At 68.0% G+C, this 114,315-nt stretch carries 114 protein-coding genes, 4 tRNA genes, 3 pseudogenes and 2 CRISPR repeat arrays (2 of these 123 only partly in view); of the genes and pseudogenes, 60 read left to right on the top strand and 61 right to left on the bottom strand.

Translation table 11 applies throughout. The features are described from left to right. The 5 genes from F4560_RS04925 to F4560_RS04945 all read right to left on the bottom strand — a co-directional run. On the bottom strand, window positions 1-914 hold the beginning of the coding sequence (locus F4560_RS04925) for a P-loop NTPase family protein (RefSeq protein ID WP_184916825.1). Its footprint begins 2,596 nt before the window's first position; 914 of the gene's 3,510 nt are visible here — the first part of the coding sequence; the start codon lies at window positions 912-914; its stop codon lies beyond the left edge, outside the window. 215 nt (window positions 915-1,129) lie between these two features. Further along, window positions 1,130-2,638 (bottom strand): E2 ligase fold family C protein, encoded by a 1,509-nt coding sequence (locus tag F4560_RS04930; RefSeq protein ID WP_184916828.1) that lies wholly within the window; start codon window positions 2,636-2,638, stop codon window positions 1,130-1,132. Then, the gene (locus F4560_RS04935) at window positions 2,638-3,117 is read right to left on the bottom strand and encodes a Mov34/MPN/PAD-1 family protein (protein ID WP_184916831.1); all 480 of its coding nucleotides are present in this window, start codon (window positions 3,115-3,117) and stop codon (window positions 2,638-2,640) included. The genes F4560_RS04930 and F4560_RS04935 overlap by 1 nt, the downstream gene beginning before the upstream one ends. Next, a complete protein-coding gene (locus F4560_RS04940) occupies window positions 3,114-3,713 on the bottom strand; it encodes a putative metal-binding protein (protein WP_184916834.1) in 600 nt (199 codons plus the stop codon). Before F4560_RS04940 ends, F4560_RS04935 begins: the two co-directional genes overlap by 4 nt. Window positions 3,714-3,718: 5 nt before the next feature. Next, window positions 3,719-3,973, bottom strand: a complete 255-nt coding sequence (locus F4560_RS04945; RefSeq protein WP_184916837.1) for a DUF2604 domain-containing protein — start codon at window positions 3,971-3,973, stop codon at window positions 3,719-3,721. Between the two features lie 293 nt (window positions 3,974-4,266). Between F4560_RS04945 and F4560_RS04950 the strand changes: the two genes are divergently transcribed. The 3 genes from F4560_RS04950 to F4560_RS04960 all read left to right on the top strand — a co-directional run bounded on the left by F4560_RS04950 (window position 4,267) and on the right by F4560_RS04960 (window position 6,988). Beyond that, window positions 4,267-4,488 (top strand): hypothetical protein, encoded by a 222-nt coding sequence (locus F4560_RS04950; protein ID WP_184916840.1) that lies wholly within the window; start codon window positions 4,267-4,269, stop codon window positions 4,486-4,488. Window positions 4,489-4,643: 155 nt separating this feature from the next. After that, window positions 4,644-5,762: a HigA family addiction module antitoxin gene (locus tag F4560_RS04955; protein WP_184916843.1), complete on the top strand. Its 1,119-nt coding sequence runs from the start codon at window positions 4,644-4,646 to the stop codon at window positions 5,760-5,762. 410 nt (window positions 5,763-6,172) lie between these two features. Next, a complete protein-coding gene (locus F4560_RS04960; RefSeq protein WP_376775272.1) occupies window positions 6,173-6,988 on the top strand; it encodes a transposase family protein in 816 nt (271 codons plus the stop codon). Window positions 6,989-7,032: 44 nt separating this feature from the next. Here F4560_RS04960 and F4560_RS04965 read toward each other — a convergent pair whose 3' ends face one another. The 3 genes from F4560_RS04965 to F4560_RS04975 form a co-directional block, all read right to left on the bottom strand. Further along, window positions 7,033-7,947, bottom strand: a complete 915-nt coding sequence (locus tag F4560_RS04965) for a hypothetical protein (RefSeq protein ID WP_184916846.1) — start codon at window positions 7,945-7,947, stop codon at window positions 7,033-7,035. 1,443 nt (window positions 7,948-9,390) lie between these two features. Then, complete coding sequence (locus F4560_RS04970) at window positions 9,391-10,416, bottom strand: Crp/Fnr family transcriptional regulator (RefSeq protein ID WP_184916849.1); 1,026 nt, start codon at window positions 10,414-10,416, stop codon at window positions 9,391-9,393. Beyond that, the gene (locus F4560_RS04975; protein WP_184916851.1) at window positions 10,406-10,771 is read right to left on the bottom strand and encodes a hypothetical protein; all 366 of its coding nucleotides are present in this window, start codon (window positions 10,769-10,771) and stop codon (window positions 10,406-10,408) included. Before F4560_RS04975 ends, F4560_RS04970 begins: the two co-directional genes overlap by 11 nt. A gap of 1,704 nt (window positions 10,772-12,475) precedes the next feature. On the opposite strand from F4560_RS04975, the gene F4560_RS04980 reads away from it, so the two are divergent. Next, window positions 12,476-12,769 carry a hypothetical protein gene (locus tag F4560_RS04980; protein WP_184916854.1) on the top strand — a complete coding sequence of 98 codons (294 nt, stop codon included), beginning with the start codon at window positions 12,476-12,478 and terminating at the stop codon, window positions 12,767-12,769. A 24-nt stretch (window positions 12,770-12,793) separates the two neighbouring features. Here the strand turns inward: F4560_RS04980 and F4560_RS04985 are convergent, their stop codons facing one another. Genes F4560_RS04985 through F4560_RS05000 form a run of 4 tightly spaced genes read right to left on the bottom strand, consistent with a single transcriptional unit; the run spans window position 12,794 to window position 15,963 of the window. Beyond that, window positions 12,794-13,291: an NUDIX hydrolase gene (locus F4560_RS04985; protein WP_184916857.1), complete on the bottom strand. Its 498-nt coding sequence runs from the start codon at window positions 13,289-13,291 to the stop codon at window positions 12,794-12,796. Window positions 13,292-13,346: 55 nt separating this feature from the next. Further along, on the bottom strand, window positions 13,347-14,189 hold the full coding sequence (locus F4560_RS04990) for an endonuclease/exonuclease/phosphatase family protein (RefSeq protein WP_184916861.1): 843 nt from the start codon (window positions 14,187-14,189) through the stop codon (window positions 13,347-13,349). Then, on the bottom strand, window positions 14,180-14,857 hold the full coding sequence (gene tmk / locus F4560_RS04995; RefSeq protein ID WP_184916864.1) for a dTMP kinase: 678 nt from the start codon (window positions 14,855-14,857) through the stop codon (window positions 14,180-14,182). Before tmk ends, F4560_RS04990 begins: the two co-directional genes overlap by 10 nt. Beyond that, window positions 14,854-15,963, bottom strand: a complete 1,110-nt coding sequence (locus F4560_RS05000; protein WP_312868471.1) for a radical SAM protein — start codon at window positions 15,961-15,963, stop codon at window positions 14,854-14,856. Before F4560_RS05000 ends, tmk begins: the two co-directional genes overlap by 4 nt. A gap of 204 nt (window positions 15,964-16,167) precedes the next feature. Between F4560_RS05000 and F4560_RS05005 the strand changes: the two genes are divergently transcribed. Continuing rightward, window positions 16,168-17,208, top strand: coding sequence for a LysR family transcriptional regulator (locus F4560_RS05005; RefSeq protein ID WP_312868473.1), 1,041 nt, complete (start codon window positions 16,168-16,170; stop codon window positions 17,206-17,208). Between the two features lie 124 nt (window positions 17,209-17,332). After that, a CRISPR array of direct repeats spans window positions 17,333-17,909; the repeat unit is 28 nt; unit sequence GGACCACCCCCGCTCGCGCGGGGAAGAC. Window positions 17,910-18,320: 411 nt separating this feature from the next. Here F4560_RS05005 and F4560_RS05010 read toward each other — a convergent pair. Then, window positions 18,321-18,800 carry an Imm1 family immunity protein gene (locus F4560_RS05010; protein ID WP_184916873.1) on the bottom strand — a complete coding sequence of 160 codons (480 nt, stop codon included), beginning with the start codon at window positions 18,798-18,800 and terminating at the stop codon, window positions 18,321-18,323. Between the two features lie 643 nt (window positions 18,801-19,443). Continuing rightward, window positions 19,444-20,823 carry a helix-turn-helix domain-containing protein gene (locus tag F4560_RS05015; RefSeq protein ID WP_184916876.1) on the bottom strand — a complete coding sequence of 460 codons (1,380 nt, stop codon included), beginning with the start codon at window positions 20,821-20,823 and terminating at the stop codon, window positions 19,444-19,446. 193 nt (window positions 20,824-21,016) lie between these two features. Here F4560_RS05015 and F4560_RS45405 point away from each other — a divergent pair, with 193 nt between their 5' ends. Continuing rightward, the gene (locus tag F4560_RS45405) at window positions 21,017-21,823 is read left to right on the top strand and encodes a hypothetical protein (RefSeq protein WP_184916879.1); all 807 of its coding nucleotides are present in this window, start codon (window positions 21,017-21,019) and stop codon (window positions 21,821-21,823) included. Then, entirely contained in the window at window positions 21,820-23,040 is a 1,221-nt protein-coding gene (locus tag F4560_RS05025) for an acyl-CoA dehydrogenase family protein (protein WP_184916882.1), read from the top strand. The genes F4560_RS45405 and F4560_RS05025 overlap by 4 nt, the downstream gene beginning before the upstream one ends. Window positions 23,041-23,082: 42 nt before the next feature. Here F4560_RS05025 and F4560_RS05030 read toward each other — a convergent pair whose 3' ends face one another. The 3 genes from F4560_RS05030 to F4560_RS05040 form a co-directional block, all read right to left on the bottom strand. After that, entirely contained in the window at window positions 23,083-23,601 is a 519-nt protein-coding gene (locus F4560_RS05030) for an NUDIX domain-containing protein (protein ID WP_312868476.1), read from the bottom strand. A 104-nt stretch (window positions 23,602-23,705) separates the two neighbouring features. Next, complete coding sequence (locus F4560_RS05035; RefSeq protein ID WP_184916885.1) at window positions 23,706-23,954, bottom strand: hypothetical protein; 249 nt, start codon at window positions 23,952-23,954, stop codon at window positions 23,706-23,708. A gap of 1,433 nt (window positions 23,955-25,387) precedes the next feature. Beyond that, window positions 25,388-26,092: a DUF6218 family protein gene (locus F4560_RS05040; protein ID WP_184916888.1), complete on the bottom strand. Its 705-nt coding sequence runs from the start codon at window positions 26,090-26,092 to the stop codon at window positions 25,388-25,390. Window positions 26,093-26,383: 291 nt separating this feature from the next. On the opposite strand from F4560_RS05040, the gene F4560_RS05045 reads away from it, so the two are divergent. After that, the gene (locus F4560_RS05045) at window positions 26,384-27,313 is read left to right on the top strand and encodes an exonuclease domain-containing protein (RefSeq protein WP_184916891.1); all 930 of its coding nucleotides are present in this window, start codon (window positions 26,384-26,386) and stop codon (window positions 27,311-27,313) included. 203 nt (window positions 27,314-27,516) lie between these two features. Here F4560_RS05045 and F4560_RS05050 read toward each other — a convergent pair whose 3' ends face one another. From F4560_RS05050 to F4560_RS05060, 3 genes are all read right to left on the bottom strand, one after another. Next, window positions 27,517-28,026 (bottom strand): hypothetical protein, encoded by a 510-nt coding sequence (locus F4560_RS05050; RefSeq protein WP_184916894.1) that lies wholly within the window; start codon window positions 28,024-28,026, stop codon window positions 27,517-27,519. A gap of 142 nt (window positions 28,027-28,168) precedes the next feature. After that, window positions 28,169-29,026 (bottom strand): helix-turn-helix domain-containing protein, encoded by an 858-nt coding sequence (locus tag F4560_RS05055; protein WP_184916897.1) that lies wholly within the window; start codon window positions 29,024-29,026, stop codon window positions 28,169-28,171. Window positions 29,027-29,244: 218 nt separating this feature from the next. After that, window positions 29,245-29,625 carry an NUDIX hydrolase gene (locus F4560_RS05060; RefSeq protein WP_312869836.1) on the bottom strand — a complete coding sequence of 127 codons (381 nt, stop codon included), beginning with the start codon at window positions 29,623-29,625 and terminating at the stop codon, window positions 29,245-29,247. Here F4560_RS05060 and F4560_RS45965 point away from each other — a divergent pair. After that, entirely contained in the window at window positions 29,545-29,751 is a 207-nt protein-coding gene (locus F4560_RS45965; protein ID WP_312869899.1) for a hypothetical protein, read from the top strand. The genes F4560_RS05060 and F4560_RS45965 overlap by 81 nt on opposite strands. Window positions 29,752-29,912: 161 nt before the next feature. Here the strand turns inward: F4560_RS45965 and F4560_RS05065 are convergent, their stop codons facing one another. From F4560_RS05065 to F4560_RS05090, 7 genes and pseudogenes are all read right to left on the bottom strand, one after another. Next, window positions 29,913-30,872, bottom strand: coding sequence for an aminoglycoside phosphotransferase family protein (locus tag F4560_RS05065; protein ID WP_184916903.1), 960 nt, complete (start codon window positions 30,870-30,872; stop codon window positions 29,913-29,915). Beyond that, window positions 30,869-31,993: a hypothetical protein gene (locus tag F4560_RS05070; protein WP_184916906.1), complete on the bottom strand. Its 1,125-nt coding sequence runs from the start codon at window positions 31,991-31,993 to the stop codon at window positions 30,869-30,871. The genes F4560_RS05065 and F4560_RS05070 overlap by 4 nt, the downstream gene beginning before the upstream one ends. Before the next feature lie 36 nt (window positions 31,994-32,029). Then, window positions 32,030-32,173: pseudogene (locus F4560_RS46500) on the bottom strand (helix-turn-helix domain-containing protein); the annotation flags it as partial. Window positions 32,174-32,246: 73 nt separating this feature from the next. Further along, a complete protein-coding gene (locus F4560_RS05075) occupies window positions 32,247-32,636 on the bottom strand; it encodes a hypothetical protein (protein ID WP_184916909.1) in 390 nt (129 codons plus the stop codon). Beyond that, window positions 32,633-32,938, bottom strand: coding sequence for an HC3 family zinc finger protein (locus F4560_RS05080; RefSeq protein ID WP_184916912.1), 306 nt, complete (start codon window positions 32,936-32,938; stop codon window positions 32,633-32,635). Before F4560_RS05080 ends, F4560_RS05075 begins: the two co-directional genes overlap by 4 nt. Continuing rightward, on the bottom strand, window positions 32,935-33,360 hold the full coding sequence (locus tag F4560_RS44110; protein ID WP_312868481.1) for a hypothetical protein: 426 nt from the start codon (window positions 33,358-33,360) through the stop codon (window positions 32,935-32,937). Before F4560_RS44110 ends, F4560_RS05080 begins: the two co-directional genes overlap by 4 nt. Before the next feature lie 66 nt (window positions 33,361-33,426). Beyond that, complete coding sequence (locus tag F4560_RS05090; protein ID WP_221483342.1) at window positions 33,427-33,624, bottom strand: hypothetical protein; 198 nt, start codon at window positions 33,622-33,624, stop codon at window positions 33,427-33,429. Between the two features lie 32 nt (window positions 33,625-33,656). Between F4560_RS05090 and F4560_RS46505 the strand changes: the two genes are divergently transcribed. The 4 genes from F4560_RS46505 (at window position 33,657) to F4560_RS05110 (ending at window position 37,333) form a co-directional block, all read left to right on the top strand. Beyond that, window positions 33,657-33,800, top strand: a complete 144-nt coding sequence (locus F4560_RS46505) for a hypothetical protein (RefSeq protein WP_221483343.1) — start codon at window positions 33,657-33,659, stop codon at window positions 33,798-33,800. A 340-nt stretch (window positions 33,801-34,140) separates the two neighbouring features. Then, window positions 34,141-35,007: a helix-turn-helix domain-containing protein gene (locus F4560_RS05100; RefSeq protein WP_184916920.1), complete on the top strand. Its 867-nt coding sequence runs from the start codon at window positions 34,141-34,143 to the stop codon at window positions 35,005-35,007. 1 nt (window position 35,008) lies between these two features. Further along, window positions 35,009-35,362, top strand: a complete 354-nt coding sequence (locus tag F4560_RS05105; RefSeq protein ID WP_184916922.1) for a DUF397 domain-containing protein — start codon at window positions 35,009-35,011, stop codon at window positions 35,360-35,362. A gap of 355 nt (window positions 35,363-35,717) precedes the next feature. Beyond that, window positions 35,718-36,538: a CRISPR direct-repeat array (repeat unit 28 nt; unit sequence GGACCACCCCCGCTCGCGCGGGGAAGAC). A 618-nt stretch (window positions 36,539-37,156) separates the two neighbouring features. Further along, window positions 37,157-37,333 carry a DUF397 domain-containing protein gene (locus F4560_RS05110; protein WP_184928900.1) on the top strand — a complete coding sequence of 59 codons (177 nt, stop codon included), beginning with the start codon at window positions 37,157-37,159 and terminating at the stop codon, window positions 37,331-37,333. A gap of 155 nt (window positions 37,334-37,488) precedes the next feature. Here the strand turns inward: F4560_RS05110 and F4560_RS46510 are convergent, their stop codons facing one another. After that, entirely contained in the window at window positions 37,489-37,857 is a 369-nt protein-coding gene (locus F4560_RS46510; protein WP_376775417.1) for a DUF6355 family natural product biosynthesis protein, read from the bottom strand. Between the two features lie 203 nt (window positions 37,858-38,060). Here F4560_RS46510 and F4560_RS05115 point away from each other — a divergent pair, with 203 nt between their 5' ends. Next, window positions 38,061-38,903, top strand: a complete 843-nt coding sequence (locus tag F4560_RS05115) for a class I SAM-dependent methyltransferase (protein ID WP_221483345.1) — start codon at window positions 38,061-38,063, stop codon at window positions 38,901-38,903. Here F4560_RS05115 and F4560_RS05120 read toward each other — a convergent pair. Beyond that, window positions 38,878-41,172: a tetratricopeptide repeat protein gene (locus tag F4560_RS05120; RefSeq protein WP_184916924.1), complete on the bottom strand. Its 2,295-nt coding sequence runs from the start codon at window positions 41,170-41,172 to the stop codon at window positions 38,878-38,880. The genes F4560_RS05115 and F4560_RS05120 overlap by 26 nt on opposite strands. Window positions 41,173-41,519: 347 nt before the next feature. Continuing rightward, window positions 41,520-42,770, bottom strand: coding sequence for an IS4 family transposase (locus F4560_RS05125; RefSeq protein ID WP_184916321.1), 1,251 nt, complete (start codon window positions 42,768-42,770; stop codon window positions 41,520-41,522). 252 nt (window positions 42,771-43,022) lie between these two features. Here F4560_RS05125 and F4560_RS05130 point away from each other — a divergent pair, with 252 nt between their 5' ends. From F4560_RS05130 to F4560_RS05180, 11 genes are all read left to right on the top strand, one after another. Continuing rightward, complete coding sequence (locus tag F4560_RS05130) at window positions 43,023-43,673, top strand: A24 family peptidase (protein WP_184916926.1); 651 nt, start codon at window positions 43,023-43,025, stop codon at window positions 43,671-43,673. 22 nt (window positions 43,674-43,695) lie between these two features. After that, complete coding sequence (locus F4560_RS44125; RefSeq protein ID WP_246477734.1) at window positions 43,696-44,313, top strand: hypothetical protein; 618 nt, start codon at window positions 43,696-43,698, stop codon at window positions 44,311-44,313. Further along, on the top strand, window positions 44,307-45,149 hold the full coding sequence (locus tag F4560_RS05140; RefSeq protein ID WP_312868487.1) for a hypothetical protein: 843 nt from the start codon (window positions 44,307-44,309) through the stop codon (window positions 45,147-45,149). Before F4560_RS44125 ends, F4560_RS05140 begins: the two co-directional genes overlap by 7 nt. 94 nt (window positions 45,150-45,243) lie before the next feature. Beyond that, window positions 45,244-45,933 (top strand): SAF domain-containing protein, encoded by a 690-nt coding sequence (locus F4560_RS05145; protein WP_184916928.1) that lies wholly within the window; start codon window positions 45,244-45,246, stop codon window positions 45,931-45,933. Continuing rightward, entirely contained in the window at window positions 45,933-46,760 is an 828-nt protein-coding gene (locus F4560_RS05150) for a CpaE/TadZ family protein (RefSeq protein WP_184916931.1), read from the top strand. Before F4560_RS05145 ends, F4560_RS05150 begins: the two co-directional genes overlap by 1 nt. Then, complete coding sequence (locus F4560_RS05155) at window positions 46,757-48,190, top strand: TadA family conjugal transfer-associated ATPase (protein WP_221483346.1); 1,434 nt, start codon at window positions 46,757-46,759, stop codon at window positions 48,188-48,190. Before F4560_RS05150 ends, F4560_RS05155 begins: the two co-directional genes overlap by 4 nt. Beyond that, window positions 48,187-49,047 (top strand): type II secretion system F family protein, encoded by an 861-nt coding sequence (locus F4560_RS05160; protein ID WP_184916937.1) that lies wholly within the window; start codon window positions 48,187-48,189, stop codon window positions 49,045-49,047. Before F4560_RS05155 ends, F4560_RS05160 begins: the two co-directional genes overlap by 4 nt. Further along, on the top strand, window positions 49,044-49,940 hold the full coding sequence (locus F4560_RS05165; RefSeq protein WP_312868490.1) for a type II secretion system F family protein: 897 nt from the start codon (window positions 49,044-49,046) through the stop codon (window positions 49,938-49,940). The genes F4560_RS05160 and F4560_RS05165 overlap by 4 nt, the downstream gene beginning before the upstream one ends. A 58-nt stretch (window positions 49,941-49,998) precedes the next feature. Then, window positions 49,999-50,193 carry a hypothetical protein gene (locus F4560_RS05170; protein WP_184916940.1) on the top strand — a complete coding sequence of 65 codons (195 nt, stop codon included), beginning with the start codon at window positions 49,999-50,001 and terminating at the stop codon, window positions 50,191-50,193. A gap of 55 nt (window positions 50,194-50,248) precedes the next feature. After that, window positions 50,249-50,653: a TadE/TadG family type IV pilus assembly protein gene (locus tag F4560_RS05175; protein ID WP_312868492.1), complete on the top strand. Its 405-nt coding sequence runs from the start codon at window positions 50,249-50,251 to the stop codon at window positions 50,651-50,653. A gap of 35 nt (window positions 50,654-50,688) precedes the next feature. Further along, window positions 50,689-51,147, top strand: coding sequence for a TadE/TadG family type IV pilus assembly protein (locus F4560_RS05180; RefSeq protein ID WP_184916946.1), 459 nt, complete (start codon window positions 50,689-50,691; stop codon window positions 51,145-51,147). A 461-nt stretch (window positions 51,148-51,608) separates the two neighbouring features. Here the strand turns inward: F4560_RS05180 and F4560_RS05185 are convergent, their stop codons facing one another. Then, window positions 51,609-52,661, bottom strand: coding sequence for a hypothetical protein (locus F4560_RS05185; RefSeq protein ID WP_184916949.1), 1,053 nt, complete (start codon window positions 52,659-52,661; stop codon window positions 51,609-51,611). A 296-nt stretch (window positions 52,662-52,957) separates the two neighbouring features. Here F4560_RS05185 and F4560_RS05190 point away from each other — a divergent pair, with 296 nt between their 5' ends. From F4560_RS05190 to F4560_RS05220, 7 genes are all read left to right on the top strand, one after another. Further along, window positions 52,958-55,585 carry an AfsR/SARP family transcriptional regulator gene (locus F4560_RS05190; RefSeq protein ID WP_184916951.1) on the top strand — a complete coding sequence of 876 codons (2,628 nt, stop codon included), beginning with the start codon at window positions 52,958-52,960 and terminating at the stop codon, window positions 55,583-55,585. A 590-nt stretch (window positions 55,586-56,175) separates the two neighbouring features. Beyond that, window positions 56,176-56,820 carry a hypothetical protein gene (locus F4560_RS05195; protein WP_184916955.1) on the top strand — a complete coding sequence of 215 codons (645 nt, stop codon included), beginning with the start codon at window positions 56,176-56,178 and terminating at the stop codon, window positions 56,818-56,820. A gap of 47 nt (window positions 56,821-56,867) precedes the next feature. Next, window positions 56,868-57,344, top strand: a complete 477-nt coding sequence (locus F4560_RS05200) for a hypothetical protein (protein ID WP_184916958.1) — start codon at window positions 56,868-56,870, stop codon at window positions 57,342-57,344. Window positions 57,345-57,374: 30 nt separating this feature from the next. After that, the gene (locus tag F4560_RS05205; RefSeq protein ID WP_184916961.1) at window positions 57,375-58,229 is read left to right on the top strand and encodes a hypothetical protein; all 855 of its coding nucleotides are present in this window, start codon (window positions 57,375-57,377) and stop codon (window positions 58,227-58,229) included. A 193-nt stretch (window positions 58,230-58,422) separates the two neighbouring features. Next, window positions 58,423-59,154: a hypothetical protein gene (locus F4560_RS05210; RefSeq protein ID WP_184916964.1), complete on the top strand. Its 732-nt coding sequence runs from the start codon at window positions 58,423-58,425 to the stop codon at window positions 59,152-59,154. A 17-nt stretch (window positions 59,155-59,171) separates the two neighbouring features. Then, window positions 59,172-60,152 (top strand): DUF4192 domain-containing protein, encoded by a 981-nt coding sequence (locus F4560_RS05215; RefSeq protein WP_184916967.1) that lies wholly within the window; start codon window positions 59,172-59,174, stop codon window positions 60,150-60,152. A 92-nt stretch (window positions 60,153-60,244) separates the two neighbouring features. Then, on the top strand, window positions 60,245-61,105 hold the full coding sequence (locus F4560_RS05220; protein WP_184916970.1) for an N-6 DNA methylase: 861 nt from the start codon (window positions 60,245-60,247) through the stop codon (window positions 61,103-61,105). 1,257 nt (window positions 61,106-62,362) lie between these two features. Here F4560_RS05220 and F4560_RS05225 read toward each other — a convergent pair. After that, a complete protein-coding gene (locus F4560_RS05225) occupies window positions 62,363-63,322 on the bottom strand; it encodes a C40 family peptidase (RefSeq protein WP_376775418.1) in 960 nt (319 codons plus the stop codon). Window positions 63,323-63,331: 9 nt separating this feature from the next. Further along, the gene (locus F4560_RS05230) at window positions 63,332-64,369 is read right to left on the bottom strand and encodes a replication-relaxation family protein (protein WP_184916976.1); all 1,038 of its coding nucleotides are present in this window, start codon (window positions 64,367-64,369) and stop codon (window positions 63,332-63,334) included. A gap of 337 nt (window positions 64,370-64,706) precedes the next feature. Here F4560_RS05230 and F4560_RS05235 point away from each other — a divergent pair, with 337 nt between their 5' ends. After that, window positions 64,707-65,708: an outer membrane protein assembly factor BamB family protein gene (locus F4560_RS05235; RefSeq protein WP_184916979.1), complete on the top strand. Its 1,002-nt coding sequence runs from the start codon at window positions 64,707-64,709 to the stop codon at window positions 65,706-65,708. 31 nt (window positions 65,709-65,739) lie between these two features. Here F4560_RS05235 and F4560_RS05240 read toward each other — a convergent pair whose 3' ends face one another. The 6 genes from F4560_RS05240 to F4560_RS05265 form a co-directional block, all read right to left on the bottom strand. After that, complete coding sequence (locus F4560_RS05240; protein WP_312868499.1) at window positions 65,740-68,241, bottom strand: type IV secretory system conjugative DNA transfer family protein; 2,502 nt, start codon at window positions 68,239-68,241, stop codon at window positions 65,740-65,742. Window positions 68,242-68,259: 18 nt separating this feature from the next. Next, the gene (locus tag F4560_RS05245) at window positions 68,260-70,101 is read right to left on the bottom strand and encodes a VirB4 family type IV secretion system protein (protein WP_184916982.1); all 1,842 of its coding nucleotides are present in this window, start codon (window positions 70,099-70,101) and stop codon (window positions 68,260-68,262) included. Next, entirely contained in the window at window positions 70,098-71,234 is a 1,137-nt protein-coding gene (locus F4560_RS05250; RefSeq protein WP_184916985.1) for a PrgI family protein, read from the bottom strand. Before F4560_RS05250 ends, F4560_RS05245 begins: the two co-directional genes overlap by 4 nt. After that, window positions 71,231-73,189, bottom strand: a complete 1,959-nt coding sequence (locus F4560_RS05255) for a TrbL/VirB6 family protein (protein ID WP_184916988.1) — start codon at window positions 73,187-73,189, stop codon at window positions 71,231-71,233. The genes F4560_RS05250 and F4560_RS05255 overlap by 4 nt, the downstream gene beginning before the upstream one ends. Beyond that, window positions 73,189-73,509 carry a pilin gene (locus tag F4560_RS05260; RefSeq protein ID WP_312868501.1) on the bottom strand — a complete coding sequence of 107 codons (321 nt, stop codon included), beginning with the start codon at window positions 73,507-73,509 and terminating at the stop codon, window positions 73,189-73,191. The genes F4560_RS05255 and F4560_RS05260 overlap by 1 nt, the downstream gene beginning before the upstream one ends. Window positions 73,510-73,661: 152 nt before the next feature. After that, complete coding sequence (locus tag F4560_RS05265; protein ID WP_184916994.1) at window positions 73,662-74,639, bottom strand: hypothetical protein; 978 nt, start codon at window positions 74,637-74,639, stop codon at window positions 73,662-73,664. A gap of 911 nt (window positions 74,640-75,550) precedes the next feature. Between F4560_RS05265 and F4560_RS05270 the strand changes: the two genes are divergently transcribed. The 4 genes from F4560_RS05270 to F4560_RS05285 all read left to right on the top strand — a co-directional run bounded on the left by F4560_RS05270 (window position 75,551) and on the right by F4560_RS05285 (window position 78,578). Continuing rightward, window positions 75,551-75,949 carry a hypothetical protein gene (locus F4560_RS05270; RefSeq protein ID WP_184916996.1) on the top strand — a complete coding sequence of 133 codons (399 nt, stop codon included), beginning with the start codon at window positions 75,551-75,553 and terminating at the stop codon, window positions 75,947-75,949. An 88-nt stretch (window positions 75,950-76,037) separates the two neighbouring features. Beyond that, window positions 76,038-76,838, top strand: coding sequence for a DNA methyltransferase (locus F4560_RS05275; protein WP_184916999.1), 801 nt, complete (start codon window positions 76,038-76,040; stop codon window positions 76,836-76,838). Window positions 76,839-76,926: 88 nt separating this feature from the next. Next, entirely contained in the window at window positions 76,927-78,267 is a 1,341-nt protein-coding gene (locus F4560_RS05280; RefSeq protein WP_184917002.1) for a DNA cytosine methyltransferase, read from the top strand. Between the two features lie 62 nt (window positions 78,268-78,329). Then, window positions 78,330-78,578 carry a hypothetical protein gene (locus F4560_RS05285; protein WP_184917005.1) on the top strand — a complete coding sequence of 83 codons (249 nt, stop codon included), beginning with the start codon at window positions 78,330-78,332 and terminating at the stop codon, window positions 78,576-78,578. A gap of 151 nt (window positions 78,579-78,729) precedes the next feature. Here the strand turns inward: F4560_RS05285 and F4560_RS05290 are convergent, their stop codons facing one another. After that, window positions 78,730-79,206 (bottom strand): hypothetical protein, encoded by a 477-nt coding sequence (locus F4560_RS05290; protein ID WP_184917008.1) that lies wholly within the window; start codon window positions 79,204-79,206, stop codon window positions 78,730-78,732. A 555-nt stretch (window positions 79,207-79,761) separates the two neighbouring features. Here F4560_RS05290 and F4560_RS05295 point away from each other — a divergent pair. Together F4560_RS05295 and F4560_RS05300 are read left to right on the top strand one after the other, a co-directional pair. Beyond that, window positions 79,762-80,082: a helix-turn-helix domain-containing protein gene (locus F4560_RS05295; RefSeq protein WP_184917010.1), complete on the top strand. Its 321-nt coding sequence runs from the start codon at window positions 79,762-79,764 to the stop codon at window positions 80,080-80,082. A 192-nt stretch (window positions 80,083-80,274) separates the two neighbouring features. After that, window positions 80,275-81,516 (top strand): tyrosine-type recombinase/integrase, encoded by a 1,242-nt coding sequence (locus F4560_RS05300; RefSeq protein WP_184917013.1) that lies wholly within the window; start codon window positions 80,275-80,277, stop codon window positions 81,514-81,516. A gap of 14 nt (window positions 81,517-81,530) precedes the next feature. On the opposite strand, the gene F4560_RS05305 is transcribed toward F4560_RS05300, so the two are convergent. From F4560_RS05305 to F4560_RS05320, 4 genes are all read right to left on the bottom strand, one after another. After that, window positions 81,531-81,605, bottom strand: a tRNA-Val gene (locus tag F4560_RS05305). Window position 81,606: 1 nt separating this feature from the next. Continuing rightward, window positions 81,607-81,678, bottom strand: a tRNA-Cys gene (locus F4560_RS05310). Between the two features lie 57 nt (window positions 81,679-81,735). Next, a tRNA-Gly gene (locus F4560_RS05315) sits at window positions 81,736-81,808 on the bottom strand. Window positions 81,809-81,952: 144 nt separating this feature from the next. Further along, the gene (locus tag F4560_RS05320; protein WP_073893954.1) at window positions 81,953-82,378 is read right to left on the bottom strand and encodes an SsgA family sporulation/cell division regulator; all 426 of its coding nucleotides are present in this window, start codon (window positions 82,376-82,378) and stop codon (window positions 81,953-81,955) included. A gap of 972 nt (window positions 82,379-83,350) precedes the next feature. Between F4560_RS05320 and F4560_RS05325 the strand changes: the two genes are divergently transcribed. Continuing rightward, window positions 83,351-83,779: a TIGR02611 family protein gene (locus tag F4560_RS05325; RefSeq protein ID WP_246477736.1), complete on the top strand. Its 429-nt coding sequence runs from the start codon at window positions 83,351-83,353 to the stop codon at window positions 83,777-83,779. A 49-nt stretch (window positions 83,780-83,828) separates the two neighbouring features. Then, window positions 83,829-83,900: transfer RNA gene (locus tag F4560_RS05330), tRNA-Val, on the top strand. A gap of 116 nt (window positions 83,901-84,016) precedes the next feature. Here the strand turns inward: F4560_RS05330 and F4560_RS05335 are convergent. Together F4560_RS05335 and F4560_RS43395 are read right to left on the bottom strand one after the other, a co-directional pair. Then, window positions 84,017-84,400, bottom strand: a complete 384-nt coding sequence (locus F4560_RS05335; RefSeq protein ID WP_184917019.1) for a tyrosine-type recombinase/integrase — start codon at window positions 84,398-84,400, stop codon at window positions 84,017-84,019. A 69-nt stretch (window positions 84,401-84,469) separates the two neighbouring features. Further along, the gene (locus F4560_RS43395; protein WP_312868508.1) at window positions 84,470-84,754 is read right to left on the bottom strand and encodes an integrase core domain-containing protein; all 285 of its coding nucleotides are present in this window, start codon (window positions 84,752-84,754) and stop codon (window positions 84,470-84,472) included. A 1,369-nt stretch (window positions 84,755-86,123) separates the two neighbouring features. On the opposite strand from F4560_RS43395, the gene F4560_RS05345 reads away from it, so the two are divergent. Continuing rightward, on the top strand, window positions 86,124-86,762 hold the full coding sequence (locus F4560_RS05345; protein WP_221483347.1) for a MafI family immunity protein: 639 nt from the start codon (window positions 86,124-86,126) through the stop codon (window positions 86,760-86,762). Window positions 86,763-87,119: 357 nt separating this feature from the next. Here the strand turns inward: F4560_RS05345 and F4560_RS05350 are convergent. Both F4560_RS05350 and F4560_RS45970 read right to left on the bottom strand, forming a co-directional pair. Beyond that, window positions 87,120-87,499 (bottom strand): annotated as a pseudogene (locus F4560_RS05350) (cupin domain-containing protein); the annotation flags it as partial. A gap of 135 nt (window positions 87,500-87,634) precedes the next feature. After that, the gene (locus F4560_RS45970) at window positions 87,635-87,823 is read right to left on the bottom strand and encodes a hypothetical protein (RefSeq protein WP_184917025.1); all 189 of its coding nucleotides are present in this window, start codon (window positions 87,821-87,823) and stop codon (window positions 87,635-87,637) included. Window positions 87,824-87,882: 59 nt separating this feature from the next. Between F4560_RS45970 and F4560_RS05360 the strand changes: the two genes are divergently transcribed. The 5 genes and pseudogenes from F4560_RS05360 (at window position 87,883) to F4560_RS45415 (ending at window position 91,233) form a co-directional block, all read left to right on the top strand. Next, on the top strand, window positions 87,883-88,389 hold the full coding sequence (locus tag F4560_RS05360) for a DinB family protein (protein ID WP_184917028.1): 507 nt from the start codon (window positions 87,883-87,885) through the stop codon (window positions 88,387-88,389). A gap of 109 nt (window positions 88,390-88,498) precedes the next feature. Next, window positions 88,499-88,990 (top strand): annotated as a pseudogene (locus tag F4560_RS05365) (alpha/beta fold hydrolase); the annotation flags it as partial. Between the two features lie 163 nt (window positions 88,991-89,153). Continuing rightward, complete coding sequence (locus F4560_RS45410) at window positions 89,154-89,288, top strand: hypothetical protein (RefSeq protein ID WP_281391879.1); 135 nt, start codon at window positions 89,154-89,156, stop codon at window positions 89,286-89,288. A gap of 221 nt (window positions 89,289-89,509) precedes the next feature. Beyond that, complete coding sequence (locus F4560_RS05370; RefSeq protein WP_312868511.1) at window positions 89,510-91,054, top strand: alpha/beta hydrolase; 1,545 nt, start codon at window positions 89,510-89,512, stop codon at window positions 91,052-91,054. Between the two features lie 44 nt (window positions 91,055-91,098). Beyond that, window positions 91,099-91,233: a hypothetical protein gene (locus tag F4560_RS45415; protein WP_281391880.1), complete on the top strand. Its 135-nt coding sequence runs from the start codon at window positions 91,099-91,101 to the stop codon at window positions 91,231-91,233. Window positions 91,234-91,298: 65 nt separating this feature from the next. On the opposite strand, the gene F4560_RS05375 is transcribed toward F4560_RS45415, so the two are convergent. Beyond that, window positions 91,299-91,487: a hypothetical protein gene (locus tag F4560_RS05375; protein WP_184917032.1), complete on the bottom strand. Its 189-nt coding sequence runs from the start codon at window positions 91,485-91,487 to the stop codon at window positions 91,299-91,301. Between the two features lie 225 nt (window positions 91,488-91,712). Between F4560_RS05375 and F4560_RS05380 the strand changes: the two genes are divergently transcribed. From F4560_RS05380 to F4560_RS05395, 4 genes are all read left to right on the top strand, one after another. Then, a complete protein-coding gene (locus tag F4560_RS05380; protein ID WP_184917035.1) occupies window positions 91,713-91,883 on the top strand; it encodes a hypothetical protein in 171 nt (56 codons plus the stop codon). A 225-nt stretch (window positions 91,884-92,108) separates the two neighbouring features. Next, complete coding sequence (locus tag F4560_RS05385) at window positions 92,109-92,867, top strand: hypothetical protein (protein ID WP_184917038.1); 759 nt, start codon at window positions 92,109-92,111, stop codon at window positions 92,865-92,867. 193 nt (window positions 92,868-93,060) lie between these two features. Continuing rightward, on the top strand, window positions 93,061-93,438 hold the full coding sequence (locus F4560_RS05390) for an effector-associated constant component EACC1 (RefSeq protein WP_184917041.1): 378 nt from the start codon (window positions 93,061-93,063) through the stop codon (window positions 93,436-93,438). A gap of 7 nt (window positions 93,439-93,445) precedes the next feature. Then, complete coding sequence (locus F4560_RS05395; protein ID WP_184917044.1) at window positions 93,446-94,729, top strand: caspase family protein; 1,284 nt, start codon at window positions 93,446-93,448, stop codon at window positions 94,727-94,729. Here F4560_RS05395 and F4560_RS05400 read toward each other — a convergent pair. The 4 genes from F4560_RS05400 to F4560_RS45975 form a co-directional block, all read right to left on the bottom strand. Further along, window positions 94,726-95,682 (bottom strand): hypothetical protein, encoded by a 957-nt coding sequence (locus F4560_RS05400; RefSeq protein WP_184917047.1) that lies wholly within the window; start codon window positions 95,680-95,682, stop codon window positions 94,726-94,728. The genes F4560_RS05395 and F4560_RS05400 overlap by 4 nt on opposite strands. After that, complete coding sequence (locus F4560_RS05405) at window positions 95,679-96,614, bottom strand: hypothetical protein (RefSeq protein ID WP_184917050.1); 936 nt, start codon at window positions 96,612-96,614, stop codon at window positions 95,679-95,681. The genes F4560_RS05400 and F4560_RS05405 overlap by 4 nt, the downstream gene beginning before the upstream one ends. A gap of 141 nt (window positions 96,615-96,755) precedes the next feature. Beyond that, window positions 96,756-97,058, bottom strand: a complete 303-nt coding sequence (locus F4560_RS05410) for a hypothetical protein (RefSeq protein WP_184917053.1) — start codon at window positions 97,056-97,058, stop codon at window positions 96,756-96,758. A gap of 54 nt (window positions 97,059-97,112) precedes the next feature. After that, window positions 97,113-98,882, bottom strand: coding sequence for a glycoside hydrolase family 99-like domain-containing protein (locus tag F4560_RS45975; RefSeq protein WP_184917056.1), 1,770 nt, complete (start codon window positions 98,880-98,882; stop codon window positions 97,113-97,115). Window positions 98,883-99,544: 662 nt separating this feature from the next. Between F4560_RS45975 and F4560_RS05420 the strand changes: the two genes are divergently transcribed. Further along, a complete protein-coding gene (locus F4560_RS05420; RefSeq protein ID WP_312868517.1) occupies window positions 99,545-99,880 on the top strand; it encodes a PadR family transcriptional regulator in 336 nt (111 codons plus the stop codon). Continuing rightward, on the top strand, window positions 99,877-100,752 hold the full coding sequence (locus F4560_RS05425; RefSeq protein WP_184917059.1) for a hypothetical protein: 876 nt from the start codon (window positions 99,877-99,879) through the stop codon (window positions 100,750-100,752). Before F4560_RS05420 ends, F4560_RS05425 begins: the two co-directional genes overlap by 4 nt. Here the strand turns inward: F4560_RS05425 and F4560_RS44140 are convergent. From F4560_RS44140 to F4560_RS05455, 7 genes are all read right to left on the bottom strand, one after another. Next, on the bottom strand, window positions 100,745-100,870 hold the full coding sequence (locus F4560_RS44140) for a hypothetical protein (protein ID WP_312868519.1): 126 nt from the start codon (window positions 100,868-100,870) through the stop codon (window positions 100,745-100,747). The two genes, F4560_RS05425 and F4560_RS44140, sit on opposite strands and share 8 nt — an antisense overlap. 594 nt (window positions 100,871-101,464) lie before the next feature. Then, window positions 101,465-103,003 (bottom strand): alkaline phosphatase D family protein, encoded by a 1,539-nt coding sequence (locus F4560_RS05430; protein ID WP_184917062.1) that lies wholly within the window; start codon window positions 103,001-103,003, stop codon window positions 101,465-101,467. Window positions 103,004-103,012: 9 nt separating this feature from the next. Further along, complete coding sequence (locus F4560_RS05435; RefSeq protein WP_184917065.1) at window positions 103,013-103,426, bottom strand: hypothetical protein; 414 nt, start codon at window positions 103,424-103,426, stop codon at window positions 103,013-103,015. Between the two features lie 395 nt (window positions 103,427-103,821). Further along, window positions 103,822-104,460: an ABC-2 membrane transporter-related protein gene (locus F4560_RS05440; RefSeq protein WP_221483348.1), complete on the bottom strand. Its 639-nt coding sequence runs from the start codon at window positions 104,458-104,460 to the stop codon at window positions 103,822-103,824. Next, complete coding sequence (locus tag F4560_RS05445; protein ID WP_184917068.1) at window positions 104,457-105,152, bottom strand: ABC transporter ATP-binding protein; 696 nt, start codon at window positions 105,150-105,152, stop codon at window positions 104,457-104,459. The genes F4560_RS05440 and F4560_RS05445 overlap by 4 nt, the downstream gene beginning before the upstream one ends. Further along, complete coding sequence (locus F4560_RS05450) at window positions 105,149-105,631, bottom strand: hypothetical protein (RefSeq protein ID WP_184917071.1); 483 nt, start codon at window positions 105,629-105,631, stop codon at window positions 105,149-105,151. Before F4560_RS05450 ends, F4560_RS05445 begins: the two co-directional genes overlap by 4 nt. After that, a complete protein-coding gene (locus F4560_RS05455; RefSeq protein WP_184917074.1) occupies window positions 105,628-106,149 on the bottom strand; it encodes an RNA polymerase sigma factor in 522 nt (173 codons plus the stop codon). Before F4560_RS05455 ends, F4560_RS05450 begins: the two co-directional genes overlap by 4 nt. Before the next feature lie 171 nt (window positions 106,150-106,320). Between F4560_RS05455 and F4560_RS05460 the strand changes: the two genes are divergently transcribed. Then, entirely contained in the window at window positions 106,321-107,397 is a 1,077-nt protein-coding gene (locus tag F4560_RS05460) for an amidohydrolase family protein (RefSeq protein ID WP_184917077.1), read from the top strand. Between the two features lie 323 nt (window positions 107,398-107,720). Beyond that, complete coding sequence (locus F4560_RS05465; protein WP_221483349.1) at window positions 107,721-108,830, top strand: hypothetical protein; 1,110 nt, start codon at window positions 107,721-107,723, stop codon at window positions 108,828-108,830. Window positions 108,831-108,944: 114 nt separating this feature from the next. Here the strand turns inward: F4560_RS05465 and F4560_RS05470 are convergent, their stop codons facing one another. Continuing rightward, window positions 108,945-109,844 carry a LysR family transcriptional regulator gene (locus F4560_RS05470; protein ID WP_184917080.1) on the bottom strand — a complete coding sequence of 300 codons (900 nt, stop codon included), beginning with the start codon at window positions 109,842-109,844 and terminating at the stop codon, window positions 108,945-108,947. A gap of 176 nt (window positions 109,845-110,020) precedes the next feature. Between F4560_RS05470 and F4560_RS05475 the strand changes: the two genes are divergently transcribed. The 5 genes in view from F4560_RS05475 to F4560_RS45980 are tightly spaced (at most 50 nt apart) and all read left to right on the top strand, a layout consistent with a single transcriptional unit that may run on beyond the window. Next, a complete protein-coding gene (locus tag F4560_RS05475) occupies window positions 110,021-110,653 on the top strand; it encodes an NADPH-dependent F420 reductase (protein WP_184917083.1) in 633 nt (210 codons plus the stop codon). Window positions 110,654-110,703: 50 nt separating this feature from the next. After that, complete coding sequence (locus F4560_RS05480; protein WP_184917086.1) at window positions 110,704-111,639, top strand: SDR family oxidoreductase; 936 nt, start codon at window positions 110,704-110,706, stop codon at window positions 111,637-111,639. A gap of 46 nt (window positions 111,640-111,685) precedes the next feature. Further along, window positions 111,686-112,243, top strand: coding sequence for a hypothetical protein (locus tag F4560_RS05485; RefSeq protein WP_184917089.1), 558 nt, complete (start codon window positions 111,686-111,688; stop codon window positions 112,241-112,243). Between the two features lie 44 nt (window positions 112,244-112,287). Then, window positions 112,288-112,995, top strand: a complete 708-nt coding sequence (locus tag F4560_RS05490; protein ID WP_184917092.1) for a hypothetical protein — start codon at window positions 112,288-112,290, stop codon at window positions 112,993-112,995. After that, window positions 112,992-114,315: the 5' portion of a CHAT domain-containing protein gene (locus F4560_RS45980; protein ID WP_184917095.1), read on the top strand. 1,193 nt of this gene lie beyond the right edge of the window; the window shows 1,324 of its 2,517 coding nt (coding positions 1-1,324); its start codon is at window positions 112,992-112,994; the stop codon falls past the right edge of the window. The genes F4560_RS05490 and F4560_RS45980 overlap by 4 nt, the downstream gene beginning before the upstream one ends.

A 114,315-nucleotide genomic window follows, 5' to 3' on the forward strand; every position in this document is an offset into this window, starting at 1 on the left:
ACCCCGACCGACTGCAACAACGCGTCCATAGCGCCGCGCTCGATCGGAGGCACGGACAGCTCGGTCGCGGCCGGCAGCCGCGATACTACTTCCTGCAGCCGATCGGGCCATGTCGTGGCGACGATCGAAAACGACAGCCCTTCCTGACGCCGTGCCCGCCGCAGCAGGTCGATGTCCGAAAGTCTGACGTGGGCATCGTCCACCACGACCGCCGCCGGCCGAGCCATGAGCAGGTCGTCAAGGACCTGGCCCGGTTCCGCAGCCTCCAGAAACTTCACTACACGCTGCAACTCCTGAACGAGCCGAGTCTTCCCCACCCCGGGTTGCCCGACCACGACGAAGTCCTTGGCAGCGTCCACGAGCTCCTGAGCATGTGCGCGTTCAGCATCACGGCCGAACATCTCCGCCGCGCCGAGGCCGTCGTCTCCGACTCGGTTAAGCGGACTGTCGAGCAGTGATCCCAGGTGTCCGCGAACCCCGGTCAACCGCTCGCGCCACGTTGGCTCGGTCGCCAACCTGTTGACCAGCCACGTGCGCGCGTAGATGTGCGGCGCCACGACCCCGTGCTCGTCGCACAAGCGCTCGAGCGTCGCACGTGTCCGGGCATCGACCGGTCCAGAGCACGCCATCACAACAAGATCTACACGTTGATTTTCGGCCTTCAGTCTCTGAAGACCACGTCGCATGTTGGCGACCGGATCACCGGTGGTCACCATCAGACGGCCACGCGCCTCAGCGCCCGAAGCCGGAAGAGGGAAGTACACGTCGCCGTCGCGGCCGAAGTCATGACCACCCTCCACCGCGGACAAGCCGGGATAGACCGGCTGAAGCAAGGCGCAGGCGGCCCTCTCGAATTCGCCGGGCTCCAAGCGTCGCTCATCCAGCGCCCGCGTGATCCGAGTGACCAGGTCCACCGGACGATGGTAGGCCCCATCACGACCCAAGGACAGGAAAGACAACCTGATTATCGTCCGGGACACCTTCGGTGTGCTGCTGCTCGCCCCGCGCACTTGGAAGATCGTTGATCGATGCGTTGTCCGTTTCGCGCGGACCTCGCGTGAGACGGGAACGCGCGGGTTTGCCGTGGCGGTGAAGGCTCGGCGTCGTGCAGTTTCGAGCGAAGCTCCGCTCAGTCAACCGATTTAGCCAGCCACTTCTCCTGGTACACCCGCAGGTAGTCGGGGTCTTGGCAGACGCACGTGCCCCGGGAGTCCTTGAGGGCCGGTCGGGTGGGGTACGGGGCCGGACTCCGGAGGACGTCGAAGCCGGTGATCTGCGTCCCGCCGGGGTCGATGCCTGCTGTCCTGCGGACCAGTCGAGCCGCCAGCAGAACTCCGGCGAGTGCGGACTGGTGGGCCAGGGGGACGTGTACGTCCTGTGGAGGGTGTCCGGTCTGTCCCAGCGGAATGACACCGCCACCGCAGATTCCCTCCACGTACAGCTCGCGGATGGGGCGTCCCTCGAACCGGGTCAAGGCGTCCCGGGCGATGCCGAGGCCGGTTGCGATCGCATCGAGCAAGGGCGGGGGCACGGGCGCGCGGGAGTGCAGCAACGTCCGCACTTCTGCGACCAGCGGGTTGATGCCCAGAGCCGAGGCCACGACGGCGTCTTCGCTGGGGGTCTGACCGGTCGGCAGGTACAGGCAGGACAGGCACGCGTCGGTGCGGAAGGCGTGGGTGGATACGCCGAGGTCACCGGGTTGGGTCCAGGCGTTGGCGATCCAGCCCGGGAGCGAGGCTTGGACCGCGCGTCGCGCTGTCGCCGAATCCACGGCGACCAGCGCCGTCTCCCAGCGGTAGCCGTGGGTCGCTGTGAAGCTTGCCCATTCGTGGGGCCGAGGGGTCAAGACCAGACCGTCGGTGGGGGTTCTGGCCGCGAGTTCGGCTTTCCCGGCGTTCTCGTCGGCCCGCGTGGTGAGGACGTAGCGTTGCATGTTGCTCAACTCGACAGACTCGTGGTCGACGAGTTCCAAGTCGCCCCGCAGAGGGCTGCGGCCCAGCGCCCATACCGCCGCCTGTCCGACGGCGCCGCACCCGACCAGCACGGTGGGCCCCGGTAGCGCCCATCCATCCTCGGGGATGTCGGAAGCGGTGATCGGGTCGATGCCGTCCAGGCACGACACGGTGAGGTCGTCGGACACGGGATCCATCTCGCCGATTAGCACGGTCCGGAAGACCGCTGCGGCGGCGAAGCACGCGGCGGCACCGGCGCCGAACGGGATCGCGCTGTCGCCGACGGGCTGGGGAGTGCGGCAGGACAGCAGGGCGGTCCAGGCGTCGGACCCAGCGTGGAAGGTCCGTTCGAAGGTGGGGGCGTCGAGGCCGATGGCGATACCCAAGGTGGCGTGGTCGGTGATGGTGATGTTCGGGTTGACCGCCCTCGCGAGCGTGCTCAGCTCGGTGGACAGGGCTTCTGCGCCGGGGCCGGACAGGAAGGCGACGGTGGGGTAGAGCCGGGCGAGCAGCCTGACAGCGAGATCGGCCAGCGCCCGCCCCTCTCGGGTCTCGGCGGCGTCGCGGCCGAGGGCGATGCCGATGCGGGTATTTCCCAGTGCGGCCTCGAACAGTTGCTCGTCGAACCCGGCGATCACCTGGGAAGCCGCGACTGCGGCGCGACGGTGGTAGTCGGCCAGCGGCATCAGATCACCTGTACCAATCGGCGGGCGGCGTGGTCGCGGAGTCGTTGCCAGCCCGCGGGGACGAGTCGGTAGGTGGCGACGCCGGGGTCTGTGAAGCCGCCTGCCCCGAAGTGCGGCAGCACGATCGACAGGCCGCCCACCTGGGTCACGATGGGGTAGGTGTTGTCGGTGTCGGAGTGGTAGGCCTCGGTCGGGTGGGTGTGCACTTGGACGGCGAGCACCTCGCCGGCTTCGTAGAGCCACCGGTTGAGGCGGTGCAGCTCGTCTCCGTCGACCCGGACGCACAGTCCAGACTCCAGGCGGTAGGACGTCTGCTTCGGGACGTGTGGTGTCCTGATGGTGAACACCTCGCCGGAGAGCACGCCGGTCCACAGCACGAACAACTCGTAGCCGTCGACCCCGGCACCGCGCACCGCGTCCTCGGTCTTCGCGACGACCTCGGCAGGGACGTCGAACCTCCGGACATCGGCCAGCCTCATTGCGGTGGCACCCCTGGGGCGAGGCTCACCCTGGGGTTGAGTTCCACTCGCAAGCCCAGGGGTGCGACGCCGTAGGTGTGGATGACATCCAGCAGGCGGACCAGGGCACCGGCGCCTGTTGCGCGGTGGAGCTCCCACGCGTTACCGCTGTGACCGGGGTGGTCGTGGTACTCCCGCACCCCGGGAAGACAGAGGAAGGGCAGGCTGTCCGGCGAGTAGCCCTGCATCAGCTCCTGGACCTCCATCACCGGGGGACCACCAGGTGATGGAGAGTGGATCTTCCCGGTGCTCTGCATCAGCGTGGTGGGCAGCTGCCCCGTTCGGTACGGCTCGCGCGTGAACGGGTCGGCCAGCCGTACCGAGGGCGGCCGGACGTCGTAGTTGGTGTAGTCGATCAGCACTCCGGTCACCAGCGCCGGGGGAGAGATCTGCCGGGCCGCCATCACCACGAACACCTCGGGGAACGTGGCGTCGACGAGGAACCAGCCCTTCGCCTGGTAGTCGCGCTCCAGCGCGCGGTAGTCAGCCACCTGGCGGTCGAACTTCCGGCGCGAGACCTCCGGGTCGACGTACTGCTGCTCGACGGGCGTGGCCACGGGACTCAGCCGCCGACGCCGGCACGCAGGTTGAGGAACAGCCGGGTGCCCGTGTCGAACCTGAAGCTGCCGATCTTGGCGTCGAGGTCCAGGACCCCGCCCGCGTTGTCCCGCAGCTCCCAGTTCTCCACCGGTTGGCCGCTGTTGTCCGTCTGCGCGAGTGCCCTGCCGATGATGCTGTGCAGCGGGGCGTTGGCGTTGGCCTCCACCGTGGTCGGGGTGCCGTTGACCACCACCAAGAGCTCGACCTTGTCCGGCATCGCCTGCCTCCTCGTCGATCGGTTCAGGCGACGATCCGGGGGTGCCGCTCGGGTGCGCCCTCGGCGATCAGGTGACTGCGCTGTGCGTAGTCACCGTCATCGCGTATCGTTTACCTGTCAGGTGCACGGTATCAAACCATGTACCTGCCGGGTACATGTCTTTCGGCGTTGGGGTGATGATGGAGGTCGGCTTCGCCTCGTTGCAGATGGCCAAGACGTGCTCCTCACCTGCGCAAACACGCCGACAGTGGGGCTCGGTAGGCGCTCGGAAGATCCGCCTGAGACTCGACCAGATGATCGCCGCGTCATCCCTCGCCGAACTTGTCAGCCTCCCCCAGGTGCGCTTGGGGCGGCTCGTCACGGGCGCGGATGAGCGGTTCGTCCTGGACCTTGGCGGTGGCCGGCAGATGGTCGTGTTCGCCGACGAGGACCCCGCGCCCCGGCGTCATGACGGCACGATCGACCTCGGACGGGTGGAGCGCCTGCTTGTCGTCGAGATCACGGAGCCCGGTTGACCCGACAATGACGACGCAACCGACACAATGGCCGCGAAGCCGCGCCGAAGATCGGTGGAGTGCGGAGACGGTAGGCGACGGGGCATGACCGGGTTCGTCCGCGGCGTCTGCTGTCTCCCGTGCCCGAGGAGTGGAGGAACGAGGAGGTGACATCGATGGCAACGACGCACGCCGGTTCGACCGAACGGTACCGGTACGAACCTGTGGAGGTCCTCCCCCCAGGGGAGACCCTGCGGGAAACGCTTGATGCACTGAACATGAGCCAGGCACAGCTGGCGGTTCGCGCGGGCCTGTCCACCAAGCACATCAACCAGATCATCCAGGGCCAGGCGGTGCTCACCCACGAGACCGCGATCACCCTCGAACGGGTCACCGGTGTGCCGGCTCGCTTCTGGAACGAACTCGAATCGCGCTACCGAGATCACCTGACCCGTGAGCTGGAACGCGAGAAGCTCTCCGCCCACGTCGAGTGGCTGAAGCGGATGCCGATCGCGGCGCTGCGCAAGCTGGGGAGGATCACCGCCGACCACACCGACGAACCCCGCGTGTTGCAGCAGGCCTTGAACTTCTTCGGGGTCGCCGGGATCGAGGCGTGGGAGGAGGTGTGGGCGAACCCGGCGGCCAGCTATCTGAAGTCCGCGGCGTTCACGGTGGACCCCGGCGCCATGGCCGCCTGGCTGCGACTGGGGGAGATCGAGGCGACGGGCATCCGGTGCGAGCCGTTCGACCGGGCACGACTCAAGAGCGTGCTGCCCCAGTTGCGCGAGTTGACCGTGCTGCCTCCTGCGGAGTTCGAGCCGCGCATGAGGCAGCTCTGCGCCGACGCGGGTGTCGCGGTCGTTCTGGTGAGGGAGATCGCGGGCTGCCGGGCCAGCGGCGCCACGCGCTGGCTCTCCCCGTCGAAGGTCGTGGTGCAGCTCAGCCTGCGCGGCAAACGCAACGACAAGTTCTGGTTCGCGTTCTTCCACGAACTCGCCCACGTGCTCCTGCACGGCAAGCGCAGCGTGTTCATCGAAGCCGAGGACATCGCCAAGCCAGGGAACGGATCCTCCGACGAGGAATCCGAGGCGAACCGGTTCGCGGCCGACCTGCTCATCCCGCCCGCGTACCGGAGTGAACTGATCAAGCTCAACCCGTGGAACTCGCGCCAGGTACGCGCGTTCGCGGACCGGCTCGGTGTCGCACCCGCGATCGTGGCCGGCCGGTTGCAGTTCGAACTCAAGGATTACCGGTTCGGCAAGGAACTGTTCGAGAAGTACGAGCTGGTGGACTGACCTGCCCGGAGTGGTCCAGCCCAGAGGGCTCCATGGACGGTGGAGGCGATCCGGTTCGCACGAGCAGACGATTTCCTGGGTGACGGCGTGGTGTCGCCGCGACCCATCACCGCCGAGAGCATGATCACCGCGACCGGTCGCCAGTTGACCATCGGCCGGACCACCCGGGACCCCGGTCAGGCCGAGCGTTCGTCCAGCGCGTCGACCAACCTGCGACACCGCGCCGACCACCAAACCCGAACCCGCCGCCTAATGCAGCGGCCCTCTTGCTGCAGCCTCCATCTTCCTGTTCTGCCACAACCGCTTCCCAAGGCGAAACCAGTCCCGTATGAACCGCGGTCGCCAGGTTCCTAAGGGCCGTCACGTTACTCGGTGATGGGTCGTCTGGACGGATCGGGGATCATGATCGAGTGCAGGTGATCTCGGCGTCCCGGTCGGAGCGGATCGCACCCTTCACCGGTCTGCAGCCAGGGCAGTTCCGCAAGCTGGTGCGGGTGGTGGCCGAGCGAGGCGGTGACGCGATCGCGGACGGGCGTCCCGGCAGGCAGTGGCGCCTGGACCTGGCCGACCGGGTGCTGTTGGTGGCTACTTACTGGCGTACCAACCTCACGATGCGGCAGCTCGGTCCGTTGTTCGGGGTGTCGCACGCCGCGGCGCACCGGGTCATCGACACCGTCGGCCCGCTGCTCGCCCTGGCCCCGGTGAGGCGCCGCCGGATCGACCAGGTCGCCATCGTGGACGGCACCCTGGTGCCCACCCGCGACCACCGCCTCGCCGCACGGTCGAAGAACTACCGCTATCCGACCAACCTGCAGGTCCCCATCGACGCCGACACCCGCCTCGTGATCGCCACCGGCGACCCGCAACCCGGCAACCGCAACGACTGCACCGTCTACCGCGACTCCGGCATCGCCGACGTACTCGACGGTCGACCCGTCACGGCCGACGGCGGCTACCAGGGCAACCCCGAAGCGGTCATGCCCTACCGCAAACCTCGCGACGGCACCGTGTTGGCCGACTGGCAGGAAGACCTCAACACCGTCCACCGGTCGATCCGGGCCCGAGCCGAACACGCACTGGCCCGCATGAAGAACTGGACCATCCTGCGCGACTACCGCCGCGCCGCCCACACCCTGCGCGACACCGCCTCCACAACCTCGCCCTCATTGGCTGACCAGCGACACCGCGAACCATCACTGCAAGACCAGTTACGTGACAGCCCTTAGCCAGCTACGGGGAGCGCACGGCTCAGCAGGAGCGCGCCGGACCGTCAGACTCCAGGATCCTCGTCATCAGGCTGGGCCTGCCCCGGACCAACCGCCCACTGGTCCTCAGTCATCCCACCGAGTTCGGCAAGCACCCGCGCCGTCGAGATGCCCGTCCAGAGATCTCCATTCGCCAGGCGGCTCCAGCCGTGATCGAGTTGACCGCTTCGAGCCGCCTCAACCAGTTGAAGCGCGTCGCCAGCAAGGTGCTGATGATTACACCGCGCACGGAAGTCGATGAAGAGCTGAGCCTCGCCGGCCACTGGAACGAGCAGCAGCGCACAAAGCAAGCCGCGGTCGTCGAACCAATCGGGCTTTTCATCCCACGGCACAAGACGACCGGGGAAGTCTGGGAAAGAAAAGTCCTCCGCTGTCCGCTGGGCACGGGCAGAGCTGTTGTACTCGGTCGATCGACGGGTGCCATCAAGACCTGCGTCCACGATCCAGCCGAATGGCTCAGGTTCACCCTGGAGACCTGGGATAGCCCATGGAGTTAGTCCGACAGGCGGCTGGGCAACGTCGGTAAGCGAGGCAGGATCGAACGGTGACGGCACAGTCACGAGCGCAACAGAGCCGCCATTTGCCCGCGACAGGGTTGCGATGACGTAGTCCTGCACTTCCACTGGCAGGCTGACGCCTGGACCGCTGACTAGCACCAGTACGTGAATCGACATGCCTGGCGGCGGCGCATCAACTATAACCTGGGATGCCGATGACGTCACCGGCACATCGACCAGCTCGGATTCCGGGAACTGCAGGATGTACCAGGGAGTCCACCCAGGGAGCCTCTCGTCAGTACTGAGTTGCCAACGGGAAAGGGCTTGTCGATCACCTGGCCTAACCTGCGCACGGACAGTGTCAGAAAGCCCATACTGGCCATGCCCCGTTGCCGGATGAAGACTGATCTTGAAGTCTGCCACCTGTGTGCTGGGGGCCAAGTACACGTCATCCTTCGGCTTACCCCCCTCCCTTCCTGTCCAGACTCGCCATTCACTTGATCTGCGACCATCAGTCGACTTGATCACAAAGCGGCAGACGGTTCGGTGAGGCGCAGTCATCGCTCCACGATACTGCGACCGCTGATCCCGATCCATCCCGGCGACCGATCACCGAGTTACGTGACAACCCTTAGAGCGGATCGGCTCTAGCACCTCCCAAGCTTCGGTTTCGAGTTCGTGAACCCGCTCGCGCTGTTGCGGAAACGACAGGCGTCGCCTGAGGAAAAATATGGCGATCGTGACGGCAATCGAGGCCGTCGAGACTGTGAGGACAACGACACTCAACCAAGAGATCGATCCAGTCACTCTGTCAGTCTACTGGCGCGCTTGTGGTCAAAGGTAGGGGATCGCCCGCTTGCTCTTTCGTGTCCAACTGCACCACGGCAGGTCTACCAATCGAGTGAAGACGGTCTTGAACCTACGGCCTTTTTCGCAGACCAGAGCATGGCGCGCCTCGTGAACGTCCCATTCTCGCCTGGTTGACGTGCTGGACGAATCTGCTTGCAGAAAGTTGATTGACTGCTCGGCTGGCTCGACCGGTCGATCAGCGCCCCCGTCCGCAAGGGCAACACCGATTACTGGCTGCGCGTCGCGTCCGAGGACAAGCAGTGGATCGGTGGCGACCTCTGGACGGGCAACCTCGACTCGAACGTTCTCGCCGACCTCGCCAAACCGCGCGTCCTGGACGTGGTCGAGTGGGAGGAATGGCGACAGCAACGCGCCGAGCTCATCACCCGGATGCCCGGCCGTTCCTGCTCACCGACCGATGCAGTGCGCACGGAGGTCGACCTGGCCGATGAGTGGTGGGCCGAGCTGCGTCGCACCACCGACACCGTCGCGGCGACACCGACCGCGCGCGTCAACAGCGGCCAGGACAAGATCACCGAGCGGATCGTGCAACGCTTCGGCGACGCCGTCGATCCCACCGTGCCCGAATGGGGGACAGTCCACGGCGATGTCCACTGGGCGAACCTGCTGTACCCGCGGTTCGGTCTGCTCGACTGGGAATGGTGGGGGCGTGGACCCGCGGGCACCGACGCGGCGACCCCGCTGTGCTACAGCCTCCTGACGCCCACGATCGCGCGAAGGTCTGCGACCAGCACCGCGGGAGGCCGGCGTGTCAGGCAGGTCGGAAGCCGCCGACACTGTCCACCGTGCGGCCGATCTGGTGGATCGCGGGGATCGCCTGGGTGCTCGTGGGGTACTGGGAGAGTCGCTGGCCGCCGATCAGGATTATGGGCCCGCGTGGCGGTGGTTGGCCGCGGTGGTGGACGACGATGCCGATTTTGTAGTAGGACCCAGCCGGTCGCCTTTGACAACCCACAGGACATGCGAGTCGGCCGCCGCCGACTTGTAGGAGCCTGTTCAACCGATCAACTCGTACAGGCGGTCGGGGTCGAGGATGTCGATGCGGTGCCTGCTGGTGCGCACGATGCCCTGCTTCCGCAGCGACCGAAGCACGCGCACCAGCGACTCGCGGGAGGTGCCGGCGATGCTGGCCAACTCGCCCTGGCTCAGCGCTGCAACGCCGGACGAGTTGGCGGCGCGTTGCGAAGCGAGGTCGAACAGGACGGTGGCCACCCGCTGGGTGGCCGTGCCGCTGAGTTGGGTGCGTTGCCTGGTCAGATCGCGTTGCCGTGACACCAGCACGCTCAACACGGCCCATGCGATGGGCGGCTGCCGGTGGCACAGCTCGGCGAACCGTTCGGCTGGGATGAGCAGTGCGGACATCTGTCCCAGCGCGCGTGCGGTCGCCGAGTGCGGTCCACCGTCCACGGCCGATCGCTCTCCCAGGATGTCGCCGGGTCCGCGAACGGCGAGCACCTTTTCGTGACCGCTCGACGAGGTGGTGGTGACGCGCAGCAGACCAGTGCGTATGACCAGCACATGCCGGGACCGCTCGTCTTGCCGGTAGACGACGTCGCCGGGATCGAAGGTCCGCACGGTGCCCACCGAGTTCAGCAGGGCGTGTCCGGCAGGGTCGAGTAGTTCCCAGAAGCGCGGTGGATTGGGCTCTTCGTAACCGGATCGTGCCGGCGTGGAACTGAGCCGGGCATCCTCGGCATCGTCATTGCGCGCGGAGGCGCGCTCCGACGTGTGATGGAGCGCGGTCGGGTGACTCGGCGTCTCGATCACCGACGCGGCAGTTCCGGTGCTCGTCCGGTCGGCCTTCACGGCGTGTATGTCTTCTGGCGACAGGGTCTGCGGTCCGGGCGTGTACGAGTCGGGATTCTGACCTGCCGCGAAGGCGGGCGTGGTGTCGGTCAACGCGGCGAGGAAGCGCCGGCCGCAGCCGGCATCAGCACTGTCGGATACCACCGCAGGGCCGAAGGCAGTCGTGCTGTCGGCCAGAGCGGCGAGCAACCGGCGACCAACGCTGTCACGCGCCATGGTCGTCACCTCGATCGGCTGTCCGGTGATCGTCCTGCTCTTCTTGCTGATCGTCGTCTTTCGTCGACGATACGGTGGTCAGGGCGTACGAGCCGGCTTTCTTCACCAAAGCGACGGCGGCAACACCGGTTCCGAAGGCGACGAAGCTGTTGGTCACGATCAGCGAATCAGCTAGCGCACCGGCGGTAAGCGCGCCGAGCCCCAGGTGGACGAGGATGGAAGCGGCGTACACACCTCCGCCCGGTCCGCGCGGTCGGGCCCAGGGCCAGCCCTTGACCCGCCGGCTGGCTTCAAGGAAGACCACCCCGCAGTTGGAAGCCGCGCCCACCAGCCCCCACAAGGCGTATTGCCACATGCGGCAAGAAGGTACCCGCGGTATCCGGTTCGAGGCATCCACCCATCAGGTACGACGGAAGCGGGAAACGCCAAGGTGCCTCTGTCGAACGTTCGGCTCTGTCGGTATGTAGATGATCAACTACCTGGAATGGGTCACGACCTGGCACCCGGTTGGAACAGCATGGCCGCCTTCATCCCGTGCTGATCGTTAATAAACGCGGGATCAAGACCACTTCGTGCGGTCGAAAGGTCATAGTTGCTGGTCAAGCGGCATATTGTACTCGTTCGGGATGCGGCCCAGCGGCCCAATCCAGTCGCGGGCGAGGGTTGATCCGGCGCAGTACGGCGACCTCGTGCCGCAGTACCAGCAACTCCACGTTCTTGGCCGCCGATGACCGACCGAGCAGAACCAACCAGCCAACAACCCGGACGAAGATCAGGTAAGCAGTTGTAGCGCCACGCCTCACGATCATGCTCCTGCAGCACGTGGTGCGCGATCGCCTCAGCTCAGCGCCTCGGTGCAGAGTTCTGGCACCCCACAGGAAGCGAGGCGGACACCTGCAAGGGCAAGGATTTCGTCCAACTCCGCGACGAGGCCATCATCCGGCTGTACTACAGCACCAGGGCCCGCCTCTCCAGCGCGGCGGCGGAACGCGCCAGCCCCCGCTCGCGCGTGGAAGACGTTGCCTTGAGGGTGAGGTCTTTCACCCACGTGGGACCACCCCCGCTCGCGCGGGGAAGTCAGGGGCTGCGGTTCCACCGGGTGCAACCGCGACGGACCACCCCCGCTCGCGCGGGGAAGACAGATCCGGTGCGCCGAACTCGGGCCACCAGGCGGGACCACCCCCGCTCCCGCGGGGAAGACCGCGTGATGAGGTCGAACGCCTCGTTGGCGTCCGGACCACCCCCGCTCGCGCCGGGAAAACGTCCGGGATGGCCACGCCGGTGCCGGTGTTGACCGGACCACCCCCGGCTCGCGCGGGGAAGACCGCGGCTCATCAGAGCGGACCTCCAGGTAGCCCGGACCACCCCCGCTTGCGAGGGGAAGACCCGCCGCAGTGGCCTCCATGTGCGACTCAGCGCGGGGACCACCCCCGCTTGCGCGGGGAAGACTCGTGGTGCTCGATCCACCGCCACACCTCGGTCGGACCACCCCCACTTGCGCGGGGAAGGCACTTCTTGACCAGCTACTTTAGGCGGTGGATCACCGTTTTAGCATCGGTTTGGTTCTGGGCGGGCGCTTCATGTTGAGTCGCCTCTCGAACGGAGCTTAGGCCCGTCGGGTCGGTGAGGCGTGGACGGTCAGCCGAGTGGGAGTCGTCGCTGTCAACGATCATGGTGAGGGCTCGGTCAAGTTGCGGTGGGCGCTGGTGCGGTTGCCGTATCGCGACAGCGCTTGGCCGACGGTGGCAGGCGGAGGCCTTTTCGGGTGGTGAACGAGCGTTGGTTCGTTGTCAACCGGCTGACGTACTTAGCGGGCCGCGTCGTGTCGGTCGGCTTCGGTCTTGGCGCCGGTTCCGAGCGCCCGTCGAGTTCCTCGGACGTCCCTGACCTGATGCCTTGTGGACGGCGTGGTTGGACGATTCCGCTTGACGTGGATTCGAACGTGTGTGCGACGAACCTGTGGTGGTCCTTCCCCGGCCTGTCGGGCTGTCGCCCGGAGCGAGTGTGGCGCAGGTTTGATGGTCGGGGGTGGGTTGTGGATCGGCGTGAGTACGAGCGGATGGTTGATCGGTTCCGGCGGTTGGTGGCGCCGTTGCCCGCGTGGCGGGTCGATGAGTGTGACGGGTCGCCGGTGTTGGTCGACGACGCGCTGGGCGGTGGTGGTGTGCTGCTTCGGGTCGACAACCGGTGGAACCTGTATCTGGCGCGGTATTTCGAGGCGGTGGACAAGGACCGTCTGCTCGCACTGGTGGCGTTGCTGGAGGTCGTGCCGCCGGACGGGCCGGCTCACCGGGCGGGGGTGGCGTTCCTGCGGTCCCTGCGGTTGGGTGACGAGTCCGGCCCGATGGGGTGAGGCCAGGGCGGCGGAGGTGTCGGGTCAGTCGCGCAGGATCAGTGGTTCGGTCGGCAGGTGGCCGTGGAGGATCTGGTGCAGCAGTTGGGGGAGCTGTGTCGGGAGGAGCTTGTCGGTGCTGTGGGTGAGGTCGTCGAGGGTGTGCCAGCGGCGTTCGATGAGGCCTTGTTTCTCGTTGTCGGTGGGTTTGAGTGGCAGTCGGGGTGTGGTGGTGGTGGCGCGGGCGAGGTAGACGTGGTCGATGCGGTGGTGGTGGTGTCCGCGGTAGTGGAAGTGGCTTTCGCGGATCCACAGTTTGGGGCCGAGGTGGTCGAGGTGGATGCCGGTTTCTTCGGCGACTTCGCGTCGGGCGGCCTGGGTGGGGGTTTCGTCGGGGTCCAGGCCGCCGCCGGGGAGTTCCCACCAGTGGTGGTGGGGTTGGTCGGGGTCGCGGGCGTGGATGAGCAGGACGCGGTCCTGTGGGTCGAGCAGGAGTACGCGTGCGCCGATGCGCGGGGTGGTGCTGGTGGTGGTGCCGGCCATCCGTGCGGTGTCCCTCGGGGGTGTGGCGGTCGGGGGACGGTGGCCGGTGGGGCGGTCAGAAGAGCGTGAATTCGGGTTCGTCGTGCGGGGTGGCCACCGTGGTGGGGTCGGACGTTAGCAGCCGGGTGGTGGGGGTGGCGGCGAGGGTGACGGCGAGTCCTGAGTGGTCGGTGAGCCGGGTGCCGTCTGCCGCGTGTGACCGGGTTTCGTGGATGTAGTCGCAGGTCTGGAGTGTGTCGGCCAGGGTCGGGCTGGCGTGGGCGTGGTCGTAGCGGTAGCCGAGTTCGGGGCGGCGGGCCCAGCTGTGTTCGACGCGGTCGGGGTGGTGGTGGCGGTAGAGGTCGGTCAGGTCGCAGCGTCGGGTGAGGTCGCGGTAGAAGTCGTACTCGAACGGTGCGAACTGGCCCCGGTGGGGCGGTTGGTGGTCGGGTTCGAGGACGTTGAGGTCGCCCAGCAGGAGTACCGGTAGGTCGTCGCGGGTGGCGTCGAGGGCGGCAAGGAACCCGGTGGTCCAGCGTTTCTTGCGTTCGGTCTTGTCCAGGGAGGCGTCGCGGGAGGGCACGTAGGCGCCGAGCACTCGGATGGGGCCGTGGTCGGTGTCGACGACGATCCCGGTCGCCCGTGCGGGCAGGTAGTCGAGGTGGTCGGCGAGCCGGTCGGGTCGGGCCGCGACCTTGCTGACGATCATGACGCCGAGTTCGCCGTCGGCGTGGTCGGGCATGGTCACGGTGTGGCCGGCGGCGGTGAAGGTGTCGGCCAGGTGCCGGGTGCCGGGGGTGGCTTTGGTCTCGGTGAGGACGAGGACGTCCTCGGGCCGGGTGGCGAGCCAGGCGAGCTGTCGTTGGGCGCGGTCCAGGGAGGGGGCGCCGAGGTTGAGGGTGAGCAGGCTCAGGGGCATGTGAGGTTCTCCTGCGCGGTCCTGTCGGTCGCGTTCGTCGTGCGGGCGTGGGCTGATCGGACGAGGTCAATGATGTGCTCGGCGGTCCGGTCGGGGTGGGCCGTGGTGGTGTCGATCGTGACCACCGGCCAGCCTCGTTCCGTCAGGTAGTCGACGGCGTGGTGGTAGCCGAGTGATTCGCGGGTGCTGCTGTCGTCGGCGCGTTCGAAGCGGGAGTGCGCGCCGCGGTGGTGGAGTCGTCGTGCGATGACCTGCGGGTCGGCGTTGAGGATCACGGCGAGGTCGGGGCGGTAGACGCCGTGGTTGATGGTCCACACGGTGTCCGCGTCCAGGCCGTCGAGTCCTTGCAGGACCAGGGAAGCGGGCACGTACCGGTCGCTGACCACGATCGCGCCGTCGGCGAGGGCGGGCAGGATCTCGTCGGCGAGCTGGTGGTGGCGGTCGCCCGCGCACAGGTGCGCCAGGGCCAGGCCGCGGTAGATGTCGGTGCCGTGGCGGATCAGCTCGCCCAGCGGGGTGCGGGAGGGCTGGGTGGTGCCGTGGACCGTGGCGCCGGTGGCGGTGAGGAGTTCGACGACGCGGGCGACGGTGGTGGACTTGCCGACTCCGCCGGGGCCGTCGACGGTGATCAGCGTGCCTGGCAGGCGGGCGGTGTCGAGGGTGGTCATGCGGGGGTCAGCGGCAGCAGCCGCCGTCCTTGCGTGGGGACGGGGCACTGCTCGGTGTCGACCTCGCCGATGCGTCCGCCGTCCGCGATCACGGCGGCGGGGCAGCCTTTGCCGCAGCCGTCGCCGAGCGCGCAGGAGCCGCAGGTGGGGTTGGCGCCCACCTTGTAGCGGTCGTGGAAGCGGTAGTCGTCCAGGCGCGCGGCGAGATCGGCGTCGGTGAAGACGTTGCCGACGATGAACTCGGTGTCGGCGTGCTTCGAGGTGGGGGTGCGGGCGGCGAAGACGAGGTACGGGCAGACGGTGACCTCGCCGGGGGTGAACACGTAGAGGATGGTGCCGGCCTCGCAGCCCGCGAGCGGTTTGCCCTCGGTGTTGGGGAAGCGGATGTGCGCGATGTCCAGGTCCGGGCCGTCGAATCCGATGGTGCGTTCGAAGATGTCCCGCATGTGCAGTGTGGTCTTGGCCAGCGTCCGCTGCGACTTCACGCCGCGGCCCATGCTGCCCAGCGGGTTGAGCAGCACGTAACGGGCGCCGTGCTCGCGGGCGAACGCGCACAGCTGCGCGTATTCCTCGTTGCGGGCCAACGTGTTCGGCGTGCACAACAGGCCCTGAAGCAACCCGGCTTCGGCGAGCCGCTTCACGGTGGCGATGGTGACGTCGAACGAGGCGCGGTCGCCGCGGAACCGACCGTGGGACTCGGCGGCGAACCCGTCCAGCGACACGTTGCAGTGCACCCCGCCGACCGCCGCCAGCTCCGCGATCCGGTCGGCGTCCAGGGTCGTGGCGTTGGTGCAGATCCCGACCTGCATCCCGGCGTCGTGGAACGCCCGCACGATCGCCATGAAGTCCGGGTGCAGCGTCGGCTCGCCACCGGTCAGGGTCACGCGGGTGACCCGGCACTGCGCCAGCCGCGGCACCACCTTGTGCACGATCTCGTCCAGGGGCATCTGCCTGCCGACCTTGGTGGCCGAGACGAAGCAGTGCGCGCAGTGCAGGTTGCAGTCCTCGTTGATCTGCACCAACGCCTTGCGGTGCGGCGGGTCGACGGTGGTGCGGAAGTAACACGACGACGCCTGGTCCGGTCCGATGATGCTGCGTGCGCTCACGGCTTCGACCTCCACATCTCTCGGCACGGGAGAAGGTGCCGGTGACTGTGGACGGCTGATGAACCGCCCAAGTAGATGTTCGGTCGAACAGTAGCAATGCTTAAGATGTCCAGGCGGACATCGTTGGGAAAGTTTGATTGTCGTTGCGCGCATCGACAATCCGGGTGTCCGCCCGGACATCACACGGACGTCGAGGGAGCGCATGTGACCGCCGCCAGGACACCCGACCACGACGCCGCATTGCTGGCCGAACTGCTGGACTGCCCGCCGCACCTGCTTGACCTCAGCCTCGACCAACTCCGCACCCTGGCCATAGTCCGCGTCACCGGCAGCGCCCAACGCGCCGCCAAAGCCCTCGGCCGCGAGCAGTCCAGCGTGCAGAAGCAGCTGGACAACCTCAACACCACCGCCGTCCGCCTCGTCGGCGAAGCGCTTGTCCTCAAACAAGGTCGCGGCAAGGACTACGCCTTCACCGCGTCCGGTGACGAAGTCGTCGACCTCGCGATCAGCCAGCTGCGCGGGTGGAACGACCGGCTGCACCACACCCGACGCCGTGTCGGCTCGACCGTCACCGTCGGCACCACCGAGTTCACCGTCCAGTTCCTCGGCAGCATCTGGCCGGGCCTGCGCACCGAGTTCGAACGCCGCGGCATCCAACTCAAGATCGAACACGTCCGCACCCGCGACCTGTGGGCACGCCTGGACGCCAAACAGGTCGACCTGGTCTGCGGCAGCCTCGCCGCCGAACACGGCCAACCCGTCGCCCTGGACTACGACTTCATCGAATGGCACCGCGAACGCGTCGCCCTGCTCACCAACCTCACCACCCGCGAACTACCCGACACACCCGTCCCCGCCGACACCCTGCGCGCCCTGCCACTGCTGGTCCCGTCCGCCGGGCTGCTCGCCCAGTTCCTCGGCCGCTGGTACGGGCCCGACTACCGCGGCGTGCTCAACGTCGTCGCCGACATCGACTCCCTCAACTACGGCCTCACCCTGCTCGACAACGAACTCCTCCACGGCGCGATGCTCACCACCGAACGCGTCGCCCACGCCGCCGTCACCGGCACACTGCCCGGCACCAACCTCCGCAACATCCCCCTCGCCCACGACTACAACCCCGACCTGCAGATCGTCACCGGCATCTTCGCCCGCCCAGGCGAACGCGACCGCTACGCCCCCGACCACCCGCTCAACCTCCTCTGGACCGCCTTCGCCAACGCCACACCCACACAAACCACATGACAGGCCATCGAGGCGAAGACGGATCGGCACACCGTTCAACAACGGTGCGAGGCGCAACCCGCGCTCTTGCATGTGAAGAATGGATGACCTGATCGGCGTAGATCGTGGCCAGGGACTCGAAGGGCGGACCACCCCGCTCGCGCGGGGAAGACCTGCACTTACAGACAGGATGCCGATCGAAGCCGGGACCACCCCCGCTCGCGCGGGGAAGACGAGGGCGACCAGGACGCGGACGAGCTGTACCGCGGACCACCCCCGCTCGCGCGGGGAAGACACCCCGGCGATCGGCTGACCGGAATCCGATCACGGACCACCCCCGCTCGCGCGGGGAAGACGCGGTCACGGTCACGGAGACCACCGGGCGGCCGGGACCACCCCCGCTCGCGCGGGGAAGACGTTCGTTTCCCTGGTCGCCCGCGATGCCAATATGGACCACCCCCGCTCGCGCGGGGAAGACACGAGGAACGCGCCCGCGACCAGCCACACGACCGGACCACCCCCCCTCGCGCGGGGAAGACACGTCCCCACACGGGTGCGGTATGCGCGATTCGGGACCACCCCCGCTCGCGCGGGGAAGACTTCGGGTGGCCGCCGTAAAACCAGGCTCCCGAGGGACCACCCCCGCTCGCGCGGGGAAGACGGGAAGGGACGATCCCCGCGCGCGATGCCAGTGGGACCACCCCCGCTCGCGCGGGGAAGACACTTCCTGACCAGCTACGTTACGCGACGAGTCGCCGTTTCAGCATCGGTTTGGTGTGGGGACCGCTCTACGATAAATCGCATCTCGAACCGGCCTCCGGCCCATCGGATCTCCGCAGCGAGGACATGAACGCGCTTCCGGATCGGAATCGATGCCAGGGATCAAGACGAGGGCGCGGTCGTGGTTGACGATGCCGACGAACGGCTCGGCGAAGCCGTTTCCACCTGGCGAAGTCTTCACGACGTCAACAACGGCCTCGGTCAGGACCGTGTCGAACGAGGTGGTGAACCGGCCTGCCCGGTCGCTGATCCGGAAACAAGGGGTTTTCGCCCGGTCGCCGAGGTCTTGAACCAGGTTGCAGTGGCTGTCACCTCACCCGTCCGCGTGTCTGGTCAAGGCAGTGTGACACCGCTCAGAACACGTCGGTTTCTTGCCACTGCACGCAGGTCGGACGTTTGCCTGTCTCGAGCAGTTCGTGGAGGGCGGCCCTCCACAACTCCAGGGGCACCACGGCGTTGTCCGGGAACTTCGTCCGGGTCGCCTTGTCCATGTACAGCGCAGGTGCGCTTGTCCGCGGGTGGACGGTCGGGGCCAGCGACATCCAGCTGTCTCCGCCCTCACCCGACACGTCGGCATCCGGTGCGAAGTCTGCCGGGCCGCTGCACAGGATCGCCCCGATACCCGCGTGTCGGTTTGCGTCGATCTTGACCTCGTGGTCGGGGTACCTGCCGTCCATCAGCCGAGGCCGGTCTCGCACGGTGAGCACCGGTGGGTGGGGCTGCGGGTGGTCCTGGATGTAGTCCAGGATCCGGTCCAACGCCTCCTGTGTGGTGACGACTTCCGGTTCGCCTCCGTCGCCGCAGCTGTCATCGCGGTAGTACCAGATGTTCAATGCGGCACTAACCGAGGACTCCTTCCAAGGAATTCACCGGAACCGGCGACGCCGACATCGAAGACCTCTTCGACCGCGACTTCTACGGTGCTCGATCGCGCAGGCCGCCTGTTCGGCAAGCTCTACGCGCTGATCAAGTAACCCGTCCAGAACGCCAGCGGCCCGCCGCGCCTGGTGCGGCTGACCACTGCGTCTCCACTTGAGCAATGGGCGACGCACTGTCATCCCAGCGTGGACGATTGAGATTGTCAGGCATCATTGATCACAGTCAGTTGCCTTCGGTCGAGAACACCGACTACTTGATCATTGAAGCCTGCCAGTCTCAAACGCCGTAACGCGATCGCCACCTCGGATGCCGTGATCACGGCGGCGCAGGTGCCGGACGGACTGGCCGGGCTGCTGGTGGAGTCCGTAGGCCCGTCGCTGAACGACCCCGAGCAACGAGCGCACAAGCCCTCCTGTTGCGCCGGACCGCGTGGGTGCTGTTGGAAGGGCACGGGTTGCCGCGTCAGCACCTGTACTTCTCCGCTGGGCGGACCGGTGGCCTGGCCCCACCTGCTGGGTGTCGAATTGGAGCTATCCCGAGTGAGCGCCTGCCGTCTCCGGACATTCCGTCAGCGTGCTGTTCGGCAACGCTGTCCGGTTACGCGGGTGTGCCGGTACGCGTGGCGAACGCGCGCAGGCCCGGCAGGGTGTTCGCGGTCGGGTGCCGCAGCAGACTCGTGGTGATCTGCTGGATGGGTTTGCGGTAGCGGACCTCGTCGGGGGAGGCGTGTTCGGCGGCCAGCAGCGCGCGGTAGCACTGTTCGGGTTTGCCCCAGTGGTGGAACGAGCGGGCGACATCGGACCAGTAGCGGGCGCGGCGCTCGACCAGCGGGATGGCTGTGGGGTCGATCCGTCGTGCGGCTTCGACGGCGGTGCCGAAGTCGCCCAGGACGCGGGCGATGCTGATCCGGTACAGCCCGATCGCGGTGGGGCCGAAGGCGGTGAACCGGTGGTTGGCGTCGGCGCCGAGCCGCGTGGCGGTGTCGACGGCTTCGGCGAGCAGGTCGTGGGCGGTGTCGCGGTCGCCGTCGACAGCGGCGGTGTAGGCGGCGGTGGACAGCAGCGACCCGTACACCGACAGGTATTCGGGTCCGCGGTGCAGGTCGGGTTGCAGGGCCGTGGCGGTGTCGACGACCAGGCGTTGCGCGGTGTCGGCGTGTCCGGCGCGGCGCAGCACGATCGCCCAGGCCCGGCGTACGGCTGCCTGGGTGAGGACGTCGTCGGTGCCGTGGGAGGCCTGCAACGCCCGGTCGGCGGTGGTCCAGGCGAGCCGGTCGTCGCCGAGCTTGATCATCAGCTCGGAGGTCAGCGCGTACAGCTCGGAGAGCATCCCGTTGGCCGCCGCGTGCCCGCTGCCCGCGGAGGTGTCGTTGCGGGTGGCCGTCGCGGTGGACAGCAGGCCGGGGAGCCGGTCGGCGACGTCGGTGTAGCGGCCGAGTTGGAACACCGACTGCGCGGCGGCCATCCGCTGCCGCAACTGCGGCAGCGCGACCGGGACGCCTCCGGGCGCGGACGGGTCGAGCAGCGCGTTGCGCAGCACTGCCACCGGATCGCCGGCGGCGAAGGCCTGAGGGGAGGTGGTGCCGAGCACCGCGGTTCCGGCCATGCCGGTCAGTCCCGCCAGCAGCGTGCGTCGGCGCATCGGATCGGTCCCCTCGCCCGGCATCAGGATCACGCCGACCCTAGCGACGGGTGCCGGCGCACGCACCGACCGTCGCGGGGTGTCGGCCAGCCCGAGCAGGGCTGGCGGGATGTGCAGCGCGTCGACCAGGACGCGCAGCACCCGCACGTCGCCCAGCGGCTGCTTGCCGCGTTCCATACGCGACAACGTCGAGACGGAGTAGCCGCACCGGTCGGCGAGGTCGGCGAGGGTCAGGTGGTTGGCGCGGCGGACGCCGCGCACGACCGCCCCGAGGTCACCGGAGTCGACGGCGGCGCGGACCTCGTCGGTGTGCCAGATCGCACGCGGTGGTTCCATCGTCTGCGCTCCCCGCATCAGACCCAGGACCTTGGAGCGTAGCCACCTGGTCACTGTCCGTCCCAGCAGATTTGCGCACTTCGCAAACCTGTCCGCCGTCATCGGCAACACCGCAGGTCAGCGGCGTGGGCCGGGTGTGTCCTGGAGGCTGCTGCGGCAGTCCACCCATCCCTGCCGCGGTCGGAGGGACACGATGACCACCCCCACGACACCGTCAAGACCACCCTCGGCCACCACCGGTCGGGAGCTGACCGCGGCCGAACTGGACCGCGCGGGCCTGCTGCACGCCGAACCGGACATCGTGATCAGCCGGTTCGCGGTGTTCGTGCCCGCCGACGAGCTGGGCGAACCGCGACCGGTCGTGATCCGCTCCGGCGCGGTGATCGGTCCGTTCGCCGTGGTCCACGGCGGCACGACGGTCGGCGAGCAGGCCCGGATCGAGGAGCACACAGTGCTCGGCAAGCCCGAGCTCGGGTACGCGGTCGGGCGCATCCGGCCCGGCGTCGGCGGCGGCACGGTGATCGGCGCGGGCGTGGTGGTCCGTTCCGGCGCGGTCGTGTACGCGGACGTCGAGATCGGGGTGAACACCTTGATCGGGCACCACACGCTGCTGCGCACCGCCGTGCGGGTCGGCGCGGACACCCAGCTTGGGCATCACCTGACCGTGGAACGAGACACCCTCATCGGCCGGGACGTGCGCTGCTCACCCGGCTCGCACATCACCAGCTCCGCCGTGCTGGCCGACCGGGTGTTCCTCGGCGCCGGGGTGCGCACGATTAACGACAAGACCCTGACCTGGCGCGACCCGTACCGCGAACCGACCCTGGTGGCACCGAGGTTCGACACCGGCGCGAAGGTCGGCACCGGCTGTGTGGTGCTGGCCGGGGTGAGGATCGGCGAGCACGCCCTGGTCGGGGCCGGCTCCCTCGTCACCCGCGACGTCCCGCCCGGCGCGCTGGCCTACGGCCACCCCGCCCGCGTCCACGGGGAGGCCCGGTGAACGCCACCGCCCTCGGCGAGGCGGTCGCTGGCTGGCTGCGCCCGCTGCACCCCGTGCTCGACCCCGCCGACCGGGTTGACTGGACCCGGCTGGAGGCGCTGGCCACCGCATTGGACGAGACCCTGGCCGCCTACCCGGTGGGCGGGGACCTGCCCGCCGGGGCCGAACGCAGCCGCCGGCTGCTGGCCGTACGACGGGAGCTGGCCGTCCGGGGCCACATCGACACCCGCAACCACCTGTTCCGGGTGTTCGCGCAGTTCGTGTGCGGCTACCGCGACATCGACCTGCGCGACGCCACCGGACTGGGACACGGTGTGCTCATCGCCCGTCACGGCAGCCCTCAGACCCGGCGGGCTTGGCTGCCGCACCTGCTGGCCGGTGAACTGGCCGGGATCGCCGTCACCGAACCGCACGGCGGATCCCGCCCGGCCGCCACCCGGACCCGCGCGGTGGTCGCGGCGGACGGCACCTGGCTGGTCTCCGGTCGCAAGACTTGGATCAGCCGCCTGGCCGAAGCCTCGGTGTTCCTGCTGTTCTTCCGCGCACCGGACGGCCGACTGGCCGCCGCCGCGATGGACGCCACCGCACCGGGCCTGCACCGCCAACCGGTCCCGCCGACCGGACTGGCGGGCTGGACCTGGGGCATCCTCGACCTGGACGCCGTGCCGGTGCGCCCGCAGGATGTCCTGCACGGCGACGGGATGATGGTGCTGCGCGAGCACTTCGCCGGCTACCGGCCCCTGGTCACGGCCACCGCGTTGGGCGGCGCGGCGGCGGTCTTCGACACCGTTACCGCCACACTCGCCGCCCGACAGGCCACGGGTGATCTGCCCCGGCTGCGGGACTCGGCGCTGATCACCCTCGGCCGCACGCACGCCCAACTCGTCACAGCGCTGCTCGGCGCCGCCGCGGCGTCCCACCTGGCCGACGCCGGGCACGAGAACGCCGAACTGTGGGGCGCGGCGACGAAGGCGCACGGCGTCGACACCGCCGACTCCGCCGCCGCCGAACTGGCGCTCCTGCTGGGCGCGGCCGGGTTCCGCGCCGACTGCCTGACCGCCAAGACCCGCCGCGACCTGGGCGGACTGCTCTACGCCGACGGCATCCACGACAGCCTGTTCCGCGCAGCGGGCAGACACCACACCACCACGCGGGACGACACCGTGATCCCGGTGCCGCGTCCCGAGGCGGAGTCTGCCCCGACGACCGCCCGATGATCGCGTAGCCCTACCACGGCAAGGGTCGGCGCAGCGCTGGACTCAGGCGATGCGCCGGCCCTGCTCGCACAGCACGGTCACGCCCTGCTCCACGGCCTGCAACGCCGCGGCGAGGCGGTCGGCCAACAACGGCTTTACCCTGTCCCGCGCCTCGGTGAGTGTGTGGAAGCCGGCGGAGACGATCTCGCCGTCCGGGAACACCATCCCCACCAGGTCCGTCTCGTCCAGCACACCGCCGTCGAAGACGAACACCACACCCTCCGGTCGGGAGTCCTGCGGGCGCACGTAGTCCACCACCAGCAGCCGACCCAACGGCCGGTCCCAACCCAACTCCTCGGCCAGTTCCCGGGTCGCGGTCGCCCACGGCGACTCGTCGGCCTCCACCGCACCGCCGGGGACCTCGAAGTTCGGCTTGTAGGAGGGCTCGACCAGCAATACCCGACCCGTCCGGTCGCGGAACAACACCCCGGCGGCCATCCGCTTGCGGGCAAGACCTGCCACGTACTGCTCCACGGGCAACACAGCGGTCGCGGCAGGCCCACCAGACTTCGACGCGGTCACCTCCGGCACCCTAACCACCCGACCGCCAAGCCGCACACCAGGGACCGTGTCATGCCCGCGCGGCGGGGCAACAGGTGGAGCAGGTCAGGTACCCGGCCATCGGCTCATGCGGGGTCGTCCTCGTAGACCTCTTCCTCGATCGTGTCCGGGTCGCGCGCGGCCGCAGGCCGCCGGCGAGGTCGGCGGCCAACAGGCGCGTCCGTCCGAGTATCGGAACCGCCGGTACTCACCCAGGCTTTGGGGCCTGGCAGTGTGACGCCGTCGGCGTCGGGCACGAGCGAGTGCAGGTTGATCGTCGTGGCGGTGGCACAGTTCTCGACCAGTTGCCGGTGGCCGATCTTCACCGCGGGCACCGAGTAGAGATTGGCCTAGTAGGAGACCGGGCAGTCCTTGCGGACGTGGCGCAACGTGTCGGTCGGTCACCACGTAGGGCTTGGCCGGGGTCGCGCAGCGCGGCGTGATCACGCGTGGCGCGCTCGCCGATCACCTGCCGCGCGTGCGGTGGGTTTCTGCCCGCCGCTTCGGCACCAGGCGAGGAAAGCCGCGTCCAGGTCGTCGAGCGAGCTGAACGACCGGCCGGCACCTCGATGTCGATGTCGTAGTGCCCGGCGAACGCCAACGCTTCCGGATCCAGCGGCACCGCCTTCCCGGGCTCGACGTGCCCGCATGACCGTCTTGGTCCGGTCGTCGTTGAACAGGGTTGGTGGGCTTGGTTCTCTGATGGACCACGTATCGACCGCATCGGTGCGGTTTGCAGAGTGTAGTTATCGGAGCGCACACCGTAATTGTCTAAGTACTCTCCGGTGTAGTTTGGCTCGAAGATCTATGCAAACTGGTAGCTGCCTGGTAGGAACCGCCTGGGGCCCAAAGGTTCTACCTCACTTGATCTTTAAGTGAGGAGTGTCTGCATGTGGCCTTGGCTCATCGGCCTATACGTCCTGTTCTCCGCCGCGCTGGCATGGCGCGCGACCGGCGTGGCGATCCACAGCACCGATCCACAGCACCGATCCACAGCAACGCAAGGATGCCTGGAGAGTGCTTGCCTTCGTCTGGGGCGGCGGTACCGCGGGGTCCGGCATCGCGGCAGCTGCGGTGCGTCTGTACGAGCTTGGTGTACTGCCGTGACTTGGCGGTTGAGCCGGTGGAGCACCAAAGTCGGCCAGGTGGCCTGAGCTGCGGCTAGGCTGCTGTGGATTCCTGCTCCATGACCTCTCGGCGGTGGCCAGCGCTGCCGTGAGATCTGCCAGCAGCGTGGGCCGGAAGCGTGCCGCTGCCCAGGGCACAGGCGTCGACCAGTCGGTCAGTTCGCGTGTTTGGTTGGTCGGTGAGGAGTTCGCGGCAGCCGCTGCGGCCGAGTATGTCCCGGGCGGCGTATCCATCTCGTGCGGTGGTGGCGTGGTCAATCAGGTCAGCGGCGATCCGGCGCGAAGGTGGATCGTCGACGGTGCCGATGGCGTCTACGAAGGACAAGCCCAGCCGCGTGCGGAGACCGTCAAGTCGGGGTGCAGTCTCCGCGCCGGCACCATCAGCAGCCGCGCTTGGTCATCTGCCGCGCACCCTGATTACGGCCGTCGTTACCGGATTAGGCCTTGCGCCTGGAGCACGACTCGCCGACCGGGTGCTCAGGCGCACAACTTGAGGTGATGCGCTGACAGGACCTGAGCATTCGACACTGATAGAACAGCCACCCGCCGCCAGTGCCGCTCCCCGGCCGCCCGCCAGTGGGTGCGGTTGTTGTACGCGCCGCACGACGCGGCAGTGTTCGGCGTTTGAGCCGGTTCGGAACTCATCGCTGGCTGATGTAGGCGTCGGCTAGGCGCGCCTCCCATCTGGGTGCTAGCACCGTGGGTTGTCCGAAAGTGGCGCGGAGGTAGGCGCGGCCCAGTGCGACGGCGGTTTCCCTCCAGCGCTGCACGACCCATCCGCCCAGTCGACTGATGCGAAGCGCTTCGGTTGCTGCCGCCGTGGGCGCGATGAGTTCTCCGAATCCCGTGAGGCGCTCGAAGTGCTCGATCGTGGCCGGTAGCGGGTCTGGCAGGTCGATCACCCACTCAAGGTCGGCGATCTTCTTCTTGGTCGCCTTCTCCTCGGCGACGCGTTTGGTGTACGCGGCTCGAATGTCGGCGACTTCTGCCAGTAGACCGGGGAGGGTGACTGCGCAGGCGCTCCAGTCAGTGTGGGGAACACCCGCTACCTCTTCCAGTGCCCGTAGCGTGGTGACCGCTTCGGCCGGGTCCCAGGCCAGTAGCGCCTTCTGCTTGCACAGCGTGAGCAGGCTTCGAGCGGTCTCCGCTTCGGTCAAGGCCGTTGCGGCGGGCTTCACCCATGCCCCGGTCTTCAAGCCCTCGGTGTCGAGATGCCAGATCGCGACGGCGTCGTCCTGACCGGATCCGGCTCGGCAGACGATCACGTGTCCGATCATGGTGCGGCCATCGCCGGCTCGGGTGGGCAGCAAGCCGAGGGAGCTGTGCTCCAGCGGTTCGGTGGTCATCGTCTCTCCTACGCATGGACGTGCTCAAGACACCGTCCACGCGGATGACCTTCGCCCATGACGTGTCCATCGCCGTGGCGCGCCGTTCGTTTCACCGCAGCACCAGCAGGACCGGGCGTGTCCATGGTCGCAAGGACGTGACATCTCGACGGTTCCCTGCGATCGAATCCTCAGACGTAACCCTCGACCGACGTGTCCCGATGTGCTGTTGACCACCCGCCGCGCCAGAGCATCAACGCGTACCTGCTCCGGGGCCGAGTCGTGGACGCATCGGCCGCAGATGAGGAGATCATGAGCAGAGAATGGGTCGCAATCGACTTCGAGACCGCCAACTGGTCGCGAGGAAGCGCCTGCGCAGTCGGCATGACCCTGGTGAAGGACGGGACGGTCATCGACCAGATGTCCACCTACATCCAGCCGCCGGGCGAAGGTGGCTTCCACCCCTACCACACGTCCTTGCACGGCATCACCGCCGAGATGGTTCGCCACGCCCCGGAGTGGCCGCAGGCACTCACACAGATCATGGACTTCGCCGGTGACCGTACGCTGGTGGCCCACAACGCCGCCTTCGACATGGGAGTGATCCGCGACGCTTGCACGGCGAGTTCCGTGCCGTGGCCTGAGTTGCGCTACGCCTGCACCCTGGTGGTCTCCCGCCTGACTTGGCAGTTGCTGACCTATCGCCTGCCCTTCGTCGCCGACGCCGCGGGCATCGCGATGGGCGAACACCACGACGCACAGGCCGACGCGGACACCGCAGCCCACGTCATGCTCGCGGCCATGCGGCTTCACCAGGCGGACACCATCGACGATCTGCTCGACGGCTTGCGGGTTCGCTATGGACAGCAGACCAGCGACTCCTGGACTGGCTCGCGACGGCTCCAATCGTCTACGACATCGGTCCGACGCGAGATCCCTACCGCCAACCCCGACGCCGACCCCGACTCGATGCTGTATGGCTTGAACGTGTGCTTCACCGGAACGTTGACGACGATGACGCGCGCGGAGGCTCATCAGCGACTCGCCGACGTCGGAGGACAGGCAGTACCCGGAGTCGCCAAGAAGACCGACGTGCTTGTGGTGGGCATGGCGGACCCGTCACGATTCGCAGTGGGGATGAGCGTCAGCAGCAAACACCGCAAAGCACAGGAACTGCTGGACCGCAGCTACAAGATCGAGATGATCGGCGAGGTCGACTTCCTTGAGTGGCTCAGCAGTTGAAACGTTGAACAGTCAGCGTGAACCGCCGGCAGCGATCAGCGAATTCTCCCCATAGCCGAGATCGACAAGACTTCTACTTTGCGTGGAGGCCACTGGCTGCGGGCGTCGAATTCCGTCATGGTCAGGCTTGTGGCCTCGCGGAGTCGGCGCAGTTCGAGACGAGCAGGCCGCCACGCGGTGCGGGTATGCCGTCCATCGACCCGTCACCTCACACCACAACGTCGTGCTCGGCGCCGGAACGCTGCCCAGAGTGCCTGGCGTCCGCGCCGGATCAGGCTGGTGAGGCGGTCAGCCTCAGCGGTGCCGAGTCGGTCCCGTACCAGCTCCGCTGCCTCGGCGTGAAGGTCCGCCGGCAGCCTTCCCCTGGCGATGCCGGTAACCAGCACACCGAGGCGGCGCACGTCGTAGAGGTCGGTTCGTGACATGCCTGTCTTCCCCGCATCCGCTGCCGCGGTCCCTGCGGCCTCGTCGTTGCCATAGCGCCGGGCGGCGATGTAGCTGAGGAAGACCGCGAGTCCCTCCAGCACCCGTCGATCCTGCTCCGGCGCCTCGCGCAGCAGCTCGCGCAGTTCGATCACGATCGCGTAGCCGTCCAGGCATGCCAGGGCGGCTCGCAACGTGTCGGACTGGGCGACCAGTCCGCTGTCCGGTGCGAGCAGTCTGGACCAGGTCGCGCCCGGAATGGAGGTATGATCGCCTCGCTCGGTGGTCAATTCCCGTCCCTTCCGCAGGGGCGTCGGGTCCGGTGGAGTTCTGGCTCTGACTCGAGTCTGGATGTGTTCGTCGTCGGACGGCTCGGCCGACTTGAACGCGTGTCGGTGCGCGGTCGTGAGGGTCGGCGGAGCCGACACAAGATCACCGGTTCGCCTGCCGGTCGTAGGTGTCAGCCCAGTGACCGAGGATGTCGTGCGATTCGGTCGGGGTCACGGCCAAGGAGTCGAGGTGCCGCATCTTCGTCTGGTAGAGGAGCACGGCGGCCGGAGCGTCGTGGAAGACGGTTGCGCTGTCGGTCTCGGTATACGCCAAGGGTTTGATGGGTGGGTCGAAGGTCAGGATCGTGGCGGGGTTCCTGAGGGTGGCATGGGATCGTGCGGCCATGGGGATGACCCGCGGGACGAACTGCTCCGATCCGCACATGAGGGTCAGGTGCAACAGCTGGTCCCGCATCACCGCCGGTTCACCGACCACCATGCGCAGGGCGGCCTCGTGGATGTAGAGGACGGTTGTCGAGCAGCTCCGGCGGTGTGCTGCCTGCTGCCGGGCGATTCGTGCCCGAGCGACGTTGAGGTTGCCGGTCAAGGCGTGGGCGTAGTCCTCGGTCTGGGCCAGGCTTGGGACGGTGAGGGGTTCGTAGGTGGTGATGGTCCGTGCGGCTTGTTCGTGCAGCGACAGGGCCACCAGGGTGTCCGGGATGCGGTCGTGCGGTCGGAGAAAGCTGCCGGTGTCAGGTTCGCCGGCGATGGCCAGCACCCGGTCCCGGGTGGGTTTGTCGGCACCCAGGCGGCCGACCAAGGTGCCGATCTCCACCGCGCTGGTGCCCCGAGTGCCGGTTTCCAGCTTGCTGAGCTTGCCCAACGACCAGCCCAACGCCTCGGCGACCAACCCGGACGACATTCTGGCCCGACCTCGAATCCGTCGCAGCTCCTCGCCGAGCTCGCGGCTGCGGGCGGTGCTCAGCCTTGGCGGCGCGGGGTTCTGCTCGTCGGTCTTCATTGGCCTCCCTTGCGTGCTGGGTGTGGCGGGTACGGGCCGGGGGGCTTGTGCGCCCGTACCCGCCACACCATGTCCGGCCGGCGTGCGGACCGGCCGGTGGTCAGGTGAATTTCGGTTCTTACAGCGAACGAAGTCCGGACGGGTGGGCCGGACTGCGGCTTGTCCGGAACGACGAGTCGCACAGCGACGGGCTGTGGACGTCAGGTTCGATGTGCGGGTCAGGTGACTGCTGACCACCAAACGTCGTTCGCGGTTAAGGCACTGCTTCGCAGCCGGTCCGCGATTGCGGCGGGCCGCAGGTCGATCTCGCGGAGGGCAGCGTCAGTGGCCCATCGCAGTTCGCATCCGCTGGACGCGGCGGGAACAGGCTCCGTCAGCGTCAGGTCGAACAGAAGCGCCACTTCGTGGACCGGCCGCCCGTTCGGGTCGTTCTGGGTGTGGTGCTCCACGGCGGCGAAGAAGTCGAGGCGGACGATGCCGGCGTTGAGGTGTTCGGCGAGGGTCCGGCGCAGCGCATCGTGCACGGCTTCGCCGGGGCGGCCTACGAGGCCGCCCGGCAGTCGGAACGCGGAGTCGTGTTGGTCGCGGACAAGAAGGATGTGCTCACCACGTCCAACAAGTCCGTATACCGCAAGGAGTGGACCAAGCTGGGGACTGCCTTCGTGGTTCATCGGGTGTTCTCCGGGGCGGGCGAGCTGGAAGTCATCGGCTGCGCACGCCCCTGAAGCAGAAGACTTTGTCGCGTGCGGTGTTCCGTGACGGCCTATAGCCAATCGAGATCACGGCACATAGACCAGAGCATCGACACCGGCAATCAACCGGTCAACGAGGGCGTCACCCGGTCATGGAACGGGCATGCCGATGACCGGTCCGCAACCGGTGAGGTTCAGAACTCGCGCCAGCGACCAAGGTCACGGGCACGGGAACCGTCCAGGCGCTGCCGCAAGGCTTGGGCGTGCACCGGGGAGCGGCGAGCATGCCGCAGCGGGCCGCTCAGTTGCACCAAGTCGCGCATCTCCATCAGCAACTCGAACCCAGGAGAGGCCGCAAGGTCGTAGCCGTAGCGGTCTGCGAAGCGTCGGGCCCAGTCCGGGTCGGTTCGGTACCGGCGAGCGGCATGCCAGGACGGGATCAGGTCGACCTCGCGTGGTCCGCAGGCAACGGAATCCCAGTCGCCCAGCATGACGGTCGAGGTGGTCTGGTCCCACATGAGGTTGCCTGCCCACGCGTCGCCGTGGATGAGCCCCACGCCCAGCGGCCACTCGATCGCGTCGAACTCGCCCCGCAGCCTCGTGATGCGCGTGAGCAGCCACTCCCGATCTTCGATGGGAAGCACTGACGACGTTTCGGGGGCGGCGACGGCACGTTCCAGCGACCGCAGCGGCTTCCAACGGGGAAGCGGGATCGAGGGCTCGGGAAGTTGGTGCAGTCGCCGGACGAGGTCGCCCAGCACAGCCGAGTCCAGGCCAGTGCGCTCGTCCGGCTGCGGGTAGTAACGCCAGAACGTCACGGTGCGGTCTGTGACCACGACGACGCCGATGTCGTCCAGGGGGACGGGGAGTGGGTACCCCTGCGAGGACAACCAGCGGACCACGCCGAGCATCGTGTGCGTGCGGGCGAGCCGGTCACCGGTGGCGACGCGGGCCACGGCGTCTTCGGCAGGAAGCCGGATCACCGTGTTGGAGTAGTCGTGGATGATCTCGGCGTCGGTTGCGTCCAGCCCGGCGGCGGCGCACGCCGAATCCATGATCATGTACAGGTCGGGATCGTGGTCGCGCTGAGGATCGTCACGTGACGAGTAGCGGCGGCTGCCGGGACTCGACGGCGTGGGATCGCGTGACGTCACACAGGGATTGTGCCCGTCGGCAACGCTCGGAAGCGGCCTGTCTCGATGATTTCGGCCCTCAGCTCCGCCGAGGTCCTGCCGCGCAACCGTGGGGCACCCAGGTGGTCGGCCAAGCGTCGCAGCGCCGGTTCCAGTGGAGCGATCATGTCCGTCTCGGCGAGGTCGAGCACGGGCCGGGCTGAGGCTGCGGCATCGTCGACCCGGCCCAAGGCGGCCTGAGCAGCAGCTCTGTCCAGGTAGGCGATCGCCACATCGCCGCGGGATCGTTCGTGGGCGGGCCCGCGGTCGTAGGCGGTGATCGCCGCATTGGCCGCGTGTTCGGCCAGCTCGTAGCTACCACAGGCGAAGTAGATCTCTGCATCAAGAGCCTGCTGTTTGGCGATCCCGAAGTGGAGGATGCCACCGACCGCATCGAGTTCACCGCGACCGTCGCCGATCCGATCGCGCGCCCGCATCGCGTCCATCTGCGCCTGCCTTGCCTCCTCGGGAGCACCGGCGTGCGCGGCGAACCGCGATTGATAGCTGAACAGGCGCGCGACGACGGTGCCGGTCGATGAGCCGACCAGGGACTGGGCCTTGGCTACCAGCGTCAGCGGTGCTGCGTCGATCGGCGACCGTGTGGGCAACGAGTCGGTGATCAACCCTCTGGTCCCCAACGCCCACGCTTGCAGTTCCGGATGCCCGATCGCCTTGGCCAACGTTTCCGCAGTCCGGGCGAGCACGAGCCCGTTGTCGGAGCTGCCGACGACGTGGCAGCCGTGCGCGAGCACCACACTGGTCATCCCGCCCAGTAGGTACAGGTCGTTCGTCTGCCGAGGGTGTGGACCGGCTTCGAGAACTGCCCGCAGCTGCGCCCAGAGCCCCGTCAGCGGCTTGAACCACTTGCTCGCTGGTTCATGGACGAACTCTGTGGCCAGCCGGATCAGAGTCCGGTAGTACATGTCCAGTGCCTCGTCCGGCACGAGGCGGGACTTCAACTGAGTAGTCATGTCCACCGCGCCCGCAGCGGCCTCGGCGGCGGCTGCCCAACCCTCGGTGTCGTCGTCGACCTCCCGGTTCCGCAGGAGCTCGCCGAGTGACGTCCGCCCGGCGACCAGATCGTCGAGCACCTCGGGCGTCATGCTCAGACCGAACCGCTCGTTCGCGACGGTCAGCAGCCGCCGGAGGTTCGCCTTGTCCGGTTGGCCGTGGCCGTTGGCCCAGCGGCGCACCGAGGACACGCTGGTCCCGGTCATCTCGGCGACCCTTTCGCGGGTGCCCAGTCGGCCCAACAGTTCGGCGAGGGGAGTCGGCGACGTCATGCCGACCTCCTACTCGATCGAAGCGGCGGTTTCCGGTGACGGCCGACGCGGCCCGAGACGACCCGGCGTCTGGTCATTCCAACCCCACCTCGGGATCGGAGAGCTCGCGGGTACGGGCACGCAGCGCGTGCCGAACGGGCGCGTTCGGCGCGAGTTTCGCCCAGACTGCGCGGACCTGCGGGCACGGCACCGGTTCGCCGACAGCCACCCACGGAAGGACGCGTCGCATCCAGCGCCACCGTGTTGAACACGCTCGACATCGACCGTGATCGTCCGGCTGGTGACTCGTCAACAGGCTTTCCATGATCGCTACCAGACCCGGCACCTCGGCCTCCAGCACCGCCACCTTGCCCTCGTCGTCGCCACGCTCCATGACGTCCCGGATGCCCACGACGTAGTCGGCGACCGCCCTGACGAGTTCGCTGTACGTCAGCCCGTTCCCGCCCGCATGCGTTGCCGTCATGACGTGCTGTCCTTCCCTACGGGTATGCATCCACGAGCCGCCGTGAGCACGGCGTACCTGCGCTGTGTAGGGACCCTCCCGAACGAAGGGCGAGGCTTCGCGTTGATCTCCGCACGCCAACCCGCATCGCACATCGCGCATTCCGGTTCGCAAGCCAGCTTGGGTAGGACGCGAGGGAGTGTGATGTCCTCCCCACACACGGTCTTGATCTCGTCGCCTGGAGCTGCGACGAACGGGATCGCGTGACGCCCGCCCACATGCGGGTACCAGCGGTACAGGGGCGGAGGGACCGTATCCGTCATGACGGCCTCCCACCGACGCGGTGATGGGGCCACGGTCCAGTCAGTCCCTCGGGCTCGCTTACCGCGTGGGGCCCGTCGCCATTGCCGGTGGATTTGGCCTCGCCCGGGGTGAACCACACGAGACGAACCCGAACCTGGCCGCCGACGGCGAAGAGCCGCAGCGCATTCTCGGGTGCTTGCAGGCTCATCCGCCGCCTGTGTTCGACCGACACGACCTCGGCGTGGTCGGCGAATGCCATACCCCAGGCGGCGATCCGGCCATCGACGCGGTCGCCGAACTCCTGCACCACGGCGAACAGTCGGGGCGCTTCGTCCGCCACCATTTGTTCCAAGATCGTGGCGAACTCCGGCTCGTCGCACGACGACGTCAAGCCCAAGCGATTGCGCACGAGCTCGTCCAGCGGGTGACGATGTGCTGTCACGGGTTGCTCCATCGGTAGTCGGTTGTCTCAGGTTTTGGTGAGGCCCCTGGGTCAGTCGCCCGTCAGTCAGTGCTGGTCAGGGTGTCGCAGGCAGATATGAGCCGTTCGACGGTGCACCTGGGCGCGGTCACTGTTGCCGCTCTGGCCGGCACGGCGTGCGGCGACCTGACCATCGACGTACGCCTGGTAGAGCGCGGCTGCCAATCGGATGACGAACGCGATGGCGGCGATGACCCCCACGACGAACTGCATGGTGGGGTTCATGTGCGGGCCTGTTCCACCGGGACGGCGTGTTGGTGCTGATCGCGCGTTTCGGGGTCGTCCAGCGCGAGTACCGCATCACGCAGAGCATCACGCAGACGACCGACCTGCAACGGCCTCAGAACGGCGACCTCGCCGGGAGGGAAGACCAGCGCCACCCGGTCGTTGCCGGTCGGTAGGACGAGGATCTCCCGCCGTCGGCCGGCGATATCCCGGCACGCTGCCAGCCACTGAGGGGGCTTGCGTCGCGCTCGCCACATGACCGCTCTCCCTGCCGTGCCCGACCCTTGATCCCAGGCCGGCTGTGGTACCGGCGAAGCCGGGCCGGGTCGGGGTTCGACCCAGCTCCGCCGGGGCTTTGTGCCGAGAGGCGCACCGTGCAGGCACCTATATCGACACCTCTGTAACGTAGCTTGTATACATACAGAGGTCCATGCACCGGATGGGTGGAGCTGGGCGGTGTCGCCTCAGGTGATGCGACACTGTGTATGACCTGGCCGAGTTGTAGGAGGGCGTCAAGTGGCCGACCGCCGCTCAGATCCATCCGCGCTGCGCTTCCTGATCGGGCACGACCTCCGGGTCGCCCGCGAGCGCGCCGGCCTCAAGCAGGCTGAGGCTGCCACGGTGCTGGGCTGTAGCCAGGCAAAGATCAACTACTTGGAGAGCGGGAAGACGCAGCAGAAACCCGACGAAGTCGGGGCACTTCTTCGGGCGTACGGCGCGGACCTGGAGCACGTCGACCGCATGACATCACTGGCGGCAAGCGCCGATCAGGCCACGTGGTGGGCGCCTTTCAGCGACGTACTGCCCAACTGGTTCAAGATCTTCGTCGGACTTGAAGGACTCGCCGTCGCCGAGTTCGCCTACGAGTCGCTCCTGCTGCCCGGCCAACTCCAGACGCCCGAGTACGCAGCCGCGTTGCTGGTGGGCAACCTCCGCGTTCCTCCGATGGACGCCCCGCAAGTGGTTCGAGCCCGGATGGCGCGGCAGCGACTCGCCGACGACACCAACCCACTGCGGTTCCGCGCCGTCATTGAGGAGTACGTTCTGCACCGCGTTGTCGGCGGCCCTCAGGTGATGCGAGCCCAGCTGGAACACCTGCTGACGCTGATCGAGCGCGAGAACGTCGAACTGCATGTCATGCCGGTGAGCGTGGCCGTGCACGATGGCCTTGACGGGGACTTCCTGCTCCTGGACTTCGAGGAAGCCCAGAGCATCGGCTACATCGAGTACCCGACCGGCGCCGTGCACGTTCAGGATCAAGATCAGGTGGCGGCGTATACTTTGTCCGCAGACCGGTTGTGTGCCACTGCGCTGTCGGTGTCCGAATCGGCTGACGCCATCGCCGCGCGCATTAAGACCTTGACGACCACCTCGGAGGACTGAGATGACCCCCGCCGACCGCCTCGCGTGGCGGACCTCCACTCGCAGCAGCAACGGCGAAAACTGCGTCGAGGTCGCCCCGACGGCGGACGGCGCGATCATCCGGCACAGCAAGAACCCCGACCACGGCACCATCGCCTTCTCCCATCCAGAGTGGGTGGCGTTCGTGCGCGAAGCTCGCGACGATGTCATGTCCGCCAACGGGGTTGCCGCCATCACCAGGATCGGCACCGACACCCTCGTCAAGTCGCTCAACACCGAGGTCGAGCTTCGCTTTGACGACGGTGAGTGGTCAGCTTTCCGAGCGGGAGCTGCTGCGGGGGAGTTCGACTTCAGCAGTCAACTCGCCAGCGCCTGATCGCGAGCACTGATCGAGCGCTGCAACCTACCGCTACGATCGGCGCTTCCGAGGCTGACGCATGGGCGTAGACGAGGGCCCCGCCGAGGTGGCTGGACTCGCCGCGTGGGCCGGGGGCGAGCGGCTCGCGTGGGGCTCCTACCGCTGGCTGTCGGTTTCATCGATGGCATCACGGAAGTGGCCCACCCCCGCTCGCGCGGGGAAGACGTACTCGGGCCGCACTCCGGCGCGGATCTCGTCGGACCACTCCCGCTCGCGCGGGGAAGACTCCGCCGAGGTGAGGTTGACGGTTCGGGTTCCGGGACGCTCGCGTGGGGAAGACAGACGTTCGATCTCATCGGGCCGGAAGCCAGCGGGACCACCCCCGCTCGCGCGGGGAAGACGAACTCGACCTACTCACCGCACTGCCCGACCACGGACCACCCCCGCTCGCGCGAGGAAGACGTGCTGCTAACCGGCCGTCACGTTAGGCGTTACGGACCACCCCCGCTCGCGCGGGGAAGACGTCAGGCGGGTGCGGAACGGGTCCGGCGCGCCCGGACCACCCCCGCTCGCGCGGGGAAGACAACGCCGTTCCCGCGTCATCCATGTCGAGCCCCGGACCACCCCCGCTCGCGCGGGGAAGACTCGCGCCGGGACAGCACGGTGTGCAGCGCGGCCGGACCACCCCCGCTCGCGCGGGGAAGACATCTGGGCGACCGCCAGGGCGGCGAAGAACCAGGGACCACCCCCGCTCGCGCGGGGAAGACTGAGCTTGTCCTGTGCGGCGGTGAACTCGGCGCGGACCACCCCCGCTCGCGCGGGGAAGACCCCTGGCCAGACGCAGTGACCCGCCCACCGTCGGGACCACCCCCGCTCGCGCGGGGAAGACTGGTCGTAGATGATGCCGACCGACCCGATGGCTGGACCACCCCCGCTCGCGCGGGGAAGACGCACACCGGCACCGGACCATCGTCGGTGAGCAGGGACCACCCCCGCTCGCGCGGGGAAGACCGCCGGTACTGCTGGGACTTGATGCAGATCAAGGGACCACCCCCGCTCGCGCGGGGAAGACGGCACGGCGAGCCGTGTGAACGCTTCCCGAGCCGGACCACCCCCGCTCGCGCGGGGAAGACCTGGGCTGGCAGACCTGCCCGATGGTTCACGTCGGACCACCCCCGCTCGCGCGGGGAAGACACTTCTTGACCAGCTACTTTACGCGACGAATCACCGTTTTAGCATCGGTTTGATGCTGGGACGTCTTCACGTTGAATCGCATCTCGAACTGGCCCTGTCGCCCGTCAGGCGTCTATGGCGGTCGTCGTCACGGGATCATGGCGGGCCCGCGTTGGGAGGTGGTGTCGTTGGCCGGTAGCGACACGGCGGCGGGTAGTCAAGCGTTGTGAGTTGATCAGACCGTGGCGGGGTCGTGGGCCGGGCGGCCTGAGGTCATTCGAGAGGATTGTCGGGTGTGGTGACTACCTCGAAACAGTCTTCGAAAGCCATCGGACGGAGTGCGACGAGGACGCCCGCGATGAACGCGGAAGCCGGTCGAGCGTCTCCCGAGAGGACCCGTCCCACGGTGGAGCGGGTCACTTCCATCGTTGCTGCGAGTATGTAGTCGGAGTGAAAGCCGGCCAGTCGTGTGACTTGGTGAAGGCGTCGTCTGAGTACCTCGATTACCCCAGGGAGATCGCTCGTTACCGGGAGATGTTCGACCAGGCCCAGAAGTCCGCGCTCGGCCCGGCGAAGTCGATCGACCTCATGGATGGCTGGGGTCGAACTGTGAAGGCGAGTGCAAGGGGGTGCCGGACCATGTCCGCCCTGCGCCAAGGATCTTGGAGAAAGAGCAGTCGTTCCAATGGTCGGAACGGGGCTTGTGTAGAGGTGGCACGAACCGCGAACAAGACGCTTCTCCGCGACTCGAAGAACCCGTCGGGCACCCGATTGGCCTTCGGTGTCGATACTGTTGTGGCTCATCGGTCACATTAAAGAGGGTCGGTTCGACGCGTGATAGTGGCTGGGCGTACGTCCGCGGTGCTGTTGGCCACGCGGTCATTTCGCTGGCCAGCCCGCGGATCGATCTACCAGGACGGTGTCACGGACTCAAACGGAGAAGCGGACACCGTCCTGGCCCCACCAGTACTTCAGGCAGGCGGCTGGGTCACGGAGCAGATCTGGCGACCGTCGGAGGCTGTCAGGAGCCTCGGTCGGATCGGGACGTAGTAGGCGTTGTTGACGCGACCGCTGGGGAAGAATCGCCTGGAACCCCAGGGGCTGACGCACGTGTGGTAGCTGCCGTCTGCTGTGTCCACTCGGATGAGGATGAACGAGTCGGCGCAGTGGGTGTAGAGGCCGGTCGCGCCTTCGTGGTGGTCCGGATTGACGTGGCGGAAGCCGCATCCTACGGAGAAAGGTGCGTGTTGCGCCTCGGCCGGGTGCGGTGTCAACAGTGTCGAAATCGTCGTGGTCACGAGGACAAGTGTGTGGCGCAGCTTGGTGCCGATTCCGGTCATTGTGATCGCCCTTCCTTGATGTGAGATCGAAGTGGCGATTACCAGCGTCCTGCGAGTGTGACCACCGGAACAGGGTTTCGTCTTTCCGAATAGGAAGGAATAGGTCACACCTGGAGGTTCCGATCATCTCGGTGGGTGGCCCATGTGGGTGGTTGCCGCGGTGTTTCCGGACCGTGGGGCGGGCATGGTGGTAGATGTCGGGCATGAGCTTCGGTGCTGAGGTCGGGCGGATGGTTCGGGCGAACCAGGCGAACTGGGATGCGCGGACGCCGGTTCACGTGGCGAGCGAGTTCTACGCCGTGGGCAGGCGTGATCCGCTCGGCTGGTTCGCCCCGTTCGAGTGGGTCGATCTCGGGGATCTCGCGGGCCGGGAGTTGGCGCACTTGCAGTGCCACATCGGGATCGAGACGGTCGGGCTGGCGCGGCGGGATGCTCGTGTGACGGGGTTGGACTTCTCGGCTGCTGCGGTCGGCGAGGCCCGTCGCATCGCTGCGGAGGAAGGGGTGGGCGTTGAGTACGTGCACGCCGACGTGCATGACGCGGTGGCACATCTCGGCGCCGGACGGTTCGACATCGTGTACACGGGCAAGGGCGCGTTGTGCTACCTGCCGGATCTGCCTCGGTGGGCGGCGACGGTGGCGGATCTGCTGAAGCCCGGCGGGTTCGTCTACATCGCCGAGTTCCACCCTTTGCTGAACGCCCTGGGGCCCAAACCCGGACCAGGTGAGGGGCCGGAGTTGTTGTTGCGGCACGACTACCTCGAAGGGCGAGGCGCGATCCAGCGGGACTCCACCTACACCTACACCGACGGCCCGGCTCTGACGTCGGACACGGTGTCGTACGAGTGGATGCATTCGCTCGGCGAAGTCGTCACCACGCTGGTGCGGGCGGGTTTGACGATCGACAGCCTGACGGAGACCGAGTTGTTGCCGTGGCCGCGGTGGTCGCAGATGGTGCGCGCCGACAGCGGCTGGTGGGCGCTTCCCGAGGGCGAGCCGAGGATCCCGCTGTTGTACGGGCTCAAGGCGTCGAAGCCGAGGGCGTGACGCTGACGGCCGACCTGGGGACCGGCACCATCCCCAGTCGGTCGCGCACATCGGCTGCCCGTGGATCGTCGAGTTCGTCCAGGATCGCCAGCGCAGCCACCCAGGAGGCCCGCGCACCCGAGGGAGCGCACCTCCCGACGGCGTCACCGCGCGCGATCAGCGTCTCGGCTTCACCCCAGCGGTCACCGATCTCGCGTCGTGCGACGAGGGCGAGCTCGAACTGGGCGAGCGCATCCTCATGCCGGTCCATCGCATCGAACGTCGCACCGAGCTTGGTCAGCGTGTAGCCCTCGCTGTAGCGATCACCGGCGTTGCGCATGATCCTCAACGCGTGTTCGAAGCAGGTCAGCGCCTCGGTGAACCGGCCCAGTCGACGATGTGCCTCGCCGAGGCCGTTGACGGCGACTGCTTCGCCGGGATGGTCGTCGACCTGCCGGAACACGTCGGCGGATTCGGCGAATGCCTTCGCGGCGGCGTCGTGGTCGTCGCGGTCTCCTTCAAGGTAGCCGAGCCCGGTCAACGTCCACGCTTCACCGGTCAGGTCGCAGAGGGTGCGGCGCAGTGCCAGGGCTGCGGTCAGTTCGTTCTCCGCCAGGTCGAATCGGCGTCGTTCCCGGTGGGCGTGCGCCAGGTTGTTGAGGATCCAGGCTTCCCCGAACGAGTCACCGCCCGCCCGGGCCGCCGCGAGCCCAGCTTCGTGTGTCGAGATCCATTCTGCCCAGTGCTTCCGCAGGGACAGGAAGTTCCACAGCACAATGGGTAGTTGCCACGCGTGGGTGTGATGGCCGCGTTGGTGGGCGAGACGTGTGGCGGCGACCAGATTGCCCAATTCGGTGTCGCACCAGGCCAACGCGGTCGTATAGGTGAAGGCCGGCGGTGCGGGCGTGCCCGGCGTCGGTCGGTTCAGGGACGGATTGCGGTACTGCGGAGCGAGCGCGTCGTTCGCCTGCGCTGCGGCGTGCAGATACCAGTCCAGCATGCGCAGTGAGGCCGACTCACGATCTCCCTCGCTCTCCTCTAGTCGAGCGCGTTCCATGCTGTAGGCGCCGAGCAGGTCATGCTGCCCGTAGCGGTCGTGCCCGACCTGCTCGATCAACCGCACCGCGGCCAGCTCGCCGAGTGTCCTTCTCGCCTCGTCCACCGGCACGCCGCACAGCGCCGCGGCGACGTGCTCGCTGAAACTCGCGCCGGCGTGCAGTCCGAGGAAACGGAACAGCCTGGCGGCGCCGTCGCTGAGAGCCCGGTACGACCAGGAGAACACCGCCCGCACCGCTTCGTCCTCGTGGGACAGGGCGTCCAGTCGCTTGTCCACCGCCGACAGTTCGTCGGCGAGCTCATGGAGGGAGAGGTGCGGATGCGCCGCGACCCGTTCCGCGGCGACCCGGATGGCCAAGGGAAGGTAGGCACACAGCGCCGCGATCCTCTCCGCAGCCTCGGACTCTCGGGCGACGCGTTGCTCGCCGAACGTGTCGCGCAGCAGGCTCAACGACTCTTTGGCGGTGAGTGGTCCGAGACTCACGAGGTGGGCGCCCTCGCGCATCGCGAGCCCCGAAAGCCTGCGACGGCTGGTGACGATCACCAAGCAGCCCGCGATGCCGGGCAGCAGCGGGCGCACCTGTTCGGTCGTGGACGCGTTGTCCAACACGATCAGCGTCCGCGTCCCGGCCAGCCTGGTCCGCAACAGCGCCGCCCTGCGATCCAGGGCGGGCGGGAGATCGGCCGGCGCAACGCCGAGGTCGCGGAGGAAGGCCTCCAAGACCTCGGACGACGCGGCCGGATCTTCGTTCGCGGCCCAACCACGCAGGTCGTAGAACAGTGCGCCGTCGGGGAACTGTGTCCGGATGTGGTGTGCCCACGAGACAGCCAACGCCGTCTTGCCGACGCCCGCCGGTCCGTCCAGCGCAAGCACGCCAGTCGACTCACCGCGCACCAGTTGCTCAGAGGCCCTCCCCAGTTCGGCGAACACCTCACCGCGACCTACCAACCTCGCCGAGGGCGGAAGCTGAGACGGAGCCGGTGTTGAACGGTGTCGGGTTCTCCCGGCTCCTTCCCACACCAGTGCCACGAGCGCGCCACCTGTTCCAAGCGCCTCATCACAGGCTCGTGCGAAGTCGTCCGTGGCTGGCTTGACTCCGTTTTCGACGTTGCTGACGTGCCCGACGCTGTAGTGGCACCGCTCAGCCAACTGCGTGATCGTCAGACCGGCCCCAGTCCGTAGGCGACGGAGTTCTTCGCCGATTCCCTGCCCGTTATTCGTTATTCCCTTCAAGCGAATACACCGCCCCCCTTGCCACCCCCAGACGGCCCGGCCAGTGTGGTGACAACCGGGAATCCGGCCGGAGGCACCACGAGAGACCGAGGATATGCGGATCTGACGTGGACCACTGGTCTATTCGATCCCATGACGACCCTATCGAGTGATCGGTGACCTGCTAGGTATACCCCAATGCCGCTTAGTTAGTGATCTTGCCGAAGAGGTGGATGCCAGGTGGCCGGTCGTAGCGGGTGCCTGTGTGGTGCGCGCGTTTGATCAGCTTGCTGCCGACGTTGCTGCGTTTGACCACGCGTGGGTAGGAGCGGTGGCGGCGGCCCCGGGCGCGTCGGTGTCGGATCTCCTCAAGCGTCTCGATGATCGCGTTCTTCAGGCGGTGAGGGGGAAAAACCCGCCTGGTTGGTGACCTGGCGGCGCACAGCGTTGAGACTTCGGACGAAGGACAACCCGTCGACGTCGGGCCCGTCGTCCGGACCGAGGCCCTCGGCGGCCTCCAACATCAACGCCCGCACCGCGTAGTGGGTCAGCAGCAACGCCCAGATCTCCTGCCGGACCAACTCCGGGGACTTCGACCGCAGCACCCTGCCATGCGGCATCTGATGGGTCTCGATCTCGTCCAGGGTCAGCTCGAACTCCCACCGCTGCCGATACAGCACCGCCAACTCCACCGCCGGCGCCACCTCGTGATCCATGATCGACACCACCAGGCGGATCATCTCGGGCTGCCCGCCGCGGTCGGTCACCGAGTACTCCACCACCCGCACCGGCAACCGCGACCCCTCCGGCGCCCGCGACCGCTTGCCCCGCTTCAGGTCCGCCTTGACCTTCGAGGGCAGCAGCTCACTGCGGTAGGACCCGTCGGGAAGCCACCCCAACACCGGCAGGTCCACATCGTCACGGACCCGCCACACCAATTGCGCCCCGCTCCGGCGCGCCCGCTGCCACAAGTCGTAGGAGAACACACCGCGATCGGCCAGCACCAGCATGTCCGGCTCGAACGCCGCCACCAACCGCTCGCACAAGCCGCGTTCCTGCACCCGCCAGGAATCCAACTCCGCCGCCACGATCGCATGCGTGCCGCACTCGCCCAGCCCCATGATCCGCACCTGCGGAAACGGGCTCTGCCCGCCCTTGTGCGGCTTCTTGCCGAACTCGGCTACGTTGGCCGCCGTGTCGGGCAAGTCCAGCACGACACCGTCGACCGCCATCACCCGCCACCCGTGAAACCACGCCCCCCGCGTTCCGGCATGGGCCATCGGCACCGCCACCCGGTCGAACAGCACCCGCAGCGGCGCCTCGCCCAACCGCCCCCGCGCCTGGGAGATCGCCCCCGTCGTGGGCACCGTCCACCCCTGCCGCCACGTGCCCAGAAACCGCAGACCGTCGACCAGCTTGCGCATCACCTCTTCGTAACCGTCATCGAAGAACAGGCACAGCGCCAGCACGTAGTAGACGACCACCCGCGCGGGCAGCAGACGCGACCGCCTCTCCCGACGCCCCGTTTCCGCGAGCACCTCGTCCACCAGATCCCGGTCGAACACACGGGCCAGCACACCGATGCTGATCCCATCGGTGAAACGGCGAGCAGACGGCACTGATCAACAGTACTGCCAACCAATCCACTCGCCTCAACCCGCACACCAAGGCCACTAACTAAGCGGCATTGAGGTATACCCGCTGTAGCGGCTTTTTCGTCGCAAGAGGAGTTGATGCACGATGCCGACCGATGCGGCGTGGGGTTTCCACAACTCGCGGAACGACACCATCAATCCCCGGTCGAGTGCGAATCCAACTAATGAGTGAAGCCATCCGGAGGGTATCGTCACGCTGCGAATTGAGGGGTAGCCATGTCCGCAGAATGGTCGTGGACGCTCGTCGGTATCGCCTGTGGCCCCACGCTGACCGCGCTGACGGCGCGTGCCGCAGCAGGGCAACCGCTGTTCCCGCCGCCTTGGTGGCGCCCGAACCTGTCGCGCGAGGCGTTCATGACCACATCGGTCCTATGCGCCTTGCTGGCACTGATGAGCTACCGCTTTGCGGGATCGCCGCTCCTGCCCGCCGTGTGCTGGCTCGCGATCACCGGTACCCAACTCGTGCTGATCGACCTGACCTGCCACCGTCTTCCCCATGCGATCACCGGTGCGATGTTCCTCGGTGGGCTGGTCCTGCTCGGCTACGCCGCACTCCGCGTCGGCGGGACGTCGGCGTTCCTGCGGGCGGTAACCGCGTCCGGGTTGCTGTTCGCCACGATGCTGGCCGTAGCGGTGCTGGCGTCGCCCATGATCGGCGGTGGCGATGTCGCACTGCTCGGCACGGTGGGCCTCTACCTCGGCTGGGTGGATTGGTCCCGTGTCGTGGTCGGACTGCTGCTCGCACTGCTGATGGCCACCCTGGCCGCCACCGCGCTCTTGGCGTCCCGCCGGATCGGCCCTCGGGACCCGTTCGCAATCGGACCGGCGATCGTCGGCGGCACGCTCATCGCACTGGGCCTTCCCTGACCGACAGCTACGGAGGCTCGGGATGTGCGTCCCCTTCCGCCACGACGACCACGACCTGAGGACGGACATGCAGATCTTCCACAGCACAGCCACGGCCTTGGTCGTCGTGCTCGTCGTAACCGCGTGCAGCCCTCTGGGTACGGGCTCACCCGCTGAGCCGGGCGTCGCGACCGGTGTGGGCACCTCATCTCTGCCCGAGGCGTCCTCACCGGCACCAAATCCAGCCGACGAAGCCGGAAGGCGCGCGGTGGACGCCTACCGCGGTATGTGGCTCAGCTACGCAGAAGCCGGCACAACGTCAGATTGGCAGTCACCGAAGCTGGGTCAGTTCGCGACCGGCACGGCGTTGTCCACCATGACGCGAGGTCTGTACGGCGACCACTACAAGGGCGTGGTGTCGCGTGGGGAGCCGATCCTCGACCCGTCGGTGTCGTTGGTCGAGCCGGCCGAGGCTCCGACCAAGGTCGTCGTCACCGATTGCGGTGACTCAACGAACTGGACGAGGCACTACCTCGACAGCGGTCAGCCGGCCGACGAGGAACCTGATGGCAGGCGGCACATCGATGCCGTGGTCGAGAAGCAGGCAGACGGCACCTGGAAGGTGGTCGAGTTCGGTGTGCAGGAGGTGGGCACGTGCTGAAGTGGACATCCGCCGTCGTGGCGTCGGTACTCCTTTGCGGTGCCTCTCCGGCTTTCGCCGGACCGTGGGGAAACGTGGATTGCAGCCAGGCTCCCGCACCGGTATGCGATCTCGGCGTCGGAAACAACGAGAGGCCGCACGAGGCTTGGGACACGGGCCGACCCTCCAGTACTGATCAATCATCAAGTGATGCCGAAGACCCGTACGTGGGGTGCAGCTACAAGCCGGTCGACTACCAGGCCCCCGATGGGCAGCCGCAGGAACCCGGCGGCTGGTTCATGGTGTTGTGCTCGCCGGACGGCAAGGACCCGTTGTCCCACGGACCGGTGTGGGTCCCGTCCGGTGGCGTGCGGCCGACGCTTTCACCGGAACAGGTAGCCGAGATGGCACGCAACCGCTTGCTTCTGCCGTCGGTGACGATCTCGGCCAGTCCTGCCGACGAGCAGCTGGTCAGCTTGCCCACGTGGTTGTGGTTGAGCGGTGGCTGGGAAGAGGTGTCGGCGAGTGCGTCGGTTCGTGGTGTGTCGGTGACGGCCGTGGCGAAGCCGATGTCGGTGACGTGGTCGATGGGGGATGGCGGCTCGGTGACGTGTGCGGGGCCCGGAACGCCGTTTGCTCCTGGGCACCGCGACCCGAGGAGCGCTTCACCCGACTGTGGGTACACCTATCGCACCTCTTCAGCCGGGCAGGGCACTGACGCCTACAAGGTGACCGTCACGGTCACATGGGCCGTGACTTGGGCCGGCGCCGGCCAAGGCGGCACGTTTCCGAACCTGACCACCTCGGCATCCTCTGCGTTCCGTGTGGCCGAGAGCCAGGGGATCGCGACCGGCTGAGCCCGGACGTCAACAACGAAACACCCGTACCCAACGCACGTCGAACGCTCATGTCGACGTGTCGCGATGGCTCCATGCCTGAAGGAGGTCGGTGATGACCGCTTCTGTTCTACACACGAAGGAGACGGCCGGCGCGTCGGCGAGCGCGTGGGCAGGCCGCGACCGCGGCAAGGCGCTTTCACGCTTCGGCGGCGGCCGTCGTCGCAGGCTCCCGCATCTGCTCGTCGGTGTCCTGCTGGTGCTGGGCTGCGCTGCTGGAGGCGTTGTCGCCGTAACGGAGTGGGCGGGTAGGGAAAGCGTGTTGGTATTGGCGCGATCCGTTGTGGTCGGGCAGGTCCTGACGGCCCGGGACCTCGAGGAGGTGAGCATGACGACCGACTCGGGTGTGGACCTGGTTCATGCGGCGGCAGTGTCCACAGTGGTCGGTAGGCCAGTGGCCTACAACCTGCCTGAGGGGTCTTTGGTGACCAGATCCCTACTCGGCACACCGCAGGTCCCGTCTCGTGGCGACGCGATTGCGGCGCTGGGCTTGAAGCCAGGACAGTTCCCACCCGACATCGCGCCTGGAGCCACGGTGATCGTGCTCGCGACCGCGACGCAAGGGGCTGGGTCTGCCGACGTACGGACGTCGTCATGGACCGCGGTGGTCACCGGGCTCGCCGCGAGCGAAACCGACCAGATCACCGTGATCTCGCTGCAATTGCCGGAAGGGGACGCCAAAGCACTGGCCTCGGCGCCTGCCGGTCAGCTCAGTCTGGTCATGATCGCGGGAGGTGGACGTTGATGCTCGTCGTGGTGTGTTCCCTCAAAGGATCTCCCGGTGTCACGACGTTCGCTACCGCCTTGGCCGCACGATGGCCGGTTGGGGAGAACCCGATCCTGGTCGAAGCCGATCCGGCGGGCGGCGACCTGATGGTCCGGTTCCGCTTGAACGACTCGCCTGGCCTGGTCACCATGGCCGCCGCCGCGCGACGCAACACCGACCCGACCCTGCTCGCCCAGCATGTTCAACTGCTGCCATCGGGGCTGCGTATCGTGATCGGGCCGGTCGGTGCGGAGCAGGCACGTGCTTCGCTCAGTGCCTTGGATCTGTCGTCTCCGTTGCGCCGCGCCGCCGATCAGCCTGGTACGACGGTGATCGCGGATTGCGGACGGGTCGACCCGGACTCACCCGCATTGCCGATCATCCGCAGCGCGGACGCGATGGTCCTCCTCGCCCGCCCTCACGATGACGAGCTCTCACACGTCGCGCTCAGGCTTACGACGGCTCAGCGGTGGTCGCGGCGGCCTGGTTTCGTTCTGGTCGGTGACGGCTACGGGACTCGTGAAGTGTCGCAGGTGCTGGGAATTCCAGTGATGGGCCGCGTGCCGCAGGATGACAAAGGGGCTGCTGTGCTGTGCGGGCACGGCAACGTCCGGTCGGGACCGATGCGCTCGACCCTCGGTCGCGCCGCCGCGCAGATCGCGCAGTTGATCGCGGCACGGGCGCAGGCGGCGGACAACGGCATGCTTTCCGGCGTGCCGCGGCAGGTTCTCACTGCTAATCGGTCCGTGCCCGAGGCAGGCCTACAGCCGCTGGGGACATCATTGCGGAACGGCGCATGCTCATGACCACGACCAGATTCGGCGAGATCGAGCCGTCAAACGACGTAGGCGCGCAGTACCCGGCCCTGTCCGGGCCTTCCGAACCTCCGTACCAGTCGACCCATGAAGCCGCAGCGGTGAACCGACTTCGTAAGCGCCTCCGCGAGGAGTTGTCCACCCGCCTGAGCGAGCACATCAAAGGGGACGAGAGCTCCGGCCGCGTGCCGATCGGTTCCACACAGCGCAAGCAGTTGGCCGAGTCGATCCTGCATGAGGTCGCTGAAGTCCATGCTCAGGACGAACTCCGCGACTCCGCGACCGGCGGGATGCTGGTAGATCCCGACACCGAACAACGGGTGATCACCGCCGTGCTCGACGAGGTCTTCGGCCTCGCAGGGCTGGAACCACTGCTGGCAGACACGTCGGTGGAGAACATCAACGTCAACGGCGACAGGGTGTTCGTGAAGTACGCCGACGGTAGGCGAGCGCACCTGGCGCCGTTGGTCGGCTCCGACCACGAACTCGTCGACCTCATCCGCGACCTGGCCACCCGCAGCGGTGTCGAGGAACGCCGCTTCGACCGCGGCAGCCCAATCGTCAACTTCCAACTGCCCGGCGGTGAACGTGTGTCGGCGGTCATGGCCGTCACCGACCGGCCGTCGGTGTCGATCCGTCGCCACCGCTTCGCTCGCGTCACCCTGGCCGAGCTGAGGGAGAACGGAACCATCGACCTGGTGTTGGAAAGCTTCCTGACCGCCCTGGTGCGTGCGAAGCGCAACATCCTCGTCACCGGGGGCACAGCGATCGGGAAGACCACCATGCTGCGCGGTCTCGCGTCCGCGATCCCACCGTGGGAGCGGCTGATCACCATCGAGGACGTCTTCGAACTCGCCTTGGGTGACGATGCCGAGGCGCACCCGGACGTGGTGGCGATGCAGGCCCGCGAGCCGAACATCGAGGGGCAAGGCGAGATCTCCCTGTCGGACCTGGTGTGGCAGTCACTGCGCATGTCCCCGGATCGGGTCATCGTCGGCGAGGTCCGCGGCCCGGAGGTCATCCCGCTGACCAACGCGATGTCCATGGGCAACGACGGTTCCATGGGCACCCTGCACAGCAGCTCCAGCCGTGGCGCGTTCACAAAGCTAGCCGCCTACGCAGTCCAGGGATCCGAGCGGCTGCCGATCGAGGCGACCAACCTGCTCGTCGCGTCGGCCTTGCATTTCGTGGTGCACCTGGACAAGCCCCGCGACGACAACAGCAAGCGCGTGGTGTCCTCCATCCGCGAAGTCGTCGACGCCGACGACCGCCAGGTCGTGTCCAACGAGGTGTGGAGGCCAGGTCCGAACCTGCGTGCCGTGCCGGGTGCGCCGCTGCGCGCGGAAACCCTCGACCTGCTCGTCGACGCCGGTTACGACCCCGACCTGGCTGAGCGGCGTGAAGGGTGGTGGCAGCCATGACAGCGATGTTCGGCCTGCTCGCCGGCGGTGTGGGCATGGGGGTCGTGCTCATCGGCACTGGGCTGCGCGGCCAGAACACCGGCCCGACGCCATCACGGATCCGCATGTGGCTCGCCCAGAACCACGACCGCAAGCAGATCGCGAGGCTTGCCGGGGCCGCGGTTGTCGGCCTGGCCGCCGGCTTCTGCACCGGCTGGGTCGTCGGCGCCGTTTTGACGGCGCTCGCCGTTGTCGGTCTGCCGCGCGTTCTGGGGTCCGACGTCGACCACAAGCGGAACCTGGAACGCATCGAGGCGATCGCCGGGTGGACCGAGATGCTGCGGGACACGTTGGCCGCCGCAGCCGGCTTGGAGCAGGCCATCCTGGCCACCGCACCGGTGTCCCCGGCCGCCATCCGCGACGAGATCACCGACCTCGCGGTTCGGCTGGAGCGTGGAGAGCGCCTGGCTCCGTCCCTGCGCACGCTCGCTGATCGACTCCGCGACCCCACCGCGGACCTGGTGATCTCGGCGCTCGTCCTCGCGTCCGAGCACCAGGCCAGGCAGTTGGCGGACCTGCTCGGCGAACTGGCCGGTGAGGCGCGGGAGCAGGCGTTCATGCGCATGCGGATTGAGGCCGGCCGCATGCGGACGCGGACCAACGTGCGCGTCATCGTGATCACCACGCTTGCCTTCGCCGCCGGACTGGTGCTGCTCAACCGCGGCTACCTCGCGCCCTACGACAGGGCATTCGGCCAGGTCGTGCTGCTGGTGGTCGGCACGTCGTTCGCGGTCGCGTTCACCTGGCTGGCCACGATCGCCCGGATACGTGGGACGGAGCGGTTTCTGACCGACCTCACGAGGGAGGGAAGCCTGTGATCATCAGCGCTGCGATGCTCGGTGCCGCGCTTGGCACCGGACTGTGGATGTTGTGGGTTTGGGTCTTCCCTCCTCGCCGTGTTCTGGCCGCCCGGCTCGGTCGGCTCAATGCCACACCCGCGCCACCGCCGATTCTCACCACCGACTCCGGCGGTTGGGCATTGCGAGTCGGGCAGCCGTTCATCCGACCGCTGCTCCAGCTAGGACTGCCCACTCAGCGGCTGCGCGACGACCTCGCGGTCCTGGGCAAGGGGACTGACCAGCACCTCGCCTGGAAGGCGATCCTGGCCATGACCGGGCTGGCGCTGCCTGTCCTCGTGGACGTCCTGCTCACCGCCGTCGGGCTAGGTCTGTCATGGCAGGTTCCGGCCGTGACGGGCCTCGTGCTGGCCGTGGTCGGGTTCCTGCTTCCAGACCTCAGCGTGCGTCAGGAAGCCGAGCGTAGGCGTTCGACGTTCCGACACGCCCTCGGCGCGTACCTCAACCTGATCCGGGTGCTGCTTGCCGGTGGAGCCGGAGTCGACGGAGCGCTGACGGATGCCGTTGGCGTCGGCAACGGCTGGGCGTTTCAGCAAATCCGCCACGCACTGGTCACCGCCCGGATAACCCGAACGACACCGTGGTCCACCCTTGGCCGGCTGGGCACCGAACTCGGCGTGCACCAGCTCTCCGAGCTGGCCGCGTCGGTCAGCCTGGCCGGAACCGAGGGAGCCCGGGTCCGCGCCGGTCTGGCAGCCAAAGCCACCGCGCTGCGCACCCGTGAACTCACCGACGCTGAAGGCGAAGCCCAATCGGCGACCGAACGGATGAGCCTGCCGGTCGTGACGCTGTTCGGCGGATTCCTCGTCTTCATCGGATATCCCGCGCTCGCTCAGGTGCTGAGCGGGCTCTAGAACTCCCAGGGCGCATCGCCCTCACGAAGGAGCCTTCACAACGATCGGAGACACCCTCATGTTCACCATCAAGGTCATTTGGCACGTGCTCGACGCCCGTATCCAGCTCTTGCGCCGATCCGGGGACCGCGGCGAGATCACCAGCACCGTGCTCGTCATCGCGATGCTCGCCGTGCTCGCGATCGCGGTCATGGGCGTCATCGCGGCGAAGCTGATCGCCAAGGCGAACAGCATCGACCTGGGTCTGGCGTGAGATGGCCACGCCAACCCGGCGGCACCACCGGCAGGCAGGACGCAGGCTGCATCTGGTGAAGGATGTCCTCGGGAGTGACCGCGGCGCGGTGAGTGCGGACCTGACGCTCGTCACACCGTTGTTGTTGCTGATGCTGCTGCTCATCGTGCAGTTCGCGCTGTGGTCGCACGCGGCCCACATTGCCCAGGTTGCGGCGTCACAGGGACTCGCCGCCGCACGAACCCACGGTGGCAGCGCCGAACTCGGTGCCGCCACTGCGCAACGGGTCCTCGACGACCTCGCACGCGGGCCGTTGAGGGGAGTCAGTATCAGCGCGGATCGGGGCACCGTCTCGGCCTCGATGCGCATCACGGGCACTGCGACGGCGGTTGTTCCGTTCCTCGACCTGAAAGTGCACGCGGAGGCCGCAGGTCCAGTCGAACGCTACGTCCCGCCGACCGTGAGCGGAGCGACGTCGTGATCAGGGGAACCGGCCGACGCGTCCGGAGCCGTCCCGTGTCCGCCCGGGTCGTCTCGATCCGTCTGGATGACCGAGGATCGGCCGCCACGGAACTCACCCTGCTCACGCCGTTGCTCGTGTTGGTGCTGCTGTTCGTGGTGCTGTGCGGTCGGCTTGCCGAGACGAAGCTGCGCATCAACGACGTCGCGCACCAGGCTGCACGTGCCGCCACGCTGGCACGCACACCTATCCAGGCGCTCTCCGACGCCGAGGCCACGGCCGCCACTGCTCTGGCAGAGGCCGGTGTCGCCTGCCGGTCCTTGAGGGTGGCCGCCGACCTTCAAGGGCTGCGACCAGGCTCGACGGTCACCGTCACCGTGGCCTGCACCGTCGGACTCGACGACTTGGCCCTGCTCGGCGTGTCTGGCTCCCGCACGTTCGAATCCAGCTTCTCGTCACCGGTCGACCGGTGGCGCGGCACCGCTTCGTCGGCTCGGGAGGGAGGCAGCCGATGACACCGGATGCTTCGACGGGCCGCACAGCCTGGCATCGGCTGCGCCGGGACGAACACGGTGCCGTGACCGCGTTCGTCGTCATCATCGTTTCCGCGTTCATGTTGCTCGCCGGGCTCGTGCTGGATGGTGGGCTTGCCCTGGCCGCCAAGAGCCGTGCGCTCGGCGAAGCGCAGGAAGCCGCCCGAGCAGGTGCCCAGGAGATCGACCTCGTCGCGTATCGAGCCGACGGAACCCTTCGCCTGGAACCCCACCAGGCCGGCACCGCCGCCCGCGACTACCTCGCTGACACCGGCCACACCGGCACCGTCTCCGTCATAGGCAACACCGTGCACGTCACCGTGACCGTCAACCAACCCACGCTGCTGCTCGGGCTGGTCACCATCGACTCGATCTCCGTCACGGGCACCGGACAAGCGCGGCCCTTCTACCGGGATCGGCCGGTCACAGCGTTCCCGTCTGGCTCAGTGGGCCGGTTCCCCGGGGATGTCTTCGATGTGCAGTTGCCACCAGTTGTCGTCGACGAGAACGTGAAGGTCGGGACCTCTGCCGACGACGTGCGCTGTCGGGGGCAGTGGCCGCCCGTCGGGTTGGACGAGCCGATACTCGCTGGTCACGTGCAGGCGATCGTCGCTCAGGACACCCACGACCAGGCTGTCGTGATCGGGCCCGTAACCGCCGTACAGCGCGATGCGAGACCCACCCACGGCGAGGGCCCTGGCTCCGGGGATGTCGTTGTGCCATCCGGTCACCGTGTCATTCTGGATCCGGACGACGTGGAAGTCGGTGTAGTAGCAGGCCCATGTCGTGTCGCCGTCGACGTTGAGCGCGTAACAGTCGCTGATCCCGCCCCAAGGGTTGTCCTCATGCGACGGGTATCGCCATTCCTGGGCGAAAGCGGCGGAGAACCGGGTAAGCCCACACGATCCCAGTGGCGGCTCACTGCCCACATTGCCCCAGCCGTAGTTGCCGTAGACCCCTTCATCGAAGTAGCCCACCCAGATCTCACCGCGGCGGGTGGTCTGGACGTGTTCGATACCGTCGCCGAGGGTGTGTTCGGCCAGCACCGCTCCGGTGGAGTCGTACACGATCGCGTTGCGGTCCGGACCGTCCGGCCGCCACCGACACCGGGCGCCCACGACCAGGACCTGGCCGTCGGGCAGCGGCTGCACCGAGGGGTGCGCCAGCGGAAGACTGGGAATGCGAGCGGCGACGACCATGTCTGGTGCGTGCACGGTCACTCGTGCCGCGGCCGGTCGCGGCGCCAGGGAATCTGGGAACGTGGCCCATCCCGGCTGCGTCGTGGTCGATGTCAACGTCGAGAGGTCCTCGGCTGCCGACCACAACGCCACGACCTCGCCCGATGGGCCGACCGACGCGGATATCCGCACGTCACCCTGCTGTGGCGCAACGAGTTGGGCGTGGTGACGGGCCCGAACCGTGGGCAGCGCCATCACCGCCGCACGCCGTGCCGCATCCCTCTGTTCGCGCTGCTGAGCCCAGTCGTCATCGTCCACCGGTGTATTCGATCACGCCGCCGTTGGCGTGACCCACCGTATTTCGCGGTCGACGGAGTCGAAACTCACCAGATCCGTACCGGTCGCGGTTGGCCACGGGTGGGTGGACAGCCCGAGTCGGTGTGCCCGCCACTCGATCTGGCTACCAAGTCAAAGGCCCGACCTCGGACTGGAATCGCCGAGCAGACTTACGACATTTCACGCACCTCAGCCGTAGAGGTCGGGCCATGACACGTCGGCACCGCAGTCCTCAGCGCTACGAGCCGGTCGGGAACATAGTGCGCACAGCCGGGCGGGTGCTGCACGGTCTGTTGGCGTTCACCGGGCTGACGGCCTTGCTCGTCGGACTGCCCGGTGCTCTGATCCACTTCGTCGGGTGGCCGTTGCCCGACCACATCCCGACCGTCGACGAGATCCAAGCCCTCTTGTTCAGTCCGATGAACGCGCGGGTGCTGCTCGACGCGCTTGCCTGCCTGTGCTGGATCGTGTGGTTCTTCTTTGCCCTTGATGTCCTGCGCTGCACGGTTGAGGCGGCTCTGGGCGTCACGTGGCCGGTGGTCCATCGCACCGGGCCGCTGAACGGTCTCGTTGCAGCTCTCGTGGGCACGATCGTGGTGACCCTCCTGACCAACCGCGCGCACGGTGCCCCGCCAGCGAGCACCTCCGTGGCCAGTGCCCATCCGGCAGCTGTCAGCGCACCCCTTCACCCCGGTGCGGTCCGGCTTGTTGCCGCGCAGCACGCCGATCCGGCCGGTGCCCCCGTGGCCGCCGCGCCTTCGGGCATGGTGCAGGTCACCGAGGAGGTCCGGGTGCCGCAGAACGGCATCCACGACAGCCTGTGGCGGGTCTCGGAGCGCATCCTGCACGACGGCAACCGCTGGCCGGAGCTCTACCGGCTCAACCTCGGCATTGTGCAACCGGACGGCCGTGCCCTTGAGGTTCCCCACCTGATCCAGCCTGGCTGGAAGATCACCGCCTACGTCTCCGTATCTACGTGGCCGGCCACCGAACTGCCACACGACAAGCCGCGACCGGTCCCGACTGACGAACCGCCACGGCCCACAACCACGCCACCAGACTCGTCGAGGCCGCCGTCGCCGAACTCGAAGTCGGCGTCCCCTGAGACAGACACGTCCTTCAACGCCGCAGGTGACGAGGCCGCCGGGGCGGACCTTGGGTACGGGGTGTTCGTCAGCTTCATCCTCGCCGGAACCGTTGTCACAGCCCTGGCTGCGAACCGGATGTGGCACCGCCGCCGCTACAGGATCGGCAGCGGGCGACGTTCCGACCTTCATCGCCCCATCGCCCCGGTGGTGCGAGCGCTGCGCCTCGTTCACGAGCGAGACGGCGACCAAGGCTCCGCCACGTCTTGGGCTGAGCACACTTCGACCGATGTGACGGCATCCGGCTTCGCCCCGCACGACGGCGCAGAGCTCTCGTCGATCCCGATCGGCGTGCGCGACGGCCGGGACGTCGCACTCAACCTCATGAGCACCCGCGGCCTCGGGCTCGTGGGTCCAGGTGCGACAGCCGCTGTTCGCGCACTGCTGCTGCACCTGCTCGCCCACGGGGGACAGCCTGCCGCATCTGTCCGGATCCTCGTTCCCGCTGCGGACTTCGATCGGATCTTCAGCGATACCGCGGTTGGCGGCTTGCCCTCGGCCATCGTCGTGGTCGAGTCCCTCGACACCGCGCTCGACCAGATGGAAGCCGCGTTGCTGACGCGCACCCGCCAACTTGTCGAAGACGAAGTCAAGCCTGAGACCGGAGTGCTCGTACTGTTCGCCGCCCCTTCTCCGCACGCTGAACGCCGACTGCAAGCGGTGCTCGACAACGGCTCGACTGTGGGGCTCGCAGCCATCTTCCTCGGCCAGTGGCGCTCTGGGGCGACCGCACGCGTTCGCCCGGACGGCACGGTGAGCGCAACCAGCGCCGGTCTGGGCGACGTCCTTGCCGACACACGTCTGTTCACCCTTCCTTCCACCGATGGCGCCGAACTCCTTTCGCTGCTTGGAGAAGCAGAATGCCCATCCGAGGATCACGGGCCTGCGGTCGACCACGCGATGCCCGAATCTGGAGACGTCATCCAGGTGGACAAGCCGCCGCCGCGAGCACCGGAGCCACTGCGGGATCGAGCGGCGCAAGAGGAGGTTCGACGGCCCTTGACTTTGCGAGTGCTCGGTCCGGTCGAACTGGAACTCCACCAAGACGGCGGCACACGGGCACTGAGCGGGACGCTCACTCCGAAGCAGCGGGAAGTGCTCGCCTTCCTGGCACTCCACCCTCAAGGCGTGCGCCGCGAAGCCCTCAACGAGGCGGTCTGGCCCGACAGTCGGCCGCCGCGCCCGTTCAATTCGCTGCACAACGCGCTGTCCCTGCTGCGGCGAGCCCTCAGTCGAGCCACGGACCGCACGATCGTCGACCTCATCCTCAACGAGGACGGCCGCTACCGCCTCAACCCCACGCTGATCTCCACCGACTACGGTCGGCTGCACCAGGTACTACCCGCTTCCAGGCTGACGCGTGACCAAACCCTCGGTGAACTCCGTGACGCGATCGACCTCTACCAGGGCGACCTCGCGGAGGATGTCATCGCGTCATGGGTCGAGCCATTCCGTGAATCCCTCCGCCGCGACGTTCTCGACGCCCTCGCCGTCCTGATTCGTGCCCACGGCACCGACGAGCCTGAAGCTGCGTTGACGCTGCTGGAGCAGACCCGGAGACTTGATCCGTACAACGAGGGTGTCTACTGCGATATCATTCGCAACCAGGCCCGACTTGGGCGGTTTGCCGCCATCCCGCGAACTCTTAAACTGCTGGCCGCGACACTGGATGAAATCGGCGAGCGGCCCGGCGGTGACACCGTAGAACTCGCCGAATCGCTTCAAGGTCGGAGTGCCCGTTCGGCGACGTCTTCTCAATGATGCCGTACCAATCTGAACGTGCCGACAGGGTGTCCCGGCCGTCTACCGGCTGACGGTCCAGAGTGGCTACCTCTTAGGTCGGTAGTCGCCCTACCGGTCCTTAGTCCAGCTCAGGGGCCCTTTGAGGGCTACCGGTGTAGCGCCAGACTTGGTGGCCGGCAGGCGTATGAACAGTCGGGCTGTGAGGTGGACCGGCGGTCTGTGTGCATGTTTGGCTGATGCGTCATTCAACCCTTGCGTTTATCTGTTGGTGTTTATTCCATTTATGTCCAACTTTCCGTGTATGCGTGATTGCTTGAATGCCCGAGTTTATTCATTGTGTATCGCTCCATTCGGTTGTGTGGCTGTCCCCGTGTATTGCGAACATGAAAGATTCCGGCCCCTATGTTGCAGTGGAAAGAATCATGAATCGAATGGGTGATAGCCATTGCGAGTCGCTTGATGCGGATCTAATATTGGAAGTGTAAGAAATCCAGTCGGACGGGATTCGCACCCCGTATGTCGGACTGGGTCACACAATCCACTGAAAGGGAGTGGCCATCATGGGTCACGTCACGTTGGAGTGCGTCCGATCGCAGTCAATCGAAGAATTGTTCGAGAGTCTTCGCGAGGCGGGTTGTGCCCCGTTGACCGCGTACGGCTATGCGGCCCGGGAGGGGATCGAACACGGCCAGAACGTCGCCTACGACAACGTCCGGCTTGCCGGCACGTACGACAACATCGACTTGGTGGAACTGCCGGTGTCCTACTCGGACTACGGCGGAAGTGATCTTGACGCGGCCAACGTGCGCGCGTTGATCGAGATTTTCGGGCACGACACGTTCGTCCACCTGTACGGACCTCACGGTTCGGTTGGGCTTGCCCTGCCGTGCGGTGCCCTGCTGCCCGATGACCCGGATGGCGACATCCTCGCGTCTCTCGTGAAGACGATCGATGCACTGAGGGACTACCCGATCGTGGACGAGTGCGTGCACAGCTCGTACGTGGACGAGATCGCGGACGAGGCTTGGTCGTCATGGATCCGTTCCGACCTTGCGCGCGACCTCGACGACTACGCGCCGGACGGTGACGCTTCAGACGCCCTGCTGGACTGCGACGAGGACGAGCTATACGGGGCGTACTACGGGTTTGAGGGCAACGACTGGGTGTGCGAGACCGCGACGTCCGCCGTCAACCTCCGTCATGACGACGCCGTGCGGCACGTTGCCGCCGCCGTTTTCGGTTGGATCGCTTGATTCCTCGGCGCAACGCGCCATCCGTCCACTGTGTCTTGAGGTGTGCCATGTCCGCAGTCCTGCACGTCGACAACGAACAGAGCCAGTTGGTCGAGGACGATTCCGTCACCGTGTCGATCGAGTTCCCTTGGGAGACCGCATCCGCGTACCGCTGTTCCGCTTGTCGTGAGCCGCTGACCGAAACCGTGACCGGCTACGTCGACTCCTCCGGTGAGTCCGAGTGCTGGTCGTACGTTCCGAGTGTGGACGAGGGTCCGGACGTCGGCCCACATGTGCCGGAGCGCGTCCCGTTGGCCTGGGTTAACAGCGCTGCGATCAACGTCGACGAGACAGAGGACGCCGTCACGGTGTCGATCAGCGTCGGTGATCCCCGTGGAGCGTTCTGTTTCCAAGTCCGTCGCGTCCGGGACGATGCGCCGGGCGAGCTTGCGGGCCGTTTGGTGCTGCACGTCCCGCACCCTGGCGACTCGACTCCACACAAGCCGTTGACCGCGCTGCACGCCGGTACGTGCCTGATCGGTTGAGGGGGAACGATGAGCAACCACGATGTCTTGATGATCAGCACGCGACCGGGCTTCTGCGGGTCGCTGTTCAACCGGTTCGACGGTCCGCCGGTGAACATCGTCCACTACAGCGACGTCACCGCCGAGCAGTGGCGTGACACCGATCTGATCGTGGTCGATGCGGTGGCAGCACCAGGGTTGATCGCCCGACGATTCCCGCTCCGTGAGGGTGTCGTCATCGTGACTGACGGGGCGCATGAGAAGGCGCTGTGGCGTCACGCCACCGACCTGGGAGCGGGAAACGTGATGCTCGTTCCGGACGGTTGGCCGCACCTGCGGGCGGTGGTCCGCGACGTCGGTCGAGGTGGCCTGGTCGTGGCGGTCCTCAGTACCGCCGGCACCGATGCGAGCGCGATCGTCGCTGCCGCTGTGGCGTTGGAGAGCTGCTCGCTGGGACAGGTGTGCATCGTTCTTGATCACAACAGCGGTCCGGGCTCGGTGAACTCCTACGTTGACGACGTCGATGACGAGATATCCGGTCAGCCAGGTGGACAACTGCGCGTGGCCGACCCTGCGGGACCGCCACCAACGGACTTCCAAATCACCGGGGCGGTGCGTGTCTCCCGGACCGACCACGACCTTGTGGTGATCAACATCGGGTCACCGGACAGCCCGCTCACACCTGCGGCCATGCGACTGGCCGACGTGGTTGTAGTGGTCACCACCGCCGGACGCGTCGCTGAGGCCCGGTCGTTCGCTGAACAGTGCCGTTCGACGGCCCATGAGGTCCGGCTCCTGGAAGTACCCGCCGACTTCAGCCAGAGCGTCAGCCTCACGGACAGCGACTTCCGCGCGACCTGCTGGGCCGCACTCACCGTTCCGGTGCCCACCGCACCCACAGCCTGACAGCGAGCACGAAGGCACCCGGCTGCACTACCCTGGACGACGCCCTTCCCTTGGAAGTGGTGTTGTGTGGTGGTCGGCGGGGCGTGCGAAGCCTTCTCCGGAAGGCGCTCCGCCGACCCGCATCACCCGACCGGTTGAGCCTGCTCCCGGTTGCCTTGCGTGCTGCTGTCGCTCACGCGACAGGACAACTGCCATGGAACCCCGCAAGATCGGCTACGCCGAGCTGTACACCAGAATGCTGCGCGTCCTCCAGCAGGAGGACCCGAGCACCCAACTGTTCTACGACTACGAGCGCGAAGCCCCGCCCTGGTTCGTCGACGGCGATCCGTTCACGATCAACGCGACCGTCCTCGCCGGCCTGGGCGTCACCGCCGAGACGTTCGACAAGGCCCAGTGCCAGGGGGACTCCCCACACGCCGTCTACCCGTCCGTCGGTGTACCGCTGACCGGACCGGCCGAAGCACTCGCCGACGGGGTCTGGCTCCTCGAATGCCGGGGCTGGTCGTGGCGCGACGCCGTGCGGTCCGAACACCGTGAACCCGGCGCGGTGCACTACCCGCCCAATCCCGAGGATCACCAGCTCGACGAGATCGGCCTCTTGACCTTGTTGCGTGACGTCGCGCAAGCCCAGCCGGACAACGTGACCGCCACCCCGTTGCGGCTGTTCGAGAACGGCATGCCCGCATCGCTGATGGGACACGTGGTCGCACAACTCGGCGTGCCCGAGGCGTGGGCGACCTTCCACGACACCCACAGTGCCGCCGATCTTCTATCCGCACTCGGCTGGACGCTGTCCGACCGCGCCCGCTTCGCGGCCATCAGCACGCAGTCTGCGGAACTCAAAGGGTTGACCTGGGCGGAAATCGTCTTCTGGCTCGACAACCACCCGCCGCAAGTCCTCGACCACCGTCCTTGGGACATCTGAGCCTTGGAGGAGAAGCCGTGAACAGCGATCCGCACATGGACCCGACCTATCCCGCCGACTTCGTCGCATCGGTTCCGCACCTGCTGGGATACCACCCCACGAACTCGCTCGTCCTGGTGACCACAGACGCCGACACGTCCGACATGCTGGGAGCCGTGCTCAGGGTCGTCCTCCCGTCACAGGCTGACGAAGGTCATGCGATGGACGAACTGATCCGCATCGTAGGAAGCCTCGAAGCGGTGGAGGCGTCGCTAGCTGTCATCTGCCGGCCTTACGTCGACGAACCACCCGACCCGCTACCGGGGGCGGAACTGGTCCGACGCCTGGTAACCGCTTTGGCCGAGCTCGGCGTGGTGATCAACTGCCAGGTGTGGGCGGCGTCCACCCGTGAAGGCGCACCCTGGTGCACCTACGACGAACCCGGTCGGCGCGGAACCGTGCCGGACCCCAACGCCACGACGGCCGCAGCCGAGAACGCCCTAGCTGGCCGCGTGACCTTCGACAGCCGTGAACAACTCGTCGATCTGCTCGCAACCGACGCCTCACCGGAAGTCCTCGAACGACGCGCGAAACTGCTCGTCGCCAACGATCTGGCACCGGTGCCCGACGAGGAGGTGCTCGACGCCGCCGTAGAACGGGCGGAACAAGGCGACTTCGAACTCACCGACCACGATTTCGCCACGCTCGGCACCATGCTGTCCGACCCGCTGATGCGGGACCAATGGGTCGGACGATGCGCCGGTGACCACGCTGACGCAGCCGAACGCTTGGTCCTGCGGATGGTGCGCGGACTGCCCGAACCGTGGCGAGCGCACGCGGCAGCCGTCTACGCCTTCGCCGTGTACCTGCGTGGTGAAGGCACCTTGGCAGGGATCGCCGTCGGCAAGGCGTTGGAGGCGGATCCAGATCATTGCCTGGCCAACCTGCTCCGGCGTGCGCTGAACGTGGGGATGAGCCCTTACAGCCTTCGAGAAGCCCTTGACGGGGCGTTGGGCTGACAACGTCCCGAGGGCAACCGCGGGCCACGACCGCCTGCGGTTGCCCCGCCACCCGGCCTGAACTCCAACGGCACCACCACCGAGGCAGCCAAATGCATTCGCAAAAGCACCCCAACCACGACGTGCAACGACACGCCGTCGACATCGCCGAAGCCGTAGACGAAGCCTGGCACAGCGCACACCGGTCCGGCCCACTGGAAGTACCGGTGTCCGTCGTCGCCGCCTTGGCTCTCATCGCTCCACCTGTCGACGAGCGCACGGAAGCGGCGGACTGGCTACTGGCCGCCGACGAACACGAACTCGCGCGCTTCATGACCCTGCAGTGGAAACTGTTCGTCCGCGCCAGACCGGATCTAGTCAACCGCGCCTGGCCACTCATCCGTACCTGGTGTGGCCAGACGCCACCCGACAGCACCACATTGCAGGCCGCCAAGAGCGTCGCAGACGCCACCATCAACGCCGGACAACTCGACCTCACCGGCACCACGCGTCGCCGAGACGTCGACTTGTTAGGCCTACTGCTGGCAGCGTTGCGCTCGCGCACGGCCAAGACCACTCACGGCGAGTTCTACACTCCAGCCGACATCAGCATGGCGATGGCCGCGCTACAAGGCCCACCTGAGGATGGGAGCACGTTCCTTGACCCCGCCGCCGGCACCGGAGGGCTTCTGCGCGCGACAGCGAACACCATGCGCGCCGCTGGCCGTGACCCCACGACCGTCACCTGGTGGGCCGTGGACACCGACGAACTCGCGATCGCCTGCCTCGCCGTCAACACCGTCCTCTGGGAGCTCGGCCACAAGGTCGTTCTCGGCGTGGGAAATAGCCTCACCGACGACTGGGCCGCGCGGGCAGTCGCCGAACGGGCGGATACGCTTCAAATCGCGCGTGACGCTTGCCTCCTGCGCGCGGTCAACGATGTAGTGGGATTGGACAGCGAACGAATCTCGTAGGTGGGCGGCTTGCGCGGTGAAGACGCGGCCTGCTGGAGGTGCCGCGATGGCGTCGCCGGGACCACCTTCGCTTGCGCGGGGAGAACTCGGCCTTCTGCGCCTCGGACAGTGTCTTTGCGGGGACCACCCCCGCTCGCGCGGGGAAGACTGTCCCATCCACCACGCGGCCGAGCGCCACGCCGGACCACCCCCGCTCGCGCGGGAAGACGGTTCGTGGTCCTGGCGGTGGATGCGGACGACCGGACCACCCCCGCTCGCGCGGGGAAGACGACGCGCTGACGCTCGGGACCTTGGCCCACTACGGACCACCCCCGCTCGCTCGGGGAAGACGGAAGAGGGCTGGCTCGCGGCTTGGACGCCCGCGGACCACCCCCGCTCGCGCGGGGAAGACGACCGGAGAGGCGGCGGCCTGATGAACGCCGAGGGACCACCCCCGCTCGCGCGGGGAAGACGCGTAGGCGACCCACTCGTCCTTGTTCGCCGACGGACCACCCCCGCTCGCGCGGGGAAGACGAGAACGTCGACGTCACCTACGTCGCGGGCAGGGGACCACCCCCGCTCGCGCGGGGAAGACATCGCCGACGTCCGACGTCCGCCAACGCCTGCGGACCACCCCCGCTTGCGCGGGGAAGACACCCGTGTGGGGTTCGCTGACGCGCTGAAGACGGGACCACCCCCGCTCGCGCGGGGAAGACGGAGACCCGATGAGCCGCAACCCGTTCGACGAAGGACCACCCCCGCTCGCGCGGGGAAGACGGCAAAACGCCGGACCTGTTCGTGGGCTTCACCGGACCACCCCGCTCGCGCGGGGAAGACTACAAGCAGACGGACGGGACGGTGCACGTGAACGGACCACCCCCGCTCGCGCGGGGAAGACCGGATCCGCTTTTCCCGGATCTCCTCGATGACCGGACCACCCCCGCTCGCGCGGGGAAGACGCCGTCGGCGTCACGGGAGACGAGTGCCAGGACGGACCACCCCCGCTCGCGCGGGGAAGACGACAGGGCCCCCGTGGTCTCGGTGCGCCACAGCGGACCACCCCCGCTCGCGCGGGGAAGACATCAGCCTCATCCACGTCCCCTTCGGCCATCGCGGACCACCCCCGCTCGCGCGGGGAAGACACTTCTTGACCAGCTACTTTAGGGGAGGAGTAGCCGTTTTAGCATCGGTTTGCCGGTGGACAGGCGATTACGACCAGTTGTCTCTCAGTCCGACATCGTTCGGATGCTCGTGAGGGCTCGTGTACAGGCGACGCTGCTAATCCTGGCTGGTGGCGTACGCCTGAGTTGTCGGGCGGGTTGCTCCGGCGTAGTCGTCGCCCTGGTACCGGTGGTTGTCGGTCTGGACCGGTTGGCCGAAGTCGGGTGCGTTGATCATGAGGCCGTTGCCGAGGTAGAGGCCGACGTGGTGGATGTTGTCGGGGGTGCCGTAGAAGACGAGGTCGCCTGGTTGAAGGGGTTGGCCGGGTGGCACGTGGGGGCCGGTGTCGTATTGGGCTTGGGCGGTGCGGGGTAGGGGGATGTTGGCGGCGGCGTAGGCGGCTTTGGTGAGGCCGGAGCAGTCGAAGCCGCCTTCGTGGGGACCGTCGCCGCCCCAGACGTAGGGCAGTCCGCGTTGGCCGCAGGCGTGGTTGATGGCTGCGAGTGCTGCGGGGTTGGGTGCCTGGATGGCGTTGCAGTCTCCGGTGCCGGTCGCGGCGTTGGCGTACTTCGTGGCTTGTGCGAGTACTTGGTCGACGTAGTCGTGGTCGTGGTTGTAGGCCCAGATGGCTGCTCGCAGGTCGCCTTGGTTGGCTCCGCTGTCGCAGAGGTAGTGGGCGGCGGCGTGGATGGCGTCGTGTGGGTTGTATCGGGATGGTGGCGTGGCACCGCCGTGCGGGATGGCGTGTTCGGCGGTTGTGGCGTCGAAGGTCGCGGTGAGGAACTGCATCGGGCCTCCGGCTCCGGCGTGGTTCTCGCCGTTGTGGACGCCTGGCAGTGGGGAACGGCCGTGGTCGGTTTCGACTTTGCCGATGGCGGCGAGGATGGTCCAGTCGAGCCCTGGGCACTGGGGTGCTGCGGCGTGGTAGAGGGCGAGGTAGTCGGCTGGGATGTCGGCTAGCGCTTCGTGGCTGGGTTGGGTGCGGCTGTTGCCGAACAGTGAGCTGACGATGGCGGGGGCGGTGGCGCCGATGAGGACTACGACGCCGATTGTTGCCGTGGCACAGGTGAGGACGATCTTCACGGCTCATCTCCGGAAGCGGTCGGCGGTCGATGAGGGTGGATGCGGAGCCGGTGGTGTGAGGCCTGCGGCCGCCGGCTGGGTTGTGGGCGGCGTTGGGGTTGTTGTGGCGTGGTCGTTGTGGGGCCAGAGGTGGGCGAGTTCGACGAGCCGGAGCCGACCTGCCGGGTGACGGGATGTGGCGGGGAGTGGCAGCCATCGAGCAGCGGCGGCGTCGGCGGCTCCGGCCGTATGGACGAGGTCCGAGGAGCTTGTGGCCACGGGGACGAGCGTGGCCCGGTCCAGTTCGGATAGTGCCGTGGAGAGTGCTTGTCGGGCGGTGGTTTCGCGCCGGGTGGTCGGGAGCCGGATCAGGACGGGGGTGGTGATCCCTGTTGTGGTGGCGAGCTTCTCGTAGCGGCGGACCTTGCCTGAGAGGGTTGTCAGGTCTTCTGTGCCGAAGTCGAATTCGAGGAAGAACTCGATTCGGTGGCCGTCTTCGTGCCAGCGGCCGTAGGCGTCGGGGCGGACGATGTCGCCGAAGAGCCGGCCGCAGCGCTTCTCCGACCACCAGGTGGTCAGCCGTCCTCGTGCGCCGGGGTGTCGGCTTGCGGCGACGAGGGTGCTGAAGAAGCCGTTGATGCCGACGGTGTGGGCCAGCTGTAGTGAGTGGGCGATGCCGATGGCGTCGGCGTGGCGGTAGCCGATCTTGCCGGGGTCGAGGCCGTCTTCGTAGGCCAGGGCGACGGCTCCGGCGATGTCGAGGACGTAGTGCATGGGTGCGGTGCCGGTGGTGACGAAGGGCTGGAAGCGGTCGACGACCCGCCACTTGAACAGGTCCAGCAGGCGGTGGTTGGCCGCCCGGACGGACGGGAACGCGAGTTCGGTGATCTGGTGGGTGGTGAGGACACGGTGTTCGTGCAGCATCCGGGCGAGCCATCGGTCGCGTGGTGTGAGCCGTCCGGCGAGCTGGGCGTGGTGTTGGCCGGTGGTGGCCGCGCGCGGGGTGGGTCGTCGGGGTAGATGTCCGCGCAGCGCGCGTTGAGGTGTGGGGTTGGTGATCACGGAGCGGACCGCCTTCCGGAAACAGGTGGGCGTCTACACGCTGATGCGGCAAAACGGCTTGCCACCCTCGCTGCCCGCGACACAGCCATGATCGAAGCTGTCACTGAGCTTCCGCCGATCGTGGTGAGCGACCTGTTCGGCATCCATCCCGGCACCGCCCACTCTTGGGCCAAACTCGCCCAAGCCAGCTTGGCGGAGTACCTCGCTGCCTGCGAGGCCGCCCAATAGCGCACTCGTCGAAGCTGAGGAATGAGTTTTCCGGCGCAGGTTCCGTGAGGGCGGGTAGGAGTTGGAAAGCAGATTGCCCTGAGCGGTGAAGGTTTGGTGGACTATCGAGGTGATCGATGTCGGATGGGCGAGGCAGCTGCATCAGGCCGGTTCGGATTCCGGCCTCGCGGTCGCTGCGGACGCACTGGTGGTCCATGAGCGACACACCAGGCTGGTCAGTGTCGATCCAGCGGATGGCTCCACGCGATGGGACGTCCACGTCGGCAACTGGCCCCGGGCGGTCGTCATCACTGGCCGGCGCTGCCTGGTGCTGCCGCAGCACCCTGACAAGCTGTTGTGTTTGGACCTGGATACGGGTGAGCGCATCTGGAGCAGTGATCTCCGCCGGTTCACCGGGCACCTCGTAGTGGCCGGCGATGTGGTCCTCGTCGGTGGCTGGCGCGGGTACACACCTCTGCGTGTGTTGGACACGGCTACAGGGCAGGTGCGATGGGAAACGGATGACTGCGTGCACACCGTGCGCCCTGTCGTCGCTGAGGGTGGCTTCCTGATTGGTGAGCCTGGCAGCCCGATGGTCAGGTTGATCGACCGACAGGAACTCCGAGAGCTCACTTCATGGTCCTTGCCGCAACCGCTCGTCGGTCACGACAATCAGGCAGTGTTCACGACTGATGACGGTCGCGGTTTCCTGGTGCGGTGTGGTTCGCGTTCCGTGGTGGAGATCGCACCCTCGGAGGGGACAGTGCGCGAGGTCGTTCTTGCCGAGAGTGATCTCGGGTTCTCGGCGCCGGTGCACGTCAACGGTCTGCTCTGGATATACGACCGTGAGGCCGGCTTCACTGTGGCGGATCCAGGCGATGGTCGTGTGTTGCGCAGGGTCGATGTCCGGCAACCTCTGGTTGATCAGGTTGTCCCGGTAGGCAATGGATTCGTGGTCGCCGGCACGAACGGAACTCTGTTCCACCTGGACGCCGACGGACAGGTCATCACGCGGGTCACGGTGTCCCGGAGGATCCGCGCGCTGCGCACTCTCGACTCCGTACGGGTGTTGGCGATGGCGAAGGGGACGCTGCTCGCCGCTCGAGTTGGGAATAGTGCGAGTCACGAGTAGCACCCCTTCACCAGTCAGAGGGGAACAGCGGCTAGGTGGCGCGACGTGGGTCTGCTGGGTGTTGTCCGGTGCGCTCCGGCTCGCGGTCGGTCTCGGTGGCGGGGCGCAGGGTGTTGACCTTGGCGGCTTGGCGGATGGTCTTGGTGCGTCCGGGGATGGCGGGTGGGAGTTTCTCGGTGACGGCGGTGAAGGCCGGTCGTTCCTCGCCGTGTACGACGAGTCGGGCGGCGATCTGGTAGACGCCGAGGTTGGACAGGTCGTGTTCGTTCAGGCGCGGGTGGGTGTGTCGGGCGAGTCGTCGGGCGTCTTCGGGGCTGCTGGTGAAGAAGATCTTGTTGCGGGCGTTGGTGCTGATGCCTTCTTCGAGTTCCTTGCCGAGTTGGCCGATGTACTGGTGCGCCAGGACGATGTTGAGCAGGTAGGCGCGGGCTTCGGCGAGCATGTCCTCCAAGGGGTAGGGCAGGTTGAGGAAGTTGTGGCATTCGTCGATGTAGAGCGCGCTGTCACGGCGTTGGAGTTGGGGGATCCTGGCTCGGCGGGTGGCGGCCTGCCAGGTGCGGGCGACGACGATGGAGCCGACCAGTTGGGCGGTTTCGATGCCGAGGGCGTCGCGGGCGATGCGGACCAGGCAGATTCCGCCGTTGTCGAGCACGTGTTCCATGTCTACGGTGGAAGGGCCGCCGGCGATGGCTGCGCGGACGAACGGCCGCAGCAGGAATCCGCGGACCTTGTTCATCAGCGGGGCGATCACCTGCGCGCGTCCGGCTTCGGACAGCGCGTCGTACCAGGACCAGAAGCCTTTCAGCACGTCGTCGTCGATCTGGTCGCACGCCCGTTGCCGGAACGCGGGCACGGTCAGGAGTTTGGGCAGGTCGGTCAACGTCGGCGTGCCGGGCATCGCGGTGAGGGTGAGAAGCCCGGCGCGCAGGATGTCGTCGGTGCGGGGGCCCCAGGAGGCGGCGTAGATCCGGGAGAAGATGCTGACCAGGTTGTCCACCGCGCGCGTCTTGTCCTTGCCGTCCAACGGGTTGAGCACCGGCGGACGGCTGCGGGAGTCGGCGTCGAAGAGCACGACCTTCTCTCCCAGTTCCTCGGGCAGACGCATGAGGATGTCGCTGACGAGGTCGCCTTTGGGGTCGATCACGACCACTCCGCGCCCGGCTTCGGCGTCGGCCAGGATCATCCGGGCCATCAGCTCGGACTTGCCCGATCCGGTGGCGCCGAGGATGTGCATGTGGTGGCGGGCGTCGGCTACACGCACGCCGACCGGACGGGAGTGCCCGGCATCGCTGTGACCCAACGGTTTGACCTGCTCGCCGACACTGGCGATGCCCGGAGGTGGTGGCACGGCCTTCGCGCCGGCTCGCTGCAAGCCTGGTGTGGCCTCGTCCACGGGTAGGTGTGCGATCGCGGCGAGTTCGGGGATGGAGAGGAGATCGCCCTTGCCGAGACGGCGTTGGGCCACGGTGGTGAGCGGTCGACGGAGGCGGACGCGTTTGTAGTAGTTGTGTTCGGAGTAGGCGGCGAAGGCTCCTGCGATTGCGTGTCCACGGCCGCGCAGAACGTCGCGCACTGCCTGGGTTTCCGTGGCGGTCGTGTCGTCGGTGACGGTGGTGGTGACCGCGTAGCGGACCCGGGTCTCGAACTGGTTCCCGCGCAGCTTCTCCACCACCGCCCGATCGAGGGCGGCGTGGACCAGGTTGCTCTGGTGGTCTGATGTCCGTGCCGTGGTGGCCTGTTTCGGAGTGCGGCCGGGGGTGATGGCGTCGAGCAGCCTGCCGACCAGGGTGACGGACCGGCCGGAGTGCATGTGGCGAGCAGCCCGGCGGGCCTTCGTCACCCGGGGTCCGGCGACCGGGCGGGCGAGGATCTGGACACAGGCACGTTCGTTGGGGCCGAGACCGACCGGGGCGCCCAGCAGAGCGCGGATCGGGTCGGCTCGGTGTTCGGTGCGGATCGGGAGGGCTTCGCCGCGCGCGAGCCGCAACTCGCCCCCCACCGCTTCGAGGTGTTGGCCGTTCGGCACGGCGATCGGAAGTGGCGGGATGGCGGGGGAGGAGCGTGCGTGCGCGCCCGGCCACGCGGCCTCGACGGCTCGCTCGACCATGCCGGGCGGGACCAGGCCGGGCACCCACAGGTGGATCCGAACGCCGTCGGCGTCGAAGACGAACTCGAACACCAGGTGGGGCTGGCCGCTGAACCGTCGCCGCCAACCTGGCCGCAGCAGCCCGACCAGGTTGGACCACACGGTGATCGCTCCCGTCGGATCGACGGTCGGCGGGGCGAGCACGGTGATCAACCGGGCGTCGGTGGTGAGTCGGTCGTGGAACCGTCGCCGCCATTGCGACCGTGCGACGACCGCACCTGCGATGACGAGCACCACAGCGGGACTCAGAAGCGGTCCCCACGCCACCACCACGTCGCGGAGGCCGCCGAGGAGCGTCTCGAATGCGGACCACGGGTCGCGCAGGTAGTCGCCCACGAGGGATTCAGCGATGCCTCCCGAGTGGGAGTAGGCAATGGATTGCGGCACAGCGACCTCCTCACGGCGTCAGGCGGCGTCCAGTTCGACGAAGGAATCCCCGGGCTCTGCCTCGCCGGAGGCGTAGGTGGCGAGTTCGGCCGGGTCTGATGTGACGAGGTGGTGTTCCGTAGGTGAGGCGATGGCTTGAAACGCCACGCGTTGGGTCCCGGTGGACAGCAGTCCCTGGCCTCGGTCGGCGGAGAGCAGGAACTGGCGTTCACCTTGGGAGAGGGTGAAAGTGCGGGTGATCTCGTCGGTGGCTTGGGACGCTTGGCGCAGCAGGATCTGTGTCGCGGCGTTCGCCACCACTGCTTTGCCGAGGTCCGAGCCGAGCACGTCGGCGGTGTCCTGGGTGGCGACGGTTAGACCGGCCCAGTGTTTCCGGCCTGCTTTGGCCATGCGGAACAGGAATTCCGCGCCTTGTCGTTGTTTCATCAGCAGCCACGCCTCGTCGACGACGACCACACGGCGGCGACGGATCGCCGGGTTGCTGACCTGACGCCACACCGCGTCGAGGGTGAGCAGGGTGCCGATGGGCTTCAGTTCGTCGGCCAGGTCGCGCAGCGAGTGCACGACGAGGTGGCCTTCGGGGCGGGTTGTGGTGGGTCCGGCGAACAGCGTGGAGAACGCGCCTTGGGTGTACGGGTGCAGGCGTGCGGCCAGTTCGACCGCGGCGGCGTCGGCGGCGTGGCTGAGGGTGTGGGCGAGGTCGGCGAGTAGGGGTGCCGGCCGGGTCCAGGTGCGCGGGTCGGAGGTGATCCCGGCGCGTTGGTAGGTGGCGGTGATCGCCTGGTCGAGCGCGGCGCGTTGGACGGCCGTGGGGTCGTTGCCGAGCAGCACGGCGATGACGGTGTGCAGGAACAACGACCGTCTGATCAGGGCGTCGCGGGGCGCTGTGCGACGCCCGTCGGGCCGGGTGTGGATGGGCAGGTCCAGCGGGTTGAGCTGCACGTGTTGTGCGCCGAGGTGGATCTGGGTGCCGCCGACGGCGGTGGCGAGTCGGGCGTACTCGTCCTCCGGGTCGATGACGTGGACCTCGATCCCCCGGTACAGGCTGCGCAGCAGTTCCAGCTTGACCAGGTAGGACTTGCCCGCGCCGGAGCGGCCGAGGATGACCGAGTTGTGGTTGTCCAGCGCGAACCGGTCGTGGTGGACGAGGCCTTGGCTGCCGATGTTGAAGCCGTACAGGACACCGGTGGGTGCGCCGACCGAGGTCGGGTCGGGCGGTGGCAGGTCGGGGGAGGTGAAGGGGAACGCTGCCGAGAGCGCGGCGGTGTCGAACGTTCTCCTGAGGCCGACGAGGTCCAGGCCGATCGGCAGGCAGGTGACCCAGCCCTGGAGGCTGCGGTAGGTGGTGGGCTTGGCGTCGAGCAGCATCGAGGCGGCGAGCGAGCGGACGGCGGCGACCTCGTCGGCGAGAGTCTCCTGGGTGGGTGCGTGGACGGTCAGGTAGAGGCCGAGGCGGTAGAGCTTGCCTTCACCGCGGGCGACCCGGGCGGACAGGTCGTAGGCGTCCTCGGTGGCGGCTTCGACCTGCGGGTCGAGCAGCTGACCCCTCTCGCTGCTGTGGCGACGGCCGCTTTCGAACCGGGCCAGCTGCTTCTTGAGCCGCGCGGCGGCGGTGACCGGGTCGACGGGTTCGACGTGCAGGGACACGTCGACCCGGCCGGGGTAGGTCAGCAGTGGTTGCAGCCAGCCGGGGTGGACCTCGCGTGGATAGCCGACGACGGCGAACGTGGAGACCCACTCGCCGCCGACCTCCAAGGCCCGGGAGTCGACGGCGATCGCGTCCGGTGTGAAGGCCCCGGCCCGCCCAGGTGGGCGAGACGCCGAGTCATCCCTCGGCCGACTCAGTGAATGCCGGCTCATGACCTGTACCTCCCGTCGAAGTCCGGCTCGGCATCAGTCCAGGAGTCGTCGGTGGATGCGGTGTGTTCGAACGGGTCGTCTTGCCGGTCGTCGTCGGGTGCGGTGGTGATGACCTCGTCGGAGCCGGCGAGTCCGGCGGTGGGCGGGATCAGGGAGTCGGGGTTGCAGGCCGCGGCCAGCACGCTGGTGGCCTGCCCGGCGTCGAGCACGGTCACGACGATCCCGGTGGGGGAGAGCAGCTCGACCGCCTCGCCCAGGCGACGCACCAGGCGTGTTTCGGCGGCGCGGAGGACGGACTCGGTGACCTGTCCGGCGTGCTTGGCGGCGTTGCGCCTGGCGGTGAGAGCGGCCCACGGTGATGCGCCACCGAGCCCGTCAACCGGCCCGATCGCGTGCACCGGTTCGCGGAGGATCAGCAGGACCTGACGGCGCAGCAGGTCGGTGCTGCGGGCGAGTTGGGTGAGGTAGTCGGCGTGTTCACGCGCGGCGGCCTCCAGCGCAGGGTGAGGCAGACCGCCTGCCTGCTCTCGTAGTTCGGTGATCTGCCCGGACAAGTCCAACCGTTCGGCGCGGACCAGCACCTGGATGGGTGCGGTCAGGCTGTGCAGGTAACGGCCGAACGAGGCGACGAGCGATTCCTGTTCGGTGGCTGTGCGCAGCGCGAAGTTGACCGTGGAGCACACGGCGACCAGCGCCACGCCGTCTGCGCCGAGATCCACGACACCGGCGTCGGTGACGGCCTGCGCGGGCAAGCGCAACGCCGCAGGCGAGACCTTTGCGGGGATCGAGCTGTCACCGGCGACCCGGTCCGTCAGCCAGTCGGGCGCCGGGTGGATCCCTTCGGGGGCGGCGACCCGGTGTCGGGGGCTCGTGCGTTGCCGCAACGCAGCCAGGGCCAGGCGGTCGAGGCTGATCCCATCACGCTGACCGAGCGCGAGGACCGTGACGGTCACGCCGATCGGCGTCGCGACGACCAGAAACACCGCGAGCGGCACGACCGACCGCAGGGCGGAGTACGCCCCGTACAGGACCACGGCTGTGACAGTGAGGATGAGCAACTGGCGTGCCGTGAGGTTGACCAGAACCCGGTCCTCACGATCGACATCGGCCGGGATCCGAACCGGGTGACTCATGATCGTTCACCTGCCTGTTGTGGCGTGCCCGCCGGTGGTTGCGATGGTGGCGGGTGGAACAGCGCGGGCGCGGGCGTGTGCGTCCTGGCCCGACGACCGTGGGCTCCGATGTCCGGCGTCGAGGACTGGAACACCGGCACGGCGGGCGGCGCGGCGGCTCGAACGGGACGCACGGGCGCCTCGACCACGGCCGGACGGAACTGAAGGTGCGGCGGCACCTGCGCGGTACGGATGCGGGGAGTGGCAGTGCCACCGCCTTCGCCGGGTGCGCTGAAGGAGGGTGAAGTAGGGCGTCCTACCGGACGGAGGAGTGGCTCCGCGCTCGTGGGCGAGGTGTCTTCGACGGCGGCACGGAACTCCGGTGCGGCCGTACTGCCGGCGGGGTTCCAGTTGGCAAGGTCGTGAGTAGGAGTCTGGGCAGCGGGCTGAAGGAACCGCAGATGCTGCTGGCCCGACACGGTGCGCCGCCACGCGAACTCCTGCGCACGTTGGCTGTGGAGGCGACGCCCGATCGCCTCGGGCGTGAACAGGCCGTCGACACCGCCCCACTCCCGCACCGGCGCGGGCCACATCGGGTCACGCCTACGCGGCGCGCGGACACCATGACCCGCACCTCCCGCCGTGGACCCGACGCGGGGGCCCCGGCTTCGGCCGCCGAGCATGCCCATCGCCTTACCGAACACGAGCGCGCGCCCCAACCCGCCGACGAACGACCGTCGTCCACCACCGCCGACCTGGACCTGTCGCAGCACCCAACCGGGAATCTTCACCAGGATCCACACCAGGGCGATCAGCACGACCAGGTTGACCAGCCCGTCCGCCGTCGGCAGGCCGAAGAAGTGGAAGCCGCCGGGCTGTAGGAACACCTTCAACGCGCAGATCAGCGCCAGGCTCTGGCCGACCTGGATGCCCAGCACCCCGGCCCCGGCACGCCAGAACCACTGCGCCAGGCCCTCGGTCTGCGGCAGGCCGTGGCACATCAACGCCAGCGGCGCCCCGGCCAGCAGGATCACCGTGAGGGCGACCCGCACGATGTAGCCGACCAGCAACGCCACCAGCAGCACGGTCAGCACCACCGCCAGCATCCCGGCGAACAACCCGCCCGTGACGATCGAGCCGGCGACCAGGCTGACGAACAGCTCGGTGACCGCCTTCCCAGACGTCTGCGGGTCGAGTCCGTCACCGAGCACCGCCAGGGACGCGGCGTTGGCCAGACGGATGGCGTGGTCCCCGATGACCAGGCTGAGGTTCGCGGCCAGGAACCCGACCACGACGCGGGGCGCGATCTCGCGTACCGAGTAGCGGGTCTGCACGGTCTCGTGGCTCATCAGCACGATCCCGGCCAGCATCACCACCAGCGAGTAGACCGCCACCACGAACAACCGCGACTGCTCCCAGATCTCCCCGACCCTCGGCAGATCCGCCAGCGTCGGCGTGGACAGCAGACTGCTGCCGACCCACCCCAACAACATGTTCAGCGACTCGCCGACCAACAGGTGCAGGAACCCGGCGATGCCCTCACCGACGCACGCGCTCGGATTGAGAATCCCGCACGCGGGAACCGCCGGACGCACCGGCGGGGCGCTCGTCGGCGTGATCGCAGGTTGGGACGAGATGGTCGTCGGTCGCGGCAGACACCACGACGGCGGAGCCTGTCCAGGCTGCGGAGTGAGACACGGATTCGACGGCACCGCAGTGGACGCGGTCGTAGGTCGAGTTGGGCACGGCACCGGGTACGGCCCTGGACCGGCACACGGATCGGCGGCAGTCGGCGGCGCGGCCGACGTGCCCGGCTGGGCCGCCGCTGTCATGGCGAGGACGCCGCCCAACAACACCATCAGGCCCAGCAGCAGTGCCCACACCCCACGCCTGCGAGCGCCCTCGTTGCGCCCACGCTTGAACCTCACCGCGCCGGGTTCGACCAGTCGACGGTGCCGGACATTCGTGGCGGTCATCAGGGACCCACCCCAACGATCCCCTTGAAGATCTCCACGATCAGCGGAGCGAGCGCGGCACCGCCGAACCCGTACCCGGCCGACTTCCACGCCGTCTTGGCCTTCTGCAACTCGCCCGGATCGCCGCCCGCGAAGATGTAACGGACGAAGCCGATGGTCAGGAACACCACCGTCAGGCCGCCGAGGATGCCCATGATCCAGTTCCTGATGTTGGTCAGGACCTGGTCCACCGACGTGGCCTGCGCGAGCACCTGGACGGCCTCGGCACGCGTCGCCGACGTGGTCAACACCAGCGACACAGCCGCCAACTGAACCGCCACGATCCACACCCGGTGCCGCCCACGCTGACGAATCATCGGAGCACTGAGGCGACCGGAGATCGGGTCAGCTGCCGCCCTGGTCCTCACTGACGGCGGGCGACCACCTGGCGAAGGGGCTGACTGCCGATCCGCCACTGCCGGAGAACGATCGATCAGGCGCATCGCGGCACCTCCGAGGATCCGGTGGAACACGGGTGTTCCCCGCAACCCGAAACCCCGTCTTCCGGCCCGCTTTTGGACACCTCCGGCCGGACTACCGGCCCTGACCGGCCAGTGGTGCCCGACACGGAAAGTGACCGTCGAGCCCGCGTGTCGGTCGGAGAAGGAGATCGCGAGAGCGCCAATGAAGCGGCAACCTCATCGACCAACGGATCGGCCGGATCAGCCGCGACCGCCTCATCACGCAGGTACGCCACCAGCCGCAGCTCGGCTCGCTTGCGTGTCTTGTAGACCGCCCACGTACCGACCTCGCGGCGTGCCGCCCAGTCCGACACCGGCTCCCGCTCCAACCGGGTCGCCCCGATGAGGTCCGCCTCGGTCGAAGTCAGAACCCCCTCGGCCACCGCACGAGCCAGCACGAGGTCCGGGTGCCCCCAAGGCGGACGAGGAACGGCGGATCGGAACCCCGGCGCGATCGGCGTCGGCCCGTCCAACGCCTCCGAACGAGCGCGATACCCCGACCGATACGCCGCCCACCGCAGCCGAAGCATGATCCGCGGGCGCCCTAGGTCCACCGTCGACAACGCGGTGAGGAACCCGCTCAGCACCTCGGCGTGGATGTCCGCCTCCCCGACGGCGAAGCACACCGACAACGTCGCCGCCACCGACGTCAACGCCGGCATCGCGACCCCAACGGCGGCGACAGTCCACGTCGCACCCTCGGCGCGGGAACGCAGAACCAGATGAGTCCACACCGCGTCCTTGGTCGCCTGCCCGCATTGCCTTGCCAACAGCAGGTCGCGGACTTCGTCGAGCGGAAGCCGGCGATCGGGCAATCCTGGAAACGCCCGGCCGTCCACCGAAACCGGATCAGGCCCGGTGACCAGCCAGATGAACGCGTCCTGCGCGATGTCGAGACAGTTCGATTTGACGTCGCCGATGTCGCGGCGACGGAAAGAGTAAGTGGTCATGACGTGACTCCAGCGACGTGGTGCGAACAACGACCAGCCCAGCAAGCCACAGTGACTACTACGGAAATGCTAGTCAGTGACTAGAGCGGTGTCGTGTCACCCGGCCGGTTCAGCTAGATCACTACTATTCCCGCCTCGAACTAGGTGCATGAAGATCCGAGAGCGCTGGGTCGATCGGCCTGGCTCGATCCGCCCGAAGCAGTGCCTGAACTGCCGTTATAGTCGCGCCGTAGTAGTGATCTAACCCGCTCGCGAAAGCCTGCGGTGCGGATGCAATCAGGAGATCTACGCCGGACGCATGTCCAAAGCCTGCCCGATAAACGGGGTTCCGGGATGTCAACACCCTCGGAATCGGGTTGGTCGGAGGCAAGCGACAGATGTCCCAGAACTGCGCCCCAGAGCCACAACGCGACACCACGCAAGGACGCCGCCGCCAACTCCTCTCGTGCGGTACCGCACGAAATCCTCGTTGCCCAGGAGTATCGCGACTGCGAATCCAGCGTCTCGCACAACACCATGGGCCCCTGGGCTACCCGACCACCGTCTGGCCCTGCGCCCAAGACGATCTCGCGGACGGTCCCAACCCGATCGCCACATGGCTTCTCACCGCAGTGGCCAAGATCGTCACCACCTACACCCGACCCTGCCAACGCGTCCTACTGCTCGCTTCGCCACCCGACACGGCCCGGCCGCCCGCACCCGCTTCAACCGGACTCCGGACCCGCCTCGCGCGGAACGACTACGACGGACTGCTCGACGTGGCCCGGACCGTCGCCCGACTCGACCGCGACGTCCATACACGCACCGCTGACTCACAGACCGGATCCGGACCGCGAACCGTCCCCCTGGTCCAGGACGACGGTCCCGAAGAGTCTCCCGGCCGCCTCCCCGGTCCGTCCGTCATCGCGACCGTGCCGCGACCGGACCGCTTCGATCTGATCATCGCCGCCGCCGAACCGTTCGCCCTCGACGAGCTTCGCCCGACCAACTGGGCCGGATTCCTCAACCCGAACGGAACCCTCGCCGTCGTCACACATTGTGATCGATCCACTGGCAGGCTCATCGATCCGGCAGGGCCACTCGTACGCGCCGCGCACCACGCCAGCCTGTCCTACCTCGACCGGATCGCCTTGCTCCAGACCTGCTTTCCCGCCCCTTCGAGTACCGGCTCGCGCGGCTGTCCGGACGTACCACCCCAGCAGACAACAGCACCTGTCCGGCATATCCAGGCCCACGCCGACCTCTTGCTCTTCACCCGCCGCACCGACCTCCTCGGCAGCAACTGCGGCGACGAGACCTCCGATGCGTGACCGCTTGCCGAGGCCGTCGACTCGCCGGTTGTCGGTCTGGCTGACCGGCCAATGTGACCACGCCGCCCAGCTTCACGACAGCGGCTGCGTGCCCGGCACCGAAACCGACGACGACCGCGTCCCACCCGCCATCGCCGCCCACGCGATCACCACCTACACCCGCCCCGGCGATCTCGTCCTCGACCCGGACTGCGGCACCGGAACCGTCCTCACCGAAGCCCTGCGCGCCGGTCGGCACACCCTCGGCCTGACGACCGACGCGCGCTGGTGGGCCATTGCCCGCGCCAACGTCACCGCGGCCAGACGCGACGGCGCCTGCCACGACGGCTCGGTACTCGACGCCGAACCCAAGACACTTGCCACCACCCGCGCCACCGGCTTGGTAGGCCGAGTCGGACTCGTCTTGACCGCCCTGCGCACAACCACCGCTGACCCCGCAGACCCGGATCGCGACCTCGACTCCGCCTTGAACGACCTCGCCACGACGCTGAACCACTGCGAACCGCTGCTGCGCCCCGACGGACACCTGATCGTCATCGCCCGCCCTCGGCGACATCCCGACGAAAACCTCGCTGACATCACCACCCGACTGATCACCGCCGGCACCACCGCACGCCTCATCGCGATCGACCGGTGCGTCGCCCTGACCGCCGAACTACGACGCAACCGCCTGATCACCCGCGCCACATTCGCCGAACGCCACGCAGCCCGCTCATGCGCAACCGGCACACCCTTCGCACTCACCGCTCACCACGAAGTCCTCGTCTTCCAGCGCGCCGCCGACACCGAGCGGGTCTCCGCCGCACCCCACCGGCAGACCTCACCCGCGCAGACCACACGACTCAACCTCTGCGGTCTCGAACACCCGGCCCGGAGGCGAGTCGCATGACCACCTGCCTGCTCTGCGTCCCGTCTAACGGTCTCGACATCTCGCCACCTGCCGACACGACGCCTCAACTCGTCCAGGCGAGCAGCACATGACCGTCCCGGATGACGTCTCCTCGCGCCCCACAGCCGAACAGAACCTCGTCCTCGGCTCGCTGTGCACCGGCTACGGAGGCTTGGACCTCGGCGTGCTCGCCGCCCTCGGCGGAGGCCGCGTCGCCTGGGTCGCCGACCCCGACCCGCACGTCCGCACCATCCTCGCCACCCGAGCACCAGGCGTGCCCAACCTCGGCGACATCAGCACCGTCGACTGGGACCACGTCGAAGAGGTCGACATCATCACCGCCGGCTTCCCGTGCCAGGACATCAGCGCAGCCGGCAAAGGCCTCGGCATCCGGAAGGGAGCCCGCAGTGGCATCTGGCGATACGTCGTCGAAGCCGTTCGTCGTCTACGACCGCCGATCCTCATCGTGGAGAACGTCGCGGCGTTGCGCTGGCGCAACGGCGGGCTCGGCGCCGTACTCGGCGACCTGGCCGACATCGGGTATGACGCGAACTGGGCAAGCGTTCGCGCCTCCGACGTCGGCGCCCCTCACCGCCGCGAGCGCGTCTTCATCCTCGCCTTCCCGCAAGGCACGCGATTCATCGCCGATCACGACACCGGCGCCGCGACCGATCGAGGTCGTCGTCCGACTGCTGCCCACGCCGACCGCCAGCGACTCGCGAGCCTCCGCGCGGCTGACCCACCGAAAGCCCAACCTCAGCCGACGGCCATCGGACGCCTCGCTGACCGACGCCGTGCGACTGCTCCCCACACCGGAGGGCAGCAACCCCAACGACGGCGAATCACCCTCGACCTGGCTCGCCCGTCAGACGACGCACAAGACCAGAGGAATCAACGGCAACGGCATGGGGATGCCGCTCTCCATCACGGTCCGGCTCCTGCCAACCCCGAGAGCGACCGACCGCGGCACAACCCAGAAGTCAAGCCCCGGATTCCGTCCACTGTTGAGCCAGCAGGTGCTCCGTCTACTGCCGACACCACGTGCCACCGAAGGGGTCGGCGGGTCGCCAAGACAACGAGGCTCAAAGGGCGATCTGACCTTGTCGTCGACGATCCTCCGACTGCCGGTGACACCTGGGGTGACTACGCACCTGCCATCGAGCGATGGGAATCGAGCCTAGGTAGGGCCGTTCCTGCGCCGACCGAACAGGGAAAGCAGGGACGCCCCATGCTGGCGCCACGCCTGGTGGAGTGGCTCATGGGTCTACCCGAAGGCTGGGTTACCGACCTCTCGCTCAAACGGGTGGCACAGCTTCGTGCACTTGGCAATGGCGTCGTCCCCCAGCAGGCGGCGTACGCCGTGCATCTCATGCTGGCCGACCTCGTGACCTTCGAAACCACGAGCGAAGACGAGGGACAAGCGGCATGACACCTCCAACTCGACTGCCCGTCGCTACGCCGTCACTCCGTCTGCTGTCGCTCGGGGCGGGCGTGCAGAGCACCACTGTCCTACTGCTCGCCTGTGAAGGCACCATCCCCAAGTTCGACTACGCGCTGTTCGCAGACACGGGCTGGGAACCAAGAGCCGTCTACGCCAACCTGGACCGACTCCGCACCTTCGCCGGATCGAAAGGCATACCCGTACGCACGGTTACCGCAGGCAACATCCGCACCGACGCACTCGACCCCGGGCACCGGTTCGTCTCCATGCCCCTGCACAAGGCGATCGCGACGCGCTGACCGCTTTGGCTGAACGGCTAGCCAAGATCCCAACGCCAGCCGGCCCGACTCCTGAACAACTCGGCACCGATCGCGCATTCGTCGCCTTGAGCTCTGTCCAGAACAGCATTACAGGAGGCCGGCCATGATCGTGCCGTCGCCATCCACTGGCCTACTGCGTCCCGCCGATGTCAGCGGTCCAGACACGAACTACGAAGTCGTCTGGCTGCGTTTCGTCAACGTAGCCATCCGATGCTGGCCGAAGATCGTCCCACGGCCCCTGCCCCGGACGCGCATCGTCGAGAAACTCCTCCGCGATGGCGGCGAGCGGGACATCAAGCTCGACTCGCGACCGGAAGGGCAGCTCATCGCCCGGCAGCGATGCAGTCGAGCACCTCAGCTGCCCCGCCTGCTGGTCATGCCACACATAGAACGTCACTTGCCCGTCATAGCCCAGCGAGCGGACCCGCTCGCGCAGGATCGACGCACACTCCTCAAACGCTGCCACGACCTCGTGAGCCGACAACGAGCCGCGTTCATCGATCGAGGTCGAGAGCGACCATGTGTTCTCTCGAGCCTCGATGTTTCTCGCAGCCGGGTCGACTACCAACGGCTCATCCGCGACCTCGCGGATCCATCTCAGCAACACCGCTTCAGGATGTCAGACCAGCCCGCCGAGGCGCGCGAGAGTTGCGGCTGTAGCTGCCGACCTCGTGCCGCAGTCCGGTGCCGCAGGCTTGGCCGTGATCGTTCTCGGATATTCGCAATAACTTGCCCGTTCCACGGCAACTCCGGCTGGCGCTGGATCCGCGACAACGACCCCGACGGCTGGGCCGAGGCGGTTGAGTTCGACAGGGCCATCCGCCGCGGTCACCCGCGCGCCACCGCGCAAGGACGCCCTCTGCGCGGGCAGTACCTCCTCCACCGCTCCTACCTCCCCTTGGATCAGGTCGACCTCGACGCTCCGGCGAAGCGCAGACGACACCACCGGTTGCTCGCCGTCGACCCGGTAGAAGAGGCCGATCCTGACGGATGCTCGCCGTGGACATGCCGATCCGGTGCGTCGGTCGACACCGAAGCGGCTGCGTGACGGTGGTGCCGGCCACGATCGGGGTATCGGCCGTTCGGGGCGGAGGGCGCTACTTTTCGTCGGCGGCCCGCGGCCATGCCGTGGGCGTCGCGCTGATCATTCGGGGGGTGAGGCATGGAGTCCGCTGATGCCGGTCAGTTCGTGCGTGTCGTCCTGCCGGACGAGGTCGTCGAGTGCCTCGCCGCGTTGACGACGCTCGCACGTGTCTGGGCGGAGCGGGCTCCGGCCGATCCTGATGCGTTGCTGACGGCCGAGCAGTTGGGGGAGTTGCTCCAGCTCTCGCCCCGGACGCTCAAGGACCAGGCCGCTGCCGGGGTGCTGCCGCATCACCGGTTCGGCAAGCACTACCGGTTCTCCCGCAGCGACATCAGCGCGATCCTGCGGCTCTCCGAACAGTCGGAGAAGCCGCAGCGCAGGCGCCTGAACATCGCCTGACGGGCGGTGCCGGTGCCTTCCCCACCAGATCATGAAAGGACACACGTGGCATACGGACAACCAGACGGATCGAACGGGTGGCGATCCCGGTATAAGCGGCCGGACGGCAGCCGGGGGAGCAAGGCGGGATTCCCCTCAGAGAAGGCCGCCGAGGAGTGGGGCGCGGAGCAAGAGGCGTTGATTCGTCGGAACATGTGGATCGACCCGCGTGACGCGGAGACGCCGTTCGGTGAGTTCGCCGAGGAGTGGTACGCGGCGGTGACGCCGCGCCTGGAACTCAACACCAGGGTCAAGTACCGGTCTTACCTCGACAACCACCTGCTGCCGCGGTGGCGGGCATGGCCGATGATCGGCATCTTCAACGGCTACGTCGAGATCGAGCGGTGGCTGTCGTGGCTGCACGATGAGGAGTTCGCCGAGTCGAGCATCGCTTCGATCTTCGCCACATTCTCGACGATCCTCAACGCCGGTGTCCGGGCGAAGGTCATCCCGGCGAATCCCTGCTACGGCGTCAGGGTCACCGGTGGTGAGTTCGAGAACGAGCGGCTGCTGGCTACACCGGTGCAGGTGCTACGGGCGGCCATGAGGTTGTTCGAGTCAGAGATGGGCCTGTCCGGCTTCACGCTGTGCCTGCTCGACTTCTACACCGGAGGTCGCTGGAGCGAACTCGTCGGCCAGGAGCGGCACGAGTACGACGAGGCCGAGCGGGCGATCACCGTCCGGTATCCGCTCAAGGAGGTCAACGGGAAGCTGTGGAAGGCGGGAGTGGAGGTGTCGCACGAACGGCCTTCGTCACGGCCTGATGTGGGCCACGTCACTCCTCGTCGGACCAAGGGCAAACGCGGAAGGGCGAAGACGCCCGCAGGGACGAGGCCGATTGTGCTGCCGCCGAGCATTGCTGTGTTCTACGAGACACTGCTCGACAGCCATCGCGGGTCGTTTGTGTTCACGTCGCCGGACGGCACGCTGCTACGCCGGTCGAACTTCCGGCAGCGGTTCTGGCGGCCGGCGTGGGACGGGCGCAAGCCGGACCAGCCGAGTGCTCGTGGTCATGTTCCGGCGATCCTGCCGTGGATCACCTTTCACGAGGGGCGGCACACCCACGCGACGTGGATGGTCGAGGACGGGGTGCCGCAGGTCGCACGCCGGGCTCGCCTCGGGCAGAAGATGAAGGGCATCGCCAGGGTCTACGACCATGTGACGAGCGTCATGAAAGCCCAGCTGATCAACGGCCTCGAAGCCCGCTGGCTCGGATCGCTGCTGGCGCTCCGGGAGGACGAGCTGGCCGCAATCATCGGATGGTTCCCGCACCTGCGGGCCACCGTCGCTGAGCTACGAGCACTACCGTCCGAGCGGGCCATCGCCTTTTCATCGCCTTTGATCTTGCACAACACGCAAGAAGCCCGGCCTCAAGATCGAGGACCGGGCTTCTGACCTGCGTATATCGCTGGTGGACGATACTGGGATTGAACCAGTGACCCCTACCGTGTCAAGGTAGTGCTCTCCCGCTGAGCTAATCGTCCGAGGCGGAGACGGGAATCGAACCCGTGTACAGGGCTTTGCAGGCCCTTGCCTAAGCCACTCGGCCACTCCGCCATGATTCCCGAAGGCTAGCACTCAGGAGTCTGGCCTGAGCCCAAGGGCCCTCTGCCGAGCGGATGACGAGACTCGAACTCGCGACCCTCACCTTGGCAAGGTGATGCGCTACCAACTGCGCTACATCCGCATGCTCCGTGGATTTCTTGGAACTTTTCCCTTTTGGGGCTGTCGTTCCCGTCTTCCCCGGTGCGAGAGGAACTTTATTACATGCACCGCAGCGGGATCAAATCGGGGGTCCCTTGATCTCCCCGCGAGCCCGCTACCTGCACTTTTACGTCAGATCGTTGGAGATGAGGTGGGTCAGCGCCTCGTCGACGTCCACCCACAGGTGCTCGTTCCCGGGCACCACGACGTCGTACGTCCGGTCGAGGAAGTCGGCCAGTTCCTGCGCCGACGCCTCGAACATGGCGTGGCCGGACGGCGAGCTCAGTTCGATCACCACGACCTCGGGGTCGTCGGCCGCGGGGCGGATTCGGACGTCGCCGTCGCCCGCGTCGGCGATCAGGCCGTCGGCGAGCAGATCGCGGGCGAACACCCACTCCACCCAACCGGCACGACCGGTTCGGAACGCGGCGACTACCGCGTACGGGTCCTTCGTGTCATAGCGAAGCTCCACCTGCACGGGGACGGCCGGGGTCCTCGGTGCCAGTAGGTCGAACACCGCTGTCGAGCGGAGTGTCACGTGGTCGTTGCGCATCGTCGCTACCCTCTTCTCCCTTCCCGGCCAATGGAACGACCGAGCTCTCTACTTGTGACGGATATGTGGTGCGAAACGCTCGACTCCAGGTGGTTTATCACCCGATCGGTGCCATATCACTCCACTAGGCGACCGACTCGATGCGTTCCGTGTCCACTGCGTCCGGCTCGCTCCCATCTTGCTGGGTTTGGCCCGTACTCGGTACCGGCTGTTGCGCGAATGTTGGACGCGCGGGGCTCTCTGGTGGCTGCCCCGCACGGCCTACCGTGCCGTCCGCCCGACCGGTGTCCCACCGACGCGTGAAGCTCGTCGGGCGGCTGACGGTCGGTGACCGCGCGGCATTCCGGTGAACTTTACGGCCGGCACGTAAAACCGGTGTATTCGCTCGCCTGCGCATCCGCGTCGACCTCGGACGGGTGTGGACCTGACCGAGGGCCTGGCCCGGGAGGTCTTCCCGGACCCTTGGCACAACCCGGCGCGCTACGGCTGATCGCGTGGCGGCTTCGGCGCGTGATCGATGGCCGTTGTGCACCACCGCGCGGTCGACGCGGTGCGCCGGGAGAACACCCACCGTAGACGAAGTGCCCCGTGATCCGGCCAGGTCTTCGGGGGTGTGTGCGGGGTCGGTACGGCTGGCCGAGGAGTCGGGGGAAGTGGCCGTGCGGCCGGTTCTGGCCGGATATGCGCAGGTGGGAGCCACGGTGCTGATCGACATACCTGAGAACATGGTGAAGTCGCGCACATTGGGATCATTAGAAGGATGCGTGGTGCCGTAGCGCGTGAGTGCGGTGTGGGATGCGCGTCGGTGGAGGTGTGTCACGGGGTGGCCGCCCAGTGCGTCGAATGCTGTGGCTTTGACCACAGCCGACAGTGGGGTGGACGGTTTGGACGTTCACCTGCGGCTGTGGGCGCGCACGCCGGAAGTCTTCGGACGTCGACCCGTGGGAGGGGCATATGAGCGATGATGTGTCCATGACGGCAGAGCAGCGGGAGGACACCGGCGAGCGCAAGGAGCAGCACCGCTGGTTCCGTCGCAACCCCGCGATGAACATGACGTACCGCATCGGGGTCGGCGTGGTCGGCGGCCTGGTGCTGCTGGCCGGCGTGCTGATGATCCCGTACCCCGGACCGGGGTGGCTGGTGGTCTTCGCGGGTCTGGCGATCCTGGCCACCGAGTTCGAGTGGGCCGGTCGGGTGCTGAGGTTCGCCAAGGGCTACTACGACGCGTGGGTCGCGTGGCTGAAGCGGCAGAACTTGGTGGTGAAGGCGCTGGTGCTGGCGGCGACCGGGCTCGTGGTGGCCGTGACGTGCTGGCTGCTCGGGGCGTTCGCGCTGGTCGGTGGCTGGTTCGGGCTCGAGTGGGCCTGGCTGGAGAGCCCGATTTTTGGTTCGCGGGGATGATGTTGTAAGCTATGGCCACACCGCGAGAGCGGGTGTGAGAACTGAATACGGGCGTTTAGCTCAGCGGGAGAGCGCTTCGTTCACACCGAAGAGGTCACTGGTTCGATCCCAGTATCGCCCACAGTGTGTTTTACCTGGTCAACGGCTCGTAGACGATCTTCGTCTGCGGGCCGTTGGTCGTTCGTGGGAGCAAAATGGGAGCAACTGATCTTGACCACAATTGTTGCTCCGAAGTGGTCACCGCAGTTCGCTCCCGTATTGCTCCCATCGGGCCTGCAGGCCGGTCAGCATCGCGTCGACCATCGGTCGGGTGACGTGCGAGTAGACGCCCATGACGCCGCGGAACTTGTGGCCGATCCTCTTGTGCTGGAGGACTTCGGGAACGCCGTCCGCGATGAGCCAGGTCTTGTGGGTGTGGCGTAGGTCGTGGAAGTGCATGTGCGGTTTGGTCGGCGACCAGCCCAGCGTGCGATCGCCTTGCAGTGCGTGCAGCCAGACCCGTCGGCGGAAGTTGGATCGGCGGTGCAGGCCGCCGTCCTGGCCGGTGAACACGAACCGCGCGACAGGCTTCTCGCACCGTAGTTCCGCCAGCAGTTCGGCGAGGAATCTGGGCAGGTGCACGGTCCGGACGCTGGCCGGTGTCTCGGGCGTGTGGGGTGTCAAAAGCCAGCTACATGGTTTGGCCTGCGGTTAGGTTGCCGTGGGCTCGTACTCGTTGATGAGGCCGCCGAGGGTCGGTCGGCGGCGTGTCGATGTGTAGCCCGGTTCTGTGATCGGGTGGTCCGGTGGTGGTGGTGCGAGTTGTAGTGCTTGGTGTGGTGGGCGGTGGTTGTGGTGGGCCGTGTAGTGGTTCAGCGCTGTTCTCGGGTGGTGTTTGTTGATGATGAGCGGGCGGTTGGTGATTTCGTGTCGGATGGTGCCGGCGAATCGTTCGGCGTGGGCGTTGGCTCGTGGGCACCGTGGTGGGGTCTTCACGACGTTGATTCCGGTGTCGGGGAGGGTGGCGTCGAATGAGGTGGTGAACTGGCCGGCTCGGTGTCGGATGAGGAGCTGGAGGTCGTCTGCCTGGTCGTCGAGATCCGTCAGTGGGTTGCGGGTTTGTTGTGTTGTCCTGGGGGCCGTCTGGATTCGTGGTGGTGCCGAGGATGTGGACGTAGCGCGTGGCGATCTCCGTCACGAAGGACAGGTGGATCCGTTTGAGGGTGACGGCGCGGTCGACGTGGAAGAAGTCGCAGGCGGACATGCTCGCGGTCTGCGTGCGGAGGAACTGTCGCCAGGAGGTGTCGGTGTCGCGCTGGGGCGCGGGCGGTATCCGGAGGTGCTTGAGCGCGCGGCGAACCGTTGACGCGGCTACTTGCAGGCGCTTGAGCGCGCGGCAAACCGTTGAAGCGGCCACTCGGTGGCCGAGTTTGAGCAGCTCGCCTTGGATGCGGCGGTAGCCCCACCCGGCGTTCTCCCGGGCCATCCGCTCGATCAACGCCACCACGGCATCGTCCATCGGAGGTCGGCCGGTGCGGTTCGGGTAGGTCCACTTCTTTGCGACCAGTCGCCAGTGCCACCGCAGGACGGTGCCCGGAGTCACCAGCCGGTGGTGTCATAACCAGTCGGACAGGCGTCGCACCAACGCGGCGAGCACCGCACGATCGGCCCCAATCCAGTCGCGGGCGAGGGTTGGCCCGGCGTAGCTCGGCGACCTCGTGCCGCAGTACCAGCAACTCCACGTCCTTGGCCGCCGATGACCGACCGAGCAGAACCAACCAGCCAACGACCCGGACGAAGATCAGGCAAAGCAGTCGTAGTGCCACGCCTCACGATCATGCTCCTGCAGCACGTCGTGCGCGATCGCCGCAGCTCAGCGCCTCAGCGCAGAGTTCTGGCACCCACAGGCCTCAACCGCTTCCTCACCCGCGACAACTACAACGGCGCCCTTGCCGACCTCAACCTCGGCACCGACCCCTTCACCGGCAACCGCTACGCCTTCACCGGCGGCAACCCATCAGCCGCATCGAGATCGACGGCCACTGCTGGGCCTGGGGATGGTTGTGCGATACCGCAGAGGCGGTCGACGCATTCGGTGACAGCGCGAAGGAGCTCGCTGACGAAACCTTCAATGCCGCCACCCAGTGCGTCGGTGACCTGCTGGCCTGCGGTGGCGGGATGCTCGACACCGCCGGGGCAATCATGTCCGATCCGGTCGGCGCGGCAGGCCAACTGTGGGAGTCGATGACCCATTCGACCGTAGATGAACTGGCACAATGCAATGTACCCCGAGCAATCGGACGCAGCCTCTTCGCTGGTCTCTCCGCGGTCGCTCCCGGAGGCCTCCTCGCCAAGCTGTCTAAACTTGGGAAAACGCGGTTCCGGTGCCTCCGACCCGGATGTGGCGAAAGACTATGTTGATTTGACGTCGCCACAAGTGAGAACCCACATCCTCACCGGCGACGCCACCGGCGGTGGCCACATGTGGCCGGGACTCCCGGGTAAGTCCGTCTTCCCGCAGGACTGGTCTGGGGACAAGATCATCCACGCCGTCTCCGACATCGCCACCGATCCGACCCTGAAGTGGGAACAGCAGACTGGCACGCCAGGCGCCGACTACACCAAGAAGGGGGATCCTGTCCGCTACAAGGTCGAGGGTGTCCGCGATGGTGTCAACATCAGGGTGATCATCGAGCCTGCGGGCCGGGGTATCATCACCGGATTTCCGGTATACTGGCCAGTCATGGATTGGGAGGGTGTCGCCGCAGGGCTTCGTGCGCTGACTATTGAATTGGGGCCGCTATTGCCGCCCGACGATGCTCGCAACACTTGGGAGCTCGTCGACGCGGGCGAATACGGGATAGCGCTGGAAAATCTGTGCACCCAGCTGTACGAATACGACATCGCTGTTTCGGGTGACCATCGACAGCGATTCGCGGCGATTGGGGTCCAGCTTGGACTGGACAATCATTACTGGTCCGACCTCCCGGTGAAGGTTGACTGAATGGTGTGGCGGTGCGCACTCAAAGCGCACCGCCACACTACTGGCTACGGTCGACGGTGGCGCGGCGCTTGCTCCACACGTACCCGACGAGTGCGATCACGACGCACCAAGCGAGGGCGTCCAAGCCCGCCGGGTGACCGACGCGCTGGCGAGTAACCCGCACAGGGTTCGACCGTCGGCGTCGAGAGCTTGACCTCCGTCCATTCGCGCTCGTCGATCTCCGCCTGCTCGTCAGTGCGGTGATCGGCGGTCCGCGTCCAAACGCGTCGCTCAGGTCGGTCGGAGTCGATATCGGCAGGTCGGGTCTAAGGGTCACCTAGGCGGAGATTCCGTTGTCGGTCAACGGCTTTGCTGAGCTCACCGCCGGCTTCCGCCGTGAGACGGTCGGTGGGGTCGGCGTGAATGTGTGTGCGCATCCCTTGCGGGTCAAACAGAATGAGTAGCTCGACCGCGCAGTCGTCGGCGCTGCCCAGCCAGTGCGGCGAGGACGTGTCGAACTCGGCTGCCTCACCGGGTGGCAGCGTCAGGTCGCGCTCGCCGAGGACCAGTCGCAGGTGTCCGTTGAGCACGTACAGCCATTCGAAGCCATCGTGGGTCTGCGGGGTCGGTTCGGGCGGTTCGGGCTGTGCGGGAATGATCATTTTGAACGCCTGCACCCCTCCTGGCCGCCGGGACAGGGGTACGAAGGTCATTCCGAACCGGCGGATCGGCGTGAGGTGGATGCGGGGGTCGCCCGCGTCCGCGGTTTCGGCGACCGGGTCGCCACCGTGCGGCACGACCTGCACACGTCGTTCCCATCCGGCGAATTCGACTTGATCTGCCCCCACTACCTGCACACCCCGTTTGACCTGGACAGAGTGGCCCTCCTGCGGTCAGCCGCGCACGCGTTGCGCCCAGGCGGGCGGCTGCTGGTCGTGGAACCAAGATCCCGACATCCGGTACCCGAGTCCCCGCGAGATCTCCGCGGCCATCGCCCTGGACGCGGCGACGTGGTCGGTCGAGCGGGCCGACACGCCCCGCAGGATCGCGACCGGACCAAGCGGGCAGACCGCCGAGGTCATCGACCACGTCCTGGTCGTTCACCGCACCGCCTGACCGGCGGTCAGGGCCGCCCGAGCACATGAAGGAGACCGCCGTGCCCACCAGAACACACCGCCGTGACACTCCGCCGCCCAAGACCGGCAGCAGTGAAACCGAGGTCCTGCGCGCATTCCTCGACTACCTCCGCGCGTCGATCGCCGCGAAGGTCGACGGCGCACCTGAACCGCAGGTCCGGACAGCCGCGGTGCCGTCCGGCACCAACTTGCTCGGCCTGCTCAACCAGCTGACCTTCGTCGAGCGCGCGATCTTCCTCGGTGACGAGGTCACCGACTGGCAGGCGACGTTTCAAGCCGCACCGGCGGACGGCGTTGCCGACGTGGTGGCCCGCTACCGGGAGACCGTCGAACGCGCCAACGAGGTGCTCGACGGCTGCATCGATCTCGCCGCCCCGGTCCCTCGACCGCAGCCGGGGCGTCCCGGTCCCAGCGTCCGCTGGGCGCTGATCCACACGATCGAGGAGACCGGCCGGCACGCGGGCCACGCTGACATCCTCCGTGAGTTGATAGACGGCGCGACCGGCCGCTGACCCCACCAGCTTCTCCACCGGACAGGAACACGTGATCACCGCAAGCCGGTCTTCGGCACGTCGCTTCCACCGATCCGCGCGCACGGTGGCGACCCTCGCGCTCACCCTCATGCTCACGATCGGCGTTGCGGCGGCGTGCTCCACACCGACCGCCGGCGACGTCGCCCCCTACGCCGTCGCCACCCAGAACGACCCGGCGTTCCAGGGCACCTTCCGGCACGAGTTCGCCGATGTCGACGGCTTCCGCATGCACTACGTGACCGGCGGCAGCGGCACACCGGTGGTACTGATCCACGGCTGGCCCCAGACCTGGTACGGCTGGTGGCCGATCATGCCGGCACTCGCCGAACACCACACTGTCTACGCGGTCGACCTCTCCGGATTGGGCGACAGCACCGGTTCACCGACCGACTACGACAAAGCCGCCCTGGCACGGCACGTGCACACCCTCATCGCCGACCGACTCAAGGTGCGGGACGCCGCCGTCGTCGGACACGACTTCGGTGCTGCGGTGGCGTTTCAGTACGCCAGCCAGTTCCCCGGGGATACAGCTCGCCTCGGCTACCTCGACCTGCCGCTACCCGGGCCGGCGACGTCAGCTGCAAGACGGCCGCCAGGGAGCTCATCGCGCGATGCCGCGTAGTCCAAGACTCCAACACCCTCTCGTACTGGCGTGACGAGGTCGCGGTCGGCGCGTGGGGGGGGTACCAGGAATTGCATGCGCGCGAACCTGCTCGCAAGCGATCGACCTGACACCGCACCCGGTGAAGGACTTGGCGATCCGCACGTTCGGCGAGAACGACAAGATCGTGCTGCTGGCCGGCATGGCCTTCGTCCTCGCCGCCGCTGCTGTGGTCGCCGTCGACAACGCGGAATCCATCACCTGCGCTTCCCTGTGACGGTGAGGCTTCCGGCGGGATGACCGACTGCCGCAGGCCGCTGTCCCCCGTGAGGACTACAGGAAAGTGTCCACGCCAAGGGGATTCGTGGCGCCGCGGTCTTCCATAGGTTTGCTGGCGACGGCGTCAGTACGTCGCGGCACGCCGAGAACTGGAGGGCAAGCGCGTTGAAGACGATGCAACGGTCAGCGGGAGCCGGTATCCCCCGGAGGTTCACCAGGGTGGTGATCGCGGTGGCGCTCACCGTCACCGCGGTGGCGGCCTGTGACGCCGACACGGAAGAAGACACGACGAGAGAGGACGCACCACCCGTCGTCGCCGAGGTGGCCGCCGTGCCACGCATTACCTGGGGCACGTGCCCGGCGTTGGCCGAGGGCGCCGGTCGCGACCCTCGGCTCACCTGCGGAACGGTGAAGGTTCCGCTCGACTACCGGAACCCCGGTGGCGAGGAGATCGAGGTGGCCGTCTCGAAGCTGCCGTCGGCGAAGTCCCGCGACCGCCGCGGTGTCCTGCTGCTGAACCCGGGCGGCCCGGCGTTGTCCGGCCTGGAAACACCGGGCGCCGTTGCGCCGACCCTGCCGCCGTCGGTGTTGGCGGCCTACGACCTGATCGGCTTCGACCCGCGTGGGGTCGGGCACAGCACCCCACAGAGCTGCGGCTTCGACGACCCGTCTCTCGCCGGTCTCTTCCCGTACCCGGCTGCGGACGGCTCGATCACCGCGAACGTCGACCACGCCCGCGCCGACGCCGAACGGTGCGCGACGAACGCCGGCGAGGAGCTCCGGTACTTCACCACCGCCAACACGGCCCGCGACATGGATCGCATCCGCACGGCGCTCGGCGAGGAGAAGATCTCCTACTGGGGCCAGTCCTACGGCACGTACCTCGGCGCCGTCTACGGGTCGCTGTTCCCGGAGCGCGCCGACCGGGTGGTCATCGAGGGCAACGTCGACCCCACGAAGGTCTGGGCGCACGCGACGGACAACTGGGGCAAGGCCATGTCGGAACGCTTCCCCGACGCGGCAAGGGTCGCCGCAGCGCAGCACGCCACGCTCGGACTGGGCGGCACCGTCGACGAGGTGACCCGGAAGTACCTCGCACTCGCCGACCGCCTCGACCGCACCCCCGCGCCCGTCCCCGGCACCCCGCTGGCCCTGACGGGTTCGATGCTGCGCACCGTCACCTACAGCCTCCTGCTGCACAACGAGACCCTCCCGGTGCTCGCGCAGTTCTGGAAGGCCGCCGTCGGACTGGCCGACGGCACGCTCACCGAGGCGGATGGCCAGGTGCTGCAGCAGGTGTTCACCGCGCCGCCGCCGACCCCGGGCGTGCCGGCCGACAACCAGGCCACCATGTTCCTGGCACTTACCTGTGGTGACGCGCCGTGGTCCGACGACGTCGACGAGTACGCCCGCCGCACCGCCGAGGACCGCGCGGCCTGGCCGCTCACAGCGGGGATGCCCACCAACATTTGGGCGTGCGCGTTCTGGCCGAAGCCGATCGAAGAGCCCGTCCGCGTTACGGGCGAGGGACCGCGCAACACGCTGATCCTGCAGAACCGCAGGGACAACGCCACACCGTGGGAGGACGGCCTCGGGCTGTACCAGGTCCTCGGCGAGCGAGCGGCCTTCGTCGGCGCGGACAACGGCGGGCACTACGTCTACAACCAGGGCTCCACGTGTGTGGACGAGGCGACGGTGACGTTCCTGACCACCGGCCGGCTCCCGGACAAGAAGGTCGACTGCACCGACGTCGCCCCGCAGTGACCGTGGTTGCCGGCGGTGAGTGTCGATGGACGGGGGAACACCTGGTGGTCGGCACGATCATCGCCACCGATCCCGACAAGCCGGCACACCAGGCACTCGGCCCGGCGTCCGACCAGCTGCTCATCGCCGCAGCCATCGGCCTGGCCTACGCCGTGACCCTGGTCATGGTGCACCTGTAGGGCTCCAAGAGTCGTCCACACCATCTGACCTGCGCTTCAGGCTGCTGTGGGTTTGTACTCGTTGATCAGGCCGCCGAGGACTGGTCCGCGACGTTGTGCTTGCCGGAAATGTCATCTACGCAGGTCAGACGGCTGTCGCGCAGCTCGGTGACGAGAAACCCACACCCTGGCAGCAGCCCCAACCACCGCCACCGCCACTGGGTGTCGAAGACACCACCACGCCCCGCGCCCACCGAGGTCCGCGTAGACAACACGCTGCGCAGTGCACAGCAGGTCTTCATGCGGACTACGCGTACCTCGGCGCAAGCGCGTCGATCAGCATGATCAGGCAGTCCTCTCATGAGGCCACTACACCCAGTGTGTCGACCCAGGGGAGCGGGCCGTCGTGGCGCTCGTGCTCACTGCGGCCTGCGGCCCCGCGAACAACACAACTCCGAAGTTCCACGACTTGCTCACGCAGAAGAACATCGCCCCACGACATGGCCGAAGCCGAAACCCTGGCTAAGTACCTGTGCACCAAGCTCGACCAGGGGTACGGACCTGGCGACCTCATGGCCATGTACGGCGACGTCGGCAACAACATCAACGCCAAACGAGCGTTCCTGAACATCTCGGTCACCGCATTCTTCCCTGAGTACGGCGGCCGATAGCGTCCGGAGATCGGGCAAATTTACGTTCCAGGCAACGCTGGAGTCGTTTCCGGCTCCATTTCGAGAAGGAGTTCACCACAGTGCGATGTCGACACGGCGGCCCGGATCGCAGGGTCGGTGTACCCGTTCTGGGACCTGCGTGGCCACTACGCCGAGGGCCGGCGGTGGCTGGCTCGCATCCTGACAGCCGGACCTGCGGATCCCAGGGTGCGAGCACATGCGCTGATGGACGCGGCGACCCTCGCCATCGTGCAGGGCGACGTCGTTGAGGCGGTGACGGCGTGTGAGCAGGCGGCACGGTTGAGCGAGGCCGGTCAGGATCACGCGAGGCTGTCACACGCGCTGCAGTACCTGGGTCTGATACGAATTTTCACCGAGCAGCTGGGCGAGGCCGGGTGCCTGCTGAGTGCATCTCTTCGGTACGCGGACGCCGCGGACGCGGTGTGGGAGCGCAGTTGGGCGCTCCTGCTGATGTCTGTGCTGGCGACCTCTCGATGGGACTTCTCCCTAGCCGGGGACTTGGCGCGGCAGGCCGAAGCGGCACTCGGGCACGGAGGCGACCCGGAGGCCCGCGCGTTCATCCGGGTCCTGCTCGGCTTCGCCGGCTTGGGCATGGAGGACGCGGCCGGCGCCGCAGAGCACGTCACCGAGGCGCTCCGGCAGTTCAGCACACTTGGTGGCTTGTGGGGGCTGTCGATCACCACGGTGCTCGCCGCATTTGTGCTGCGTGCCCTTGGCCGGCACCGGGGAGCCGCCGGTTTGCTCGGAGTGGCCGAGGCGTTGCGTGAGGCGGCCGGGACGACGCTGCCGCCGTTCGTCGAAGCGTGGCTGGATGACACGCTGACCGAACTGACTACCGCCCTTGGTCCGGCTGTGCTCCACTCCGCGCGGATGCACGGTCGAGCCCTCCCTCGTGCCGCCGCTCTCGCGTATACCCTGCGGCAACTGGCACCCGACGCCGGCGACGTTGAACGGCGCCCATGAGGGTCGATGAGCCAGGCCGTCGTCTACAGGCCACGAGCGGCCCGTGAACCGCCCCGGCTTGACGGGGACTCTGATGTGGCCTGGGTTTGATGGAGCCGGCTCGCTGGACTTCATGCCACAGGTTGAACTGCGTGGACGATGTTTGTTCGCGAATCCGTGAAGTGGGCGCGGAGTGCTGCTAGCGTTACTCGCTGTGACAGTCGAAGAGTCGGTCGGCCTCCGCGTGACCATCAACGACGGTGGCGTCGAGGAACTGCTGTCCCTGCAGCGGTGGCTCGGCGAGCAGGACGACTTCGCCGGGCTGACCTCGCTGCAGCGGACCGAGCCGAGTCCGGGCCAGATGGGCTCGGTGCTCGACACGATCATCGTCGCCGCGGGCAGCGGGGGCGCGGTGACCGCCCTGATCGGCACCCTGTCGGTGTGGATGCGCAACCGCGGCGCCAAGATCACCGCGACCGTCAAGAAGGGCGACCGCAGCGTCACCATCGACGCGGACCGGGTCCGCCCAGCGGAGCTGGCCCAGCTGCGGGAGATGGTGGCGGAGTTCTCCCGCACGCTGGACGAGGGCTGAGCCGCCCGTGACGAACAGGCACCTCCGGCTCGCCGACCCGGACCGGTCACGGGTGGTGCTGGTGGGCACTGCGAACTACCGCAACGGGCTGCCTGACATCGCGCCGGTCGCGGGCAACGTCGAGGGCCTGGCCGCGGTCTTCCGCGATCCCGGACTGGGCGGGCTGGGCGAGGACACGTGTCACACGCTTGTCGACCCCAGCCGGGACCTCGCGATCCGGCAGATCGCCGCGTGGTGCCGGGAAGCCGAGGACATCCTGGTCGTCTACTTCTCCGGCCACGGCCTGATCGGCGAGGACGGCGAGCTGTTGCTGGCCTGCGCCGACACCGAGCTGGACATGGCCGACTACACCGCACTGCCGATCAGCCTGCTGCGCAAGGCCGTCCAGTCGAGCCCGGCGCGGGTCCGGGTGCTCATCCTCGACTGCTGCTATTCCGGACGGGCGATCCGGACCCTCGGCGCCGAGACCGACCTGCTCGGCCAAGTGGAACTGTCCGGGACCTACACGCTGGCCTCCGCACCCGGCGATCTCCAGGCCCTGTTCAACGAGGGCGAGCGCTACACCGTCTTCACCGGCGAACTGATCGACACGCTGCGCAACGGCATCGCCGCTGAGGCGTCCCTACTGTCGGTCGACGCCGTGTACCGGCACTTACGCCGCAAGCTGCGCGGCCGGAACCTGCCGGAGCCCAAACAGGTGCACAGCAACACGGCCAGCGACCTGGCCCTCGTGCACAACACCGCGCATGCCGAGCCGGTGCCGCGAAGCACCGGGCCGCAAGGGAATCCGTTCCGGCATGTCGATCTGTTGGTGCGGCGGGCCGGTGAGGACACTCGCGACCGGCTCGTGTTGCGCAACGCGGCGAAGGACCGGAAGTGGCCGGTGCTGGCCCGGCTGCGCATGGTGGCCGAGCTCGATGCTCTGGGGGAGGGCGGAACCGCCGTGGAGACGCTGCGCGGCTTGGGCGTGCCCGGCGACGTGCACCAGACGCTGAAGAAGCTGCGCGAGTTCAGCTCCCTGGTCGAACAGGACTGCCTGTTCGAGGCGGAAATGGCCGACGACTGGGACGCCGCGGCCGTCGAAGACCCGAATGCCCTCTGGGGACTGATGATGGCGATCTGGTTGTCCGCCACCGGTTTGCCGCTGGACAAGCAGATCGCCGCGGTCGACGAGCTCGCCGGTCATAAGCACGGGGACAAGGCGCGGAGCGTGCTGGAGGGCATGCTGCGCAAGCGCGGCCTGCCTAGGCCCGACCGCCGCGTCATCCAGGCTGCGATGGGGAAACTCTAGTCACGCTTGCGGAACATCCCCGGCAGCAGGCGGTAGACGGGATCGTCCATGGCCAGGTTCCGCACCGCCGTCGAGGCCGGGCCGGTCATCGCCGTGCGGCGCTGTCGAATCGCCTCCCGTCGGATGATGCGCATGACCCGGAAGGTCCCGACCACCACCCACGTGCCGGCCATCCACATCATTGAGCTCACAGCCTGGGAATTGCCGCCCAGGGACAGTGCGATCCCAGGCAGGGCGACAACCGGCGGAAGCAGCACGACACCGCCGAGCATGGCGCCGCGGACGTCCAGAATGGTCTTGGACATCTCGACCGAGTACGCCGCCGCGAACCCGGGATGACGCCACATCAACACGATGGTCTGGCTCACCGTCAGCAAGGCGATCCCGGCCGCGGTGCATCCCACCTCCAGCAGCAGTTCGCCCCAGCGCGGCATGGGTTGCAGCCACAACGCGACCAGGCCGCAGGACAGCAGCACCGCCCACGTCGTCCCCGTCGTCCACAAGGTGTGGACGCTGGCCGCCGCCTCCTTGGTCTCCCGCTCCAGGACGTGCCGCGCGAGCGGAATGTGCAGGCCGACCGCGGCTGCCACGACCGCGAGCACGATCGCGGCCAGGATCATCATCGATCGGAACTCGCCGAGGTCGTAGCGCAGCACCACACCGGCGACCGCAGCCGAGCCGAACAGCGCGACGATCGCCCGCACATCGTCGTCGCTGCGGCGGCTCATCATGACCGCCGTCGCCGCGAAGCCCAGTACTGTCACGGCCGATCTCAGGATCACGGTCCGCAACTCCGGCGGCATCCACGGGTCGAACGTCTCCCAGAGCAGCCCGCCCGCGGTCACGGCCAGGCAGCCCGCCGCCGGCACGATGGCGTCGCCCCGGAACGCGGCGTTGATCAGGATCCAGGCCGCCACCAGCAAGGTGACGTACTCGATTGCGTTGACGATCATGGGCCCTCCCGGGAGATGCCCGGCAGCAGCCGGTACACGGGCTCCGACGCCACGAGTCCGCGCAGCGCTGACCGCGGGCTCACGGGCAGCTCGATGATGTACCGGTGGTGCGCCGCGTGATCCAGGATCCGGCGCAGCATCGTACCGGCCGCGGTCAGGCAGGCCACGCCCCCGACCAGCAGCGCGATGCTGACCGGCGCCGGCGGCTGAACGAACGCCGAGACGCCCAGCAGCATCAGCGCACCGACCGACGCCGCGATCCACCGGACCAGATCGGCGGTGGCCCGCCGCCGGGTGCTCGACCACCGCTTCACCCAGGCTCGGGCGAACGCTCCGTTGCGGACCAGGATGATCGCGAAGCCGGCGAGCTGGATCGCCGCCATGATGCCCGCGTAGCGGAGGAACACCAGGCCGAGCGCCAGCCAGACCTCCGGCATCAGGCCACTGGCGGCGGTGCCCAGGAGGCCAACCGACGCGATCACCATGCCTGACCGCCAGACTCGCCGCACCGACAGGAAAGCTCCGCCAGCCGCCTTGATCATCATCCACTGCTCGCCGACGACGTGCACCGCGATCAGCACGAGCAGCAGCGTCAACGCCATCAGCCCGATCCGCGCGACCGCGGTGATGTCCGCGAACAGCCGGCATCCGAACGTGACCACGGCGAACATCGCCGCCGTGACCGCCCCGGCGACGTCGCGCCGCAAACCGAACGGAATGGCCACGACCGCCACCGCGACCACGGTCCCGAACTGGTAACTCAACGGCTCAACCTGATCGGCGGGCATCCACCCGACCGCCTTCTGCAAAAGAAGTCCCCCACTGGCCAGAGCCAGACACGTGCCGCCGACCAGGGCCACCCGATACCCGGTCAACCCGACGAACGCGAGCAGCATCAGCACGACGCTCGTGCCCAGCGATGCCCACAACATCCGTCCCGAGCTCCCTCGCCACAGGCCACCGTGACGAGCAGCCCACCGGCAGCCGATCGTATCGTCCAGAACCCTCAAGCCGGCAGCTTCGACCCCGCCCTCGCTGAGATGGGGTACAGCGCCGCCACGCTGTCACCACGGTCAGACACGCGGTGGCGCGGTGTGCCCCTGCACGAAATTGTGGTCATCTGCCCGCACAACAGTCAATGCCGGGACGTCACCGACGCCCTGCGCAAAGCCGGAGTGCCCGCCTTCGTCCGTGGCACCGAGTACCGGCTGACCCAGGCCCCTGCGTTCGTCGAGGCATGCGCCGCCTGGGCCACCCTCGGACACGAACTGAGCAACTACCGCCTCGGCGCCATCCACCAGCGGTGGCGCCACCTGCTCGGACTGACCTGGAGCAGGGAGAAGGACGTCGAACTGACCCAACTGCTGCTCGACCACGAGCACAAGGCACAGAACGGCGCGGACCAACCGGTGTCGAACGCCTGGGAACAATCACATGGTGGCGGGGCCGGCCGCGGGTGTTGTGCCGAATTCCGGCGTCGGGTTGGCGACGCAGCCGGTGCCCTTGGTGAGGCGGAGTTCGGCGCGGACGGCGTCGAGGTAGGCGCAGCCGTCGCGGGCGTTGGGTTCGATGACGCCGCCCTCGTGCCATTCGTTCCACGCGTAGAGGAGCACGAAGTTGTCCACTGTGGACTCACGGGTGGAGTCGTCGAGGTCGGCGCGGACATTGGCCAGGAGGTCGCGGAACGCGGGGAGTGACTGGTCCTCGTACCACCTGAAGGCCGCGTGGAGCTTGGCCTGCGCCTCCTCGTGGGTGTCGCCGGAAAGCACCGGGTCGGGTTTGCTGATGCCGATGCGGGGCCGTTCGTCGAAGTCGGACGTGGCGCAGCGGATCAGCGAGCCCGGCTGGGTGGCGAAGAAGAGGCGTTCACCGGCGACGTAGTTCTCGTACGAACTCTGCTGGTGGTCCCAGCGGCCCGGGCAGTAGCCGCCGTCGAGGCCGTGCTCGGGCTTGGGGACGCCGTTGTCGGTGGTCATGGTGATCATGACCTCCTCGCCGAGCGTCGTGAGGGCGCGGGCGCGGACCGCGTCGGTGAACTGGCGGACCGCCGCGGCGTCGATGCTGTTGTCCGGGGGACCGCCGTTGGGCTTGCCGATGCCGCGCACGTCGCAGAGTTGCAGCATCGGCCGGCCGTCATTGGCGCGCAGGATGTTCGGCTGCGCCAGGTACTCGTCGACCAGGATCTGCGCTGCGCGGGTGATCTGCTCGGATGGCATCCGCAGCGTGCCGCCCGCGCCGCCGCCCCACGGGTGGATGCACGGCAACACGGTGAACTTGAGGTCGGAGCGGTTGCGCGCGGCCAGGAACGAGCGCAGCCCGGTGGCGTACTGCTCGGTTGCCGCGGCGGGGTTCCAGTACCAGTAGAACGCGAAGTGGTCCAGGCCCGCGCCCGCGGCCTGCGCGATCTGCTTCTCCAGCGTCTCGGGTCGGGCGTCGTCGTAGTAGCCGATCGCCGGCTTGAGGTGCGAGAAGTCCTCGTCGGGCCAGTGCCGGACGGCTTTGGGGTGGCGGTCGTGGGCGTGCCGGACGCCTCCCCACCAGTCGTTCGCCGAGTCCGGGCCGTAGTACTGCTCGATGCGGTCCATCATGGACCGGTTGCCGTTGGCGTCGAACACGCCGAAGTAGATGGCGCCGGTCCGGATCCACCTCGGGTGCACGTGCCCTAGCGGCCCGTCGATCCGGTAGCCCTGGGCCTGCATCGCCTCGACGTGCGAGGCCAGGATCGGCCGCCACGAGTTGACCAGGCCGTCCTTGCGCATCCGGTACAGCACCTCGGTGCCCGGCTGCGCGGTCGCCGACGCGTGTCCGACGATCCCCTCGTACCGGAAGGCCGGGCTGGGGCCGGTGGTGAGCTGGTCCCGCTCGGACACCGACGCGGTGAGCAGGTAGGCGGACTCGGTCTGCTTCCGCAGCCGGTAGATCGGCTGCGAGCCGGGGAAGGCGGCCCGGCGCAGGTACCCGACCCTGGCATTGACGCGCTTGCGCATGCGGTGCGAGGTGACGGCAGCCTCCGCCTCGGCCTGCGACAGCGTCCAGAACAGCCCCACGTCGCCTGCCGTGTGCAGCTCCAGCAGCGGGACGGGGTCGGTCACCTTGTTCTCGGAGTTGCCGACCGCGGTGGCGCTCGGGACGGGGGCGGTGAACACGGAGGTCAGCGCCGCCACGAGGACCGCGACCGCTAACGGGATACGAGCCTTCACCCGGCCATCCTGTCCGAACCGGTCGGGCGACGCGCGGGAAATACCGCAACCGTTCGAAACTCGTCCGCACCTACGCCCAGGTGATCAACGAGCTGATGCTGGAGAACAAGGCCCTACGGGAACAGGCTTCCAGCTCGACCGCCACTGTCACGCCGCGGAGAAGGCACGTGTCCGGCACGGGTGACTTGCGATGCTGGACCGTCAGTCGGATGGAGGCAGCGCGAACCATCGACCCTGTTTGACCACCCGCAGTTCGTCGCAGCCAACGACCGAGTACTCGATGCCGCCGGCCGTCCGACCCTCGCGGGCCATCGTCCGCTGCGAGCGCACCGCGAACATGATGTCCTGCACACCGACCGTGACCGCCGGTCCGCGGCTACACCCTGAGCACGGTCGCGACCGCCCAGCCGGGCCGTTCACGGAGAGGCGCGGCTCGGTGTGCGGGTGACCGTGGTGGAGAGGGTCGAGCGGCTGGTGCCCTGCGAGGAACCGGAGATCTCCGCAGCGTTCGGAGTCGGACTCGGCTGCTCTGTCTGACCTCATCCCGTTCACCCGGAAAGTCGAGTTCCTTCCCAGACAGCATGTCCTGGGTGGTGGTGGCGCGGCGCGACTCGCGACAGGGTGGCTTGCGCATAGGCCGATGATCGGTATATACCGTTCCTGTGACTGACGCTTTGCGGGAACCCACGTTCCTGATACTTACCGCGCTTGCCGAGGAGCCCCGGCATGGCTACGGGATCCTGCGTGATGTCGAGCAGATCTCCGGGGGGCGGGTGCGACTGCGGGCGGGCACCCTCTACACCGCGCTCGACCGGCTGACCTCGGACGAGTGGGTGGCCGTCGATCGGGAAGAGGTGGTCGACGGCAGGCTCAGGCGGTACTACCGCCTGACCGACCCGGGGGCGGCCAGGCTGGCGGAGGAGATCGAACGGGTGCGGGCCACTACCCGTGTCGCGGCAACACGTCTGCGTGCACGGCTCATCGGAGGGACGGCGTGAGCGAACTCGAGAAGCGGTACCGGCGGCTGCTGGGCCTCTACCCGCGGGACCACCGCGAAAAGCACGGTGACGAGATGCTCGGCGTGCTGATCGCCGACGCGGGTGACCGGACAACCCCAGGCCCGCGGGACACCGCCGACCTGCTGTGGGGCGCGTTCCGGTTGCACGTACGGCGTCTGCTCGCGGCCGACGTGCTGGCGATCGTCAGCCTGCTCGGCCCGATCGCGGTCCTGGCGGGTGCGGCCACGAGCCTGCACGAGCTGGCCTGGTGGGTTCAGGCGGGCTCGGCGCCGCCGTTCGAGCAGCTCCCCGACGCGCCGGTGTGGTTCGTCTGGCTCGGGGTCGCGATCCTTGCCATGGCAGGGAAACGCAGGGCGGCCGCGATCGGCGCCTGGGTGGCCACCGCCGGGCTGATCGTGGTCCTCCAGCTGCCGTTCGCGAGCTGGCAGTGGTTCACGGACAAGGCGGGCTGGGTGCTGCTCAGCGTGGTCACGGCCTTCGCGCTCTCCATGTCGAACGGGCGCAAGGCCCGGGGCTGGCCCGCGATCGTCACCATGGCCGCGACGGTCCTGGTGATCGTGGGGCTCGGGGTATTCGGCCACCGGGATGAGATCGCCGAGTACGCGGCGCTCGCCGTCCTGTTCGCCGGCGCGGTGCTGGCCGCCGGGATCAGGTCCGCCACCGGATGGCGGGCCGCGCTGGTGCTCTCGGCGCCGGTCGCGACCGCGTTGCTCGCGCGGCTCGTGCACGCTGTGCACTACGGGCCGATCAACGACACGGTCTCCACGCTGATCTTCTTCGGCGCACCGCTGGTGTTCCTGGTCGCCATCGGCGGGCTGGTGCGCCTGCCCCGGCGCACGAGCGTCACCTAGCGCCCGCGCCGATGCCCGTCACCGAGCGGACCTCCAGCTCGTCGAACCGCTCGGTGACGGCGCGGTCGCGGAGCACCGTGCCGAGGTAGCCCAGCACGAACGACAGCGGGATCGACATCAGGCCCGGGTTGCTGAGCGGAAACAGGGAACAGTCGGGAACGTCTGGTGTCGCACCGAGCTGATTTCACCTGCGTATCGGGTGGCAGTTCGTGACTTCAAGGAGCACGCGGGAGCGGAAGGTGGGAGCAAAATTGGAACCGTCGCTTCGATGAGCCAGGTCTTTGTGGGTGTGACGCCACCGTCCTGTCCGGTGAACACGAACCGAGCGGCGGGCTTCTCACAGCGCAGCTCCGCCAACAGTTCGGCGAGGAGCTTCGGCGGGTGCACGGTACGGACGCCGGCCGACGTCCGTTCGGCCGGCGCGGTCACTTCCTCGGGATCGGCGTGCGGCCGTTCGGGCTGGTCACCGGAGTTGAGTCGCAGCCTGGCAACGTCTTCGCCCACGCCTTGATCACCAATCGGGACAACTCGCCCAACTCCGTCCCAGCGAACCGGGGCAGGATGTGGTTGCGCAGATGCGAGTCGTACGTGGCGGCGGCGGTGACACCGCTGACGTCGTGTGCCGCGTAGTCCTGGCTTGCCCGCGCCGTTACCGCCTCCCAGCGAACCCGCGAACCGGACGAGGCGCCGGTCGGGTCACGTTGACGGACTCTTACCCACGGAGCAACCGTTTCTCGCCCTCGGGCACGACGAACCGAGCGTGCGGCGAGACGGACACCTTGGCGAAGTCCGGCTCGGTCGTGCTGGACAGCTGCATGAACTCGGCGGTCACCTGCTCGCTGGTCGCCGTGCAGCGGATGTAGCCGCGCCGGTCGTGCAGGTACTTGACGTACGGCAGGTGGCCGGGCAGGCGGGGGTTCGGATTGTTCGGGTCCGCGTAGGGTCCCCCGCTGGAGACCGAGGTCGCCACCAACTCGACACCGATGTGCGCGCTGTCCGGATCGTACGGGTTCGCCAGGAGGTCCGCGGCCCAGTGCCGGTGCACGTCTCCGGTCAGCACCACCGGGTTGGGCACACCCCGCTCCACCCAACCCGCGCTGATGCGGCTGCGCTGCGCGCGGTAACCGTCCCAGGAGTCGTCGCCGTTGCAGGTGTTCGGGTCGCGGTCGCTGTCCCGGTCGGCGAAGAACACCTGCTGTCCGAGGAAGTCCCACGTTGCCGGGCGCGTGGCCAGACCGTCGAGCAGCCACTGCTCCTGGTTCGCGCTGATCATGCGGCGAGTGCCGTCGTTGCAGTCGGGGACCGACTGCGGGGAGCGGTACTGGCGCGTGTCGAGCATGTGGAAGCGTGCCAGCGAGCCCCAGCCGAGCCGGCGGTGCATGGTCATGGTCCCGCCCGCCGGCTTCTGCGCGGCCCGCACGGGCATGTTCTCGTACCAGGCCTGGAAGGCTTGCGCCCGCTGGGACACCGAGGGTGTGGAGTTGTTCCAGTTGTTCTTGACCTCGTGGTCGTCGAGCACCACGGCCCACGGCGCCGCGGCGTGTGCGGCGCGCAGCGCCGGGTCGGTCCGGTGCTGCGCGTACCGCAACCGGTACTCGGCCAGCGTGTCGACGACGTCGGTGCCCCAGTCGACGTACTCGCGGACGTTGGTCGTCTTGTCGGTGGAGAACTCGTAGATGTAGTCGCCCAGGAACAGCACGAGGTCCGGGCTGTCGTCGGCGATCTGCTGGAAGGCGTGGAACCAGGACTCCTCCCAGTGCGAGCAGGACGCGACAGCGAACCGCAGCTGGTTGGCCAGGACGCCGGGGCCGGGTGCGGTGCGGGTTCGCCCGGCCGGCGACAGGTACGAGGGCGTGGTGTCGGTGCGGAACCGGTAGTGGTAGAACCGGCTGTGGTCCAGGCCGGACACCTCGACGTGCACGCTGTGCGCGCTCGCCGGGGTGGCGGTGGTGGTGCCCGAGGCCACGACGTTGGCGAAGTTGCCATCGGTGGCCACCTGCCACTGCACGTCGACGTTGGACGACGGCATCCCGCCGCGCCCGTCGGGGTTCAGCGGCGCCGGTGCGAGCCGGGTCCACAGCACGAACCCGTCGGCCGACGGGTCACCCGATGCCACGCCGAGCTGGAAAGGGTCGTGCGGCAGCGAGGTCGCCGTCGCCGGCACACCGGTCGCGCCGGCGGAGGGCAGGGCGATCGAACTGGCCGCGGCGGCCCCGCCGAGGATGAAGGTACGTCGATGGACGTTGCGCACGGCTTCCCCTTACGCGTAGTCGGTGACGCCGTCGCTGCACGTGTTCCGGAAGATCTCCCCGGCCGAGCCGATGCAGACCTTGTAGAAGATCCAGTCCCCCTCGGGGATGTCGCCGGTCGGCGCTTTGACGTCCGGCCCCGAGGAGCCTTCCCGGTTCCACGTCTCGAACGGCCCGGTGCCGTCACTGCGCCACCACTGCACGACCGCCGGGAATCCGTCGGCGTGGTGGTCGTCGACCATGAGGTGGTCGCCGTAGGACATGAAGTACGCAAGCCCGGCGCAGCCCTCGTACTTGGTGGTGCCGTCGGTGTTGAGCACCCGCTTGCTGCAGGTCGCCGAGTCCGCTGATGCCGCCTGCGGAGCGACGAGCCCGAGCACGCCCACCACGACCGCCGTGAAAGCCAACCGAGCACGCTTCCTCATGGACCTCTCCTCTACGGGATGCCGACGTTGCCGGGCATCGCGGCAGGGCGTGCGCCCGGATTTCGCCCAATGTCACCGAAAGCGGCGACGTATCGGCATGGGCTGACAGTCCCGGCCGATAGCGTCCCAGGACAGCGCAAGGTCGCGTGTCGGGTGTTCACCTGACATCGCGACAGGCAGGGCGTCCGAGTCTGTTCGTCGGCATGAACGCCCCGTCAGGCGTGACCCGGCGGGCTTCGGCGCCAAGTGCGGCGTTCGCCGGTGTCAGGCGATCAGCACGGCGAGGCCGGTGATGAGCACTGCGGTGACGAGCAGGACGATCACGACGAGGGTGGTCGGGCCGAACCTGCGACGCACCAGCTTCGGGTTGTGCCACATGGTGTGCTTACTCCGTTTCAGGCGCGGTGGCGGATGGTTAGGTGGGCGACGGTGGTCAGGGCGGCCGCTGCGGTGAAGTAGACGGCGGTCTCGGTCCACTGCAGGTGCCAGTACGGGAGGTCGAACCGGCCGCGCACGGCCCGGCCGACGAGCTGGCAGGCGCCGAGGAGCAGCACGGAAAGCGGCATGGCGATGCGGGTGTGCCCGGTCAGGGCACCCAGCGCGGCGCCGAGTGCCAGAGCGAAGACGACCCTGGCGAACGGCAGCACGCCGTGGCTCTCGTAGTACGGCCAGGCCATCGGCTCGCCCACCGGGTCGTGCGCCACCCAGGCCAGCAGGGCCGCGAGCGCGGCGGCTGCGGCCACCGCGCCGGCGGCGGCGACGGCGAGGTTCGCGGCCAGCCAACGACCTCTGGTCACGCTCTGGGTCCAGGCCAGTTTGCAGGTGCCGGTTTCGAGTTCGCGGGCGACGAGCGGCGCGCCCAAGACCAGGCAGACGGCTCCGGCCAGCAAGCCGGCCAACTGCCCGGTGAGACCGGCCATGTCGGGTTGCAGGCGCTCGGTCAGCGCGACCACGCCGTAGAGCAGCACGAGGGCTCCGATGGCGGCGAACTGGGCGCGCTGCCCGCGCCAGGCCACCCACAGCACCCCCGTCACCGGACGGCCTCGGGGTTGCGCAGGTAGTGCAGCACGAGGTCCTCCAAGGTCGTGGCGGGATGGGGGTCGAGGAGGTCGCTGACGGCGCCGCACAGCCGGACCCGACCGCCGCCGAGCAGCACCAGGTGGTCGCATATCCCGGCGAGGTCGGCCAGGACGTGCGAGGACAGCAGTACCGTGGTCTCCAGTTCCCGCAGCGCCTGCAGGACCTGGACGCGGGCCAGCGGGTCCAGCTCCGCGAGCGGCTCGTCCAGCACCAGCAGGTCGGCCCGTTTGCCCACCGCCAGTGCGAGTGCCACCAGGGTGCGCTGGCCGCCGGACAGCCGGTCCACCCGCTGGTCGTGGGCGATGCCGTGCGCGCGCACCAAGGACTCGGCGCGTCCGCGGTCCCATCGAGGGTTGGTGGCCGCGCCGAAGTGCAGCGTGTCGGCCACGCTCCAGCGCCGGTACAGCGGCTTGTCCTGGGCCACGAACGCCACCCTCGTCAGGTCGAGCGGTCGGCCGAAGACGCGGACGTGCCCGGTGGTGGGTGCGAGCAGGCCGGTCACCAGGTTCAGCAGCGTGGTCTTGCCCGCACCGTTGGGGCCGACCAGCGCGGCCGTGGCACCGGCGGGCAGCTCGACCGTGCACTCGCTCAGCGCCCACCGCCGTCGGTAGCGCTTGCCGAGGCCGCTGGTCTCCAGCGCGTTCACCGCTGGTCCCCGCCGGCCAGTTCCCGCTTGCGGCGCAGCAGCGCGGCGCGACGAGCGCGGGCCCGCACCAGCAACACCGCCGGCAACGCCACGACCAGCACCCCGATCGCCGGCACGCCCACCGGGTGGGCGCCGCGCTGGACGGCGACCGTCACCACCAGCGCGGTCGTGCCGATCGCGGCGGCCAAACCCAGCCAGGCGGCGACCACGTGCTCCGCGGCGAACAGGGGCACCCGGCGGGAGAGCAGCCAGGTTCCGTAGCACGCCCACGCCAGGCAGAACACGGTGAACAGGGCGAACGCCCACTGAGTGCGGCCCGGCAGCGGTCCCGGCTCGGTCCACCACAGCGCGGCCACGAACGCCGCGCCCGCCAGCCCGACCACCAGCGCCGTCACCGCGCGCACGCGGGCCCACGGCGACAACGCCGGCTGGAGCCGCTCGATCAACTGCTGCGCCGACAGGCGCGGCTCGTCGGTCATGATCGGTACCCCTTCTCCTCCAGGTGTTCACGGAGCATGCGGCGGGCCCGGTTGAGCCGGGACTTGACCGTGCCCGTCGGGACCTGGCAGATCTGCGCGCAGTCCTGCACCGACAGGTCTTCCAGGTAGAACAGGACGAGGACCTCCCGCTCCAGCACCGGCAGCCCCGACAGGGCGGCCACGAGTTCGGTGCGCTCCACCACCGCGTCGCCCGGGTCCTCGGCGTCCGGTTCGCCGTGCGACACGACTGCCGCCCTGGCGTACTCCGCGCGCAGGCAGTCGGTCACCGACCGTCGGGCGATGGTGAACAACCACTGCTTGAACCGGTCGGTCTCACGCAACCGCGGCAAGCCTCGCACCACCGCCAGCCAGACGTCCTGGGTCACGTCATCAGCCCGCCCGGCGTCCAACATGCGCCGCACGTACGTCCATACCGGCAGGCGCCACCGGTGCACCAGCTCGGCCAACGCCGCGCGCTCGCCGAGCTGGGCCCGTACCACCAGCAGCTCATCGGTCATCTCGTCCTCCCACACCCAGCACAGTCGGGCGAGACAGCCGTTCGGTTCACGACCCGCATCGTCGCGGCCGCGGACCACGGCGGACAACCGGTCCAGGACGACCTCTGCGTCCGCTACGGCGGCATCGTCGGCTACGCGACCGGGCTACTGTGACCCGGCTACTGTGACCGTGTGACTACGCTCGGTAGGACAGCGTTGCGCGGCGTCCGGGTCTTCGACGGTCAGGGGCTGACCGAGCCGTGCACTGTGGTGATCGACGGTGCTGTGATCGGTGCCGACGCGACCAGCGCCGAGGTGGTCGACGCGGCCGGGGGTGTGTTGTTGCCCGGGTTGATCGACGCGCACATCCATCCCGACGGCCTTGCGGCGCTCGCCGCGTTGACCGCGCATGGTGTGACCACTGGGCTGAGCATGGCGACCTGGCCGGTCGAGCTGGTGGCGTCGTTGCGGGAGGTGCCCGGTCTGACCGACATCCGCACCGCGGGCCTGCCGGCCATTGGCCCGGACGGGCTGCACGCGCGGATGCCCGGTCTGGCCGAGCAGGCGGTCGTGCGCGATCCGGCACACGCGCGGCTGTTCGTCGCCGACCGGGTCGCCGAGGGCATCGACTACCTCAAGATCATGCTCGAGGCGCCCGGTGAGGGCGGCCTGCCGCAGGACGTGGCCGCCGCGCTGGTCGCCGCGGCGCGGGCGCACGGGCTGAGGGTGGTCGCTCACGCCGGCTCGCCAGGGGCCTACACGTTGGCGCTGGACGTGGGCGCCGACATCATCACGCACATGCCACTCGGAGCGCCGGTGGCCGACGGCGACGTGAGGAGGATCGTCGCCGACGGCCGCGTCGTGATCCCCACGCTGGACATGATGCGCGGTCTGGCCGACCCCTTGGGCCTGCCGCTCGGGGCCTACGCCGCCTCAGCGCGCGGGGTAGGCGTGCTGCACGCCGCGGGTGTGCCGATCCTGGCCGGCACCGACGCCAACGCCACGCCCGGCGTACCGTACCAACCGGCGTTCGGCGCGAGCCTGCACGAGGAGTTGGCACTGCTGGTCGACGCCGGCTTGAGCACCTCGGCCGCGCTGCGTGCCGCGACTTCCTTGCCCGCCAAGCACTTCGGCCTGTCCGATCGGGGCGCGGTCGAGCCGGGACTGCGCGCGGACCTGGTGCTCGTCGACGGCGACCCGCTCGCGGACATCAGCGCCACACGGGCCATCCGCCGGGTATGGCTGGCCGGCGTCGAGTCGGTGCGGTGACAGCGACCCCGCGATTGGTGGGATTCAGCCGGGAGACCCTGCGCCGCACCCTGAACACCGGTGGCGTGTCCTGGCAGACCACCGCCACCCTGGACTGGAGTTGAGCACCATCGGCGCCGTCTTCTGGATCTGTTCGAAGCCCTTCTCCTCGAACTCCACCTTCACACCCTGGTGCGTGACGGCAGCCTCGCCCCCAAGCAGTCCTTCCACGCCATTGCGGAGGCATACCGATGAAGCGCCGCAGAGCGTGCGCGCGCTGAACACGTCCAGCGGGTCTCCGTCCCGGCGCGATGGGACACCACTGGCAGTGGGATCCTGGGCGGGTGATGGAGAGCGCGCGGCGCGAGTTGGAGCGGATGCGGGGATCGTCAGGTGCGTGGCAGGAGCTGCGCTATGAGCGGGCTACGGATGCCGATGGCGACGACTGCGACGGGAACGCGGTGCGGCGGGCAAAGGTGTTGTGGGCGCTGCAATACGACCGCCGGCCCGACGACCTCCCGCTGGTGCGGTGGTTGGCCGAGCAGGAGGCGTTGTGCCGTGGCGAGGCACCGTTCCAGGGGTTGAGCGAGGAGGTCGAGTTGGCCGGTTTCCTGCTCGCCGAATACCGGCAGGTGGATGACGTCTGGCTGCACTGGGAAATCAAGCGGGCGAACTTCGACACCTGGTGCGGCTACGACCTTGAGCACCTGTTCGCCGCGGGAGTGCAGGTCACCACCGCCTTTGTGCGCGACAGCGGGCATACCGACCGTGACGCCGCGCTTGAGTGTCTGCTCGACGAGGAGGGTAGGCCCTGGGTGTCCGAGGAGGGCCTGGCGAAGTGGTCGCAGCGCAAGCGCTCGCGGTTCCCCGCTGATCCAGCCTCCGAGGATCCGCTCACCTGGGTCGAGCGCGCCAGACTGACCGGCGACCGTGAACTGGCCCGCCGGGAGTTGGACCGGTGGGCGGCCGGCCGCGGGCGGGACAAGGACACGCTGAGCCTGCTCCGCCACTACTTGGCCGACCTGGGGGCGTTCGCCGAGGCGGCTCGGGCGCAGCGCGAGAACCTCGCGTTCATCGGCGACGTTCGGGACTCGGCGTCGGCTTGGCAGACCCTTGCCGGACTGGAACGCCAGGCCGGCGACCACCACGCCGCCTGGGACGCGCTGCGCGAGTGCCGCCGAGCCCTGGATGGGGTGTCGAGGTGGTCGGAGGTGGGGCTGGGGCGCATGTACGTGGAGGAGCTGTTCCTGCTGGCCGGTTCAGCGGAGGGCGAGCTCGCCGGGGAGGTGTTCGCAGAGGCGGACCGTCAGGCTCGCGACGTGCCCCGCCTGCCCCTGGTGGTGTTGCAAACCGCCGCCGAAGCGGCCGTCAAGATCGGCGACCAGACCAGGGCCGGGCACTACCAGAAGCTCCGCGATGCCGAGCGACAGCGCATCGACACCGAGATGGGCTGAGCCCCGCGTTGATGCGTCACCGCACCCCGCCCTGACAGGCGTCCCACCAGAACCGCGACCACGCGCCGTCCGGCATGGGCACGCTCGGGGCACGCGATCAGCGGCGTGAGCGGATCAGCGTCCCTCCAGAAGAGCGGCGCCCCAATCGTGGTTTCCACATTCTGCCGTGATTTCGGCCGTCGCCTGCGCCGCGGTGAGGAAGTCGTCGACCAGGGGCGAGGTGCGTGATGCCGCCACCGCGAGGCACACCTGGTCGGACGCGAGTTCCGGGATGAGCACGTAGCTGATGTCCGGACGCGAGTAGAACACGGTCTCCGAACGCCCCACGAACGAGATGCCCCGGCCGGCCGCGACGTGCTCGAGCTTCTCCTCCACCCCGCGCACCCGGAGCCCGGAGTCGGGGTGCGGGCGCCTGGTGGGCTGCGTGCTCGGGTCGGCATGCCAGACCAGCGGCTCACCGGCCAGGTCGGCCTCGGTGACCTCCTCCTTGCCGGCCAACCGGTGGCCCGCGGGCAGCACCACCATGAGCGGCTCGGTGTACAGCGGGGTCACGCGCAGGCCGGTCTCGTCGATGGGCAGCCGCACGTAGCCGACGTCGACGCGGCCGTCGAGCAGCATCGCGGCCTGGTCGTCCCATTCCATCCGCTGCACGTCCACGACCACGTCCGGATGCCGGGCCTCGAACGCCCGAGCCGCCGGGATGACCGGGATGCCGGTCCGGAAGCCGACCGCCAGCCGCCGGCTGCCTCGGGCGGCCACGGTCACACGGCGGCGGACCGCGTCCGCGGAGGCGAGCAGCGGACCGGCGTCGGCCAGCAGCTGTCGGCCCGCGTCGGTCAGCACCACGCCGTGGCGATCCCTGGTGAACAGCAAGGCGCCGAGATCCTGTTCCAGCGCGCGGATCTGCCGACTGAGCGCCGGTTGCGCGATGTGCAGCTCATTGGCGGCGCGGCCGAAGTGCAACCGGTCGGCCACGGCGACGAAGTAGCGCAGTTTGCGCAGGTCCAGATCCATGACGTCTCCCGGTCCGGTGATGCCTCCAAGGTATCACCACGGCTGAAAGAGGTCTTGGACATCCACTCAGGCCAATGGCAACCTGAATAGGTAACTGGTGCGGCCAGCGCGAATTCGGCACAAGAATTCGACATCGGGACTTGGCGCCCTATCCAGCTTCGGAAAGCGGGCACTTCATGAGCAGCATCAGCATCATCGGCCTGGGGAACATGGCCGGCGCCTTGGCCGGCCGGGCGCTCGCCGGCGGCAACACGGTCGAGATCATCGGTCGCGACCGGGTGAAGGCCAAGGAATTTGCCGCCGCGCTCGGCAGTGCCACTGTCGGGACGGCCGGTGCCGCTCCGGCCGGGGACATCGTTATCCTCGCCATGCCATACGGCAGCGCGGCGGCGGTGGTCAGCGAGTACGGGGACGCACTACGCGGCAAGGTCATCGTCGACATCACCAACCCCGTTTCCCCCGATTTCAAGGGCTTCGTCACCCCCGACGGCAGTTCCGGCGCGCAGGAGATCGCCAAGGCCGCTCCCGCCGGCGCGCACGTCGTCAAGGCGTTCAACACCCTGTTCTCCCATGTCCTGGCGGCCGGCCCAGTCGAGGGGCGCCCACTGGACGTGTTCATCGCCGGCGACGACGAGCAGGCAAAGGCACGCGTGTCAGCGTTCATCGAGAGCCTGGGACTGCGCCCGATGGACATCGGGCAGTTGCCGATGGCGCGGACACTGGAGAACGTCGCCCTGATGCAGTTGGGCCTCGTCGCCCACTCGGTCAAGCACACCAACTTCTTCCTCGGCGTCAGCATTCTCAGCTGAGCGCACGCACCACCACTTTTCGCGCCACATCATTTATGAGGAGCAGTAGCGTGCGCGTTTTCGTCACTGGCGGGACCGGCCATTCCGGTTCGCACATCATCCCCGAGCTCATCACCGCCGGGCACGAGGTCACCGGCCTGGCCCGGTCGGACACGGCCGCGGCGGCGGTGTCCGCGCTCGGCGCGAAGGTGCGGCGCGGCGACATCGAGGATCTCGACGGGCTCAAGGAGGCGGCCGCCGATTCCGACGGCGTCATCCACGTCGCGCACAGGCAAGACCTGCTTCCGTCAGGCGGGATCGACGCCGTGGCGGCCGCGGAGCTCCCGATCATGCTCGCGTTCGGCGAGGCACTCGCGGAAACCGGAAAGCCGTTCGTCGCGGCGGGGAGCATCGGCTCGCCCGGTGACCTGGGTCGGCCGGTCACCGAGGAGGACCCGGCCCTTCCCAGCGGCGATGAGCACAGGGGCACCCTGCGGGTTCGCAACGTCGTGGAAACCGCCGTGGTCGGCCTCGCCGAGCGGGGAGTGCGGTCTTCGGTCGTGCGGATTGCCAACATCGCGCACAGCACGACTGATCGTGCCGGCTTCCTCGTGCAGCTGATCGCGCTCGCGAAGGAGAAGGGCTACGTCGGCTACCCCGGAGACGGCGCGAACCTGTGGAACGCCGTGCACATCCGCGATGCCGCCTCCTTGTTCCGCTTGGCGCTGGAGAAGGGGCCGGCCGGCAAGTATTGGCACGCGGTCGGGGACGGGGCCATCCCGCTCCGCGAGATCGCCGAGGCCATTGGCAGCCGTCTGGGCCTGCCCGTCGTGAGCGTTCCCGCGGACGTGCTGATGGTGCCGGGATACTTTGGCTTCCTCGCGAACATCGTCACGCAGAACTACCCGGCGTCCAACCTCATCACCCGCCGGACCCTCGGCTGGGAACCCGCTCAGCCCGGCCTGCTCGCCGATCTGGACAACGGTCATTACTTCTCCGCCGGCTGAGGGGAGGGACTCGAATCGCAACGAGTGTTGTGGACATACTGCTGGTGTGACAAGGGATGAGTGGGTGGCCGAGAGGTCGCGTGACTTCGCGTCGCTGCGTGGCAGGCGCGTGGAGTCGTGGGTCGGCGTCGAGATGGCACTGCGGGAGAGCGTCGCGGGTGGCGGACCGCAGTTCCACGACCCAGAGGTGCCTTGTTTGCAGTTGTGGGGCTTGCAGGCGTTCTTGGACGACGGCGGTGTGCTGAGTGTCAGCATCTACCAGGATGACCACATGTTCGGGTTGTGGCCCCGGCCGCGCCCGGAGGTCAGGCTCCAGGACCAGGGGCAGTGGGACGGGATCTACCGCTGGACGGCGTTGACCGAACTGCCGACCGGTCAGGTCGAGCATGTGGCCGCCTTCGTCGACGAGGGTGTTCTGGCCGAGGTCAGCCTGCGGATCGGTGGTCAGCCGCTGTTGCTGGTCGCAGGCGAGTTGGAGGAGACGCCCGAAGGAGGGCTGTTGTTCCACCGGCTCGATGAGTCGGTCTTGGTGTTCACCGACACCGCTGCCGCTGCGGGCGCACCCTGGACTACGTCGCGGCGCGGCCTCGTGGTCTGTGCTTAGGGAATGGCAGCGTCCCGCCGACGGCCTGCCGCTAATGTCCGGGCATGGACGTGATTTTGGAGCCCGCCGGGATCGTCGAGTGGGACGCGGAGGACTTGGTCGCCGGTCACCTCTCCGCCGAGCTGGACGTGGCCGACGGGGATGCGGCGAGGGCGGTGCTGGACGGGGTGCGACTGGCGTTGCCGGACGCGGTCGATCATCGGAACCTCGTGGACTACTCGGCCGAGCGGGGCACGCCGCTCGACGAAAGCCTTGTGCCGGACCTGACGCGGTTCGATTTCCACCTGGTCGAGTTGCCGCTGGCCATTCTCGTTCCCGAGTCGCGCCGGCTGGTGCGCTTGAGGCTCGGCGTGCGGATCACCGGCGGCGTCGCCTACGACCTCTTCCCGCGCGACGACTGGGCGGTCGTGGAGCACAACATCGGGCAGGTGAGCGTGGACGTGGGCAAGGGGTTGACGTTCGTGGCGCCGCCGCTGGGTGAGGCGCTGGGGCTCACGATCGAGCAGCCGTTGCGCTGGAAGACGCGGACGGTGCGCGTGCGGACGACGGACCGGTTGAGCAACCCGGTCGAGTGGTACGTCACGGACCGCGCGGTCAACGAGGGGTTCACCGCGCACCTCATCGTGCGGTCGGCGAAGGGCGCTCCGCCTACCCTGCACACGACCGTCGCGTGCGAGCTGCGCAGGTCCGGGCCGCTGGGCCGGGTCATGAAGGCCACCTACCTGTCCGGTGACCACTCCTACCAGCTGTGAGGCCGTTCACGCCCGGCAGCCGACTGCTGGAACACCAGGACCAGCCGGTCACGGACCTCCTCGCCCGGGTCCGCGGCTTCGGCTACGACCCGATCGCGTTGGACGAACACCTGGACGAGCTCGTGGACCTCCTCGCCCCAGCCTGCCGGGACGAGGAGGACTGCTGGCCGATCGTGCACGAGTTGGCCGAGTGGGTGCAGTGGAAACGCGCCCCGGCGTACTGCGTCGCCTACGTCTTCCAGACGCTGACGAACAGAATGAGCGCACCCGCGCACGGCCCGGCGGCGTTGATCTTCGCCGACGCGCAGACCAACCTGGCCGACGACATGGCCTTCTTCTCCACCGAGGCGGCCTGGCTCTTCATGGAGGGCGCGCTCGCCGCCGCACCGGACCGCGAGGCCCTGGAACCGGCGCGCCTGCACGTGGTGAGCTTGCTTCGGGAGTTCCACCGGTACTACGCGCGATGGACACGCCCCTACGGGTACACCGACGTCAACCCGTTGCTGGACACGCTGTACACCCGCCGGGTCTGGCACAACCTCGCCGCGAGGTACCCGGAGCACACGGACGGCATCGCCCTCGACTCACCGGCCGAGGAGAAAGCCGCCGCGCTCCGGTTGGTGGCGGTCGACGCGGAGGCCGACGAGGACACGTACTACTGGCTCACCGCCCGGCGGCTGGCGGCGGTCGAACGCCAGAGCTCCGGTGATCTCGTCACGGCCGAGTCCGAGACGGCCGCGGTCCTCCGGGACGCACGGGACTTCGGCCTGGAGGCGGAGATCGGGCACCTGCTGCGGACGCACGCGTGGCAGCTCATGCTCCTGGGTGACCTGGGCGGAGCCGAGCAGAGACTGGAAGAGGCCTTGCGCCACGAGCAGCCGGTCACCCTGTTCGGGTACTGGTACGCCTTGTCCGCCAGGGAACTGGGAAACGTCCGGATGAGCATGGTGTCGGATGAGGAGGACGACCCCACCACCGCCATGGACCACGCGCTCGAGGCGTACTACGAGGGCAGACGGGTCCTCGACGTGGAGCTGGAGCTGGGCGGTCCGGCCGCCGGTGCGGCGAGCAAGCGGCAGATGGTGCGGTCCTACACCGACAACGCGATCAACCTCGCCACCGTTCGGGGCTACCCGTCGTTCGTGCTCGCCGAGCTGGAGACCAGCGGACCGAGAGCGCTCAGCGCGGCCCTGGCCGAGACCCGTGCGCTCGACCGGCTGGAAGGCTCCGAAGCGGACCGGTTCCTGGCCGCGCGCAAGGTCTTCCGGCGGCACCTGACGTCGGTTCCCCGTTCCTTCGAGGACTACCTCGCCGACCTGC

It is taken from the genome of Saccharothrix ecbatanensis, from assembly GCF_014205015.1.
Lineage (GTDB): Bacteria > Actinomycetota > Actinomycetes > Mycobacteriales > Pseudonocardiaceae > Actinosynnema > Actinosynnema ecbatanense.

Coding starts and splice junctions, on each gene's coding strand:
- F4560_RS04930 (WP_184916828.1), bottom strand. CDS start 2,638: ATGCCGCTGGCCGACTACCACCGTCGCGCCGCAGTCGCGGCTTCCCAG.
- F4560_RS04935 (WP_184916831.1), bottom strand. CDS start 3,117: ATGAGGCTGGCCGATGTCCGGAGGTTCGACGTCCCTGCCGAGGTCGTC.
- F4560_RS04945 (WP_184916837.1), bottom strand. CDS start 3,973: ATGCCGGACAAGGTCGAGCTCTTGGTGGTGGTCAACGGCACCCCGACC.
- F4560_RS04950 (WP_184916840.1), top strand. CDS start 4,267: ATGATCGCCGCGTCATCCCTCGCCGAACTTGTCAGCCTCCCCCAGGTG.
- F4560_RS04955 (WP_184916843.1), top strand. CDS start 4,644: ATGGCAACGACGCACGCCGGTTCGACCGAACGGTACCGGTACGAACCT.
- F4560_RS04970 (WP_184916849.1), bottom strand. CDS start 10,416: ATGGCGCGTGACAGCGTTGGTCGCCGGTTGCTCGCCGCTCTGGCCGAC.
- F4560_RS04975 (WP_184916851.1), bottom strand. CDS start 10,771: ATGTGGCAATACGCCTTGTGGGGGCTGGTGGGCGCGGCTTCCAACTGC.
- F4560_RS04980 (WP_184916854.1), top strand. CDS start 12,476: ATGGTTGATCGGTTCCGGCGGTTGGTGGCGCCGTTGCCCGCGTGGCGG.
- F4560_RS04985 (WP_184916857.1), bottom strand. CDS start 13,291: ATGGCCGGCACCACCACCAGCACCACCCCGCGCATCGGCGCACGCGTA.
- F4560_RS04990 (WP_184916861.1), bottom strand. CDS start 14,189: ATGCCCCTGAGCCTGCTCACCCTCAACCTCGGCGCCCCCTCCCTGGAC.
- tmk (WP_184916864.1), bottom strand. CDS start 14,857: ATGACCACCCTCGACACCGCCCGCCTGCCAGGCACGCTGATCACCGTC.
- F4560_RS05015 (WP_184916876.1), bottom strand. CDS start 20,823: ATGGAACCACCGCGTGCGATCTGGCACACCGACGAGGTCCGCGCCGCC.
- F4560_RS45405 (WP_184916879.1), top strand. CDS start 21,017: ATGACCACCCCCACGACACCGTCAAGACCACCCTCGGCCACCACCGGT.
- F4560_RS05040 (WP_184916888.1), bottom strand. CDS start 26,092: ATGACCACCGAACCGCTGGAGCACAGCTCCCTCGGCTTGCTGCCCACC.
- F4560_RS05045 (WP_184916891.1), top strand. CDS start 26,384: ATGAGCAGAGAATGGGTCGCAATCGACTTCGAGACCGCCAACTGGTCG.
- F4560_RS05055 (WP_184916897.1), bottom strand. CDS start 29,026: ATGAAGACCGACGAGCAGAACCCCGCGCCGCCAAGGCTGAGCACCGCC.
- F4560_RS05070 (WP_184916906.1), bottom strand. CDS start 31,993: ATGACGCCCGAGGTGCTCGACGATCTGGTCGCCGGGCGGACGTCACTC.
- F4560_RS05075 (WP_184916909.1), bottom strand. CDS start 32,636: ATGACGGCAACGCATGCGGGCGGGAACGGGCTGACGTACAGCGAACTC.
- F4560_RS05080 (WP_184916912.1), bottom strand. CDS start 32,938: ATGACGGATACGGTCCCTCCGCCCCTGTACCGCTGGTACCCGCATGTG.
- F4560_RS05090 (WP_221483342.1), bottom strand. CDS start 33,624: ATGAACCCCACCATGCAGTTCGTCGTGGGGGTCATCGCCGCCATCGCG.
- F4560_RS05105 (WP_184916922.1), top strand. CDS start 35,009: ATGACCCCCGCCGACCGCCTCGCGTGGCGGACCTCCACTCGCAGCAGC.
- F4560_RS05110 (WP_184928900.1), top strand. CDS start 37,157: ATGTCCGCCCTGCGCCAAGGATCTTGGAGAAAGAGCAGTCGTTCCAAT.
- F4560_RS46510 (WP_376775417.1), bottom strand. CDS start 37,857: ATGACCGGAATCGGCACCAAGCTGCGCCACACACTTGTCCTCGTGACC.
- F4560_RS05115 (WP_221483345.1), top strand. CDS start 38,061: ATGAGCTTCGGTGCTGAGGTCGGGCGGATGGTTCGGGCGAACCAGGCG.
- F4560_RS05130 (WP_184916926.1), top strand. CDS start 43,023: ATGTCCGCAGAATGGTCGTGGACGCTCGTCGGTATCGCCTGTGGCCCC.
- F4560_RS44125 (WP_246477734.1), top strand. CDS start 43,696: ATGTGCGTCCCCTTCCGCCACGACGACCACGACCTGAGGACGGACATG.
- F4560_RS05145 (WP_184916928.1), top strand. CDS start 45,244: ATGACCGCTTCTGTTCTACACACGAAGGAGACGGCCGGCGCGTCGGCG.
- F4560_RS05150 (WP_184916931.1), top strand. CDS start 45,933: ATGCTCGTCGTGGTGTGTTCCCTCAAAGGATCTCCCGGTGTCACGACG.
- F4560_RS05155 (WP_221483346.1), top strand. CDS start 46,757: ATGACCACGACCAGATTCGGCGAGATCGAGCCGTCAAACGACGTAGGC.
- F4560_RS05160 (WP_184916937.1), top strand. CDS start 48,187: ATGACAGCGATGTTCGGCCTGCTCGCCGGCGGTGTGGGCATGGGGGTC.
- F4560_RS05170 (WP_184916940.1), top strand. CDS start 49,999: ATGTTCACCATCAAGGTCATTTGGCACGTGCTCGACGCCCGTATCCAG.
- F4560_RS05200 (WP_184916958.1), top strand. CDS start 56,868: ATGTCCGCAGTCCTGCACGTCGACAACGAACAGAGCCAGTTGGTCGAG.
- F4560_RS05205 (WP_184916961.1), top strand. CDS start 57,375: ATGATCAGCACGCGACCGGGCTTCTGCGGGTCGCTGTTCAACCGGTTC.
- F4560_RS05210 (WP_184916964.1), top strand. CDS start 58,423: ATGGAACCCCGCAAGATCGGCTACGCCGAGCTGTACACCAGAATGCTG.
- F4560_RS05220 (WP_184916970.1), top strand. CDS start 60,245: ATGCATTCGCAAAAGCACCCCAACCACGACGTGCAACGACACGCCGTC.
- F4560_RS05245 (WP_184916982.1), bottom strand. CDS start 70,101: ATGAGCCGGCATTCACTGAGTCGGCCGAGGGATGACTCGGCGTCTCGC.
- F4560_RS05250 (WP_184916985.1), bottom strand. CDS start 71,234: ATGAGTCACCCGGTTCGGATCCCGGCCGATGTCGATCGTGAGGACCGG.
- F4560_RS05255 (WP_184916988.1), bottom strand. CDS start 73,189: ATGACCGCCACGAATGTCCGGCACCGTCGACTGGTCGAACCCGGCGCG.
- F4560_RS05265 (WP_184916994.1), bottom strand. CDS start 74,639: ATGACCACTTACTCTTTCCGTCGCCGCGACATCGGCGACGTCAAATCG.
- F4560_RS05280 (WP_184917002.1), top strand. CDS start 76,927: ATGACCGTCCCGGATGACGTCTCCTCGCGCCCCACAGCCGAACAGAAC.
- F4560_RS05295 (WP_184917010.1), top strand. CDS start 79,762: ATGGAGTCCGCTGATGCCGGTCAGTTCGTGCGTGTCGTCCTGCCGGAC.
- F4560_RS05300 (WP_184917013.1), top strand. CDS start 80,275: ATGTGGATCGACCCGCGTGACGCGGAGACGCCGTTCGGTGAGTTCGCC.
- F4560_RS05320 (WP_073893954.1), bottom strand. CDS start 82,378: ATGCGCAACGACCACGTGACACTCCGCTCGACAGCGGTGTTCGACCTA.
- F4560_RS05325 (WP_246477736.1), top strand. CDS start 83,351: ATGACGGCAGAGCAGCGGGAGGACACCGGCGAGCGCAAGGAGCAGCAC.
- F4560_RS45970 (WP_184917025.1), bottom strand. CDS start 87,823: ATGACCTCGGCGGTCTGCCCGCTTGGTCCGGTCGCGATCCTGCGGGGC.
- F4560_RS05360 (WP_184917028.1), top strand. CDS start 87,883: ATGAAGGAGACCGCCGTGCCCACCAGAACACACCGCCGTGACACTCCG.
- F4560_RS05380 (WP_184917035.1), top strand. CDS start 91,713: ATGGCCGAAGCCGAAACCCTGGCTAAGTACCTGTGCACCAAGCTCGAC.
- F4560_RS05385 (WP_184917038.1), top strand. CDS start 92,109: ATGGACGCGGCGACCCTCGCCATCGTGCAGGGCGACGTCGTTGAGGCG.
- F4560_RS05400 (WP_184917047.1), bottom strand. CDS start 95,682: ATGATCGTCAACGCAATCGAGTACGTCACCTTGCTGGTGGCGGCCTGG.
- F4560_RS05405 (WP_184917050.1), bottom strand. CDS start 96,614: ATGTTGTGGGCATCGCTGGGCACGAGCGTCGTGCTGATGCTGCTCGCG.
- F4560_RS44140 (WP_312868519.1), bottom strand. CDS start 100,870: ATGTCGATCCCGCTGTCGTTCGTGCTGGGCTACCTCGGCACGGTGCTC.
- F4560_RS05435 (WP_184917065.1), bottom strand. CDS start 103,426: ATGAGGAAGCGTGCTCGGTTGGCTTTCACGGCGGTCGTGGTGGGCGTG.
- F4560_RS05450 (WP_184917071.1), bottom strand. CDS start 105,631: ATGACCGACGAGCCGCGCCTGTCGGCGCAGCAGTTGATCGAGCGGCTC.
- F4560_RS05455 (WP_184917074.1), bottom strand. CDS start 106,149: ATGACCGATGAGCTGCTGGTGGTACGGGCCCAGCTCGGCGAGCGCGCG.
- F4560_RS05470 (WP_184917080.1), bottom strand. CDS start 109,844: ATGGATCTGGACCTGCGCAAACTGCGCTACTTCGTCGCCGTGGCCGAC.
- F4560_RS05475 (WP_184917083.1), top strand. CDS start 110,021: ATGAGCAGCATCAGCATCATCGGCCTGGGGAACATGGCCGGCGCCTTG.
- F4560_RS05490 (WP_184917092.1), top strand. CDS start 112,288: ATGGACGTGATTTTGGAGCCCGCCGGGATCGTCGAGTGGGACGCGGAG.